Annotated in this window: 115 protein-coding genes and 3 other annotated features (1 of these 118 running past the window's edge); of the genes, 73 read left to right on the forward strand and 42 right to left on the reverse strand. The window is 41.3% G+C overall.

Annotation, left to right across the window (positions count from 1 at the left end):
• The 7 genes from N0M92_RS15555 to N0M92_RS15585 form a co-directional block, all read left to right on the forward strand.
• Positions 1 to 1,630: ABC transporter substrate-binding protein (locus tag N0M92_RS15555; RefSeq protein WP_311202565.1), on the forward strand; the 1,630-nt coding region annotated here is incomplete at its 5' end.
• Complete coding sequence (locus N0M92_RS15560; protein ID WP_260286600.1) at positions 1,627 to 2,607, forward strand: ABC transporter permease; 981 nt, start codon at positions 1,627 to 1,629, stop codon at positions 2,605 to 2,607. The genes N0M92_RS15555 and N0M92_RS15560, both read left to right, overlap by 4 nt.
• A complete protein-coding gene (locus N0M92_RS15565; RefSeq protein WP_260286601.1) occupies positions 2,600 to 4,114 on the forward strand; it encodes an ATP-binding cassette domain-containing protein in 1,515 nt (504 codons plus the stop codon). The genes N0M92_RS15560 and N0M92_RS15565 overlap by 8 nt, the downstream gene beginning before the upstream one ends.
• Positions 4,089 to 4,817, forward strand: coding sequence for an ABC transporter ATP-binding protein (locus N0M92_RS15570; RefSeq protein ID WP_260286602.1), 729 nt, complete (start codon positions 4,089 to 4,091; stop codon positions 4,815 to 4,817). Before N0M92_RS15565 ends, N0M92_RS15570 begins: the two co-directional genes overlap by 26 nt.
• A 12-nt stretch (positions 4,818 to 4,829) precedes the next feature.
• Positions 4,830 to 5,444 carry a phosphate starvation-inducible protein PhoH gene (locus N0M92_RS15575; RefSeq protein WP_260286603.1) on the forward strand — a complete coding sequence of 205 codons (615 nt, stop codon included), beginning with the start codon at positions 4,830 to 4,832 and terminating at the stop codon, positions 5,442 to 5,444.
• Positions 5,444 to 6,073 (forward strand): type 1 glutamine amidotransferase family protein, encoded by a 630-nt coding sequence (locus N0M92_RS15580; RefSeq protein ID WP_260286604.1) that lies wholly within the window; start codon positions 5,444 to 5,446, stop codon positions 6,071 to 6,073. Before N0M92_RS15575 ends, N0M92_RS15580 begins: the two co-directional genes overlap by 1 nt.
• A gap of 62 nt (positions 6,074 to 6,135) precedes the next feature.
• Positions 6,136 to 6,660 carry a hypothetical protein gene (locus N0M92_RS15585; RefSeq protein WP_260286605.1) on the forward strand — a complete coding sequence of 175 codons (525 nt, stop codon included), beginning with the start codon at positions 6,136 to 6,138 and terminating at the stop codon, positions 6,658 to 6,660.
• A gap of 219 nt (positions 6,661 to 6,879) precedes the next feature.
• Here N0M92_RS15585 and N0M92_RS15590 read toward each other — a convergent pair whose 3' ends face one another.
• Positions 6,880 to 7,059 carry a small acid-soluble spore protein H gene (locus N0M92_RS15590; protein WP_260286606.1) on the reverse strand — a complete coding sequence of 60 codons (180 nt, stop codon included), beginning with the start codon at positions 7,057 to 7,059 and terminating at the stop codon, positions 6,880 to 6,882.
• Between the two features lie 256 nt (positions 7,060 to 7,315).
• Here N0M92_RS15590 and N0M92_RS15595 point away from each other — a divergent pair, with 256 nt between their 5' ends.
• The 3 genes from N0M92_RS15595 (at position 7,316) to N0M92_RS15605 (ending at position 9,353) form a co-directional block, all read left to right on the forward strand.
• A complete protein-coding gene (locus N0M92_RS15595; protein ID WP_260286607.1) occupies positions 7,316 to 7,762 on the forward strand; it encodes a GNAT family N-acetyltransferase in 447 nt (148 codons plus the stop codon).
• A 112-nt stretch (positions 7,763 to 7,874) separates the two neighbouring features.
• Entirely contained in the window at positions 7,875 to 8,747 is an 873-nt protein-coding gene (locus tag N0M92_RS15600; RefSeq protein ID WP_260286609.1) for an AraC family transcriptional regulator, read from the forward strand.
• A gap of 150 nt (positions 8,748 to 8,897) precedes the next feature.
• Positions 8,898 to 9,353 (forward strand): SRPBCC family protein, encoded by a 456-nt coding sequence (locus N0M92_RS15605; protein ID WP_260286610.1) that lies wholly within the window; start codon positions 8,898 to 8,900, stop codon positions 9,351 to 9,353.
• A gap of 552 nt (positions 9,354 to 9,905) precedes the next feature.
• Here N0M92_RS15605 and N0M92_RS15610 read toward each other — a convergent pair.
• Both N0M92_RS15610 and N0M92_RS15615 read right to left on the reverse strand, forming a co-directional pair.
• The gene (locus N0M92_RS15610; RefSeq protein WP_260286611.1) at positions 9,906 to 10,514 is read right to left on the reverse strand and encodes a hypothetical protein; all 609 of its coding nucleotides are present in this window, start codon (positions 10,512 to 10,514) and stop codon (positions 9,906 to 9,908) included.
• 93 nt (positions 10,515 to 10,607) lie between these two features.
• Complete coding sequence (locus tag N0M92_RS15615) at positions 10,608 to 11,357, reverse strand: hypothetical protein (protein ID WP_260286612.1); 750 nt, start codon at positions 11,355 to 11,357, stop codon at positions 10,608 to 10,610.
• 772 nt (positions 11,358 to 12,129) lie between these two features.
• On the opposite strand from N0M92_RS15615, the gene N0M92_RS15620 reads away from it, so the two are divergent.
• From N0M92_RS15620 to N0M92_RS15630, 3 genes are all read left to right on the forward strand, one after another.
• The gene (locus N0M92_RS15620; protein ID WP_260286613.1) at positions 12,130 to 12,321 is read left to right on the forward strand and encodes a hypothetical protein; all 192 of its coding nucleotides are present in this window, start codon (positions 12,130 to 12,132) and stop codon (positions 12,319 to 12,321) included.
• A gap of 213 nt (positions 12,322 to 12,534) precedes the next feature.
• On the forward strand, positions 12,535 to 12,663 hold the full coding sequence (locus N0M92_RS15625; RefSeq protein ID WP_260286614.1) for a hypothetical protein: 129 nt from the start codon (positions 12,535 to 12,537) through the stop codon (positions 12,661 to 12,663).
• 125 nt (positions 12,664 to 12,788) lie between these two features.
• On the forward strand, positions 12,789 to 12,968 hold the full coding sequence (locus N0M92_RS15630) for a DUF4083 domain-containing protein (RefSeq protein WP_260286615.1): 180 nt from the start codon (positions 12,789 to 12,791) through the stop codon (positions 12,966 to 12,968).
• 111 nt (positions 12,969 to 13,079) lie between these two features.
• Here N0M92_RS15630 and N0M92_RS15635 read toward each other — a convergent pair whose 3' ends face one another.
• Complete coding sequence (locus N0M92_RS15635) at positions 13,080 to 13,592, reverse strand: hypothetical protein (RefSeq protein WP_260286616.1); 513 nt, start codon at positions 13,590 to 13,592, stop codon at positions 13,080 to 13,082.
• A 268-nt stretch (positions 13,593 to 13,860) separates the two neighbouring features.
• Here N0M92_RS15635 and N0M92_RS15640 point away from each other — a divergent pair, with 268 nt between their 5' ends.
• Positions 13,861 to 14,037 (forward strand): YjcZ family sporulation protein, encoded by a 177-nt coding sequence (locus tag N0M92_RS15640; protein ID WP_260286617.1) that lies wholly within the window; start codon positions 13,861 to 13,863, stop codon positions 14,035 to 14,037.
• A gap of 54 nt (positions 14,038 to 14,091) precedes the next feature.
• Here the strand turns inward: N0M92_RS15640 and N0M92_RS15645 are convergent, their stop codons facing one another.
• Together N0M92_RS15645 and N0M92_RS15650 are read right to left on the reverse strand one after the other, a co-directional pair.
• Positions 14,092 to 14,934, reverse strand: coding sequence for an alpha/beta fold hydrolase (locus N0M92_RS15645; protein ID WP_260286618.1), 843 nt, complete (start codon positions 14,932 to 14,934; stop codon positions 14,092 to 14,094).
• Positions 14,935 to 15,237: 303 nt separating this feature from the next.
• The gene (locus N0M92_RS15650) at positions 15,238 to 16,014 is read right to left on the reverse strand and encodes a 3-hydroxybutyrate dehydrogenase (protein ID WP_260286619.1); all 777 of its coding nucleotides are present in this window, start codon (positions 16,012 to 16,014) and stop codon (positions 15,238 to 15,240) included.
• A gap of 257 nt (positions 16,015 to 16,271) precedes the next feature.
• Between N0M92_RS15650 and N0M92_RS15655 the strand changes: the two genes are divergently transcribed.
• From N0M92_RS15655 to N0M92_RS15685, 7 genes are all read left to right on the forward strand, one after another.
• Complete coding sequence (locus tag N0M92_RS15655; RefSeq protein ID WP_260286620.1) at positions 16,272 to 17,219, forward strand: 3-hydroxyacyl-CoA dehydrogenase family protein; 948 nt, start codon at positions 16,272 to 16,274, stop codon at positions 17,217 to 17,219.
• Positions 17,216 to 18,391 carry an acetyl-CoA C-acetyltransferase gene (locus N0M92_RS15660; protein WP_260286621.1) on the forward strand — a complete coding sequence of 392 codons (1,176 nt, stop codon included), beginning with the start codon at positions 17,216 to 17,218 and terminating at the stop codon, positions 18,389 to 18,391. Before N0M92_RS15655 ends, N0M92_RS15660 begins: the two co-directional genes overlap by 4 nt.
• A 64-nt stretch (positions 18,392 to 18,455) precedes the next feature.
• Positions 18,456 to 20,126, forward strand: coding sequence for a sigma-54 interaction domain-containing protein (locus N0M92_RS15665; protein ID WP_260286622.1), 1,671 nt, complete (start codon positions 18,456 to 18,458; stop codon positions 20,124 to 20,126).
• A 679-nt stretch (positions 20,127 to 20,805) separates the two neighbouring features.
• The gene (locus N0M92_RS15670; protein ID WP_260286623.1) at positions 20,806 to 22,191 is read left to right on the forward strand and encodes a GntP family permease; all 1,386 of its coding nucleotides are present in this window, start codon (positions 20,806 to 20,808) and stop codon (positions 22,189 to 22,191) included.
• Positions 22,192 to 22,223: 32 nt separating this feature from the next.
• Positions 22,224 to 22,919: a CoA transferase subunit A gene (locus N0M92_RS15675; protein WP_230303876.1), complete on the forward strand. Its 696-nt coding sequence runs from the start codon at positions 22,224 to 22,226 to the stop codon at positions 22,917 to 22,919.
• A gap of 17 nt (positions 22,920 to 22,936) precedes the next feature.
• A complete protein-coding gene (locus N0M92_RS15680; RefSeq protein ID WP_192206315.1) occupies positions 22,937 to 23,584 on the forward strand; it encodes a 3-oxoacid CoA-transferase subunit B in 648 nt (215 codons plus the stop codon).
• Positions 23,585 to 23,989: 405 nt separating this feature from the next.
• Positions 23,990 to 24,907, forward strand: coding sequence for a peptidoglycan-binding protein (locus tag N0M92_RS15685; RefSeq protein WP_260286624.1), 918 nt, complete (start codon positions 23,990 to 23,992; stop codon positions 24,905 to 24,907).
• A gap of 76 nt (positions 24,908 to 24,983) precedes the next feature.
• On the opposite strand, the gene N0M92_RS15690 is transcribed toward N0M92_RS15685, so the two are convergent.
• The gene (locus tag N0M92_RS15690) at positions 24,984 to 25,832 is read right to left on the reverse strand and encodes an HAD-IIB family hydrolase (protein ID WP_260286625.1); all 849 of its coding nucleotides are present in this window, start codon (positions 25,830 to 25,832) and stop codon (positions 24,984 to 24,986) included.
• 153 nt (positions 25,833 to 25,985) lie between these two features.
• Between N0M92_RS15690 and N0M92_RS15695 the strand changes: the two genes are divergently transcribed.
• Complete coding sequence (locus N0M92_RS15695; RefSeq protein WP_260286626.1) at positions 25,986 to 26,975, forward strand: LacI family DNA-binding transcriptional regulator; 990 nt, start codon at positions 25,986 to 25,988, stop codon at positions 26,973 to 26,975.
• 217 nt (positions 26,976 to 27,192) lie between these two features.
• On the opposite strand, the gene N0M92_RS15700 is transcribed toward N0M92_RS15695, so the two are convergent.
• On the reverse strand, positions 27,193 to 27,705 hold the full coding sequence (locus tag N0M92_RS15700; RefSeq protein ID WP_397443866.1) for a GNAT family N-acetyltransferase: 513 nt from the start codon (positions 27,703 to 27,705) through the stop codon (positions 27,193 to 27,195).
• 171 nt (positions 27,706 to 27,876) lie between these two features.
• Here N0M92_RS15700 and N0M92_RS15705 point away from each other — a divergent pair, with 171 nt between their 5' ends.
• The 11 genes from N0M92_RS15705 (at position 27,877) to N0M92_RS15755 (ending at position 39,129) form a co-directional block, all read left to right on the forward strand.
• A complete protein-coding gene (locus N0M92_RS15705) occupies positions 27,877 to 29,358 on the forward strand; it encodes a sigma-54 interaction domain-containing protein (RefSeq protein ID WP_260286629.1) in 1,482 nt (493 codons plus the stop codon).
• Positions 29,359 to 29,621: 263 nt separating this feature from the next.
• Positions 29,622 to 31,058, forward strand: a complete 1,437-nt coding sequence (kamA, locus tag N0M92_RS15710) for a lysine 2,3-aminomutase (RefSeq protein ID WP_260286732.1) — start codon at positions 29,622 to 29,624, stop codon at positions 31,056 to 31,058.
• A gap of 2 nt (positions 31,059 to 31,060) precedes the next feature.
• Positions 31,061 to 31,327, forward strand: coding sequence for a YokU family protein (locus N0M92_RS15715; protein ID WP_260286630.1), 267 nt, complete (start codon positions 31,061 to 31,063; stop codon positions 31,325 to 31,327).
• 65 nt (positions 31,328 to 31,392) lie between these two features.
• Positions 31,393 to 32,256: a putative beta-lysine N-acetyltransferase gene (gene ablB, locus N0M92_RS15720; RefSeq protein WP_260286631.1), complete on the forward strand. Its 864-nt coding sequence runs from the start codon at positions 31,393 to 31,395 to the stop codon at positions 32,254 to 32,256.
• A 13-nt stretch (positions 32,257 to 32,269) separates the two neighbouring features.
• Positions 32,270 to 32,500, forward strand: coding sequence for a ferredoxin (locus N0M92_RS15725; RefSeq protein ID WP_076364212.1), 231 nt, complete (start codon positions 32,270 to 32,272; stop codon positions 32,498 to 32,500).
• A 71-nt stretch (positions 32,501 to 32,571) separates the two neighbouring features.
• The gene (locus N0M92_RS15730; RefSeq protein ID WP_260286632.1) at positions 32,572 to 33,939 is read left to right on the forward strand and encodes an aspartate aminotransferase family protein; all 1,368 of its coding nucleotides are present in this window, start codon (positions 32,572 to 32,574) and stop codon (positions 33,937 to 33,939) included.
• A gap of 10 nt (positions 33,940 to 33,949) precedes the next feature.
• Entirely contained in the window at positions 33,950 to 34,648 is a 699-nt protein-coding gene (locus N0M92_RS15735) for a CoA transferase subunit A (RefSeq protein WP_311202566.1), read from the forward strand.
• A complete protein-coding gene (locus N0M92_RS15740; RefSeq protein ID WP_260286633.1) occupies positions 34,633 to 35,295 on the forward strand; it encodes a 3-oxoacid CoA-transferase subunit B in 663 nt (220 codons plus the stop codon). The genes N0M92_RS15735 and N0M92_RS15740 overlap by 16 nt, the downstream gene beginning before the upstream one ends.
• A gap of 37 nt (positions 35,296 to 35,332) precedes the next feature.
• A complete protein-coding gene (locus N0M92_RS15745; RefSeq protein WP_260286634.1) occupies positions 35,333 to 36,658 on the forward strand; it encodes a peptidase in 1,326 nt (441 codons plus the stop codon).
• A gap of 115 nt (positions 36,659 to 36,773) precedes the next feature.
• Positions 36,774 to 38,237, forward strand: coding sequence for an amino acid permease (locus N0M92_RS15750; protein ID WP_260286636.1), 1,464 nt, complete (start codon positions 36,774 to 36,776; stop codon positions 38,235 to 38,237).
• Positions 38,238 to 38,523: 286 nt separating this feature from the next.
• Entirely contained in the window at positions 38,524 to 39,129 is a 606-nt protein-coding gene (locus tag N0M92_RS15755; RefSeq protein WP_260286637.1) for a DUF7010 family protein, read from the forward strand.
• Positions 39,130 to 39,173: 44 nt separating this feature from the next.
• On the opposite strand, the gene N0M92_RS15760 is transcribed toward N0M92_RS15755, so the two are convergent.
• Positions 39,174 to 39,449 carry a hypothetical protein gene (locus N0M92_RS15760; protein WP_260286638.1) on the reverse strand — a complete coding sequence of 92 codons (276 nt, stop codon included), beginning with the start codon at positions 39,447 to 39,449 and terminating at the stop codon, positions 39,174 to 39,176.
• 122 nt (positions 39,450 to 39,571) lie between these two features.
• Positions 39,572 to 39,795 (forward strand) — a binding site (T-box leader).
• 30 nt (positions 39,796 to 39,825) lie between these two features.
• Positions 39,826 to 40,048, forward strand: a binding site (T-box leader).
• Between the two features lie 30 nt (positions 40,049 to 40,078).
• Positions 40,079 to 40,300: a binding site (T-box leader), on the forward strand.
• Between the two features lie 60 nt (positions 40,301 to 40,360).
• Here N0M92_RS15760 and thrS point away from each other — a divergent pair.
• Positions 40,361 to 42,268: a threonine--tRNA ligase gene (gene thrS / locus N0M92_RS15765; protein ID WP_397443867.1), complete on the forward strand. Its 1,908-nt coding sequence runs from the start codon at positions 40,361 to 40,363 to the stop codon at positions 42,266 to 42,268.
• A 201-nt stretch (positions 42,269 to 42,469) separates the two neighbouring features.
• On the opposite strand, the gene N0M92_RS15770 is transcribed toward thrS, so the two are convergent.
• On the reverse strand, positions 42,470 to 43,096 hold the full coding sequence (locus tag N0M92_RS15770) for a LysE family translocator (protein ID WP_260286640.1): 627 nt from the start codon (positions 43,094 to 43,096) through the stop codon (positions 42,470 to 42,472).
• Positions 43,097 to 43,432: 336 nt separating this feature from the next.
• Here N0M92_RS15770 and N0M92_RS15775 point away from each other — a divergent pair, with 336 nt between their 5' ends.
• Both N0M92_RS15775 and N0M92_RS15780 read left to right on the forward strand, forming a co-directional pair.
• Positions 43,433 to 44,668: an MFS transporter gene (locus tag N0M92_RS15775; RefSeq protein ID WP_260286641.1), complete on the forward strand. Its 1,236-nt coding sequence runs from the start codon at positions 43,433 to 43,435 to the stop codon at positions 44,666 to 44,668.
• Positions 44,669 to 45,266: 598 nt separating this feature from the next.
• Entirely contained in the window at positions 45,267 to 46,604 is a 1,338-nt protein-coding gene (locus N0M92_RS15780; protein ID WP_260286734.1) for an amino acid permease, read from the forward strand.
• 48 nt (positions 46,605 to 46,652) lie between these two features.
• Here N0M92_RS15780 and N0M92_RS15785 read toward each other — a convergent pair whose 3' ends face one another.
• Both N0M92_RS15785 and N0M92_RS15790 read right to left on the reverse strand, forming a co-directional pair.
• Positions 46,653 to 48,326: a ribonuclease J gene (locus N0M92_RS15785; RefSeq protein ID WP_260286642.1), complete on the reverse strand. Its 1,674-nt coding sequence runs from the start codon at positions 48,324 to 48,326 to the stop codon at positions 46,653 to 46,655.
• Between the two features lie 280 nt (positions 48,327 to 48,606).
• Entirely contained in the window at positions 48,607 to 49,506 is a 900-nt protein-coding gene (locus N0M92_RS15790; RefSeq protein ID WP_260286643.1) for a TetR/AcrR family transcriptional regulator, read from the reverse strand.
• Between the two features lie 197 nt (positions 49,507 to 49,703).
• Here N0M92_RS15790 and N0M92_RS15795 point away from each other — a divergent pair, with 197 nt between their 5' ends.
• The gene (locus tag N0M92_RS15795; RefSeq protein WP_260286644.1) at positions 49,704 to 51,209 is read left to right on the forward strand and encodes a DHA2 family efflux MFS transporter permease subunit; all 1,506 of its coding nucleotides are present in this window, start codon (positions 49,704 to 49,706) and stop codon (positions 51,207 to 51,209) included.
• A gap of 357 nt (positions 51,210 to 51,566) precedes the next feature.
• Here N0M92_RS15795 and N0M92_RS15800 read toward each other — a convergent pair whose 3' ends face one another.
• Positions 51,567 to 53,570, reverse strand: a complete 2,004-nt coding sequence (locus N0M92_RS15800; protein WP_260286645.1) for a YhgE/Pip domain-containing protein — start codon at positions 53,568 to 53,570, stop codon at positions 51,567 to 51,569.
• Positions 53,571 to 53,691: 121 nt separating this feature from the next.
• Here N0M92_RS15800 and N0M92_RS15805 point away from each other — a divergent pair, with 121 nt between their 5' ends.
• Together N0M92_RS15805 and N0M92_RS15810 are read left to right on the forward strand one after the other, a co-directional pair.
• The gene (locus N0M92_RS15805) at positions 53,692 to 54,594 is read left to right on the forward strand and encodes a LysR family transcriptional regulator (protein ID WP_260286646.1); all 903 of its coding nucleotides are present in this window, start codon (positions 53,692 to 53,694) and stop codon (positions 54,592 to 54,594) included.
• 131 nt (positions 54,595 to 54,725) lie between these two features.
• Positions 54,726 to 55,427, forward strand: coding sequence for an alpha/beta fold hydrolase (locus tag N0M92_RS15810; protein WP_260286647.1), 702 nt, complete (start codon positions 54,726 to 54,728; stop codon positions 55,425 to 55,427).
• Between the two features lie 29 nt (positions 55,428 to 55,456).
• On the opposite strand, the gene N0M92_RS15815 is transcribed toward N0M92_RS15810, so the two are convergent.
• Complete coding sequence (locus N0M92_RS15815; RefSeq protein ID WP_260286648.1) at positions 55,457 to 56,074, reverse strand: TetR/AcrR family transcriptional regulator; 618 nt, start codon at positions 56,072 to 56,074, stop codon at positions 55,457 to 55,459.
• Between the two features lie 190 nt (positions 56,075 to 56,264).
• On the opposite strand from N0M92_RS15815, the gene N0M92_RS15820 reads away from it, so the two are divergent.
• A complete protein-coding gene (locus N0M92_RS15820) occupies positions 56,265 to 57,023 on the forward strand; it encodes an SDR family oxidoreductase (protein ID WP_260286649.1) in 759 nt (252 codons plus the stop codon).
• Between the two features lie 360 nt (positions 57,024 to 57,383).
• Here the strand turns inward: N0M92_RS15820 and N0M92_RS15825 are convergent, their stop codons facing one another.
• The 3 genes from N0M92_RS15825 to N0M92_RS15835 all read right to left on the reverse strand — a co-directional run bounded on the left by N0M92_RS15825 (position 57,384) and on the right by N0M92_RS15835 (position 60,997).
• Entirely contained in the window at positions 57,384 to 58,085 is a 702-nt protein-coding gene (locus tag N0M92_RS15825) for a FadR/GntR family transcriptional regulator (protein ID WP_063232459.1), read from the reverse strand.
• Between the two features lie 160 nt (positions 58,086 to 58,245).
• Positions 58,246 to 59,604 (reverse strand): glucarate dehydratase, encoded by a 1,359-nt coding sequence (gene gudD / locus N0M92_RS15830; RefSeq protein ID WP_260286650.1) that lies wholly within the window; start codon positions 59,602 to 59,604, stop codon positions 58,246 to 58,248.
• 31 nt (positions 59,605 to 59,635) lie between these two features.
• Entirely contained in the window at positions 59,636 to 60,997 is a 1,362-nt protein-coding gene (locus N0M92_RS15835; RefSeq protein ID WP_260286651.1) for an MFS transporter, read from the reverse strand.
• A gap of 318 nt (positions 60,998 to 61,315) precedes the next feature.
• Between N0M92_RS15835 and kdgD the strand changes: the two genes are divergently transcribed.
• The 6 genes from kdgD (at position 61,316) to N0M92_RS15865 (ending at position 67,278) form a co-directional block, all read left to right on the forward strand.
• Entirely contained in the window at positions 61,316 to 62,251 is a 936-nt protein-coding gene (kdgD, locus tag N0M92_RS15840) for a 5-dehydro-4-deoxyglucarate dehydratase (protein WP_260286652.1), read from the forward strand.
• A gap of 14 nt (positions 62,252 to 62,265) precedes the next feature.
• Positions 62,266 to 63,729, forward strand: coding sequence for an alpha-ketoglutaric semialdehyde dehydrogenase GucD (gene gucD / locus N0M92_RS15845; RefSeq protein WP_260286653.1), 1,464 nt, complete (start codon positions 62,266 to 62,268; stop codon positions 63,727 to 63,729).
• Between the two features lie 418 nt (positions 63,730 to 64,147).
• Positions 64,148 to 65,683 (forward strand): galactarate dehydratase, encoded by a 1,536-nt coding sequence (gene garD, locus N0M92_RS15850; RefSeq protein WP_260286655.1) that lies wholly within the window; start codon positions 64,148 to 64,150, stop codon positions 65,681 to 65,683.
• Positions 65,684 to 65,866: 183 nt separating this feature from the next.
• Entirely contained in the window at positions 65,867 to 66,319 is a 453-nt protein-coding gene (locus tag N0M92_RS15855; RefSeq protein WP_260286656.1) for a GNAT family N-acetyltransferase, read from the forward strand.
• Positions 66,320 to 66,432: 113 nt separating this feature from the next.
• Positions 66,433 to 66,756: a hypothetical protein gene (locus N0M92_RS15860; protein WP_260286657.1), complete on the forward strand. Its 324-nt coding sequence runs from the start codon at positions 66,433 to 66,435 to the stop codon at positions 66,754 to 66,756.
• 57 nt (positions 66,757 to 66,813) lie between these two features.
• The gene (locus tag N0M92_RS15865; protein WP_260286658.1) at positions 66,814 to 67,278 is read left to right on the forward strand and encodes a VOC family protein; all 465 of its coding nucleotides are present in this window, start codon (positions 66,814 to 66,816) and stop codon (positions 67,276 to 67,278) included.
• 221 nt (positions 67,279 to 67,499) lie between these two features.
• Here N0M92_RS15865 and N0M92_RS15870 read toward each other — a convergent pair whose 3' ends face one another.
• Positions 67,500 to 69,506, reverse strand: a complete 2,007-nt coding sequence (locus tag N0M92_RS15870) for a serine hydrolase (protein ID WP_260286659.1) — start codon at positions 69,504 to 69,506, stop codon at positions 67,500 to 67,502.
• Between the two features lie 974 nt (positions 69,507 to 70,480).
• On the opposite strand from N0M92_RS15870, the gene N0M92_RS15875 reads away from it, so the two are divergent.
• From N0M92_RS15875 to N0M92_RS15910, 9 genes are all read left to right on the forward strand, one after another.
• Complete coding sequence (locus N0M92_RS15875; protein ID WP_260286660.1) at positions 70,481 to 72,286, forward strand: helix-turn-helix transcriptional regulator; 1,806 nt, start codon at positions 70,481 to 70,483, stop codon at positions 72,284 to 72,286.
• 97 nt (positions 72,287 to 72,383) lie between these two features.
• Positions 72,384 to 72,833, forward strand: a complete 450-nt coding sequence (locus N0M92_RS15880; RefSeq protein WP_260286661.1) for an ASCH domain-containing protein — start codon at positions 72,384 to 72,386, stop codon at positions 72,831 to 72,833.
• 85 nt (positions 72,834 to 72,918) lie between these two features.
• Positions 72,919 to 73,617: a polysaccharide deacetylase family protein gene (locus tag N0M92_RS15885; RefSeq protein WP_260286662.1), complete on the forward strand. Its 699-nt coding sequence runs from the start codon at positions 72,919 to 72,921 to the stop codon at positions 73,615 to 73,617.
• Between the two features lie 538 nt (positions 73,618 to 74,155).
• On the forward strand, positions 74,156 to 77,194 hold the full coding sequence (locus tag N0M92_RS15890; RefSeq protein WP_260286663.1) for an efflux RND transporter permease subunit: 3,039 nt from the start codon (positions 74,156 to 74,158) through the stop codon (positions 77,192 to 77,194).
• A 217-nt stretch (positions 77,195 to 77,411) separates the two neighbouring features.
• The gene (locus tag N0M92_RS15895) at positions 77,412 to 78,062 is read left to right on the forward strand and encodes a DsbA family oxidoreductase (RefSeq protein ID WP_260286664.1); all 651 of its coding nucleotides are present in this window, start codon (positions 77,412 to 77,414) and stop codon (positions 78,060 to 78,062) included.
• A gap of 281 nt (positions 78,063 to 78,343) precedes the next feature.
• Positions 78,344 to 78,946, forward strand: coding sequence for a nitroreductase family protein (locus tag N0M92_RS15900; protein WP_260286665.1), 603 nt, complete (start codon positions 78,344 to 78,346; stop codon positions 78,944 to 78,946).
• Positions 78,947 to 79,141: 195 nt separating this feature from the next.
• On the forward strand, positions 79,142 to 79,753 hold the full coding sequence (locus tag N0M92_RS15905; RefSeq protein ID WP_260286666.1) for a flavodoxin domain-containing protein: 612 nt from the start codon (positions 79,142 to 79,144) through the stop codon (positions 79,751 to 79,753).
• Positions 79,674 to 79,841, forward strand: coding sequence for a Fur-regulated basic protein FbpA (locus N0M92_RS29465; protein ID WP_397443863.1), 168 nt, complete (start codon positions 79,674 to 79,676; stop codon positions 79,839 to 79,841). The genes N0M92_RS15905 and N0M92_RS29465 overlap by 80 nt, the downstream gene beginning before the upstream one ends.
• Complete coding sequence (locus tag N0M92_RS15910) at positions 79,834 to 79,983, forward strand: FbpB family small basic protein (RefSeq protein WP_260286667.1); 150 nt, start codon at positions 79,834 to 79,836, stop codon at positions 79,981 to 79,983. The genes N0M92_RS29465 and N0M92_RS15910 overlap by 8 nt, the downstream gene beginning before the upstream one ends.
• A gap of 639 nt (positions 79,984 to 80,622) precedes the next feature.
• On the opposite strand, the gene N0M92_RS15915 is transcribed toward N0M92_RS15910, so the two are convergent.
• Positions 80,623 to 81,246, reverse strand: a complete 624-nt coding sequence (locus N0M92_RS15915) for a DUF2238 domain-containing protein (RefSeq protein WP_260286668.1) — start codon at positions 81,244 to 81,246, stop codon at positions 80,623 to 80,625.
• A gap of 36 nt (positions 81,247 to 81,282) precedes the next feature.
• The gene (locus N0M92_RS15920) at positions 81,283 to 82,056 is read right to left on the reverse strand and encodes an alpha/beta fold hydrolase (RefSeq protein ID WP_260286669.1); all 774 of its coding nucleotides are present in this window, start codon (positions 82,054 to 82,056) and stop codon (positions 81,283 to 81,285) included.
• Between the two features lie 182 nt (positions 82,057 to 82,238).
• On the opposite strand from N0M92_RS15920, the gene N0M92_RS15925 reads away from it, so the two are divergent.
• Both N0M92_RS15925 and N0M92_RS15930 read left to right on the forward strand, forming a co-directional pair.
• A complete protein-coding gene (locus tag N0M92_RS15925) occupies positions 82,239 to 82,412 on the forward strand; it encodes a hypothetical protein (protein WP_185151391.1) in 174 nt (57 codons plus the stop codon).
• 221 nt (positions 82,413 to 82,633) lie between these two features.
• Complete coding sequence (locus tag N0M92_RS15930; RefSeq protein WP_260286670.1) at positions 82,634 to 83,182, forward strand: peptidoglycan-binding domain-containing protein; 549 nt, start codon at positions 82,634 to 82,636, stop codon at positions 83,180 to 83,182.
• 505 nt (positions 83,183 to 83,687) lie between these two features.
• Here N0M92_RS15930 and N0M92_RS15935 read toward each other — a convergent pair.
• Positions 83,688 to 83,867, reverse strand: coding sequence for a hypothetical protein (locus tag N0M92_RS15935; protein ID WP_260286671.1), 180 nt, complete (start codon positions 83,865 to 83,867; stop codon positions 83,688 to 83,690).
• A 299-nt stretch (positions 83,868 to 84,166) separates the two neighbouring features.
• Between N0M92_RS15935 and N0M92_RS15940 the strand changes: the two genes are divergently transcribed.
• Genes N0M92_RS15940 through N0M92_RS15960 form a run of 5 tightly spaced genes read left to right on the forward strand, consistent with a single transcriptional unit; the run spans position 84,167 to position 89,229 of the window.
• Positions 84,167 to 85,789 (forward strand): ABC transporter substrate-binding protein, encoded by a 1,623-nt coding sequence (locus N0M92_RS15940; RefSeq protein ID WP_260286672.1) that lies wholly within the window; start codon positions 84,167 to 84,169, stop codon positions 85,787 to 85,789.
• A 2-nt stretch (positions 85,790 to 85,791) separates the two neighbouring features.
• Complete coding sequence (locus N0M92_RS15945; RefSeq protein WP_260286735.1) at positions 85,792 to 86,817, forward strand: ABC transporter permease; 1,026 nt, start codon at positions 85,792 to 85,794, stop codon at positions 86,815 to 86,817.
• Positions 86,789 to 87,655 carry an ABC transporter permease gene (locus tag N0M92_RS15950; protein WP_260286673.1) on the forward strand — a complete coding sequence of 289 codons (867 nt, stop codon included), beginning with the start codon at positions 86,789 to 86,791 and terminating at the stop codon, positions 87,653 to 87,655. The genes N0M92_RS15945 and N0M92_RS15950 overlap by 29 nt, the downstream gene beginning before the upstream one ends.
• A 40-nt stretch (positions 87,656 to 87,695) precedes the next feature.
• Complete coding sequence (locus tag N0M92_RS15955) at positions 87,696 to 88,616, forward strand: ABC transporter ATP-binding protein (RefSeq protein WP_260286674.1); 921 nt, start codon at positions 87,696 to 87,698, stop codon at positions 88,614 to 88,616.
• Positions 88,606 to 89,229 (forward strand): ABC transporter ATP-binding protein, encoded by a 624-nt coding sequence (locus N0M92_RS15960; protein ID WP_260286675.1) that lies wholly within the window; start codon positions 88,606 to 88,608, stop codon positions 89,227 to 89,229. Before N0M92_RS15955 ends, N0M92_RS15960 begins: the two co-directional genes overlap by 11 nt.
• 63 nt (positions 89,230 to 89,292) lie before the next feature.
• Here N0M92_RS15960 and N0M92_RS15965 read toward each other — a convergent pair whose 3' ends face one another.
• From N0M92_RS15965 to N0M92_RS16010, 10 genes are all read right to left on the reverse strand, one after another.
• The gene (locus N0M92_RS15965; RefSeq protein ID WP_260286676.1) at positions 89,293 to 89,772 is read right to left on the reverse strand and encodes a hypothetical protein; all 480 of its coding nucleotides are present in this window, start codon (positions 89,770 to 89,772) and stop codon (positions 89,293 to 89,295) included.
• 284 nt (positions 89,773 to 90,056) lie between these two features.
• Entirely contained in the window at positions 90,057 to 90,881 is an 825-nt protein-coding gene (locus N0M92_RS15970; protein WP_260286677.1) for an urease accessory protein UreD, read from the reverse strand.
• A gap of 1 nt (position 90,882) precedes the next feature.
• Complete coding sequence (gene ureG, locus N0M92_RS15975; protein WP_260286682.1) at positions 90,883 to 91,494, reverse strand: urease accessory protein UreG; 612 nt, start codon at positions 91,492 to 91,494, stop codon at positions 90,883 to 90,885.
• A gap of 36 nt (positions 91,495 to 91,530) precedes the next feature.
• Positions 91,531 to 92,217, reverse strand: a complete 687-nt coding sequence (locus N0M92_RS15980; protein WP_260286683.1) for an urease accessory protein UreF — start codon at positions 92,215 to 92,217, stop codon at positions 91,531 to 91,533.
• Positions 92,210 to 92,665, reverse strand: a complete 456-nt coding sequence (gene ureE / locus N0M92_RS15985) for an urease accessory protein UreE (RefSeq protein WP_260286684.1) — start codon at positions 92,663 to 92,665, stop codon at positions 92,210 to 92,212. Before ureE ends, N0M92_RS15980 begins: the two co-directional genes overlap by 8 nt.
• An 11-nt stretch (positions 92,666 to 92,676) precedes the next feature.
• Positions 92,677 to 94,392, reverse strand: a complete 1,716-nt coding sequence (ureC, locus tag N0M92_RS15990) for an urease subunit alpha (protein WP_260286685.1) — start codon at positions 94,390 to 94,392, stop codon at positions 92,677 to 92,679.
• Entirely contained in the window at positions 94,389 to 94,712 is a 324-nt protein-coding gene (locus tag N0M92_RS15995; RefSeq protein WP_260286686.1) for an urease subunit beta, read from the reverse strand. Before N0M92_RS15995 ends, ureC begins: the two co-directional genes overlap by 4 nt.
• A gap of 17 nt (positions 94,713 to 94,729) precedes the next feature.
• A complete protein-coding gene (locus N0M92_RS16000; RefSeq protein ID WP_260286687.1) occupies positions 94,730 to 95,032 on the reverse strand; it encodes an urease subunit gamma in 303 nt (100 codons plus the stop codon).
• Positions 95,033 to 95,331: 299 nt separating this feature from the next.
• Positions 95,332 to 95,652, reverse strand: a complete 321-nt coding sequence (locus N0M92_RS16005) for a DUF3870 domain-containing protein (protein ID WP_260286688.1) — start codon at positions 95,650 to 95,652, stop codon at positions 95,332 to 95,334.
• Between the two features lie 807 nt (positions 95,653 to 96,459).
• Positions 96,460 to 96,906 (reverse strand): hypothetical protein, encoded by a 447-nt coding sequence (locus N0M92_RS16010; protein WP_260286689.1) that lies wholly within the window; start codon positions 96,904 to 96,906, stop codon positions 96,460 to 96,462.
• Between the two features lie 203 nt (positions 96,907 to 97,109).
• On the opposite strand from N0M92_RS16010, the gene N0M92_RS16015 reads away from it, so the two are divergent.
• Both N0M92_RS16015 and N0M92_RS16020 read left to right on the forward strand, forming a co-directional pair.
• Positions 97,110 to 98,537: a phospholipase D-like domain-containing protein gene (locus N0M92_RS16015; RefSeq protein ID WP_260286690.1), complete on the forward strand. Its 1,428-nt coding sequence runs from the start codon at positions 97,110 to 97,112 to the stop codon at positions 98,535 to 98,537.
• 132 nt (positions 98,538 to 98,669) lie between these two features.
• Positions 98,670 to 99,521 (forward strand): MBL fold metallo-hydrolase, encoded by an 852-nt coding sequence (locus N0M92_RS16020; protein WP_260286691.1) that lies wholly within the window; start codon positions 98,670 to 98,672, stop codon positions 99,519 to 99,521.
• Between the two features lie 112 nt (positions 99,522 to 99,633).
• Here N0M92_RS16020 and N0M92_RS16025 read toward each other — a convergent pair whose 3' ends face one another.
• The 6 genes from N0M92_RS16025 to kynU form a co-directional block, all read right to left on the reverse strand.
• Positions 99,634 to 99,975, reverse strand: a complete 342-nt coding sequence (locus N0M92_RS16025) for a hypothetical protein (protein WP_260286692.1) — start codon at positions 99,973 to 99,975, stop codon at positions 99,634 to 99,636.
• Between the two features lie 81 nt (positions 99,976 to 100,056).
• Entirely contained in the window at positions 100,057 to 100,689 is a 633-nt protein-coding gene (locus tag N0M92_RS16030; RefSeq protein WP_260286693.1) for a LysE family translocator, read from the reverse strand.
• Positions 100,690 to 100,889: 200 nt separating this feature from the next.
• Complete coding sequence (gene kynB / locus N0M92_RS16035) at positions 100,890 to 101,516, reverse strand: arylformamidase (protein WP_260286694.1); 627 nt, start codon at positions 101,514 to 101,516, stop codon at positions 100,890 to 100,892.
• A gap of 40 nt (positions 101,517 to 101,556) precedes the next feature.
• Positions 101,557 to 102,402 carry a tryptophan 2,3-dioxygenase gene (gene kynA / locus N0M92_RS16040; protein ID WP_260286736.1) on the reverse strand — a complete coding sequence of 282 codons (846 nt, stop codon included), beginning with the start codon at positions 102,400 to 102,402 and terminating at the stop codon, positions 101,557 to 101,559.
• A gap of 58 nt (positions 102,403 to 102,460) precedes the next feature.
• Positions 102,461 to 103,882, reverse strand: a complete 1,422-nt coding sequence (locus N0M92_RS16045) for an amino acid permease (protein WP_260286695.1) — start codon at positions 103,880 to 103,882, stop codon at positions 102,461 to 102,463.
• 88 nt (positions 103,883 to 103,970) lie between these two features.
• Positions 103,971 to 105,248 carry a kynureninase gene (kynU, locus tag N0M92_RS16050; protein ID WP_260286696.1) on the reverse strand — a complete coding sequence of 426 codons (1,278 nt, stop codon included), beginning with the start codon at positions 105,246 to 105,248 and terminating at the stop codon, positions 103,971 to 103,973.
• A 173-nt stretch (positions 105,249 to 105,421) separates the two neighbouring features.
• On the opposite strand from kynU, the gene N0M92_RS16055 reads away from it, so the two are divergent.
• Positions 105,422 to 106,036, forward strand: a complete 615-nt coding sequence (locus tag N0M92_RS16055) for a TetR/AcrR family transcriptional regulator (RefSeq protein ID WP_192206266.1) — start codon at positions 105,422 to 105,424, stop codon at positions 106,034 to 106,036.
• A 94-nt stretch (positions 106,037 to 106,130) separates the two neighbouring features.
• Here the strand turns inward: N0M92_RS16055 and N0M92_RS16060 are convergent, their stop codons facing one another.
• Genes N0M92_RS16060 through N0M92_RS16070 form a run of 3 tightly spaced genes read right to left on the reverse strand, consistent with a single transcriptional unit; the run spans position 106,131 to position 106,629 of the window.
• Positions 106,131 to 106,319 carry a hypothetical protein gene (locus tag N0M92_RS16060; RefSeq protein ID WP_260286697.1) on the reverse strand — a complete coding sequence of 63 codons (189 nt, stop codon included), beginning with the start codon at positions 106,317 to 106,319 and terminating at the stop codon, positions 106,131 to 106,133.
• A complete protein-coding gene (locus N0M92_RS16065; protein ID WP_260286698.1) occupies positions 106,316 to 106,483 on the reverse strand; it encodes a hypothetical protein in 168 nt (55 codons plus the stop codon). Before N0M92_RS16065 ends, N0M92_RS16060 begins: the two co-directional genes overlap by 4 nt.
• Positions 106,480 to 106,629 carry a hypothetical protein gene (locus N0M92_RS16070; protein WP_260286699.1) on the reverse strand — a complete coding sequence of 50 codons (150 nt, stop codon included), beginning with the start codon at positions 106,627 to 106,629 and terminating at the stop codon, positions 106,480 to 106,482. Before N0M92_RS16070 ends, N0M92_RS16065 begins: the two co-directional genes overlap by 4 nt.
• A 236-nt stretch (positions 106,630 to 106,865) precedes the next feature.
• On the opposite strand from N0M92_RS16070, the gene N0M92_RS16075 reads away from it, so the two are divergent.
• The 5 genes from N0M92_RS16075 (at position 106,866) to N0M92_RS16095 (ending at position 110,449) form a co-directional block, all read left to right on the forward strand.
• Positions 106,866 to 107,213, forward strand: a complete 348-nt coding sequence (locus N0M92_RS16075) for a lmo0954 family membrane protein (protein WP_063232490.1) — start codon at positions 106,866 to 106,868, stop codon at positions 107,211 to 107,213.
• A gap of 19 nt (positions 107,214 to 107,232) precedes the next feature.
• Entirely contained in the window at positions 107,233 to 107,868 is a 636-nt protein-coding gene (locus N0M92_RS16080) for a PspA/IM30 family protein (protein WP_260286700.1), read from the forward strand.
• A gap of 157 nt (positions 107,869 to 108,025) precedes the next feature.
• On the forward strand, positions 108,026 to 108,772 hold the full coding sequence (liaF, locus tag N0M92_RS16085) for a cell wall-active antibiotics response protein LiaF (RefSeq protein ID WP_260286701.1): 747 nt from the start codon (positions 108,026 to 108,028) through the stop codon (positions 108,770 to 108,772).
• A complete protein-coding gene (locus N0M92_RS16090; protein ID WP_260286702.1) occupies positions 108,769 to 109,815 on the forward strand; it encodes a sensor histidine kinase in 1,047 nt (348 codons plus the stop codon). The genes liaF and N0M92_RS16090 overlap by 4 nt, the downstream gene beginning before the upstream one ends.
• Positions 109,808 to 110,449, forward strand: a complete 642-nt coding sequence (locus N0M92_RS16095; RefSeq protein ID WP_260286703.1) for a response regulator transcription factor — start codon at positions 109,808 to 109,810, stop codon at positions 110,447 to 110,449. The genes N0M92_RS16090 and N0M92_RS16095 overlap by 8 nt, the downstream gene beginning before the upstream one ends.
• 486 nt (positions 110,450 to 110,935) lie before the next feature.
• On the opposite strand, the gene N0M92_RS16100 is transcribed toward N0M92_RS16095, so the two are convergent.
• On the reverse strand, positions 110,936 to 112,099 hold the full coding sequence (locus N0M92_RS16100) for an MFS transporter (protein ID WP_260286704.1): 1,164 nt from the start codon (positions 112,097 to 112,099) through the stop codon (positions 110,936 to 110,938).
• A gap of 450 nt (positions 112,100 to 112,549) precedes the next feature.
• Positions 112,550 to 113,455 carry a helix-turn-helix domain-containing protein gene (locus N0M92_RS16105; protein WP_260286705.1) on the reverse strand — a complete coding sequence of 302 codons (906 nt, stop codon included), beginning with the start codon at positions 113,453 to 113,455 and terminating at the stop codon, positions 112,550 to 112,552.
• Positions 113,456 to 113,623: 168 nt separating this feature from the next.
• Between N0M92_RS16105 and N0M92_RS16110 the strand changes: the two genes are divergently transcribed.
• From N0M92_RS16110 to N0M92_RS16120, 3 genes are all read left to right on the forward strand, one after another.
• Positions 113,624 to 113,752, forward strand: a complete 129-nt coding sequence (locus tag N0M92_RS16110) for a hypothetical protein (RefSeq protein ID WP_260286706.1) — start codon at positions 113,624 to 113,626, stop codon at positions 113,750 to 113,752.
• An 88-nt stretch (positions 113,753 to 113,840) separates the two neighbouring features.
• Entirely contained in the window at positions 113,841 to 115,232 is a 1,392-nt protein-coding gene (locus tag N0M92_RS16115) for an MFS transporter (protein ID WP_260286707.1), read from the forward strand.
• A 69-nt stretch (positions 115,233 to 115,301) separates the two neighbouring features.
• On the forward strand, positions 115,302 to 115,343 hold the beginning of the coding sequence (locus N0M92_RS16120; protein ID WP_260286708.1) for a hypothetical protein. The gene runs 93 nt beyond the window's last position; the window shows 42 of its 135 coding nt (coding positions 1-42); it begins with the start codon at positions 115,302 to 115,304; its stop codon lies off the right edge, out of view.

Consider the following 115,343-nt stretch of genomic DNA (forward strand, 5'->3'; position numbering starts at 1 on the left):
TGATAATAATTATCAATCTCAATGGAATGGAAGGGGAGTTATCATTTTGAGGAAAGTATTATTTTTATTCGTTGCAGTTCTTTTAATTGTAACTGGATGCTCACAAACAAATGAGTCATCTTCAAGTACCTCAAAATCCGAATCGGATGGTAAGAAAATTGTGAAAATCGGGTGGCAAAACAGTGGGTTTCCATCACCGTTTACATTTGACACAAATGGTCCGAGTGGATTTTTACGTAACTCATTTTTATTTGATACGTTAACTTGGAAAGATGATACTGGGGTTATTCCTTGGTTAGCATCATCTTGGAAAGTATCAGAAGATAATTTGGAATATACATTCACATTAGAAAAAGATGTAACATTCCATGATGGAGAATCATTAACAGCGGATGATGTTGTTTTCTCCTATAACTATTTTAAAGAAAATACTTTTCAATGGAATGCAGATATGACAAAAGTCGCTTCAGCAGAAAAAGTTTCTGACTATGAAGTGAAAATTACTCTTGCGGAGCCGTATGTTCCGTTCATTTCTGAAATTGCCGGTAAGTTACCGATCATTCCAGAACATATCTGGTCAAAAGTTGAACAACCATTAGAGTATCAAGAGGATGAAGCTTTAATTGGCTCAGGTCCATTTACACTTGATAGCTATGATTCAGCAACAGGCAATTATAAATTTGCGAAAAACGAAGACTACTTTAAAGGTGACGTGACAGTGGATGAAGTTCAATATTTAGCAACTGAAAACCGTATGTTATCTTTACAAAACAAAGAAATCGATGGCGGTATGACATTTAACTATACGGAAGTTCAACAGCTTGAAAAATTAGGCTATGACGTTCTGAAAAGCGAACCTACTGGCAGCGCCGTTCGTATCGTATTCAACTTAGAAAACGAACAATTACGTGATAAAAATCTTCGTCAAGCGATTGCTTATGCATTAAATCGTGCTTCGATCGCAGAAAAATTAACTGGTAACCCGGAAGTAATGGTTGGCAGTGCAGGTGTTATCCCGCCAGATTCAACTTGGTATAAAAAAGACGTGAAACAATATGATTACAATGTTAAACAAGCAAATGCCATTCTGGATAAGCTCGGATACGAGAAAAATGATGCAGGCATTCGTGAAGATTTAGATTTAAGCGTACTAGTTTCTTCAACTTCTCAAGAAGCTGAATTAATGAAATCAATGCTTGCTGATGTTGGGATTGAACTTGATATTCAAACAGTCGACTCAGCAACATTCTCAACGGCCATGGCTGAAGGGAACTATGATATGACAATTACAGGGCATATTGGTTTAAGCGGTGACCCGGACTTCTTACGTTTATGGTTTAGCGGTCAAGCCAGTAACTCTCTAGCTGGTAAAGGTGTATTCGATAACGAAGAGTTCCAAGAGCTTGCAAGTCTTCAATTAAAACAAGGAAATGAAGCAGAGCGTAAAGCAACAGTTGATGAAATGCAAGATATTTTAGCAGAAGAATTACCAACACTTGTGTTATACCACCGTCCATTCTACTACGTGTATGATTCAAGCGTATTTGCTGGCTGGTTCAATACCTATGGCGGTATTGCGGATGGTATTCCATTAACTGATAACAAAGCAGTATTCGTGGATTACAAATGATTAAAAAAATATTGACGCTATACGGATCAGTATTTGTCATATTATTATTACTCAATTTCTTTCTCCCTCGACTTATGCCGGGGGGGCCGATTGAGTATTTGGATGGCCAGGATAGTGGGCCGATGCTAACCGAAGCGCAAAAGGCTTCCATGATTGAATACTACAACCTCGATGCTTCATTAGGTGATCAATTTATCGATTATCTAGTAGGACTCCTGCATTTAGATTTCGGCTATTCGTTTTCTTATAGGGAGCCAGTTACTGATATAGTATTAAATCATTTACCGTACACATTATGGATTGTAGGGATTTCAACAAGTCTTTCATTAATCATCGGAATACTTTTTGGTTTATGGTCAGGCTGGTTCCATTTTAAACGTGGTGATCGGCGCTTTATGCTAACTATGATGGCAGTCGGGGCATTGCCTGAATTTTTAATGGGGATGATTTTATTATTAGTATTTGCTGTTTATTTGGGTTTTCTGCCCATGAGCGGTGCAAGTGAACCATTTTTAAGCCCGGATTCATGGTGGATGGTCATTGCCGACTACGCTCAGCATGCTGCCCTACCGATTATCACATTAACGATTGTAAGTATTTCAAGTACATACCTATTAGTAAGAAATGAAACGATTCAAGTAATTTCTTCACCATTTATTGAGTTTGCGAAAATGAAGGGTATTAAACGAAACCGCTTAGTGTATCGCCATATTTTAAAAAATGCATTGCTGCCGATCTTTACATTAATGATGATTCGTATAGGTACACTATTTACTGGCGCTATTTTTGTAGAAACGTTGTTTTCTTACCCCGGGATAGGAAAGCTGTTAAAAGAGGCAGTGTTATCAAGGGACTATCCGTTAATGCATGGACTGTTTTTTGTATTTTCAGCAATCATACTGTTTTTCAATGCTTTAGCAGATTTCCTATACCCGAAGCTAGATCCGCGTGTTAAGGGAGGAAGCAAAAATGAATAAGGTCTATAAGCTGCCCATTATAGTAATTGGTATGTTATTTATAGTAGCTTTTATTATTCCATTTTTTGTTCCGTATGATCCCTTTTCATATGATGCCGCTTCCTTTTTAAGCCCATCCGCCAATCACTGGCTAGGAACAAATAGATTAGGACAGGATATTTTAAGTCAATTAATCTACGGGACACGCACTAGCATTTTAATTGGGTTATGCATTGCTGCCTGCTCGACAGTTTTAGTTGTAGTACTAGGTTTATTGGCAGGGTATTTTCCTATATTGGATAAGGTCATTAATGGCGTTGCGAACGTTTTGTTAGTACTGCCTAATTTACTATTGATCTTAATCATCATGTCGTTCACTGGTGGTGGAATGGCACAGCTTGTCATTATACTAAGCTTGCTGTCATGGCCTTCGTATATGCGCATAGTGCGTTCGGCTGTCTTTACATTGAAGGAACGGGAATTTGTGAAAGCTTCCCAATTGTTCGGCGGTAATTCCTTATATATTTTACGTGCACACATATTGCCACACTTACGGCCGATAGTGAAGACGAAATTTATATTAACATGTAAGTCAGCGATATTGACGGAAGCGGGCCTGGCATTTTTAGGACTGGGTGATCCGAATTTTATTTCATGGGGAAGCATGTTAAATGAAGCATTTTCACAGCCATCCATATTCTTGAATTCAAGCTGGACTTGGATTGTTATCCCTCCAGTGCTATTCCTTACTATTTTAACGATGAGCTTAGCGTTTTTACTTGAGGAAAAAACGAAGAAACCGTCAAAACTGAAAAAGGTAACAATTGATACGATTCAGAATGGGACAGATGATTTGGCCGCCTATCATGTCAATATTGCCTTTGAGAAGAAAAAGGTTGTATCGGATGTTTCGTTCCAAATTAAAAGCGGGGAAATTGTGAGCTTGATTGGTCCGTCAGGTTCAGGCAAGACGACTTTAGCTCGGGCGATGTACGGATTATTACCAACTGATGCATGGTCAGGGGATATCCAATATGACGGACATTCTGTTAGGAATCCACAATTTGCCAATGATTGTTATTGGAAAACGTGTGCCTATATTTTTCAAGATGCCCGTTCAGCATTTAACCCATTATTAAAACTGAAGGATCAGTTTTTGGAAATTGGGATAACGATGGAGCAGTCAGTTGCAGCTGTGGAAGAAGTATCGCTGTCTAAAACTATTTTAGAAAAGTATCCGCATGAATGTTCGGGCGGAATGCTGAGTCGGGCGCTAATTGCATTAGCTTTCGCCAATAAGCCGAATTTTATTATTGCGGATGAATGTACGAGTGCACTTGATCCGATTTTAAAGAAAGAAATAGTTCTTTTGCTTGAGGAAAAAGTGAAAGCGTACAATATTAGCCTATTATTTATAACGCATGATATGGACGTAGCCTATGCCATTTCAGATCGTACGCTATCAATCGTTGATGGGCATGTGGAAGAGGAGGTATTATTCAATGCTCGAGGTTCGCAATTTATGTAAAAAGTTCGGAAATAATGTTGTGCTAGAAGATGTGAATTTTTGTGTAGGAAGAGAAGAATTTATTTGTTTACTTGGTGAGTCTGGTTCTGGCAAGTCTACGATTGCTGAGCTTTTAATTGGAATAAATGAACCGTGTCAAGGCGAGATGTGCTGGGCAGGAGACTCGATTAACTTCACACAATATGTGTATCAAAATCCAGACCGCTCCTTCAACCCATTTTGGTCAATGGAACAAAGCTTAATGGAGCCGCTTTTACTACAAAAGTATTCAAAGAAATCAGCGTTAAAGAAAATTACTTCGATGATGAACAATGCAGAATTGCCACTTGAGCTTCTAAAAAATAAGCCAAGCCAATGCTCTGGCGGACAAAAGCAGCGTATGGCCATCATTCGCGCATTACTATGTAACCCGCGCCTATTAATTGCCGATGAAATAACATCTGCGTTAGATCCACAAACAGAAAGAACGATCATTGAATTGCTAAAAAAATTTCAAAGCTCTTACCATATGAGTGTTTTATACATTACGCATCGTATTCAAGCTATTGAAGATGTAGCAGACCGAGTTTTAGTGTTGGAGAAGGGAACCATTGTTGAAAGTGGAACGGCTGTAGAGGTATTAAAAAATCCTCAGCACCCTTACACAAAAAATCTTCTGGAAGCTTGTCTGTATTTTGAAAAAAGAAAAAAAACGATAGTTTAGGAGGAAGAATGAATGAGTCAACTAAACATTTTGGAATTGAACCCGTCTCATGCATTTAGCGTAAAAGAACCAGCGGATAACTCATTGAACACGACCGTGATCGATGAATATGAGTTAGAGACGACAGATTTATCTCCGTATAACGTTTTATATATTACGGAATTTGTTGATCAAGAATACTTATTAAATCACAAAGAGGTCATCTCTGAATTCTTGAATAATGGGAAAGTAGTTGTTTTTTGTGGGCACTTATTCCGCGGTTGGCTACCAGGCTGTTCATTAATGATGCCAACGAAAATCAATAGTTATAAAGATTATTACGTACAACCAGTTCCTGGTGCACCGCTATTTGAGGGTGTGGAAGTGGAAGATATGGTATATAACAAAGGCGTTGCAGGATTCTTTGCTCGCGGTTATTACCGAGCCCCAAAAGACGCGGAGGTTTGTTTAACGTTTACAGATGGAAAGGTCATTACGTACATTGATCGTCATACAACAAAAGGTACGGTCATTGTTCACTCCGGACGTAGTCTATTAGGTTATAAGAGCGATAGGAAAACAACAGGTAAAATTAGAACTCAAATGTTGGCACTACTTGAGCAAGAAGTTGCACAGGAGGAAGTATAATGAGAAAAATTGCAGTTATTTATAGTGGGCATGCACCACACTATCGTACATTCCACGAGCCGAAATATGCGCAATTTATCGACAAACTGATTTACTTTCCTGAGTTTGCCGAGGCAGATTTATCACCGTATGATGTACTGATTGTGCCATCACAGTTAAACTCGAACTTATTACTTCAAAATGCGAAAAAAATTCGTGACTTTGCTGATGAAGGGAAAACGGTAATAGCCTTTGGACCACAGCCTTGGGAATGGCTCCCGAACCAGAATTGGGAGGAGCGCCCAACGAATTTCTGGTGGTGGATTGAAGAAAATGCAGATAGTGGATTACGTGTTCAAAATGCAGAACAACCATTCTTTGAATACATAACGCTTGAAGATTGCACATGGCATCAACACGGTGTATTTTGGCCGCCAGCTCATGCAACGACACTTGTTTCAACAATAGATGGTGGGTCCGTGTTATACATCGATGAGCAATCAACAAAAGGTACTTGGATCATTACAACATTGGACCCGGACTATCACTTTGGATCATATTTCATGCCAGCGACAGAACGCTTTTTAGATGGAATGTTCCAATGGATCAGTAAAGGGGATATTACAAAGAAAATTCTGGAGCATTGTTAGAACGTATATAAAACTACTTACTAATCAATAGGATTAAATAACATAATTAGGAGACAAAATTAATGAGAACAATTAAAATCTATGATCGTGATGATCTAATCGAGATTTCTTTCGACGACATTAAAAAATACCATGGCTACGCAGCATATATGGCACTAGGCGTAGGTTTCCGTGTGGTTGAAGCGGCATTTGAAGCATTATACGGCGATGAAATTCCAAACCGCAAAGATATTACGATTCTTTCCGGTCATGGTGGCCCAGGATTCCGTGATGTATTTGAATTTGTCACACGTGCAAAAACTCGCGGGGTATATACTGTTGATGTAAACTATCCAAACGCACAATATGACCCATACCGCCCAACAGGTTATGCCTATGTATTCACAAAAGAAAATGGCGAATCAGTAGAAGTGTTATTAAAAGAAGACTTCTTACCGCCAATTTTCTATGATTACTTGAAAAAAGGCCGTGAAAATGACTTCACTCCCGAAGAGTATGAAGATAATGAACGTTTAAAACAAGAGCTTGGTAATCGTGCATACGACATGCCAGTTGAAGATTTACTAATCATCAATAGCTTAAAATAGTATTTTAAAAGTCAGCAAATTACACGATACCTTAAAATCAAAAGGCAAGCGAATTTTATGAATTCGCTTGTTTTTTCTTTGCCTTTTACACCAACAATACGAGCTTTACTCCATGCCCAGGAGCTGATCAGCAGCTCTTTTTTTTGAAAATGGTAATTGGAATGACTCGAACAATAAACCGCCACCAGAAAGTGGAGGTTTATTATTGAATCGAGGAAATTACTGTTCTTTTAAGCTGGTTACAGTAACACTTTGTTTTTTATTTGGATCATCAAGGGGATGGATTGTAGCTATTCCATTTTGTTCATCCACATGCTCAATGTAGATACTTTCCTCATTATAGGTTACATTAACCATATTTGGTGAAGAAGCAATTTCTTCTGCTCGTTGTGCGTCCATTTTAGCCACCTCCTTAGAATTTGCAACATGTATAATATTTGTTCCGAATTACTTAGATATACTTGTTGTAATTAAAATTCTTCCAACAATCCCTTACACACTTATTTAACAAACTGGTGCATCAGCTGAAGGTCGAGTTATATTTAAGGAAGCTTATAATCATTTAGACTAACGTGGCAAGCTAGTTCAAAAGATTAAAATCTGTTGTTTGGTTAAATTACAGAAAATTAAAAAAGTTCGGGAGGGCGATGTAAAAATGAATAGTAAAGGATTTTCGATTTCTACTAATAAAAAGTATTTGGATGTAAATTTAATACATGATTTTTTGAATCAAGAAGCTTACTGGTCAAAGGGAATACCTAAGGAAACAGTAATGAAGTCAATTGAAAATACGACCTTATGTTTTGGGGTTTATAAGGGTGAAATAGGTAATGAAGGTAGTGAACAAGTTGGATTTGCAAGGGTCATAACAGATTTAGTAACACATGCATACCTTTGCGATGTGTTTATATTACCTGACTATCGTAAATTAGGATTATCAAAATGGTTAATGGATGTCATCACCAACCATTCCGAACTGGAGGGGGTCCGCAGGTTTATGTTAGCTACTAATGATGCACATTCATTATATAAAAAATACGGTTTTAATCAGATCGATAATCCAGAGCTATTTATGCAAAAAGTCCGTAAATCTCCATTTTAACAATAAGCTTATTTTCATTAACGGGTGTGAAAGGACCCTGCATAATCGTGCACAGAATGTCGGATGATTCGTTTCAATTCCTGCTATTCTTTTGATATAAGGAGGTCATTGAATGGATTTGCTGAAAAATATGAATGGAGCCATTAAATTCATTGAGGAAAATCTTACGAATGAAATTGACTTTAAAGAAGTTTCAAGAATAGCTTATTGCTCGGAATATCATTTTAAAAGGATGTTTTCCTTCCTTGCAGGTATCCCACTATCCGAATATATCCGCCGAAGACGACTTACACTTGCAGCGTTTGAGCTAAAGGATAACAACATAAAGGTCATAGATATAGCGATAAAGTACGGATATAGCTCACCTGACTCTTTTGCAAGAGCGTTTCAACATTTGCATGGTATCACACCATCAGAAGCGAGAAGTAATGGCCATTCTCTTAAAGCCTATCCACCGATGTCCTTCCAATTATCCATTAAAGGAGGCAGTGAAATGAACTATCGAATGGAAGAAAAAGAGGCATTTCACATTATTGGAATTAAAAAAAGAGTTCCAATCATTTTTAACGGGGTTAATCCAGAAATTGCATCTATGTGGAAAAGTTTAGACGAGAAAACGATAAATGAACTTAAAAACCTATCGAATGTCGAGCCATTAGGGCTGCTTAGTGCATCTGCGAATTTTTCCGAAGGCCGGTTGGAGGAAAAAGGGGAGCTTGATCATTATATCGGCGCAGCGACAACGAGGGAATGTCCAGATAACTTAACACAGCTTGAAGTTGATGCATCTACATGGGCAGTTTTCGAAGCGGTAGGTCCCTTTCCTGAAACACTGCAAAATGTATGGGGACGTATTTATTCCGAATGGTTTCCATCCTCAAACTTTGAACAAAGGGAAGGACCGGAAATCCTTTGGAATGAAAATAAAGATATGACCTCACCAACATTTAGAAGTGAAATATGGATCCCCGTTTTGAAAAAGTGAGGCTGGGCGAAAGATTTATTCGAAAAGCTGTCTTAAGGCAGCTTTTTTGTATGTAACAAGCATGGCAGGATAATGGATAAGGGCTAGGTATCATTTGCTAAAACGAGCAATAATGATGGGTAGAAAGTGATTATATAAGGAGAGTGGGAAATGCCTGTTATTGAATATCAACTATTTATTAAAGCACCAGTTGACTTATGTTTTGACCTAAATAGGAGCGTGGATATCCATACCAAAACGACAGCGAAAACAAAGGAAGTTGCTGTTGATGGTGTGACAGAAGGGCTATTAGAGGAGGGTGATACTGTAACATGGGAAGCCATTCACTTTGGTATTAAACAAAGGCTGAAAGCCCAAGTGACATTAATGGAAAAGCCAAATAAGTTTGTGGATATTATGGTGAAGGGAGCATTCCATTCCTTCGTGCACACACATCAGTTCATAGAAGAATCAGGCGGAACTATAATGATGGATAGATTTCAATATGAATCACCGTTCGGTCCAATTGGAGTTTTAGCTGATAAGTTGTTTTTAGAGAGGTATATGAGAGAATTTATCATTTCTCGTGCAAAGGCACTGAAAAAGATTGCCGAGAATATGCACTAATCTTGTCTAATGAAAAGGTGCTTTAACTATCAGGAGGCTACTGTCTTTTTTTGCAGAAGAGATAAGTGCTTTTAATTTACGACGATATTATTGATATACAAATGGACTAAGTAAACCTTCTGGCGGGAAAACAGATGGCTGGGGGGATGATTGATTAAATAGCTGTTCTTGTTATGAAATTACTGGTTATTAATGAACGAACGGGTGCTTTAGCTGAAGTTCGGAGCTGTCTTTATCACCGGCACCCTGAACGTTAGCAAATGGCTCGGCTCAGCGGTACAACCGTGTAAGGCCCGCGGATACAACCGACCTTTAATTATAATTATGGTCAAATCTTTTGTAGCGATTTGATCTTTTTATTTGTTTTTATAAGAATAACATAAATAGAACAAATGTTCCAGTATAAAAGTGTAAAATTATTACTTTTTAGTAAAACCACTCTGGTAAAGGGTTTTGTTGATTCTCTTGAAGACTAAAGGGCAGGATAGTTGAAATAGAGTGGTCATTCTAAGAAAAATAGAATGAGTATGCGTACTTGTGAGGTTGATAAACTTATCTTTTCGAAACTAAAAAAAGTACGTTGATAATTACGGTATCAAAGTACTTTCCATTTAACAAACTACCAATTACCACAACAGTCCTCATCGCAGCGTTTCTTCTTCCAACAATCGTGGTGATGGTCCTCATCGCAGCATTTTTTCTTTTTACAACAACACTCGTGATGTTCATTATCGCAGTGATTTTTCTTACACCAATCATGGTGATGGTTCTTATCGCAGCATTCTTTCTTACACCAATCATGGTGATGGTTCTTATCGCAGCATTCTTTCTTACACCAGTCGTGGTGATGGTCCTCATCGCAGTGTTTTTTCTTTTTACAACAATCGTGATGCTCATTATGGCAGCGTTTTTCCTTTTTACAACAATCATGATGCTCATTATCGCAGCATTTTTTCTTACACCAATCATGGTGATGGTCCTCATCGCAGTGATTTTTCTTTTTACACCACTCGTGATGTTCATTATGGCAGCATTTTTTCTTTTTACACCACTCGTGATGTTCATTATCGCAGCATTCTTCCTTACACCAATCGTGGTGATGTTCATTATCGCAGTGATTTTTCTTAGAACAATCCTCGTGATAACACATAGAAATGTCACTCCTTTCTATCCTATAAAATAAATAAAGGCAAAGCCTTCTCTATTTAGAGAGGGCTTTGCTAGTCAAGATTAAAAACTACTCAACGCTGTCATTTATGGAGCAGGAAGAGTATTAGTCGTTGGAGTAGTTGTAGTTTCACAACGACGTTCATTTACGTCGCAAATACCACCATGTGAATCCAAGATAACTTGTCGTGTAACTGTAATTGTAGTGCGTAGTACAATCTTGACTAAAATAGCGTTGGTAGTAACAAGTCCCGTGGTGCCGATGACTGGAACGCCTGGTTGAGCAAAGATCCCTTCTACTACTAATGGGGGTTCTACTACCATATCCTCAGGGCAGGCACCTGGGAAATCTGTATGCTCCTGGAATGGTAAACTCGTTGAAAGTGTGGCTGTTAAAACAGGAGTGGTTGTTCCTGGTGCCGTATATGTTACCGTAATTGCTACAGGAATAAGCCCGATGTTTACGACTTTGTCCCTAATGATCGACGTGTTACGTGTAACGCCAGCTAGATTCGGTACAACTGCTACTGAAACAATAGTGGATCCTGCTGGAATTGCTGGAGTAAACGCTGTAAAAGGAAGTGTTGCTTCTGCAACCTTTTGTACCGATTTTGAGCCTACAACGGAATTAACTAGGACACAGTCGCTGTTTAATGGTGCAGCAAGTTGGCGAGTTGGAGCTTTAAAATTGCAATTGCAAGCAGACTCGTCGTGAGACTTACAAACCTTACATGGCTTTTTAAATTTTGAATGACGATCAAATCTTGAATCATTCCCAAAACCCCAGTCGCTGTCGGAACATGCAGAACCCCAGTTGCTGTGCATAGGATTATTCATACCGAAATTTCCCACAAAATCACAATCCTTTCTTGTAACACTTTTTTTTCGAAAATGAAATGGAGTGTAGTATCGAACCGTACTAAAACACTCCAAATGTATTTTCGTAGTAGTTACAAAATATAGTATTAATAAATTAAGGCGATTGCTTGGACAAGTTACTTATATTTCCGGACAAACTGTAAATATTTATAGGTTTATAATGTAGCATAAGAGGGAGTATGGAACGCGGTAAAGAATTGGATGAAACCAAAAGGGAGGCAAAAAGATAAACATTGAAAAATAGTGCCTACTAAAATACTGGTAAACGCAAAAAGGACTTCTTTGCTCGATCTTTCGAAAAGTGAACAAAGAAGTCCTAAACTCTTTTTAAGGAGACAAAACGAGGTTCGTTTCCGTTATCATCGTTTAAATCTATGAGGGTTATAGAGGGAACTTCAACCATTACCTTTTAATGATGTTTAAAAATAGGCGTGTGCAAAGTTTATTTTACCGTTTTTCTAATCCGGCTGGGGTTGGTCAAGGGGTTAAAATACTCCTTTTTGTCTTCAGAGACTTGATTCATAATCACGGATCAAATCTTTTTCAGCGATTTGAAAAGAACGGATGTTTCAAATTTGAATGTGAAATTATTACTTTTTTTTAGAATCAGCTCTGCTATATTGTTGTTTCTCTTGAAGAACTAAATGGCCAGGGGAGCAAGACAGTCGTAGTGTTATCGAATTACGCTAGAAATATATGCTATAATTATCCAAAAAAGGAGAAATTTATTTTGACCACGTTAATTATCTCAGTATATATAATCATTACACTTGTATCGCTTTTTACTTTTGCTGGGCCTTATTCTCCATTGGTGGGACTTGCAGTTGGAATACCTATACATATTCTAATATTGCTTACACAAATATATAAAGAACTGAAAGTGATATCTAAACAATTTATGTCGTTCAATAAGGAGGCATAGAAAGGAGAACCGTATGACTCAGTACATTTATATAGCTTCACCAATGTGATTGCCAAAAGGTTCGTTCGGGTCAAACCCATTGTCTCCAGGTCAACCTAATGTCTTTAAAAATGACATACTCAAATCACATCCCTTTAAGACTTGAATTTAAAGGAACAGCGGAAGAAGTAGAATATTTAACAATCTTATATTCTTATTTAGATGAAGCCCTTAATGCTAGTGGTGCAATATGGTAAAGAGGATTCTGCACTTTCTAAGAAACGAAACATTCGCTGGATGGACATTAAAAACCCTTATGACCTAGTCATGGAAGATCGTGAGTTTTGGGAAATTATCTTTTAGAATGAAATGTGCTTTCCTTCAATAGTGGAGTTTGATCTGCGGCCTTTTTCTAATGCAACTAGCGGCGGAGGATAGTTTAAGAAGCTTAGTATATAGTATACAAAAAAAGTTAGGGGCGGAGTTCTTTGGGTTTCAATACCGGTGATATAGTATATCAACTGATTATATTTATTTTGTTGTTTGGTGTCATTTTTGCTGTTTACTTTTTTGTTCGGTCTCATCTTACAAGGTCAAACAAATCCAATAGCATAGAACAAAAACTTGATAGAGTAATTGAGTTGCTTGATAAGGATAGAAGAGATTAATTTCTTTTATCCTTTTCATTTTTTTGCTCCTGCATAGTTTATGTCACTCTATAGTAAGGCTTATAGAATTGAACTGGGCAGGTTGGATGTAGATCAAAGCTTCTTATGAAACTATCGGCGCAAGTTAGAATATACTATAGTGATTTCATCTAGTGCAAAAAAGATTATGGAGCAAATGACAGCAAAGATAAAGAAACCTCCTTGGTCAATAAAGTATGTAGCCAATCCAAAACCAATATGTATTAATCCAGATAACCAGAAACGAATATTGAAATACTTGATTGAGATAAATTCAGCAATGAGTGAGACTGGTAAGCCATAAAAGAAATTTCCAATCAAACTATAAAAAAGAACAACAATAAAATCTCCACCTGAATTCAAGGATGGTTCTTCAAAAATTGAGACTAGATATAAACCAATTGTTAAGGTCAATGATGAGTAGAATGCCACTTTAATTTTTCTTGATTTGTCTTTAAACAGAAGCTTCCTAATCACAGGAAATAAAAACGCAATCGTTATAAAAGCAAGTAAAGTTTTAATTATTATTGGTGTAGTTGAAACAAGCACTATTGTAAACATAACAAGCACGGTGAAAACAAGAATATAAGAATTTCCTTTTATCATAGATACCTCGAACCTTTTACCTTAATTGACAGGCCGTCCGCCATTATAGAGATAGTAGTTAACCCTGTTCCTTCTTCAGCCGAAGCTGGGAACGTCAAGATGGTTCATGGATCGGCGATATTCTTGACCGAGATAATTGGATTCCCGAATGGTTTAGTGGGTTGTTAAAAAGTTTCTGGAGATTTTTGTGTCATTATCCTAATTGGAACATAAGTTGAATTAACCCATTTAATTATTTCCTCCTAAAACGAATAAGGAGATGTTTCTATTGTCAAATTGTGGTCATGAATCAAGTTGTTGTAATGATGGTGTTGGATTTGGTGGCGGCTTCGCTTTTATAGTCGTTTTGTTTATACTCTTAGTCATCGTTGGAGCTGCTTGTTTCGGCGGTTACGGCGGAGGTTACGGCGGCGGGTACGGCGGCGGGTATGGCAGTTACTGCTAAAAGTAGTATATAAAAAGAGCCGACCTTTATTGGTCGGCTTCTTTTATGACTAGTTTATCGCGAAGTTAGCTTAATGATTGAATCGATAATTTCATCCCAATCTTCACTATGAATCTCATGCCCCGATCCATCAAGAGTCACTAATTCTGCATGAGGGATGGCTTTTGCAAGGGCAAGCCCGTGCTCGTATGGCAAGGCTGGATCTTCTGTGCCATGAATAATAAGGACAGGTACGGATATCTCACCCATTCTATCAAAATATTCGTCCCCGCCAGCAAGCAAAGCATGATTGAATCTGCTCGGCAGCTGTTTGGCGCGGTCCGCCTCTCTTTTTGCCAGTTTATACATTCTTTTCTGCTCGTAAGGTTTGGAACCCGCTAAAGTTTTCCATCCATCCGCAAGATAAGCGATGACCGCCTCTCGATTTGACCAATCCATGGAAGCACTCTTCGCATGATGATCCAATATGCTTTGGTCCATTGGAGGCAGTTTTTCCATTACAGTCCCGAACACACTTGATGCAATTAGCGTAAGCGTAGTTACGCGTTCCGGATATCTTAATGCAAGAATCTGACCGATCAAACCGCCTAGGGACATCCCGACGATAGACGCCTGCTCTATGGAATAAGCGTCCAGGACACCCGCGGCATCGTCAGCCATGTCCGTTATTGTATAGTTGGAGGTACCGGGTTCATAACTGATAGATCGTCCGAGATCCCGATGATCGTACCGAATGACAAACCTCCCCGAATCAGCGAGGCGGAGACAGAAGTCATCATCCCACCAATCTAATGAAGACATCGCTCCCATGATCAAAAGCACAGCAGGGTCCTTTGGGTTTCCAAAACTTTCTGTACATATATCCACTTTATTTATTTTCAGTATCTGTTCACTCATGTTTTTTACCTCCGTATTAAATATTATCTAATAGCCGTTTTCCATGGCGCAGATCAATAAATTCTTTCCGGAGCATGATGATTGGCCTGCGCTTTTAATTATCGCAGTCTAACCCACTTAATAATCATGACGAGGCCTCCTTTTATATTTGTAAAATGGGAAATGTCCCTATATTACTGTAACATGTGCGAGGTCTGTGAACCACCAAATTTTCCCACAATCCAAAGAATCCAGAAAACCCCGAATGCAGGGCACCTTTTTTGGTGTCATTTATTCGGGGTTTATCGCAGATGCATTTTTCATTTATTGAGCTGTATATCCGCCATCTAACACGACTGCCTGGCCTGTGATGCCCCGTGCTTTGTCGCTTGCGAGGAAAATGGCGTAGTCGGCAATTTCACTTACATCGAGTAAGCGGTTTTGTGGGACAAGTGGATAGATGACCTCTTCCAAAACGCTTTCTAGCGGTACTTGTCTTGTTTTCGCCAAATCCTCCAATTGACCGCGGACGAGAGGTGTGTCTACGTATCCTGGGCAAAGGGCATTGACGGTAATGCCAAAAGAGGCGCTTTCCAAGGCAGCGACTTTCGTTAATCCGATTACACCGTGTTTGGCACTATTGTACGCTGCTTTGTTGGCAAATCCAATCAGGCCGTTAATGGAAGAGATGTTGATGATTCTGCCGAAGCCTTGTTCTTTCATGATCGGCAAAACGTTCTTGATTGAAATGAATGGCGCGGTCAGCATGATTTTGATCATCAGCTCGAATTTTTCAGTTGGAAACTCCTCAATTGGAGCAACATGCTGAAGGCCTGCGTTATTGATGAAAATATCTATTCGTCCGTATTTGTCTTTAGCTTGTTTGATTAGTTGGATAATATCCTCTTCACTTGTTACGTCCGCTTTTAGGCCGATAACATCCAAGCCTTTGTTCCTCAGGTCTAAAGCAGCTTTTTCAACTGTGTTTTGATCAAGGTCTGACAAAACGACCTTTGCGCCATTTTCAGCGAATATCTTTCCAATCTCAAAACCGATTCCTCTAGCGGATCCGGTAATGATCGCCACTTTATCTTTAACCATATTACATTCCTCCAATAAAAAATGTAATGGTCCAGGTCTGTCATTTTATGTCGTAAATAGGGAATATTTCACAAGGTAAACTCCATTGGAAATATTAAAGGGAAGGTTATAAAAATATGGTTTAGGTTAATGAGTAAGAGTCTATCATGATTTTCAAGATAAAAAAAGAATTTTATTTCCCCCTATCTTTGGCATAAATATTGCATAGATAAAAAGGTGAGTAAATAAAGGTATTTGAAACGGAAAGGGGAAGCTGGATGATTAAAAAAATAACCATTATCGGTTCAGGTGTAATGGGGAGCGGGATCGCTCAGTCTTTTGCAGTTAGCGGGTATCTCGTCACCATTAATGATATAAAGGAAGAGTTGCTACACCATGCCCAAAATCGGATATCTGAGAATCTATCACTGCTCATTGAGGAAGGGACCTTGACTGATCAGGAAAAGCAAGAGGCTTTAGCTAATATTACGTATAGCGTAGATTTGGAAGGGGCTGTAAGGGATGCTGACTTTATCATTGAGGCGATTCCGGAAGTCATTGAGCTGAAGTTGAATCTATATCAGCAAATGGAGGGAATAATCAAACCGGATGCCATTGTTGCTTCAAATACATCGACCTTTCCGATTTCTCAATTGATGGAGAAGGCCTCGTTTGCGGACAGAATGGTCATCACGCATTTCTTTAATCCTGGCCATTTGGTTCCGTTGGTTGAAATTGTTCAGCATGACGAAACAAAGCCTGAAATCGTCAAGACAACCATGGATTTAATGCGTAAAATCGGCAAGTCTCCGATTCTCTTGAAAAAAGAAATAGCAGGATTCATCGCCAATCGTCTCCAGACTGCCTTGATGCGGGAAGCCTTTTATCTATTGAAAGAGGGCGTTGCCGATGCTGAGGATATCGATACGGCGATAACGGCTGGACCAGGTTTTCGGTGGGCATTTACTGGGCCGATCGAGATTGCAGATTTTGGCGGATTGGATACATGGCAGCGTGTTTTTGATAATGTTTCACCGGTATTGGATCAAAGTGAGGAAGCCCCTGATTTGATTCGTGATTTGGTAGCCAAGGGAAAACTTGGGACGAAGTCGGGAGAAGGGATTTTTACGTATGAAGGATCTGCCGTTTCCCAGAAAATCAATGAGAGGGACCGTAATTTTATTAAACTGGGAAAATTAAAAATGGAGAAGGAGGAAGTATTATGAGAGAAGTAGTGATTGTGGGGGCAGCAAGAACACCAGTTGGTTCTTTTGGAGGCAGTCTTGCCAATGTGTCGGCGGTTGACTTGGGAGTTGTGGCCGCCAAGGAAGCGATTAAGCGGGCGAATATCTCGGCTGACATGATCGATGAGGTATTGGTAGGGAATATTCTATCTGCTGGATTAGGGCAAAATGTGGCACGTCAGGTTGCGATCCATGCAGGGATTCCGGAAACAACGCCGGCCATGGCCATAAATAAACTTTGCGGATCTGGCCTCCGGACGGTAATAATGGGAGCGCAATTCATTGCCCTTGGCGATGCTGATGTGATTCTTGCCGGGGGAATTGAAAGCATGAGCAATGCTCCGTATTTACTTCCGAATTATCGTTTTGGACAGAAAATGGGTAATGCCGAAGCAGTCGATTCCATGACATATGACGCCTTGACGGATGTTTTTAATCAATATCATATGGGCGTGACTGCGGAGAATATCGCCGAGCAGTGGGAAATCAGCCGTGAAAAGCAGGACGAATTTGCTTTAAATAGCCAACTGAAGGCTGAAAAGGCACAGCTAGAAGGACGATTTGCAGATGAAATCGTACCTGTTGAATATAAACGCAGAGGAAAGACGATCTTGGTGGACCAAGATGAACACCCGCGTCATGGTCTGACGATCGACCAGCTAGCGAAGCTGCGCCCTGCTTTCAAGGAAAATGGGACGGTTACGGCAGGAAATGCATCCGGAATCAATGATGGGGGTGCGATGTTAGTCCTGATGTCTAAAGAAAAAGCGGACGAGCTGGGACTGGAAGCATTAGCGACAATTAAGTCATATGCAAACGCTGCGCTTGATCCGAAAATCATGGGATACGGTCCTGTGCCTGCGACAAGGAAGGCTTTGGCAAAAGCGGGATTGACAATAGATGATCTTGATTTGATGGAAGTGAATGAAGCCTTTGCGGCACAATCACTCGCCGTGCTTAAAGACCTTGAACTGAATCCGGAGAAAGTGAATGTAAATGGCGGTGCAATAGCTCTGGGTCATCCGGTAGGTGCTTCCGGTGCCCGAATCTTAGTGACTTTATTGTATGAAATGAAGCTTAGGGATGCAAAAACCGGCCTTGCCACATTATGTATCGGTGGCGGACAGGGAACTGCGCTGATTGTGGAACGGTAATGACTTGGCCCCTTTTTCCTATGATATAATGGAGGAAACTTCAGACGGGTTAAGGAGAATGGGAATGGCCAGCGATCATAAAACTATTCAATTCGAATTAGTGAAAGCGATATTGGAAGAATTGCCTTTTGGTGTTTTGGTAACCAAAAACGAAACAGAAATCGTTCTCAGCAATCGCGTATTATCCGAGGCTTTTGCTGAGAATGAATTGGATCTGCAAATAAATTTGATTATTGAAAAAAAACTTGTACCCGCTGTAAATACTCCGATTCGTTTGAATGATCATAATGGGATTGTCAGAAAGGCCATCATTCAAATGGGTGATGAGGAGTATCAGATTTATCTCCTATTATTTACAAATAATAAAAGTGATTTTCTTAACAGCGATAATCATGAAGAACTTCTGTTTAAGGATATTATCGAATTTGCCTATGACGGCTTGGTGATGGTCGATACGGAAGGGTATGTCCAAATGCTGAGCCACGCTTATGCGGATTTTCTTGGCGTCGATCAGGAAAGTTCCATAGGGAAACATGTAACGGAGGTCATTGAAAATACCCGTATGCATGTGGTCGCCAAAACTGGCAAGCAAGAGGTCGCTGAATTACAAAAAATAAAAGATAATTATATAATTGCGACCCGCTCCCCGATAAGGAAGCAAGGTAAATTAATAGGGGCGGTCGGAAAGATTCTGTTTAAGAATGTCGGTCAATTTACCGCTCTTTCCAAACGGATAAATTCACTAGAAGTTGAGCTGAAAAAGTACAAAGGCGATTTTCGCGAGAGGAATAAGGCCTCCTATACGTTTGATCATTTGATGGGGAGAAGTCCTGCTTTCATGGAAGTGAAAGGTCAAGCCAAAATTGCCGCTAAAAGCGACTCGAATGTGTTGATCTTGGGTGAAAGCGGAACAGGTAAGGAGCTGTTTGCCCATTCCATTCATAATGATAGCAGAAGGGCCATGGGTGTATTTGTCAAAGTGAACTGTGCCGCCATCCCGGCAGAGCTGCTGGAGTCAGAGCTATTCGGCTATGAAGAGGGTTCTTTCACTGGTGCAAAAAAAGGCGGCAAAGCAGGTAAGTTCGAAGCGGCTGAAGGCGGAACGATTTTTCTTGATGAAATCGGTGAGCTGCCACTGCATATGCAGGTTAAGCTGCTCCGTGTGTTACAAGAAAAAGAGATCGAGAGGGTCGGTTCGACGGGAAGCATTCCGATTGATGTACGGGTAATCGCTGCAACGAACCGTAATCTGGAGGAAATGGTCTCGAAGGGGGAATTCCGGCTTGATATGTATTACCGGCTGAAGGTCTTGCAAATCCAGGTTCCTTCCTTGAAAGAGCGACCGGAGGACATTGAAATACTGGCAAATCATTTTGTTGAAAAGTACCAGAACCTCATGAAAAAACGCGTAACGGGGATGGGTGAACAAGCTTTACGGCTGCTGCGTCTTTATAAATGGCCGGGTAATATCCGTGAGTTGGAGAATATCATTGAACGCGCAATGAATATTGTGGAAGAAGGGGAAATGATACGTTCCAAGCATCTCCCTAAAGAAATAACAGGGCATAAAGAATCAGTATCGATTCGCACTTTAGCGGAAGTGATGGATGAAACCGAACGGGCTGCAATCGTTTCATGTTTGGAAATGACTTCTGGTAATAAATCAGAAACGGCAAAGAGACTCGGAGTGAGTCGCACGACACTGTATGAAAAAATGAATAAATATGGTTTATGAATGTAGAAATTGTCCTTTTGCGAAGGGTACTTTCTAAATTTTTAAAATAGTAGATTGGATGGAAAGCGAGTGCTTGGAGAGGAAATCAACGATCAAATTAACTATAGACCAACTCGATTTTCATTGAGTATGTCTACAGTCTGAAGTGCCCTTTAGCCCAAGGGCACTTTTTTTTATACTTATTAACCACCTCTTAAGAATTTTTCACGAGCAAATTGTAAGGAAATCCGTACATAAAATAAAAGGAAATATAAACGGTGTAAGAAAAGGCTTACACTTTTTCGAAGTTTATACGTATGTGTACTGAAACCTTGACAGTTTTAAAGGATTTTATTGATAAACAGGGAAATAAAATGTTGGAAAAGGCTTTAAAAGATGTCATTTTTCATTGTGCTTAAGTTGGCACAATAATTGCATAATTACTTTTGTGAATGGCCTATCTGTCATTTTATATTGTGTTTCCACGTAAAATGAAAGGGGATTTCGTAATTCAGCAGATTGCTGAAAGCGTTCTCAATAATTGGAAACCACTTAGGAAGATCTTTCAGCTTGACTTGGGGAAGGCAAGCTTGGATGGCAAAGGCGGAAAAATTGAAAATATGGAATTTAGGAGATTACTAGTTCTGCTTAAGGGCTTCTGAAATTATTTTGGGGCAAGGGGAGAAAAGGGGGAATTGAGTTGGTGATTCAAATTTTAGCCATTGTTGTGGCGCTGGGACTTTTAATCTTTTTAGCCTACCGGGGCTATCCGGTCATTATCATAGCGCCGATCGTTACTTTATTGGCGGTCATTTTATCCGGTGGACATTTGCTGCCGAGTTATACAGAGACATATATGACATTTGCGGCTAACTATATAAAAGCGTTTTTTCCGATATTCTTATTAGGGGCCGTATTTGGAAAAGTCATGGAAATGAGCGGTGCAGCTGCATCCATTGCCAAGACCATCGTAAAATCACTAGGCTCAAAGCAGGCCATTCTTGCCGTGGTGCTGGCGTGTTCGGCGCTGACATACGGCGGGGTTTCATTGTTTGTAGTGGCATTCGCCGTTTATCCATTTGCAGCTGCAATCTTTAAAGAAGCAGACATTCCAAAAAGATTATTGCCAGGAACGATAGCATTAGGCGCTTTCACTTATACGATGGATGCCCTTCCTGGAACACCTCAAATTCAAAATATCATTCCAACGAATTATTTCGGAACGGATACCTATGCAGCCCCCATAATGGGGATTATTGGCGCGATCATGGTATTCACTGGAGGAATGATCTGGTTAGAGCGTCGCCGTAAACAAGCGTTGGCAAATGGCGAAGGCTACGGGGAAGGACATATTAATGAACCAGAAAGTGCAGAACAGCAAAACCTGCCTAACTTTTGGCTGTCCATCGTACCGCTCATCCTTGTCGTAGCGTTTAATTTTGCTTTCAGCCGGAGTGCCATTTCGGTTAAGCACTGGTATGATGCATCGATGTTGAAGGAAACTTTCAACATCGCCGATGTAAGCACAGTCACTTCATCCTGGTCTTTGATTGTTGCATTGACAATCGGTATTATTGCAGCGATGCTTCTGAATGTTGGACGTATCAAGGTCAAATTGGCAACTGGATTAACAGCTGCGGCAATGGGATCCTTGCTTGCCATATTCAATACTGCATCTGAAGTTGGTTTCGGGAATGTGGTGAAAACGCTTCCTGGATTCTCGGTCATTCAAAACTGGGTGTTCGATGCAAGCGGCAATCCACTCGTATCCGAAGCCATCGCCGTCAATGTGCTGGCAGGGATTACCGGATCCGCGTCAGGTGGACTTTCGATTGCGTTAGAAGTAATGGGAGGTCACTATTTGCAGGTGGCCCAAAGTGTCGGAATCACCCCGGAAATGCTTCATCGAATTGCATCCATGGCATCTGGCGGAATGGATACGCTGCCGCATAATGGTGCCGTCATTACCTTGCTTGCCATTACTGGACTGACACATCGTCAATCTTACAAGGATATCTTTGCGATTACGGTTTTGAAAACAGTGACCGTGTTCATCATAGCTTTTGCAACTTCACTGTTTATTTAATAGAATAGTATTAAGAATGGAGATGATGGAAAATGAGTAAATTATTAACATCTTTTGATAGCGCTATTCAACAAATCGAGGATGGAGCAACCATTATCGTTGGCGGATTCGGATTAAGCGGAATACCAGAAAAACTGATCATTGCTTTGCGTAACAAAGGGGTAAAGGATTTGACGATTGTCAGCAACAATTGTGGAGTCGACGATTGGGGTCTAGGTCTATTGCTTGAAAATAAGCAAATCAAAAAAATGATCGCTTCTTATGTAGGGGAAAATAAGTTATTTGAACAGCAATTTTTAAGTGGCGAGCTGGAGGTCGAGCTAGTTCCCCAAGGAACGCTGGCCGAGCGTTTAAGAGCGGGCGGAGCGGGAATTCCTGCCTTTTATACAGCTACAGGAGTAGGAACGGAAGTCGCGAAAGGTAAAGAACATAAAGAGTTTGATGGCCGCACATACATTATGGAAAAAGGAATAGTCGGAGATTTTGCCTTTGTAAAAGCCTGGAAAGCAGATCATTTCGGTAATCTTGTATATCGGAAAACGGCAAGGAATTTTAACCCTGTCGTTGCCACTGCAGGAAAAGTCACGCTTGTCGAAGTGGAGGAGCTCGTGGGCACAGGAGAACTCGATCCAGATGAAATTCATACTTCAGGGGTTTATGTACAGAAAGTGCTTGTAGGAAATGACTATGAAAAACGAATTGAAAAACTTACAACTGCTAACGCATAAAAAGGAGGAGTATTCGAATGACTAGACAGTTAATTTTAGAACGGGCCGTTAAAGAAATCCAAGATGGTATGTGTGTGAATTTAGGGATTGGAATGCCGACCTTGATTGCCAACATGATTCCAAATGACTTTAATGTCATGCTTCAATCGGAAAATGGCTTACTGGGAATCGGGCCTTATCCACAAAAGGATGAAGTCGATCCGGATTTGATTAATGCCGGAAAAGAAACGGTAACCGCAAAATCGGGGGCATCATTTTTTGATAGCGCTGAATCGTTCGCGATGATTCGCGGCGGCCACATCGACCTGGCCATTTTAGGCGGGATGGAAGTATCCGAGAATGGGGACTTGGCAAACTGGATGATTCCAGGGAAGATGGTAAAAGGAATGGGAGGGGCGATGGATCTCGTCCAAGGCGCGAAAAGAATCGTTGTCATTATGGACCATGTGAACAAGCATGGTGAATCCAAAGTGAAAAAGAGCTGTACATTGCCATTGACGGGGGAAAAAGTCGTCCATTGCCTGATTACCGAACTGGCTGTTTTTCAATTTACAGAAGCTGGCATGGAATTGATAGAATTGCAAAATGGCATAACACTTGATGAAGTGAAAAGTAAAACAGAGGCTGACTTTACAATAAGCCCCTCTATTGAAATTAAGGCGTAAGTTAAAGAGATTAATAACATAATTCATTAATAGACTACTTTCATTCGCAAACAGGCGAACGGAAGTAGTCTAATTTTTTTGGGGAAATTCCCTTTCTATTGTGAAGGAACAACAGGCTTTTTCACCTCAGTTATCAATCTTGGATAAAGATGATAGATTCAAAAAAAACTAAGAATTTTCGACACTTCCGCCGAATATCTGGCTAGACCACAGACTCTTGCTTTGAAGAGGCTTGGGAGGCAGTCGGCGGAAAGGGAGCGGATTTCTGAAATCAGCTGGAATATTTGTTAAATAACCTATTACTTCCATTCCCTAATAAATGAGAACAAACTTTTCCAACCATGCTACTTTTCCATTAAAAGGGCTTATATAAAGCCTGATGGGAACTTAAAAGGAGGGATTGCATTGACGGTAGCATTACGAACATTATTGGATCGATCAGTGAAAAAGATGGGCAAAGGGATAAACCCTGTGGTGAAGACATCAGCATTGGAAATGTTGGAACGTGCTTATACTGAAGGGATCACTGTACAGATAAGTGCGGGCCATCGCTCTTTGGAAGAACAAGCCGCACTTTATGGTCAAGGACGAGTTTACAGCTACAATGGAAAAAACTATAGCAATCTAGCCAAACCTATTGTGACGAACGCTAAACCAGGGCAATCTTATCATAATTATGGACTGGCCATTGATTTCTTCATTGTAAGTGATGATGGCAAGAGGGCGATATGGACAGTTGATTCAAAGTGGCAGCGCTTAGCTGCCATAGGCAAAGATTTAGGTTTTAAATGGGGCGGGGATTGGAGTTCATTCAAGGATTATCCCCACTTGGAGATGACAGGCGGGTTATCTTTTACACAGTTACAAGCAGGAAAAGAACCTCACCTTACCTTCAAATTAGAAAAAATGGAAATGCCGAAGGCCAGCAAAGGAGATAGTCATATAATTTCGATACAAAAAACGTTAAATAGCCGATATAAAGCGAACATTGAAGGTGATGGGTTTTATGGTCCAAAAACTCGATCGGCTCTAATAAAAGGTTTACAAACAGAGCTGAATAAGCAATACAATAAAAAGCTAATTATCGATGGAAAATGGGGACCTAAAACCAAGACAGCAACCGTCACCTTAAAAAAAGGAGCTGCTGGCAACATCACATGGATCCTGCAAGCAGCGCTCTATTTGAAAGGGTTTAACCCCGGGCCCCTTGACGGAGAATTCGGGGAAAAAACAGAGGCGGCATTATTTCAATACCAAAAGGCAAGCAAGATTTCCGCTGATAAGCTTGCAGGTCAAGAAACATGGAATGAATTGCTTGCTTGATAGAAAAACCATACCGTTAGCAGAAAGTTAAAGCTGTGGCAAAAGCGCTCCAACTTCTCACTACTTATACTTCCCCTTAATGATTAATTATGGATTGCAAAGTTCTTAATATTCCTTTAGAGTACGTGCCTGTTGCTATTTTAGGATGAGCTTCCTTCGCTTCTTGAGTTGCATTCCCTACCAGGTAACCATGTTTAACACTTTTTAACATGAGCAGATCATTGCCGCTATCCCCGAATGCAAAGGCATGCTCCCGACTCAGCGCGAATTTGTCTAGCATAAAACGTACAATTTCATTTTTTCCAGTACCTAATGGAATAAAGTCTATATCATAACTATCTTCAGGATCGCCGGCAAGGGGATTGCAACGATTGATATTTACCCCTATCCCGTACTCTTTAGCCACCATCTGGATGGTGGCTAAGTTCTTCTTGTCGACGGATTCATGTTGTATTTGATAATAATAATTTCTTTTGTAGCGTGAACTTCCCATTTGAGTCTGAGGAATCAATGGTATATTGCCGTTATGTAGAACATGATAAATTTCATCGAGTTTCCTTTTATTAAATTCTTCGATAGTAATCCGTGAATGCCAATCTGGATCATTTTCCAAAAAATTATTTTCTGAGAAATAGGTGATTTCGGTACCTAAGTCACTGGCAATAAAATGCGGGAAAAATCTGAAACCACCTTGTTCCATTTTATGTAATATTGATTCGATACCACTTCCAGTGACCCAGCCAAATACAAGTTCTTCATCATGACTTTTTGCCTCTAAGTAATTTTCAAGTTCATATAAATCTTTCTGCCTCTCGTGACTCATGAAGTGAGGATAATAGGTTTCATCAAAATCACAGAATACAATATATTTTGGGTCTTTAACATTTGGCAGTAACTGAAACCCGCCCTTTTTATTCAATAACATAACAACCCCTCCATTAGCTAAAAATATCCGCTTAAATAACATGTAAAAATGCAACTCAGGAAAATTTGGTAATATGTGATATGTGAGGAACGGTTTAATAATAACTTCTGAAATCGATAACATGTCAACCACTTATTACAAGGATGTGATCAAATGACTAAAATTAGCGAGATAGCCAAGATATGTAATGTCTCTAAAACAACGGTATCTAGGGTCTTGAATAATCATCCATATGTATCGAAAGAAAAAAGGGAAGAAATCTTAAAGGTCATTGAAGAACTTGATTATGCACCAAGTTCACTTGCCCGGAATTTTAGGACAAATAAAACTCAAACCATTGCACTATCAGTCCCAAGATTCGATCATCCATTCTTTGCCCAATTGGTTAAAGGGGTATCTCTGGCAGCATTGGAAAATGATTATAAAGTTCTTATTTTTCAAACCTTTTATGATTCGAAAAATGAATTGGATGTTATGGAAAAATTAAAGAATAGAGAAGTAGATGGAGTTATTTTAGGAGCGTTAGAAAATGAATGGAATGTAATAAAGCCTTATTTGAAATACGGCCCAATCTTACTGTGTAATGAATACCATCATTCCGCCTCTATACCAATTATTGGTTATGATGAATTTGAAGCGACTTACAAAGCGGTAAATCATTTAATAAAAAAAGGCCATAGGAAGATAGGTTTTTGCTACGATACTTCTTATAGTCAGGCTCAGGGTCAAAGAAAAAAAGGGTTTTTAAAAGCGTTAGCGGATAATAATTTACTACACAATGAAGATTGGATATTTGGACATGGTTTTAATATTGAAGATGGATTCCGTATTTGTGATGAAATATTAAAATTAAAAGAAAAGCCTACTGCCTTATTTACTGGAAATGATCAGGTCGCAGCAGGAATTATTAAAAGGGCTACTACATTGGGCTACAAAATACCGGAATATCTAGCTATAGTGGGTTATGATAATCAATCGATTTGCCAAGTCACAACCCCCACCATAACCACAATCGATATACCAATTATGGAACTGGGACAGCGTACTGTTATGGAATTAATAAAATATTTAAATGATGATTTGGAATTAAAGCGGGACATTATTAAATTGCCTACTAAACTTAAAATCAGGGAGTCAACCTAACCATCATTAAGATATAAAACTTCCTATTCAGGTTCATTATCCTTTTAGACAGACACGTTAAGCAGCTCCGGCTATATGGATGTTGTCAGATAGGATGCAATCCGTCCTGCCTTGGGAATAATTCGACTTTCCCGGGAAATAATTCACCTAAACCCGTCATGATTCGACTACCCTTGAATAATCCTTCCTGAACAGGTCCGCTAATCATCTAAAGAATTCATTCAAGTTCCAAGCACCAATCATTGCATCTCATAAAGCTCCCTGCCGGGTATTCGAATTCACATTCGGAGATGAGGTTGAAGCCGAGCTTGCGGCAAATTGCGTTTGATGCAGAATTATTGATCGAAGGGAAAGCGTGAATGTATTTGTATTTTCGTTCGGCTTTGACTTTCTCTATCAGTGCCTTCACGGCTTGAGATGCGATTCCTTTTCCTTGAAAGGAAGGGAGGACGCTCCAGCCGATTTCGTATACATATTCATCATTCCACACTTTTTGCCAGTAGCCAACGGAACCGGCTGCATCTGCCTCCGGAAACGAGATGATGCTAAACATGCATCCCTTATCTTCAATCTGCAGGTACCTTTGATGGCGTTTCAGGATTTGTTCATTATTTTCTGTTCCGCCAAGATGTTCCATCATTTCTGGGGCATTTAGTTGAAATAGTAATTCAAGGTCACTATCTTCCCACCGTTTAATTTCTATTTTCGTTTCTTTGCTTCGTTCTGAAATCCGACTCACCTCTAAAATTTAATTTTTCTTATATTAATTTTCTTGGCTTGGTGCGAGATTCCTTTATTTGAATTTATTATTCTATGCCTTTATGTTGAAGTTTTAATCTTATAAGAATAAAGAGATAAATGTTTCCCATTAAATGCTATAATTTACAGGTGATTCTATCAAATGACAGAGAACGGAGATGAAGAAATGAAATCTTCAGTAAATCAGTTTTCCACTCAATTTGAATGGATATTGAATGTGATCAATGTGGGTGTCCATATCGTGAATAAGGATGGGGATACGGTATTCTACAATGAAATGATGGCACATATCGACGGACTTGATCGTGAACAGGTGCTGGGGGAGAATATTTTTCAGCTTTATCCATCATTGACTGATGAATCCAGTACGCTGCATGTAGCATTGGAAAAAGGCAATGAAACGATTGAGTCCATTCAAACATATGTCAATGTAAAAGAGAAGAAAATAACGTCGATCAATAGTACGTATCCTCTGTATGAGGATGGTGAAATTATAGGGGCAGTTGAAATCGCAAAGGATATTACGAAGGTCATGAATATGTACGACCAAATTGTCGATTTGCGTTCCCAGCTGGTCGAGACCCATAAGAAAAGCAAGTTCTCTGAAGGGACGGCGACCTATCATTTTAGTGATTTGATTGGTAGTAGCCCTGCTTTTCAGCAAGCGATTTCATTGGCGAAAAAAGCGGCCCGTACACATTCCCCAGTCATGATTTATGGACCCACCGGGACAGGGAAGGAACTGGTCGCCCAAAGTATACATAATGTAAGTGCTCAGCGAAGTCAGCCTTTCATCGCGCAGAACTGTGCAGCTGTTCCAAAGGAATTGATGGAGGGGCTGCTGTTCGGGACGACGAAAGGGGCTTTTACCGGAGCGATGGATCGCATGGGCATTTTTGAGCAGGCGAATGGCGGAACCCTTTTCCTTGATGAGCTGAATAGCCTTGACCTCGGTCTGCAGGCAAAATTGCTGAGAGTGCTTCAGGAAGGTGAGGTGCGCCGTGTTGGAGGTTCGAAGGAGCAGAAGGTTAATGTTAAGATCATTGCTGCGATGAACATATCTCCAGAAGAGGCGTTGGAGCGGGGAATCATTCGCTCGGATTTATTTTTCCGCCTGAATGTCGTGACGGTCCAAATGCCTTCTCTTTTGGAGCGTAAAACGGATATTCCGGAAATCGTCAATCACTTTATTCAAAAGTTCAACAAATCATTTTTTACCGAAGTGCGCGGGATCAGTCAAAAGGCGATGCAGCGGCTTCTTCAATATCAATGGCCAGGGAACATTCGTGAACTGGGACATGCCATCGAGTTGACCTTTAACGTCATGGACGCAGGGGAAGACATGATTGATGAACATCATCTTCCCGCTTATCTTTTCCCTTCAGGAAATTATGCTGCAGCAAATGCGCAGAGCCATCCTTCCCCATTGCAGGACAAGATTGATTTACCTGTCGTTCTTGAAGAAATGGAAAGGGAAATGATCATCAAAATGTTCGAGAAATATAACGGAAATATCAGCAAAACGGCAGAAGCCCTCAATATTAAAAGACAGGGGCTGCAATATAAGTTAAACAAGTACGGCATTGAGAAAGTTTATACGGCGGGATCGAAGGAATCAAAGTGAATTCAGGTTTTTTGGAAACGCTGCCACTTTCTTGATCATGTAACTTGAAGAGGGCTCTTGTGAAAAGAGACCCTCTTTTTTCGCATGGCGCAAAGAAACTGGCTGCAAAAAATTATGCTTATTGAAAATTTTTTTGCGACTTTAAGCTCGGTTTGCCCCCTTTTGCTTATGTTTACCGTGTTATTCATGTTGGCATCATTCTTGCGAGAGTATATATATAAGTTTTTAGAATAAGGGGGGCATTTTAAATGAATTTGATGGGAATGGATGTAAAACATAAAGAATACCTAGGTGGACGCAGGCATTATAATGATATCGAATTATGGAAGGATGTAACGGAAGAGCAGTGGAATGATTGGCTATGGCAATTGACCAATACGATTAAAACACTGGATGATCTGAAAAAGGTCGTCAACCTGACACCTGAAGAAGAGGAAGGAGTCCGGATTTCGACTCAAACGATTCCGTTGAACATTACGCCTTATTATGCTTCATTGATGAATCCCGATGATCCTCGCTGTCCGATTCGTTTACAGTCGGTACCGCTTTCGGCAGAAATGAACAAGACTAGATATGATTTGGAGGATCCGCTGCATGAGGATGAGGATTCCCCTGTTCCAGGATTGACGCATCGATATCCGGATCGCGTTCTATTCCTTGTAACGAACCAATGCTCCATGTACTGCAGATATTGTACGCGACGCCGTTTTTCAGGTCAGGTTGGCATGGGTGTTCCGAAGAAACAGCTTGATGGGGCGATTGAATATATCCGGAACACTCCGGAAGTAAGGGACGTGCTGATCTCTGGCGGAGACGGCCTGCTGATCAATGATAAGATTCTTGAATACGTATTGAGTAACTTACGTGCCATCCCGCATGTGGAAATCATTCGGATCGGAACACGTGCACCAGTCGTTTTCCCGCAGAGGATTACAGAAAATTTATGTAATATTCTGAAAAAATATCATCCGGTTTGGTTGAATACGCATTTCAATCATTCACTTGAATTGACGGATGAAGCGAAAAAAGCATGTGATATGCTGTCGATGGCAGGCGTGCCGCTTGGAAATCAGGCAGTCATCCTGGCTGGAATCAACGATAGTGTACATATCATGAAAAAGCTTATGCATGACTGTGTAAAAGCAAGGGTAAGACCTTATTACATTTATCAATGTGATCTTTCTGAAGGGATTGGCCATTTCCGGGCGCCGGTTTCAAAAGGGTTGGAAATCATTGAAGCGCTGCGCGGCCATACATCAGGATATGCAGTGCCGACCTTTGTGGTGGATGCTCCTGGCGGAGGCGGAAAGATTGCCCTGACTCCGAATTACCTTCTTTCGCAAAGTCCGGATAAAGTCGTTTTACGAAACTTTGAAGGAGTTATCACAAGCTATCCGGAGCCGAAGAATTATGTTGCCGGCAGTGCGGATGCTTACTTTGATGAAGTGTATGGTACGGCGGATAGGAAAGAAGCCGTCGGGATTTCAGCTCTCATGACGGACGAGAAATTCAATTTGGTGCCAGAGGGCCTTCGTCGTCTTGACAAGAGAAAATCGTACGAAAGCACTGAGGAACATGCTTCCTTGAAGGATCGCCGTGATAAACGGGATGAAATGAAGGAAAAATTAAGGCTAGCCCAAGAAAAAAAGAACGCCATGGCCGTTAGTGGCTCGGTTAAATCCGAAGGCAAGGAGGAATGAAGATGGATTGCTTATGGTGCAACGCCCCGAACGTGGAAGAAAGTGAAAAGAAGGATTGTTACTGGATCATGCCTGACGGGAAACGCTCGATAAAAGTCCTTCAAGTTCCAGCCGTGAACTGTCCTGAGTGTGGAATCTATGTGTCCGATTCGATGAATCAAAAGGTGGATGAAGCCTTGTCTATATATGATGTGAGTGGATATCCTGATGAGTTCACGTATGATCTGCTTCTTCAGGCACCTGTCAAAAAATTATTCAATTGGAAATAGAATGCCGGGAGAAGCGGATGATATGCATCTCTTCTCCCGAATTCTTTAAATAAGGAGGTTACGTAATGCCTGTTCAAAAGCTGTCTTTTTTCACCCAAGTGGAGACTGGGGATTGTTATACGATGGAACTCTATCATGATCATGCCAATCAGCGCTTACGCATGGATGATTATCGGGGAAATGTCAAAAAAGCGATCGATCGGGCCCTTGTCATCGCAAAGGAGCAGGGCTTCACTAAAGTGATACTTAAGGCCAGAAATGAAGATTTATCAGCGGCATTGGGTCAAGGATTCATGCTGGAAGGCATATTGAGCAAGTATTTCAAAGGGAATGATGCCTATTGCATGGCCTTCTATTTAACGGATGAAAGGCGAACGAGCGACTTTTGGGTCAAGGAAGATAAAGTCATCCAAGAGATAAGCAAGGTTCCAAGGGTAATGGAATCTCAGCAAATTCCTAAGGGTTATATCCTCCGGTTTGCTGCGGTTGAAGATGCAAAAGAGCTGGCGGAGTTATACGGTGCCATTTTTGAAACCTATCCTACACCGATGAATGATGAGCGATATATCAAGAAAGTGATGGAGGAAGGCACGATCTTTAGTGTAATCGAATATGAAGGAACCATCGTGAGTGCTGCATCCGCTGAAGTGAATGAGATGTATCACAATGCTGAATTGACGGACTGTGCAACGATTCCCGAACATCGAAAGCATGGCTTCATGAAGGTGCTCATCTCCGCGTTGGAACAAGAATTGTTCAGGAAAAACATTTATTGCTCTTATTCATTGGCGCGATCATTGTCAATGGGCATGAACGCAGTCTTTCATCAGCTGGGATATGAATATGGAGGCAGATTAACGAAGAATTGCAATATTTGGGATAAGTGTGAGGACATGAATATTTGGGGTAAAGATTTATCCGTCAAGTAGGAGGATTGTTTCTATGGCTAAATACACATGGGTTGATAAAGAAACCTGTATTGCATGCGGGGCATGCGGTGCAACAGGACCCGAGATTTATGACTATGATGATCAAGGAATCGCTTTCGTCATCTTGGACGATAATCAGGGGATTGCCGAAGTTCCTGAGATCCTGCATGATGACATGCAAGATGCTATGGAAGGCTGCCCTACCGAATCCATCCTGATTCAGGATGAACCTTTTAGTTGGTAGATCGGTTTTAAGAACTTAATTGATTGATAGATAATGAGCAGTGTGTACGAACGTGAAAAAGGAGAGATGAAATGGAACGGAATCATTTGATTAAGCCTACTTTGGATCAACATTATCCCACTATCTCTCATGGGAATGGAATTTACCTTTATGATATAGATGGAAAACAGTATATAGACGGCTCATCAGGAGCGGTCACAGCAAGTATAGGCCATGGTGTATTGGACGTTGTCGAGGCAATGACGGAGCAGGCCCGCAAGGTTTCTTTTGCATATAGGTCCCATTTTACGAGTGGAGCCGCAGAGGCATTGGCAAAAAAGCTGAGTGAGTTGGCTCCAGGGGATTTGAATTGGTCATTTTTTGTGAATAGTGGCTCAGAAGCGACCGAAACGGCAATGAAGATCGCGATACAACATTGGCAAGAAAAAGGGTTCGAGCGAAAAAATCGCATCATATCCAGGTGGACGAGTTATCACGGGATCACGATGGGCGCTTTATCGATGTCTGGCCATGTACCAAGAAGAAAACGTTTTGTGCCGCTATTGGAGGATTTCCCTAGCATATCTGCTCCCTACTGCTATCGCTGTCCTCATAATAATGAAACTTCCGGATGCAAGCTTAAGTGTGCAGATGAACTGGAAACAGCTATTCAAAGGGTCGGCTCCGAGAATATCGCAGCCTTCATCGCAGAACCGATAATCGGGGCATCGGCTGGTGCTGTAACACCGCCGGATGGCTACTATCAAAGGATTAAGGAGATCTGCGAAACCTATGACATTCTCTTTATCGCCGATGAGGTAATGACGGGAATCGGACGAACAGGAAAAATGTTCGCAATGGAACACTGGGGAGTCACCCCGGATATATTCGCATTGGGTAAAGGAATGAGTGCCGGCTATACACCAATGGCAGCCACGATGATTACTGACCGTGTCATGGAGCCCATTTTAAAAGGTTCGAAATCAATCATGGCTGGACACACATATAGTGCAAACCCTCTATCTGCAGCCGTTTCATTGGAAGTGCTTTCCTACATCGAGAGAAATGGCCTGGTTCAGGCAGCGGAAGAGAAAGGTCAGTATCTGTTTAAGAGGCTGGAAGGATTGGCTGAAAAATTCGACATCATTGGTGATGTAAGAGGGAAAGGGCTGCTCCTTGGGCTTGAGTTTGTCTCCAATCGGATTTCAAAAACTCCATTCGACTTGCAAATCGGCCTGACTACAAGGCTTGTCAATAAGGCTTTTGATAAGGGGCTGTTGATCTATCCTGCTGCAGGTGCGATTGAAGGAATCGCTGGAGATGCGGTAATCATATCTCCGCCATTAATCATTACTAATGAAGAAATCGATACCCTCGTCAGGATACTGGAAGCTTCCCTTGAAGAGTTGCAGCAAGAATTGCACACGGAAGGTTTGATGGAGGACATGCAGGCTATTTAGGAGGAACGTTATGAAGCAGGTCATTACGAAGAAAAACAAAATTGTGACCATGGAAGAAGCATTGGAGCATATTTCCGATGGATGCACACTCATGTATGGCGGGTTTGGCGGAGTGGGGACTCCTCCGACGCTCGTACAGGGTATTCTTGACAAGGGCGTTAAGGAATTGACCTTGATTGGCAATGATACTGGATTCCCTGACATCGGCATTGGCCGGCTTGTGACTGCTGAAAGGGCAAAGAAAGTGATCGCCTCGCATATCGGTTCCAACCCTAATGCCGGCAGGCTCATGACTGAAGGAAAGCTGCAGGTGGAATTTTCACCGCAAGGGACATTAGCCGAACGGATTCGTGCTGGAGGTGTAGGCTTAGGCGGGATTTTTGTCGATGTCGGGATTGGTACGATAGCCGAAGAAGGCAAGGACAAGATGGTGATAGAAGGAAAAGAATACTTGGTGGAAACCGCTTTGACGGCTGAAGTCAGCATCGTCCATGCTAAAAAGGCAGATTCGCTGGGGAATTTAGTGTACGACAAGACTGCATGTAACTTCAATCCTTTGGTAGCGATGGCTGGAACCTTCACGATTGCGGAAGTGGAGGAAATCGTTCCTGTAGGCGAATTGCATCCGGAATGTATTGCTACACCAGGCATTTATGTAGATATGGTGATTCCGACAAAAGGGGTGAATTGGAAATGGGCATGGCAGTAGATGTACGAAATCGCATCGCGAAACGCGCCGCCGAGGAAATCCATGACGGATTGATCGTCAATTTAGGCATCGGCATCCCTACCTTGGTGGCCGACCATATACCTCAAGATATTCATGTGCTGTTCCATGCGGAAAACGGAGTTCTCGGTACAGGGCCAAGTCCTGATCCCGGGCAAGAAGATCCTGCCCTCTGTAATGCAGGAGGGTTCCCGATCACCACTGTAATAGGAGCTTCCTATTTTGACAGTGCGACAGCATTTGGAATGATCAGGAAAGGATACATCGACATCACCATCCTTGGAGCCCTGGAGGTCAGTGAAAAAGGGGATTTGGCGAATTGGATCGTCCCAGGAAAGCGGGTGCCGGGTATGGGCGGGGCAATGGAGCTTGCCCAGAAAGCGAAAAAGGTGATCGTCCTGATGAATCACGTGAATAAGCAGGGTGAATCGAAGATATTGAAGGCATGTACGCTCCCATTGACGGCGAGGCAGAGTGTGGATTTAATCATTACGGATATGGCTGTCATGGAAGTTACAGAAGAGGGATTGGTGCTGAAGGAAGTCATGGCGCCATATACCGTCGATGATGTGATAAGGAATACAGAGGCGACATTGAAAATCCATGCTGCCGTTAACACGATTGAATAAGTCGAAAATATGCATTCAAGATTAAGGAGGGATAAATGTGCCGGATATTAAAAAACGGATAAACCAATGGATCAAGGATCATCGGGAAGAAGGAACAAACCTACTGCAAAAAATGGTACAAGCCCCAAGTACGCAAGGAAATGAAGCAGGGGCACAGGCCATCGTCGCCCAAAAACTGCAGGAAATGGGTTTGCAAATCGATAGTTGGGAACCGGACGGCAGCGAGCTGAAAAAGCATTCTTATTTCTATTCTCCGCGCAGTGAATTTTCGAACAGCCCCAATGTGGTAGGTATCATGAAAGGGACTGGCGGCGGACGCTCCATCATTTTGAACGGACACATCGATGTGGTTCCGGATGGTGACCGGGATCAGTGGCACGACGATCCATATAGTGGAGCGATTAAAAATGGAAGAATGTTTGGTCGGGGTGTAACCGATATGAAGGGTGGAAATGTATCGCTGATCCTTGCGATGCAGGCATTGAAGGAAAGTGGCATCCAATTAAAAGGAGATGTCATTTTTCAAAGTGTGATTGAAGAAGAAAGCGGCGGGGCCGGAACACTGGCGGCCGTCCTGAGGGGATATAAAGCAGATGCCGCCCTGATCCCTGAACCGACGAATATGAGGATCTTCCCGAAACAGCAGGGTTCGATGTGGTTCCGAATCCATGTCAAAGGACGGTCAGCCCATGGCGGAACAAGATATGAAGGCGTTAGTGCGATTGAAAAGAGCATGACCGTCATCAATCATATTCGTGCCTTGGAAGAAAAGCGAAATGCACGTGTCAATGATCCGCTTTATCAGAACACGCCTATTCCGATACCTATCAATCTAGGTGTCATTGAAGGCGGCAATTGGCCGTCATCCGTCCCTGACCTTGTGAAAATCGAAGGAAGGATGGGCGTTGCGCCGGAGGAAACGATGGAGCAGGCGAAGGATGAAATGGCGTCCTGGTTATTGCAGCTGGTGGAAGTGGACCAATGGTTCAAGGAAAACCCGCCCGTATTGGAGTGGTTCGGGGCACGCTGGGTTCCAGGAGCAATTGATGTAGAGCATGAACTGATGAATACGCTTGTTCATCAATATCGGCAAGTGGCCGGACAGGACCCTGTCATTGAGGCCTCCCCTTGGGGAACGGATGGGGGATTGCTGACACATGTCGGTGAAACGCCTGCAATCGTTTTCGGACCAGGAGTAACCGAGGTTGCACACTATCCAAATGAATACATCCTGCTTGACAACGTATTCTCCACGGCCGAAATCATTGCCCTTACATTAATTCAATGGTGTGGAATGGAGCCTGAGCAGGATGGGGTCACCCAGGCCGGGAATAGGGAGACGATACCAGGCAATGGCCATTAAACTGAATAGGATCCCAGCAAGTGAAGCGAACTATTAAGACTTTCACAAAGCGGTTGTTAAAAACTCTTATATTTCTTGAACTTTTAACTTTAAAAGAAAATGAGGTAGGAACCATATGGACATGAATCTCATTGATAATCAAGAACCGACAGTTAAAAGGAAACTGAAAGCAAGGCATATGACCATGATTGCCATTGGAGGTTCAATAGGAACCGGATTATTCCTGGCAAGCGGGGCAACCATCCAGAGCGCAGGGCCCGGCGGTGCCCTTGTTGCCTATGCCTGCATTGGTATCATGGTTTATTTCCTTATGACGAGCTTAGGGGAAATGGCGACATATATGCCTGTGTCGGGATCATTTTCCACCTATGCCACACGCTTTGTTGATCCCGCATTCGGCTTTGCACTTGGCTGGAATTATTGGTTTAACTGGGCTGTCACCCTTGCCGTGGAAATAGCTGCTGCAGCCATCATCATGAAATTCTGGCTCCCTGATGTACCCAGCCTTATATGGAGTGGATTATTTCTTGGAATCGTCTTCACCCTCAACGCCCTATCCATTAAAAGCTATGGTGAATCTGAATATTGGTTTGCCTTAATAAAAGTCATTGCCATCATTTGCTTCATCATTATTGGTTTATTGACCATATTTGGGGTTTTTGGCGGAAAGGTGATCGGATTTGAAAACTTCACCATGGACGAGGCACCATTCAAGGGAGGATTTTTATCGATCATCTCAATCTTTCTTATCGCGGGATTTTCTTTTCAAGGCACGGAGCTGGTTGGGATTGCTGCCGGGGAAAGTGAGAATCCCGAAAAAAATGTTCCGAATGCGATCCGCCAAGTATTTTGGCGAATCCTATTATTTTACATCGGAGCCATCCTGATACTCGGCCTCTTGATTCCGTATACAAGTCCAAGTTTGCTGAACGGGGACGTCGAAAACATTTCTGTAAGCCCTTTCACACTTGTCTTTGAACGGGCAGGACTTGCATTCGCGGCATCCGTCATGAATGCAGTCGTGTTGACTTCCTTACTATCCGCAGGGAACTCGGGACTATATGCATCAACGCGGATGTTATGGTCGATGGCGAAAGATAAACAAGCTCCCCAATTCCTCGCTAAAGTCAATCGCAGGGGAATCCCGATGAATGCTTTGATTCTAACGACATTAATTGGCGGGCTCGCCTTCTTGACCTCCATTTTTGGGGACCATGTATTTACATGGCTATTGAATGCATCCGGGCTAACCGGCTTCATCGCCTGGATTGGAATCGCCATCAGCCATTATCGCTTTAGACTTGCCTATGTTGCACAGGGTGGTGACCTGAACGAATTGAAATATAAAGCAAAATGGTTTCCACTCGGTCCGATCCTATCATTCATCCTTTGCATGGGAGTCATTGCCGGGCAGAATTATCAAGCATTCCTAAGCGGCAGCATCGACTGGTATGGCGTTGCTGTCTCCTATATCGGATTACCGATATTCCTGGCGATCTGGTTAGGATACAAGATTTATCACAAGACCAAATTAATATCATTAAAAGATTGCCAATTTGATAAATCAGATGTGGCTTGATATGAATAGAAAAAACCTGAAATCCCTTTGGGACTCAGGTTTTTTTATGAACACTAATTAGACGATATCGGACGGAAATAGAAATATATCTCTGAAAAAATAGATATATCTCCGAAAACAAGATTATATCGACGAAAATAGAAATATATCGACGAAAGCGGCAATTATCCATTAAAATTCGCAACATGGTAATTTTTGCAATAAATCAGTTTTTATAGCTGAATAATTGGGGAGGGTAAGCAATACTATTATTCTATGTACTTTTATTACTGTGGATGAAAGGAAAATGAGGATGAAAGAGGCGTATCGCGGTTCTGGAATTGGAGTCATTTTCATGGCGGTCTTCGGTACACTGTGGGCAGGTACCGGTGTAATGGGATTGCAGGGGTGGGGGTTTCCCTACGTGGAACTCGCAGCCATCTTCGTGGGAATCATAATGGTTATCGGCGGCATTTCATTAATTCATGCATCACAAAAAATGTCCAATCAAGTTTCAGGAGATGGGGCTATGCGTCTGAAGCGTATCGGATTTTTGTTTAATATGGTCTTCATTGCCGAAGGTTTGCTGATTGGGATTGCCATTGTCATCTGTAACTTGATCAATCAGACCGAGCTTATACCGGGGGTCATCGCCATTATTGTAGGGATTCATTTTTTACCTTTGGCGTCACTTTTCCAAATCAAGGTTTACTATGCAACAGGAGTGCTTCTCTGTTTATTGGCGCTTATCACATTGCTTATTGTGCCAGACACTGTCAAGTTTGGGGAGCATCAAATCCTTGCACCGTTATCTTTGCTCGGCTTTGGATGCGCGCTAATTCTCTGGATCACTGGACTTACGCTATGGCTTAGAATAAAGAACTCAAGTCTAACGATAGCCGATGAAGATTGAATCAATCAAATAACCCGTCATGGCGAACGGGTTTTTCATTTTGATTAATTTTTCATCCAGGTCAAGAGCTTGAGAATTTGAAATGGTTCATTCCAAACGAGAATGAAACTTAAAAGAAAGAATGCAGCAACAGCCAAGAATTTCAACTTTCCTTTTTCATTTTTATATATGGCCCCGAAACTGCATAACATACCAATAAGTAACGAACCGAATCCTGAAATCATAAGCATCTCGGAGGCTGTTGGTAAAGCAAGGGAACAGCAAAGAGATAATGTGCCAATCACGGCAAATACGATAGACCAATTGCTTAAACTTTTCATGGAGACTCCTTTTTTTACTAATTATACCAATTTAGCGTTTATAATGAAATTAAAAAAATTGAGGTTGTCACTTATGGGAATATATTGTAATATATATAACAATATAAAAATCCATTTACATTTTAGAAGCATTGATAAGGACATGAATCATTTTTACGGTCTACAGAGAGGGAAGGGCAGCTGCGAACTTCCTGGCTTAGGAAATTGATTTACCGCCTTTGAGCTATATCGGTGAACAAGAGTAACTGATATCGTCTAAGCTGCGTTACAAGCTCCAGAGCCATGAGTGTTACTTGCTTATGGGAAATTGGGTGGAATCACGGGTATAAACGCACTCGTCCCTTACTTAGGGATGGGTGCGTTTTTTATTATTATAATTAGTGCCATGATAAGGACATGAATCATTTTTACGGTCTACAGAGAGGGAAGGGTTAGCTGCGAACTTCCTGGCTTAGGAAACTGATTTACCGCCTTTGAGCTATATCGGTGAACAAGAGTAACTGATATCGTCTAAGCTGCGTTACAAGCTCCAGAGCCATGAGTGTTTTTTGCTTATGGGAAATTGGGTGGAACCACGGGTAAACGCACTCGTCCCTTACTTAGGGATGGGTGCGTTTTTTATTATTATAATTAGTGCCATGATAAGGACATGAATCATTTTTACGGTCTACAGAGAGGGAAGGGCAGCTGCGAACTTCCTGGCTTAGGAAATTGATTTACCGCCTTTGAGCTATATCGGTGAACAAGAGTATCTGATATCGTCTAAGCTGCGTTACAAGCTCCAGAGCCATGAGTGTTACTTGCTTATGGGAAATTGGGTGGAACCACGGGTAAACGCACTCGTCCCTTATATAGGGATGGGTGCGTTTTTTTATTACTAAAAAAGGGGTGTTTATGTGATGGGTGAAAAAATGATTAAAGTTCAATTCCCGGATGGGCAGCAAAAGGAATATCCGCAAGGGATGACAGTGGAAAGTGTGGCAGGGTCCATCAGCTCAAGTTTAAGAAAAAAGGCAGTGGCAGGCAAACTGGATAAGCAACTGGTTGATCTAAGTCACAAGCTGAATGAGGATGCCGTATTGTCGATCTTGACTCTGGATTCGGATGAAGGATTACAAGTATTACGACATACAGCGGCGCATGTTTTGGCACAGGCAGTGAAAAGATTGTACCGAAATGTGGAATTAGGAATGGGGCCAGTCGTGGAAGATGGTTTTTACTATGATTTTAAGTTAGACCATCCTTTGAGCCCAGAAGATCTACAAGCCATTGAAAAAGAGATGGAACATATCATAAGTGAAAACCTGGAAATAAAAAGAATCGAAGTGACTTATGAAGAAGCTGTGAAGTTATTCGAGGGCAGAGGGGAGTCATTCAAGTTGGATATTGCAAAGAGCATCCCTAATGGTGAAAAATTAACGATCTATCAACAGGGGGAATTCGTCGATCTTTGCAGAGGGCCGCACCTTCCATCCACATCATTTGTAAAATCGTTCAAATTGACTCGTGTATCTGGTGCCTATTGGCGGGGAGACAATCAAAATGAAGTTCTTCAAAGGGTGTATGGCGTGGCATTCCGAAAGAAAAAGGATCTACAGGAACACTTTGAATTCCTGGAAGAAGCGGCCAAACGCGATCACCGTAAATTAGGAAAGCAGTTGGAGCTATTCATGTTTTCGGAGGAAGCCCCTGGAATGCCGTTTTATTTACCGAAAGGGCAAATCGTTAGAAATGAATTGGAGAAATTCTCGCGGGAGCTTCAGACTGAGGCTGATTACGACGAAGTTCGGACTCCTTTCATGATGAACCAGCGGTTATGGGAACAATCGGGTCACTGGGACCATTACCATGAGAATATGTACTTCACTGAGGTGGATCAAACAAAATTCGCGATGAAGCCCATGAACTGTCCGGGTCATATGCTCATTTTTAAAAACAGTCTTTATTCTTACAGGGATTTACCCATTCGGATGGCTGAATTCGGTCAAGTCCACCGTCATGAATATAGCGGGGCATTGAACGGGATGCTGCGTGTCCGTACATTTTGTCAGGATGATGCCCACATCTATGTTCGGCAGGATCAAATCGAAAGTGAAATTAAACAAGTGTTTCATCTGATCGATAAGGTGTACCGCACTTTTGGATTCGAGTATTCCGTGGAGCTTTCGACGCGTCCAGAGGATTCAATGGGTGATGATTCCCTTTGGGAAGCTTCTGAAACAGCCTTGAAAAATGTTCTGGAAAGCATCGGGATACATTATCAAGTAAATGAAGGGGACGGGGCATTTTATGGTCCGAAAATTGATTTTCATATTAAAGATGCTTTAAAACGAAGCCATCAATGTGCAACAATCCAACTTGATTTTCAAATGCCCGACAAATTTGATCTGACTTACATCGATGAAAATAATGAAAAAGTTCGTCCGGTCGTCATTCATCGTGCCATTTTTGGATCGATCGATCGCTTTTTCGGAATCCTGATAGAACACTTTGCCGGTGCTTTTCCAGTATGGCTCGCCCCGGTGCAAGTACAGATCATCCCTGTCTCACAAGTTCATTTGAATTATTGTTTAAAGGTTCAAAAAGAACTGAAGAATCAAGGCATAAGAGTGAAAATTGATGATCGGAATGAAAAGCTCGGGTATAAAGTCAGGGAAGCACAGATGGGGAAAATCCCATATATGCTGGTTCTCGGAGATAAAGAAGAGAAAGAAAATGAAGTGAACGTCCGGAAATACGGGGAACAAGAGGTTGAAAATGTCGCAATAGAAACGTTCATCAAGAAAATGGCCCAGCAAATAAAAGAACGCCGCATCTAACAAAAAAAGCAGCTTAATCCGGAACTCACGAGTAAATGCGCGAAATTCACGAGTAAATGCGCGAAACTCACGAGTAAATGCGTGAAACTCACGAGTAAATGCACAAAACTCACGAGTATATGTCCCTTGGATAGGTTTGGATAAAAAAAGACAGCCGAATAAATCGGCTGTCTTTTCTATACGAACTCACCCAGTAAATGCTTATGTAAATAAAACCTTGGCTGCTTGGATGGCAAAGTAAATGCCAATCCCTATTAGGGATATACCCGAAATGATCGAGATGCCTATTAGAATGGGTTTGGATAAAAAGCGTTTGAAAGTGCTGGCGATGATGGCCATCGCGAAATCCCAGATCAAGAGGCCGGCAAGGATCCCTGAACTGTAAAAAAGTAAATGATCCATATCATATTTTGAAGCGGAGTTTGCGAGAATGGATCCATAAATCCCCAGCCAAAACAAAATGGATAAAGGATTCGAAAGGGACATGATGAATCCTGTCAGAAATGAAGAAAAAAGGGAGTCTTTCGCTTTTCGTGCATTCACTTCAATCTTGCCTGCACTTAGCAGACTTTCAATCCCGGTATAGGTCAGGACGAAAAATCCAAAAAGCCATAAAAATGTCTTCATGAAGGAGTTGTCCAAAAAGTGGACGACACCGAAAAAGACGAGGGCTATAAAAACAAGATCTGCTAAAATGGCACCCCAGCCAAAAATCCAGGCATGCCAAAAACCCTTCTTGATTCCTTTGTCCAATTGAGCCGCGTTTATGGGACCGATAGGAGCCGCCAGTGATAAACCTAATAATACATAGCTGAAAAAAGCACCCAATTTTCATCACCTCATCGATTAATACATCTTCGCTTAATTGAATGTATTCAAACAATTGGACTTGTACCACCTTTTTAGCCCTTTTAGAGTGGACATGATGAATCATAGTCCGGTTTGCGCTTACCTACTCATTGTGAAAAAAGAGAAACCCATTGTTATACAAAAGGCTTTTTTGTTTTAAAGGTCAAAAAGGGGTAATTTTGGTTAATGCGCTACTGAATAAATCTTTCGAAGCTATAACATAATAATTTAAGACATCTAAAAAATGATGCAAAACACATATTGATTTCACGAAAGGTTACCTAGTTGCTTTTATAATGGATGAGGAGTGTAAGTATGAAGGGTCATGAGAAGCAAAATAAAGATGTAAGCGTGTGGTGTCTGATCAGTATGGCATCGATTCCATTGGTGATGACGCTTGGAAATTCAATGCTTATTCCGGTTTTGCCCATTTTCGAGGATAAGGTGGGGATATCTTCATTTCAATCAAGCATGGTGATAACAAGCTATTCCGTTGCATCCATTTTTTTAATTCCTATAGCAGGTTATTTATCAGATCGATTCGGACGGAAGATGGTGATCCTGCCAAGTCTGATCCTAGCTCTCATTGGTGGCTTGGTCGCAGGTTATGCATCATGGAAAATGGAAAATCCCTATACATGGATCATCATTGGGAGGGTATTGCAGGGGATTGGGGCGTCTGGTGCCTCGCCCATCATTTTGCCTCTTGTGGGGGATTTATACAAGGATGATGATGAAAAAACGAGCGCTTGTCTGGGTATCATAGAAACCTCGAATACATTTGGGAAAGTGCTAAGTCCAATATTGGGTTCCCTGTTCGCTGCATTTATCTGGTTTTTACCATTCTTCTCGATTTCATTCTTCAGTTTAATATCTATTGTCTTGGTCTTTTTCTTTATAAAGGTACCAAAGGAAAAGGATGAACCGAAGAAATTCAATGAATTTTGGAATGATACGAAAAAAATATTCAAACAGGAAGGAAAATGGTTATATACAGTTTTCCTGATTGGTGTATTTGTCATGTTGGTTTTATTCGGTGTTCTTTTCTTTTTGTCTGATAATCTGGAAAAAATCCATGATTTGCATGGAATCAAAAAAGGTTTAGTGATAGCGATCCCGCTATTTTTCCTTTGTGTGTCTTCTTATGTTGCCGGGAAGAAAATCAAGGGCGAATTGCCAATCATGAAAAAGATCATCATGATTAGTTTGATTGTCCTTTCAATCAGCCTTGTATTTGTCGGTTTTACAAAAAATAAAGTTTTCCTATTATTACTCGTAACAAGTTTGGCGGGCATAGCAATTGGTGCGTTATTGCCGACACTAGACGCAATCATCACTCAAAATATAAAAAAGGAACAGCGTGGGACGATAACCTCTTTCTACATGTCATCTAGGTTCATCGGAGTTGCGGCAGGCCCTCCGGTCATGTCCCTTGTCATGAAAAATCATCTCAATTTGAGCTATATCATTACAGGGATCATAGGTATAGGAATCGTCTTGATTGTTTGGAAATTCATTAGTTCAGACAAAAAAGAAGCTGCTGCCTCCTAATCAATAGAAATTCCCCGAAAAAGCCGGGCTTTCCCACGGCTTTTTTTTGTACTTTTCATTTATAGCCGGATGATTTTTCTTGGTCTTTTTGTAGCTGCATTGGATTTCGCAGGTTTTAATGAAGGTTTTTTTCGCATACTTTGTTACTATTTACCAAAAGTGGTTGGTTGATTTCCCCTCCTATGCTCGCTTTCCGCGGGGTGGGCGGTGTGAGATCATCTATCCCGCTGATCCCGCAGGAGTCTCGCACTTGCGCTCCAACCAACGTTAAATCGTTTCGTTTTAAAAACCACAATCTTTACGAAAAGAACCTAAATGAAAAAAGCTTAATGGCCATTTCCATCATCCCTTATCGGCGCTTATCAAGGCATTTCTGCCGTCGTATCACAGTGCTTACGCACATTACACAGCACTTCAATTCTTATTCGAATACTTGATTTACCATTTGGTAAATTTCTTCCTTACATAATTCAATGTGGCATTATCAACACTATGAATGATGGAAGGGGGTAATGTTATGACAACAAAAGCCAATTGCCGTTCAGCTAAAGGGAAGGCTGCTCAAAATTCCGCAGCATCTGGTGAACAACAAGGCGATATGAAATGGTGGCAGTTATCATTGGTCGGTGTTGGCTGTACGATCGGGACAGGGTATTTCCTCGGTTCGGCCATAGGGATTAAAACGACTGGGCCGTCCATTGTATTTTCATTTATATTGGCTGCACTAGGTACTTACATCGTTTATAATCTGCTAGCTAAGATGACGGCTGCCGATCCTCAAGAGGGTTCTTTTTGTTATTATGCCAATAAGGCATTTGGACGATGGGCTGGCTTTAGCTGTGGCTGGAATTATTGGTCCTCCAATATATTGATCATGGGAAGCCAGCTTACTGCGCTTTCGCTATTATCACAATTTTGGTTTCCGAAGGTCCCGCTGTGGCTATTTGCATCCGGTTTTGCCATTGTTTCGATCGTTGTGGTATTGCTGGGAACAAAAGGGTTCGACAGAGTGGAAAACATACTTGCGATAATTAAGACGGCAGCGATCGTCATGTTTATCATTATTGCAATATGTGCCGTTTTCGGCTGGTTTGGTCTTGATGGAGGGAAACCGCCCCCATTTCCGAATAAGTTCAATGAATTATTTCCAAAAGGGCTAAAAGGGTTTTGGACCTCCCTTATCTATGCCTTTTATGCGTTTGGCGGCATTGAGGTCATTGGACTGATGGCGATGCAGCTTAAAAAGAAGGAAGATGCGCCTAAGGCAGGGACGATCATGCTCTTGGTTCTTACCATCATATATGTGATTTCATTGGGGTTAGCCGTAACCATGATTTCATTAGGGGCATTCAGTGAAAAAGAAAGCCCATTCGTTTCGGCATTGGACAGTTATCACCTGGCATTTTTTCCGCACGTTTTTAATGGTGCGATCATCATTGCCGGTTTCTCGACGATGACCGCTTCACTATTTGGTGTAACCAATCTATTGGTAACCCTCTCCGATGATGGGAATGCACCCGCATTATTCATGCAAAAGATCAAGAAATTCAAGGACCTTCCACTGCCCTCACTCGGTCTTGGAGCCTTGGGACTTTTAGGGTCAATCATCACTGCCTTGCTCCTGCCAGGCAAGATTTATGAATACATTACGACATCAGCTGGGATATTACTTTTGTATAACTGGGCATTCATCATTCTCTCTTCTTTTAAAATCTTGGAAAATAAGATTTGGAGTAAGATTACGGCCGTTTTCGGGCTTCTTTTAATTTTGGCCGCCGTAAGTGGCACCCTGCTTGAAAAAGAGATACGTCCAGGGTTCTTCATCAGTCTTTTATTCATCGTGATTATCGGTCTTGCCGCCGTTTTCATGAAGTTCAAGGTTTGGAATAAGAACAAGGCGATGGCCGCAAAAGCGAGTAAATCAGGGCTTGATTGAAAAAAGGAACTCGATTCGAGTTCCTTTTTGTGTGCTTTCGATTTGGCGCTAAACCTCAATGATGATCGGAAGGATCATAGGTTTTTTCTTAGTTTGAGTAAAGAGATAGTGCCCCAGTTCCTTCTTTATGGTTTGCTTGATGACGTTCCAGCGGTATATTTTTTCACTTTGTAAGTCGTTGACCGTTTTCGTGACAAGACGGTTCACATGCCTAAGGAGGTCCTCGGAATTTTGAACATAAACAAATCCCCGGGAAATGGTATCGGGTCCTGATACTATTTTTCTTTCCGTCTTGCTTAGTGTGATGACGATCACGAGCATTCCATCTTCGGAAAGCTGCTTACGGTCCCGCAGAACGATTTCTCCAACATCACCAACGCCAACACCATCAACAAAGGTATTGCCTGCAGCAACTTTTCTCGTTTGACGGGCAACGGAGTTTTCAATATCCACCACATCGCCGTTATTGATGATGAAAGTATGGTCCTTCTCCACCCCGACAGACTCAGCTAACAATCGATGCTGGTGCAACATCCGATACTCACCGTGAATCGGTATGAAATACTTCGGTTTCATCAGGGTAAGCATGAGCTTTAATTCTTCCTGATAGGCATGTCCGGAAACATGCATGCCCGTTACTGTCCCAGAACCGTAAATGACTTTGGCGCCAAGTTGAAACAGGTTGTCGATAATGCGTGAAACATCCCGTTCATTTCCGGGTATTGGAGTGGAGGCAAGAATCACTGTATCATCAGGCAATATACTCATATCCCGATAATTCGAACTGGAAAGCCGGGAAAGTGCAGCAAATGGCTCACCTTGACTTCCTGTACATAAAACCGCGACCCTTTCAGGAGCATATTTATCCACTTCTTGCGGTTGGATAAGCATCCCATCAGGAACCTCAAGGTAGCCTCGTTCGATGGCAACGGATACGACATTCACCATGCTTCGTCCAATCAGGGCGAGTTTCCGGTTTGTCTTCTGTGCAGCGTTCACAACTTGTTGAACGCGATTGACATTTGAAGCGAAGGTCGAAAGAATGACTTTCCGTTTTGCCTGCATGAAGGCTTCTTCAATATGGCTGCCAACCAGATGCTCAGAGGGGCTTGAGCCAGGACGTTCAGCGTTCGTGCTTTCAGATAATAATACCAGTACACCTTCACTCCCGATTTTGGCCATTTTATGGATATCGGGATACTGATCATTCATGGGAGTCAAGTCAAACTTAAAGTCCCCTGTATGAACGACCGTGCCTTCTGGCGTATGCATGGTGACTCCAAGGCAATCGGGTATACTATGATTCGTTTTGAAAAAGTCCAGAACCATCTCCCCGAATTCCAACCTTGAATCCGAATCGATCTGGATTAATTCCGTATCAGCCAAAAGGTTATGTTCTTTTAATTTCAATTCAATCAAACCAAGTGTTAAACGTGTGGCATAAATGGGCACATTCAATTTTTTCAGGAAATAAGGGATCCCGCCAATATGGTCTTCATGCCCATGAGTCACAATTAAAGCGCGGATCTTCTCCTTATTCTCCTGAAGAAAGGAAATATCGGGAATGATCAAATCGACTCCTAATAAACTTTCATCAGGAAACTTAGCCCCACAATCAATAATGACGAGATCGTTAGCATATTGAACCACGTACATGTTTTTACCGATTTCATTCACTCCGCCCAGAGCCAGTATGGACAAAGCATTCTCTTTCGCACTCAAGTAGATAGACCTCCCTTTATGATGATAAGAATAGTGTTTCCTTAGGACCCTTTTATAAAACCAACTCTTTTTTTTAGGCTCTTTTCGTAAAGATTGTTGTTTAAAACGAAACGATTTATCGTTGATTGGAGCGCAAATTCGAGACTCCCGCGGAAAGCGAGCATTTACTTGGTAAATAGCAACAAAATATGCGAAATCAGCCTTTTTCTAAAAACAGGGCAATTCAAAAAGCCATAAAAAAACACCTGCCGTTTTCGGCAGGTGCGTGTATCTCCAATCTTCATAGGCTCAAGCAAGAATGGATGCTTTCTTCAAAAGTCTCAATGTTTGCTTGGACCTTTGATGCATACTCAGTTTTCAAAGTGAGCAGCAAACTTTCTATCAAGAATTTTCGCGGCTTGTCGGACTGCATCAGCTCATCTTGGATAAAGTCGATCAATTCAATGGCTCTTGTTCGATCTTCATCGCAAGGCAAAGCTTTGTTTATCGCTTTTTTCAATTCCGTGGTGGATTGAAGCAAATCATTATGGCAAGGATCAAGGTTGTTTGTAAACTTTGGAAACCACTTATCCATTAGTTCCGGATCGATGATCTGTTCCCCGCTTTCAGCCACTTCATTGACTAAGCGGACAATGCGGTTCATGCAATAGCGGATAATTTGTATGTCCGGTGTACCGGCGGGATTGGCCCGATAGCTAAAATGATTCATGTGGGTCATCATCGAATGAAAGATGATGACGCTATCTAAAAGATAGGGTTTTTTGCTTTCCCCGAATATATCGATAAAACGATTATATATCCAGCGTAAGTTAAACAATACCGTATTATTGATGAATTGTTTTAATTCTTCATCGTTGGAAACACGGACTTCTTCGATTAGGATAAGCAATTTGCTCTGCTTGTTCACCATCATCTGCAAATCAAGCTGCCGGATGAAAATTTCAATATCGGCTGAATCTTGACCAATCAACAGTTTTTCCCTGTCATGGCGAATCTTTGTATAGAAGGAACGGAAAATGGCTATAAATAATTCACCCTTCGAAGGGAAATAATTATAGAATGTACCTTTTGATATACCGCTGCCATCTAAAATGTCCTGGATGGACGTGGCTTGGTAGCCTTTGTCAATAAACAGCTTATGAGCCGTATCGATGACATTCTGCCTTCGATTATTCATCATATCACCTAATTTTCATTATACTGCTTGTATAAAAATAATCGTACTCTATTTTTCATCACAGCACAAACCCTTATTTAAACCAGTAAATTTTTATTGCAAAAAATGAACTAGGGGTATATTATTGATTTTGTGAGATTGGAATATACCACATGTCTAATAAAATGAACCAATAGTTTGAATGGAGGAATAGATAAAAAGTGAGTACTGCACAAACAAATGAGAAAAAGGGTTCGTATGCCATTTTAGTCATACTGATGGTCGGGGCGTTTATATCGATACTGAATTCAACCCTTTTAAATATTGCACTGCCATCAATCCAAATCGACCTGGGAATCGAGACTTCCACAGTCCAATGGCTGACAACGGGCTACATGCTCGTGAACGGAATCATGATTCCGACAACTGCCTTCTTAATAAGAAAATATTCGGTGCGCAATCTGTTCCTGACAGCCATGCTCCTGTTCTCAATCGGGACGATCGTTGCAGGTATAGCGCATGTATTCCCGCTATTATTGAGCGCACGTATGGTTCAGGCTGCCGGTTCGGCAATCATGATGCCATTATTAATGAACGTACTTTTAACTTCTTTCCCTGTTGAAAAACGGGGCTCGGCAATGGGACTATTCGGTTTGGTCATGATGTTTGCCCCTGCAATCGGGCCGACGCTTTCAGGCTGGATCATCGAACATTATGATTGGAGAATGCTATTCCATTTCATTACTCCGCTAGCCTTACTAGTGCTTATTTTCGGCTTCTTTAAACTTAAAGACCACAAGGAAAAAGTCGATATCTCAATTGATAAAATATCGGTCATCCTTTCAAGCTTAGGCTTCGGCGGTTTGCTTTACGGATTCAGCTCTGCAGGCAGCAAAGGCTGGGATAGCCCTTGGGTATATGGAACATTGATTGTCGGTGCCATTTCCCTGATCTTTTTCATTACACGCCAGCTTAAAATGGAAACACCAATGCTTGAGTTCAAGATTTTCAAGCACCCGATGTTCGCTTTATCCGCAACGATCTCAATCGTACTGAATATGGCGATGTTCTCGGGGATGATCTTAATTCCGATGTACACACAAACAGTACGTGGCATTTCACCATTCGATTCTGGATTACTGATGCTTCCAGGTGCGTTATTAATGGCCCTCATGTCACCGGTTACCGGTAAGCTTTTCGATAAGTTCGGTGCCCGCATCCTTGCTTCAATCGGTTTGCTTATCACCGTGGTAACTACGTATTTGCTAAGTAAATTATCAATGGAAACTACGTATACAGAAATTGTAATCCTGTTTTCCGTTCGTTCCTTCGGGATGTCAATGTCCATGATGCCGATCATGACAAATGGTTTGAACTCACTGCCAGCCCGCATGAACCCGCATGGTACAGCCATGAATAACACACTGAACCAAATTTCCGGTGCAATCGGTACGGCATTGCTTGTTACGGTCATGTCTAACCGTGCAGCTTCTACTGCTGAAGATTTAATGACGAAAGCGATGAGCAAATTAACAAGCCAGCCCACCGCTGAGATGATGGGCCAAATGAAAGCCCAAATCGGGATGCAGGCAATGCTCGAGGGAATTAACTTCTCCTTCTTTGTATCCACCTTCATTGCCGGTGTGGCGCTGATTCTGGCATTATTCATTAAGCGTGCTTGGCCGGCTGAAGAAAAACCAGCTGTGAAAAAAGATCAAACCGCTTAAATGAAACAAAAAAGCCCTATGCCACCTGAATCGTTCAGGCAGTATAGGGCTTTTTCTTTTAGGCTCTTTTCGTAAAGGTTGTTGTTTTTTAAAACGAAACGATTTAAGGTTGATTGTAGCGCAAGTGCGAGACTCCTGCGGGAGCAGCGGGACCACAGGCGTTTACGCCGAGGAGGCTCACCGCCCGCCCCGCGGAAAGCGAGCATCTGGAGGGGAAATCAACCACACCGCTTTACTTGGTAAATAGCAAAAAGTATCCGAAAACAGCCTTCTTTTAAGTTCAGCCGACTTAATCAGTATGTTTTACACTTGTATATAAAAAAAGGCGCAGTGCCATTTGCACTGCGCTTTTTTACATCAAGATGTCACTTTCTCTGAAGCTGCTTTTGCATGCTGGATATGACTGGCCATCCAGCCAATGATCACTGCCGAAACGAGATAGGCAAGTAAGATCCAAATCTGCGTTTGCAAGTTTTCCCAGCCGCCTAATGAGATGACCTCTTGAAGTTCCTTTAATGAGTGGGCCATAGGTAAAAATTGACCGATTTTCGTCAATAATGACATGCCTAGTTCGCCTGGGAATGTTCCGCCGCAGGTCGCCAATTGGAACACGAGAAGGGTCACGGCTGCGAATTTGCCCACCACTCCGAATACGGTCACCAACATAAGAATGAATGTCATGAAGGTAAATGAAACGATGATGCTTGATAGAATGAATACAGGGACACTGGCCACGTGTAAATGGAATCCAAGAAGAACGACTGCATCCACTAGAAGTGCCTGTATCAAGCCGATTACATATACGAGCATTAATTTATTCGTGAAATGAACGGTTCCGGTAACCTTAAGATTCTGCCTGCGGCCAAGCGGCAAGATATTGGAAGCCATGATGCCGCCTACATAAAAGGCCAATGACAGAAAATAAGGAGCAATCCCGGTTCCGTAGTTAGGTACTTCAGATAAATTGGATTGGACCAATTGTACGGGCTCAGAGAACATCGAAGTTGTCGAATCGTCGTACTGAAGACTGGCCGTTTTATCGGCGGCTTCATTAAGCTTGGTGGATAATTTGCTTGAACCCGTTTCCAGTGAAGCCAGTCCGTCTCGAAGCTCCGTCGATCCACTGGCTAGCCGGCTGCTTCCGCCGGCTAGCGAATCGATTCCGGCATGTAAAGCGGAGAAACCATTTTTCCATTTAAATAATCCATTCGCCAATTCTTCAGAACCCTCGTTTAATTGCTCGGCACCCGAGGTAGCTTGTGCCATTTTATCACCAAAGGCATTCATCCCGGTTTGAACGGTTGCTTGTCCATCAGCCACTTTGGCAGCACCTTCGCCCAATTGCTTTTGATTGGCATGTAAAGTGGCGGCTGTTTTGGATAAACCTTCCGATAGGGCAATGATTTGCTTGAAGTCTTGATCCTTAATTGCATCAGGATGACTTTTCATATAGGCATCCAATTGTTTTTCTAGAGTATTCGCTGTATCGGCAGCCTGTTCTTGCCCTTGCATCAATTTTGCATTTCCGGCTGACCAGTTCGCAACACCCTTACTTACTTCATTCATCCCATTTTCCAATGAGTCATGTGCATCAGATAGCTGCTTCATGCCAGAATGCAAGTTGTGGGAACCTGTTGTTAATCCTTTCGCACCATCCGTTAGGGCTTCTTGTCCATCCAAGAGCTTGCTGCTTCCTGTTTGCAGCTTCTGGGCGCCATCATTCAAATCCTGGATGCCATCATTCAATTTCTCACTGCCGCTTTTCGCATCGGCCGTTCCTTGATGAAGTGTTTCCGCTCCATCCCCGGCTTCCGCCAAGCCGTTAGAAACGTCCTGGAACTTCGAAAGGATGCCTTCAGAATAGACTTTCGTGATGCTTGCGTTGATTTTTGCCGTCATTTTTTCAACAGCAGTGGAGCTGATCTGTGAGGCAACGAAGTTCTTACCTGGATTGACAGTATACAAAAGTTTAGCCGTTTCCGGTTTTTTATCCATTAAAGTCGTGACATTTTGCGAAAAATCTTCCGGAATCGTGACCACCATATAATAGGTACCTTCCTTAAGACCCGTCTTTGCCTCCTTTGCCGTGACAAAGTGAAAATCCAATTCTTTCTGCTTTTTCAATTGTCCAACGAAATCCTCTCCAGCCTCGACTGGCTTATCGTCCATTTTTGAACCATTATCGAGATTGACCACTGCCACAGGGAGCTGATCCAACTTTCCATAAGGGTTCCAATATCCTGCCAAGAAGAAACCTGAGTAAATCAATGGAACGACCAAAAGGAAAATCAAGGCGATTCTCCCGTGTTTATGTTTCCACATTGCTTTTATATCTTGAAATACAAGTTGTAAACCTTTCATTATTTGAGCCTGCCCTTTCTAACTAAGAGATTATTTCATCATAATGGCTTTTTTAGATACTGTATAATACATAATTGATTATGTAATAATAGATTTAAATCTATGTGAAAAGAGTGGGAAAATGGAAATATTACAGCTCCAGTACTTTCAAACCGTAGCACGGCTGGAACATATGACGAAGGCTGCGGAACAACTTCAGATTGCTCAGCCATCCCTCAGTAAAACCATATCCCGGCTTGAAGAGGATTTGGGAGTCGCACTGTTCGATAGGGAACACCGGAAAATCAAGCTTAATGCAGCCGGGCGAATTTTCTTGAACCGTGTTGAACGCGCTTTTGCGGAACTGAATGAAGGAAGGCGCGAAATAGTGGAATTAACTGATCAAGACCAAAAGAACATCACCTTGGCCGTTACCATTCCCAGGGTCCTGCCTGATTTATTGGGGACATTTTTATCTCAATACCCGGATGTCCGTTTTCAACAATTCCTAAAATCCATATCATCCATGAAGCAGCTTCTAATAGAAGGGGAAATTGATTATTGCATATCATCCGTTCCGATTGAAGGCCCAGACTTAAAGTGGGAACCGCTGATCACCGAAGAAATATACTTGATCGTGCCTCCCGATCACCGGCTGGCAGGCAGGGAAAGCATTACACTTCAAGAAGTGAAAGATGAACCATTCATCAGTATGAACACAGGCTTCGGGTTCCGCAGCCTCACCGACCAATTTTGCCTCGAAGCGGGATTCGTCCAGCATATCGCATTTGAAGGAGATGAACCTGCTGTCATTTCGGACCTTGTCAGGAAAGGGTTGGGAGTCGCCTTCGTATCCGAGCTGACATGGCTTCATCAAACGGGTTCATTATCCCATAAAATCCGGATAACCGAACCTGCTTGTCAAAGAACGATAGGGCTCGGCTGGTCAGAAAAACGCTACTTCACCCCAGTAGCCAAGCAATTTCGGTTATTTGTCATGGATTACTTCGCTGCCGCCAACTCCGCCAGACCAAAGAATCAATAAATGTGGGAAAGGTCGAAATAATCGGATGTAGGCCGGAATATAATGTAATTATCGTGAACAAAGTATTTAGGGGTTTTCTTAAATAGATCGAGTTCAAAAAGACCAATGCCGATCCTAGGAGATGAATGGAGATGGAAATACGGGTTAATCAAATTGAATTGAATGGACACACGTTTCAATACCGGGAGAGCGGGGATGTTGCTGCACCGCCGCTTGTTGTTCTTCATGCGCTGGGTAAAAGTGCAGAGTCATGGGATCAAGTGGCTGCCGCATTAGGAGAAAATTTTCGTGTATTGGCTTTAGATCAACGGGGACACGGTGGGAGTGCGAGAACTAATACATACACTTTCGAATTGATGTGCGATGATTTGCTTCATTTTGCGGATGCGCTGAATTTGGAAGGATTTTCGCTAATGGGGCATTCCATGGGAGGGACAGTTTCCTATCTTTTCTCGCAAACTTTTCCTTCGAGGATAGAAAGGTTGATTGTCGAAGATACGCCTCCGCCTTTCTCGGATGAACCAATAGAGATTCCTTCCCAACCTTCTGGTCCTCTGCCGTTTGATTGGCAGGTTGTGCCTTCGATTCTACAGCAGCTTAATGAACCCGAACCCGAATGGTGGGCACGCCTTACCGATATTATGATTCCGACGCTTGTTATAGGGGGAGGGTCGAGCCATATACCCCAAAATAAATTGCAGGAAGTTTCCGAGCTTATTCCGAATTGCGAATTGGTGACGATAGAGGATGCAGGACACTTTGTGCATGAAGATAATTTATCAGCTTTCTTGTCTGCCGTAACAAGGTTTCTTTCCAAAGGGCAGGCGTATTAATGAGATAGGGGGGTGCCGATGCAGCCCTCCTATTCCTGCTTAAATGTATGGTTTATTTTATAGACGGCATTTACCGATTTATTATTAATGATTTCCAGTAACTGTTCAGCCATATAGTCAGCGCTGTATTTAAAGCCGGTGTTGACCCATTCGATGATCATGCCTAATATCGCATATGCTTGGTAACTGGAGGCAAGTTCTGTATTGATCTTAGGATTCGGACGGTAATCTTCTAGGTCTTCCAATGGGAGTTTCTTTAATTCATCGCAAATCCTTTCCAGTAAAGTAGGCCATGCATTCGACTTTAGGATGAGGGTATAAATGTTTGCATAATTAGCTACATGTTCAAATATTTTGACCACTGAAGCCGTTAGTTCATTGATGGTGAAAGTTTCAACATTTTTATAAGGTTCCCGGTAAGATATGATCAAATCCGCAATTACATCCTCCATGACCTCTTCAAGCAGTTCCTCTTTATACTGATAGTGTTTGTAAAATGTACCTCGATTAAGATCGGCGCTTTCTACAATGTCAGTAATCGATATTTCCCTGAAATCTTTGTGTTGCATTAATGCTATGAGAGAATCTTTCAAAGCCAGTTTGGATTTCCTGATCCTTCTATCAATCCCAGTGTTATTATTGGACATTTTCTTCACCCTTTGTTGGTTATTGTGCTTTTAATGAACAGAATGAATACTTTCTGTTCATTGTTCAACATCAAGGTCATCATTTGCTGATTGTATAAGCCTATTGAAACTAATTATACTATAAAGGAAGTAAGTTAATGAACATCTGTACGATAAGTATCACTTCACTAGAATGAATGGGGGAGTTCAAATGAAATTACAAGACAAAGTTGCAGTAGTGACAGGCGCAGCATCTGGCATGGGGAAACAGATCGCTATAGATTATGCCAGAGAAGGGGCTAAAGTCGTCGTATCGGATTTAAATCTTGATGGCGCGAACGAGACGGTAGAAGAAATAAAAGCGAATGGCGGTATGGCCTTTGCCATTAAAACGAACGTAGCGGTGGAGGAAGATATTCAACATTTGATCGATACCACGGTAAGTACGTATGGTACGGTGGATATTTTGGTGAATAACGCGGGTATCATGGATGGCATGGAACCTGCTGGAGACATTGAAGATTCTAGGTGGGATCGGATTTTTGCCATTAACACGACAAGCGTCATGCGTTCGACCAGAAAAGTATTGCCGATCTTTTTGGGAAAACAAAAAGGGGTCATCATCAACATTGCTTCTGCTGGCGGCTTGCACGGTGCTCGAGCAGGCGCAGCATACACTGCCTCTAAGCACGCAGTGGTTGGTTTCACAAAAAACACGGGTTTCATGTATGCCAATAAAGGGATTCGCTGCAATGCAATAGCACCAGGCGGAGTTGAAACCAATATCGGTTCCAGCATGACAAGCATCAATGAGTTCGGCATCTCTCGCCAACAATTGGGTATGGCCATCAATCCACGCAATGGCAAACCTGAGGAAATCGCTAAAGTGGCTTTGTTCCTTGCTTCAGACGATTCCAGTTTTGTTAATGGCACGGTCATCACGGCAGATGCTGGTTGGAGTGCATATTAAGCCGTAAATGAACAAGAGGATGGTCAAGAACTTGGGACTGATTCATGCATTCCTGCTAGTAAGCAGGGATGCATTTTTTTTGAGTGGAGACTTGGATGGGGATCGGGAGGTTTCGCCTTCATCGGGGAACATTTTCATTTCAATCGAAAGTGGATAAGTGGGGGCTGGATAGTTCAACTACTATCCAGTTTTTTCTCAATAAGAATGATGCTATCAATTGGATTTAAAAGATAAGTTGAACTCTGAAATCTTGGAAGCAAAATAGGTTCCCTGAAAAAATCCACTTTCCCTATGAAATTGGATCATTAGAGTGATCCATTAGTTTGCTGCGATTACTTCATCTTCCACACAAACGATCCATTAATTTGCGTGAGAATATTGAAGGACTTTCTGACGGACGTAATCAAGGTGCTTGTACATTTGACTGAATGCTTCATGTGGATCATGTGCTGCAAGTGCCGCATAGATGGCTTTATGATACTTTACAGTCAGTTCCCGTTCCCTGAATTGTATCAGGCTATTTATTTTATTATGGGTAATCAATAAGGAATCGATCATGCCTTCAATAATGGGATTGTTCGCACTTAAAGCAATGATCTTGTGGAATTCTTTATCGGCCTCTCCATAATCGTTGTCTTCACTATTGGCAATCGTGTCAATCGTAACTTGCAGTTTCTCCAGTTGTTCGTCTGTGATCTTCTCGGCAGCCATTGTTACCAGTCCCAACTCCAATGCCATTCGCGCTTCGATGATCGCTGGTAAATTATCCGTAGCCAGCGCCAGCATGACAGAGAATGGATGTGTACCGATTTTATCGTTAAAAAAGGTTCCTTCACGCGTTTTCCGTGTAATGACTCCTAGTGTATCAAGTGCACTGAGTGCCTCCCGTAAAACAGGCCGGCTTACTTCAAGTTCTTTCATAAGTTCCATTTCAGGGGGCAGTTTGTCACCCGCTTTCATTTGTCCGCTGACGAGCAGATGCACGATTTGATCCACGACTTGTTGTGAAAGAGTGTTGCGATGTACCGATTGTACGCCTAATTTCTTTGACGATTCTTCCATTGTGTAACCCCTTTTCTGTTAAATCCTATATGTATTCATACTGTAAGACTAATTATATAATATAATACACTTATTTGCATGTGAGGAAGAGAAGATCTATACCCAAAAAAAGTAAAATGCGCCGCTCTAAAGAGAGAGACGCATGCATTGTTGGAAAAAATCATCTGACAAGGCAAGGTGATTTTGGATTGAACTCCCATCCGGAAATCAGGTATTGCATCGCCATTGAATCATCACGGGCACCAAGTCCTTTTTGTTTATAAAGCTGATGTGCCTTCTCGATTTGTTCCATATCCACTTCAATTCCAAGTCCGGGCTTGGAAGGGACATCGACCATACCGCCGACTATTTTAAAAGGTTCTTTCGTCAAACGCTGCCCATCCTGCCAAATCCAGTGGGTATCGATCGCAGTGATCTTTCCTGGTGCGGCTGCAGCAACGTGTGTAAACATGGCAAGCGAAATGTCAAAGTGATTATTCGAGTGTGATCCCCATGTCAATCCCCAGTCGTTGCACATTTGAGCGACACGGACGGAGCCTTGCATCGTCCAAAAATGCGGATCGGCAAGAGGGATGTCCACGGATTGAAGTTGAATGGAGTGCCCCATTTGCCTCCAGTCCGTTGCAATCATATTAGTAGCGGTCGGAAGGCCCGTTGCGCGCCTGAATTCCGTCATGATTTCCCGGGCGGAAAAACCATTTTCCGCTCCGCATGGATCCTCTGCATAGGCTAAAACATGATGTTGATCCCGGCAAAGTTCAATCGCATCCTTAAGCAGCCAGCCGCCATTTGGGTCAAGGGTGATCCTGGCTTCAGGGAAGCGTTCCGCAAGAGCCGTCACCGCTTCGATTTCTTCTTCCCCGCGCAAAACTCCGCCTTTCAGTTTAAAATCATTGAATCCATAGCGAGAGTGGGCGGCTTCGGCCAAGCGGACAATCGATTCAGGTGTGAGCGCTTCCTCATGACGGAGGCGAATCCAATCATCTTCCGCTTCAGGCTCGCTTAAATAACCAAGATCCGTTTTATTGCGGTCACCTACATAAAATAAGTAGCCCAGCATTTCCACCTTATCACGCTGCTGTCCTTCGCCGAGAAGGGCTGCAACTGGAACACCTAAATATTGGCCGACTAAATCCAGAAGTGCAGCTTCCAATGCTGTTACGGCATGGATGGCTATACGGAGATCGAACGTCTGAAGGCCGCGGCCTCCCGCATCCCGGTCCGCGAACTGCTTACGGATGGTATTCAGAATGTTGTTGTATGTCCCAATGGACTGGCCGACAACCAATTGTTTGGCATCTTCGAGCGTCTGGCGGATTTTTTCGCCTCCAGGAACTTCACCTACACCTGTATTACCCGCATTGTCCTTCAGAATGACAATGTTCCGGGTGAAATAAGGAGCATGGGCACCACTCAAATTCAGCAGCATGCCGTCATGGCCAGCAACTGGAATAACGCTCATTTCTGAAATTACCGGTGTGCCGATTTTTACATGATCCTTAAGCATTTGATTGTTCATGATTCTTCCCCCTACCAGAATATTTAGCTGACTATGATTTTAACTCTACACGTTTGATTTCACCAACAAGGAATAAATAGCTGCAGACTGCGACAAGGGCATTGGCACATACGAAGACTAGCGCCCCATTAAATGATCCTGTCGTGGCAATGATGTATCCGATGATAATAGGCGTTGTAATCCCTGCTATGTTACCGAATGTGTTGAAAAGCCCGCCACTGACACCGGACATTTCCTTTGGTGAGGTATCGGCCACTACCGCCCAGCCGAGTGCCCCAAATCCTTTACCGAAAAACGCCAGGGCCATAACGAATATAACCACCCATTCCGTATCTACATAGTTTGCAGCTACCAAGCTCATCGATAGAACCATCCCAACAACAATTGGCACTTTTCGGGAGACAGTCAATGAGAATCCCTTCCGTAACAAGAAATCCGAGAATGTCCCTCCGAGAATGCCGCCAAAAAACCCACAAATGGCTGGAAGGGAAGCGACGAGTCCAACTTCAAGAATGGTCATCCCTCTTTCTTGTACAAGGTACACAGGAAACCATGTCAGGAAAAAGTACGTTAATGTCGTGATGCAATATTGTCCGAGATAAACACCTAACAGCATACGGTTTGATAAAAGCTGCTTAATATTATTCCAGTTGACGCCTTTCTTTTCTTCCTTATTTGTAGTGGTTTGATCCATATTGATCAAAGCGCCGCCTGCTTCGATATATTCAAGCTCAGCTTTGTTGATGCGCGGATGTTCCTTTGGGCCATATATCGTTTTCAGCCAGAAGAAAGCGACGATGATTCCTAATGCGCCCATAAAGAAGAAGACGTATTCCCAACCAAATTTATACGTAATGTAACCCATGATCGGTGCAAAGAGAACGGTTGCAAAATACTGGGCTGAATTGAAAGTGGCAGCCGCGGTTCCGCGTTCATGGCTTGGGAACCAGGTAGCAACGATGCGGCTGTTGGCCGGGAAAGAAGGAGCCTCTGCCAATCCAACTAAAAAACGCAGTCCGAACAATACCATGACAGCCGTTCCGGCAGAACCGAAAAATCCGATAAACCCTTGTAAAAGCGTAAAGGTAGACCATAGCGTGATACTCCAAAAGTAAACTTTTTTTGAGCCAAAACGGTCCAAAAGCCATCCACCCGGAATTTGTCCAGCTACGTAAGACCATGCAAAAGCGGAGAAAACATAGCCCATCATCACTGAATCGAGACCAAGCTGACCAGACATGTCCGTACCTGCGATTGATAGCGTCGCACGATCCGCATAATTCAGGGCTGTAACCAAAAATAGCATGAAGACAATGAACCATCGTGTCCGTGTTTTTTTCTGGGCATTCGGCAGTTTAGGAGATGCTTGAAAGACTTTTTCTTCAGCATTCATATACTCACTTCCTTAAACGTATTTAATATTTTTTAGTTGTTACCGCTTACAATGTTGGCCGCGTCTCCCTTCGTAAAAATTCTTACTATTTAGTTTTGTCCAATGGTAAGACAAATAAAATTGTTTGTCAATCGCTTTTTTTATAAATCTTTTTTCATTTTAGCTCCTTAATTATCGTGCTTTTTTTGTATATATTAGAAGCAAAATTATTGTGGGATGAGGTGGTGGGCTGATTTTTCAGAAAATAAAAAAAATACAATTGACCAAAAGGTGCATTTGTCTTACAATAAAACAATAATACACAAGGAGGAATACAAGATGAATAAAATTCGCAAGGCACCTAAAGGGATCCTCGGATTTCCCGTGGCACCATTTACAACGAGTAACAAGCTTGATGAAAATGCACTCGCCCGAAATATCCAATTTTTACTAGATGAGGGACTCGAGGCTATTTTCGTAGCATGTGCAGCAGCGGAATATCCATCGTTAAGTAAAGAGGAATATGAAGCGATGGTTGAGGTGGCCGTATCCGTCACGGCTGGAAAAGTCCCTGTATACACAGGGGTAGGCGGGAATATTCAAACTTCCCTGGAACTTGCCAGAATATCTGCGGATAGAGGGGCAGACGGATATTTAATATTACCTCCATATCTTGTTACTGGAGAACAAGCAGGTCTGGCGGCTTATTTCAAAGCGATCGCAGAGAGTACAGACTTGAATTCCATCGTATATCAGCGTGATAATGTTTCACTTTCAATTTCAACTTTGGAAGCGCTTGCGGAGGTCCCGCAGGTGGTCGGCGTCAAAGACGGTCTAGGCAATATGGAGTTGAATGGACTTCTTACACATACCTTCGGAAAGCGTTTCGGCTGGCTGAACGGAATGCCGCTTGCGGAAGTTACCATGTCGGCCTACGTTCCGCTCGGCTTTGACTCTTACTCATCCGCGATATCCAATTACATCCCGCACATCTCACGAAAATTCTATAATGGCATTTTGAGCGGAAATCAAGAAACGGTCAAAGAAATTTACCAACAGGTCATCATGCCAATCAACAATATTCGCCGTCAGCGAAAAGGGTATGCCGTTTCTCTCATTAAAGCAGGTATGGAGATTATGGGAATGCCAGTTGGGCAAACAGTCAGATTACCAATTCTTCCGGTGGAAAAAGAACATTATGCAGAAATGCAAACGATATTAGAGAATGCTTTAGATCGTTTTCCAAAAGAAACACCAATTCAATCAATCCAATAAGGGCGGGATTTTAGATGATAACTACAGTTCAAACAAAAACGTATCTTAACTATATTAACGGTGAATGGGTTGCTTCCATTTCAAATGAGGTTGAAAAAAGTTTAAACCCGGCAGATAATCAGGCAATTGTCGGATATGTACAGAAATCTGCCAAGGAAGATTTGAACCTGGCAGTGGAAGCGGCGAAAAAGGCGAAAGACAAATGGCGCAAACTAGCTGGTTCAGAGCGCGGGGAGTATCTATATAAAGTAGCGCATATTCTTGAAAAGCGGATTGATGAAATCGCAGAATGTGCAACACGGGAAATGGGTAAGACCTTTGCGGAAACAAAAGGAGAAACGGCACGCGGTATTGCGATCCTGAAATACTATGCAGGAGAAGGAATGCGTAAAGTGGGGGATGTCATTCCATCCACCGACAGTTCAGCGCTTATGTTCACGACACGTGTCCCGCTTGGTGTAGTGGGCGTCATTACACCTTGGAATTTCCCAATCGCCATCCCGATCTGGAAGATGGCTCCTGCTCTCGTTTATGGGAATACGATTGTGGTGAAGCCAGCCACCGAGACGGCCATCACCTGTGCGAAGATCATGGAGTGTTTTGAAGAAGCCGGTTTACCGGCGGGTGTTATCAATATGGTCACAGGGCCGGGCAGTGTCATCGGGCAGGGCATCGCCGATCACAAAGATATAAACGGCATTACCTTTACCGGCTCAAACGGCGTTGGAAAAAGGATTGGACAAGCGGCGCTAGCACGCGGAGCGAAATACCAGCTTGAAATGGGCGGGAAAAACCCGGTCATCGTTGCAGCGGATGCGGATCTAAATCTGGCTGTAGAAGCAGTCATTACCGGCGCGTTTCGCTCGACGGGGCAAAAATGTACCGCGACAAGCCGTGTCATCGTTGCAGCTGAAGTTTATGAAGAGTTCAAGCAGCTGCTGGTGAAAGAAACGAAAGGCATTTCCATCGGGGATGGATTGGACAGCGGGACATGGATGGGACCATGCGCTAGCGAAAATCAATTAAATACGGTTCTTTCTTATATCGAAAAGGGAGTCGAGGAAGGCGCTGCACTTCTAACTGGCGGAAAGCGTGCTGAAGAAGGCACTCAGGCTAATGGCTTTTATGTAGAGCCGACGATTTTTGATAACTGTACGTCAGATATGACCATTGTACAGGAAGAAATTTTTGGTCCGGTGATTGCTTTATTGAAAGCCGATTCAGTTGAAGAAGCCCTGCAACTTGCGAACAGCGTCGAATACGGCCTTAGTGCTTCGATTTTTACAGCCAATATCCAACACTTGCTTTCATTTGTTAACGATATGGAAGCCGGGTTGATCAGGATCAACGCTGAGAGCGCAGGCGTTGAATTGCAGGCGCCATTTGGCGGCATGAAAAACTCCAGTTCCCACTCCAGGGAACAAGGAGAAGCAGCAAAAGAGTTTTTTACATCCATTAAAACGGTGTTTGTAAAATAATATAACGTGAATGCGATTGTTCATAGGAGCTCTATCCTACATTTTCATAGTAAATAAACCTGAAAGAATCGTATTGATAGATAAAAATTAAAGGCTCTTTTCGTTAAGATTGTTGTTTTTAAAACGAGACTATTTAAGGTTGATTGGAGTGGAAGTGCGAGACTCGTGCGGGAGCAGCGGGTCAGGTGAGACCCCACAGGCGTTTACGCCGAGGAGGCTCACCGCCCGCCCCGTGGAAAGCGAGCATCTGGAGGGGAAATCAACCACACCGCATTACTTGTTAAATAGCAACAAAGTATGCGGAAACAGCCAAATTAAAAGAAAACGAACTTTTGAAAAATGAAGATTTCCAATAGCATAAAATTTATATCCATACAGACAAGTATGCTAGCTTTATTATATTGAAAGGGTTGGTAAAGTGGATACGAAAACGCAACTGACGGAGGTACCGCTTTATATTAAGGTAAATAGGCTGGACAATGTCGCCATCGTGGTTAATACGGGGGGCCTGGATCAAGGAACCGTTTTCCCTTGTGGGCTTGAATTGAAAGAAAGAGTACCACAAGGCCACAAAGTGGCTTTAATGGATATAGTCGAGAATGAAGCCATCATCCGCTATGGGGAAGTTATCGGCCATGCGGCTGAATCAATCAGTAAGGGATGTTGGATTGACGAGTCATTGGTGATGCTTCCGGCTTCTCCGGATTTAAAGGAATTGCCGGTAGCAAATGATATACCCGAAGCTTTACCCCCGCTTGAAGGATATACATTTCAAGGATTCCGCAATGAAGATGGCAGTGTTGGAACCAAGAATATATTAGGCATTACAACAAGCGTTCAATGTGTAGTGGGCGTGCTGGATTTCGTCGTGAACCGGATAAAAAAAGAGCTTCTCCCGAAGTATCCCAATGTTGATGATGTTGTCGCCATAAATCACAACTATGGGTGCGGAGTCGCAATCAATGCACCGGAAGCGGTCATTCCCATTCGCACGATACAGAACCTTGCGAAACACCCGAATTTCGGCGGGGAAGCCTTGGTAGTTGGATTGGGGTGTGAAAAACTGTCACCAATGAGAATAAATCCAAGCGGGGACGATTCAGATATCATTTCACTTCAGGATCAGCAGGGATTTGCGGGAATGGTCCAATCCATTATCGAAATGGCCGAGGAACGTTTAATCAAGTTGAACCGCAGGCAGCGGGAGACGTTTCCGGTTTCTGAATTAGTCATCGGCACGCAGTGTGGAGGAAGTGATGCATTTTCTGGTGTGACAGCTAACCCTGCAGTGGGATATGCTGCAGATCTGTTAGTTAGGGCAGGGGCAACCGTTCTATTTTCTGAAGTCACAGAAGTACGGGATGCGATTCATCTATTGACGCCCCGTGCAGTGAATGAAGAAGTGGGGAGAGCGTTAATAAAGGAAATGGATTGGTATGATAACTACCTGGCTTTAGGTGATGCCGATCGAAGTGCCAATCCGTCTCCAGGAAACAAAAAAGGCGGATTGGCCAATGTAGTGGAAAAATCATTAGGCTCCATTGCCAAATCCGGAGGCAGCCCCATTTCAGGCGTACTGGCCCCAGGTGAAAAAGCAACGGAAAAAGGGCTGATTTTTGCAGCTACACCAGCTAGTGACTTCGTTTGCGGAACGCTGCAGCTCGCTTCCGGCATGCACCTTCAAGTTTTTACAACCGGAAGAGGCACACCTTATAACCTGGCAATGGCTTCCGTCATCAAAGTATCTACACGAAATACATTGAACGAGCAATGGAAAGATCTGATTGATATAAATGCAGGAACTATCGCTACAGGTGAAGCAACCATAGAGGATGTCGGGTGGGAAATGTTTCACCTCATATTGGAAGTGGCCAGCGGTAAAAAGAAAACCTGGGCAGAGCATTGGGGCCTGCATAATGATTTGGCCCTGTTCAATCCTGCGCCAATTACCTAATAATGATGTTACTTAAGAAGGACTTCCTTTTAAAAGGGGTCCTTTTTTGTTGGTCCAATTTTTAAAGCTGTCATTATTTTTCCTCCAGAAAAGAGGACCGCCTAACTTTTAGTTGAAGTTATTAATGAACGATCGGTTTTCCAGCATGACGAAAAAAGGGCAATACAGTACAGGAGGGATACCATGGTAACATTCAGGAATGCGACAGTAAAAGACTTAAGTGAAATTGTACGGATGCTAGCGGATGATGTGTTGGGGAGGGAAAGGGAACGCTATGAAAATCCCCTTCCTGAAAGCTATCTAAAAGCATTTGCATCCATTGATGCAGATGAGAATAATGAATTGATCGTAGCATGTCTTGGTAAGGAGATCGTTGGGGTGCAGCAAATCACGTTCACTCCATATATTACCCATCAAGGCGGTTGGAGAGCAACGATCGAAGGGGTTCGGACGGCATCTTCAGAACGAGGGAAAGGCATTGGAAGCAAGTTGATTCAATATGCGATTGACCGTGCCAGGAAGCGGGGCTGCCATATCATTCAGCTGACGACCGATAAAAAGCGGGAAGAAACGCTGCGATTTTATGAACGTTTAGGATTCAAAGCCACTCATGAAGGCATGAAAATGAAGCTTTAATTCACCGTCTTTTGACCCCTTTTTCTGTGCACAACAATTTGTCTGGTATTATATGTTAAAATTATTTGTGAGATATTAATAGATGCGCAGGATCTGATGAAAGGGTGTGCTCGATGGAAAACGAAGCATGTATTCAGAAGAGGTACGGTGTAATCAGTTTTACTTCATTCATCATTGGAATCATTTGTTTTTTTACTGTTTTTATTACACCTATTAGAATGGCAAATATCGGGAGCATGACGGGTGATTATATAACTTTTCTCCTTACGATTGCCGGCATCGCCCTCTCTGTCATAGGGATTTTGAAGAAAACCGAGAAAAAAGTGATCCCGATCATTTCCTTGGTTTTTTCCTCGTCATTCTTTATATTTTGGGTGATCATCATCACCTTGTTGATAACTGGGGAAATAGAATTGCCCCGTAGAACAATAGGATAAAGGGATTGAACCAGGGAAGCTTCTTGGGAGATAGAACTGACAAAAGGTGGTTTTTCAATGATAAGAGGTTTATATGAAGCACATTTACCGGTTCGTGATTTGAAACGTTCCATCGAATTCTATGAGGGGCTTGGTTTACAGTTAGATCATAAGGTTGAAGACAACCTGGCTTTTCTATGGATAGAAAAGGACAAAAGTTGGTTGGGGCTTTGGGAAACGGAAAAAGTGGAGGTTGAGTATCATCCCTCCCTGCGGCATATCGCTTTTCAAGTATCATTGGAAGATCTAAAGAGCTCAGTCGCATGGCTTGAAGATAGGGGCTATGCGCCAAGAGAGGCTTTTGGATTTAAACCAATTGAACCTTTCGTGATGCCTCACGGGGAATATGCCCACGCTAAAATTCACTTTAATGATCCAGACGGAAACAGTTTGGAGTTTATTAGTAAAATGGAGAATCCCCAAAAAATCAAGAATCGTATGTATTTAAGTGAATGGACAGGTATAAATGAAAGACAGAAGTAAAAAAGGCGAATGACAGATGAATTGAGTGTTGAAGCATAATTTGCTTTTATGCGAATTACTATATGTGCTTGACTGTTGTGAGAGCTAAATGTATTTCTTGTTATTGTTAAGGTGAATCAAAAGCCATGCTTACCTATTTGATATTCATGGCTTTTGGTAGATTACTTTTTGAGAGTCAATTCATGACTTGGTGCTTGCAGCATTTCTGTGGGTTCATTAGGTTACTTGATTTTGAGGGGCAGGGTATAGTAACCAAATGCCTTATCTAGCAATGCACTAGCTTCTTGACGAAGTAAAGGTTGCTTTGAACGGAAATCTATAGACCCATCTGACTTGGGCTTAATTTCGGGATCAACAATTCCTTGTGATACAAGCGCCTGGATAGCTTCGATCGCCCACATATCGGTTTTTCCGGTTATTTTTACCTTTGGAGCGGGTTGGATTTGCTTCAGATTTTGAATCATTACTGCTGCTGTTTGTCTTGTAACGAGAGTATTGCGGTTAAAATTAGGAATGCCGGAAACCACTTTCGCTTGATTGTCCTCAATATTATCTGGAAAACCAAACCATCCATGTGCACGAAGAAGTAAATCTGCAAACTCTCCCTGTGTCATGGTACCTTCCGGATGGAAGCGGTTGTCTGGTTGAGTCTTGAGTATGTCGAATGCGTACAGATTTTCAATGTGTGACTTATACAAACTGTCATGGGGTACATCTGAGAAAGGTTTCTTTGTATGCATTTTTTGTGCATCGGACCACATATCCATACTTTTTGGATTTGTGTAATAGAAGTATTTAATCCGATTCTGATGATCTTTCTTGAACGCTAATTTATTTCCAGCTTCATCTTCAAACAGCAGAGGATGAACCATCTTCAAGTTGTGCTTGCCTGAGTTCCCTGACTCCATAATCAAGCTTCCGTTCTTATAGGTAAACCTGGACTTCAGGAAATGTAAGCGGGTGTTCTGGTATAATCCGACATATTTATCAGCTTCTTTACTGCTTAAGGGCATGTAAGTTGATTTCTCGGGAGTCTTTTCCTCTGGGAAATAGTGATCCATAAACTCTTCAAATACCTCTAAACTCATCATGGAATCATTGTTATACGACATGTAAAAGGCGGTATTGCTCTTCGGCAATAATACAATTAACGATTGATGTCCAGGCATGCTTCCGCCTTTTAGAATGACATGGTGACCATTCATTAAATCGTTGAAGGGTCCTTCGAATCCTCCGACCGTTGTCATGGGGAGTGTCTTATCTGCATACACCTGATAGGATTGCATTTGCTCTAACGATTTTTCACTGACAATTTCCTTCCCTTTAAATTTACCTTGCTGCTGAAACATGATTAAATACTTAGCCATATCATCTCCCGTAGAAAGAATGCTACCCTGTGGCCCATCTGTCGGTGCATGACCGGAAGCTTGATGTGGCGTGCCTTTTTCATCATAGTGAACGGCCATTCTATCCAGTAGTTCAGGAGTGAAACGGGAACTCGTCGAACTCATGCCTAATGGCTTGAATATATTCTTTTCCATATATTTATCGAATCTAAGGCCGCTTACGTTCTCTATCGCATAGCCAGCCAATAAAAATGCAAAATTATCATAGGTATACGATTCCCCAGGTGTTCGAACTACAGTCGGCATATGCTCTTTAAGAAACTCCTTCATTGGAATTTCCTGGGTTATGTAGTCAGGTGAGGTATACGTAGTAATATCAGGCAGATCCACACCGCTCGTATAGGTAAGCAAATTAAACATGGTTAGTGGAGTTCCTGTTTTATTGGGTACTTTCAAGCCGTCTAAATATTCTTGAATATCATGGTTCAGATCAATCGCACCTTTATCAACAAGCTGCATGGCTGCCAAGCCTGTAAAGGTTTTTGAAACGGAAGCGATTTGAAAGACGGTATCTTTATCGACAGATATTTTCTTATCCTTATCAGCATAACCATAGCCTTTATTTAACAGGACTTTCCCATCCTTGACCACTACAAAATTAGAGCCATTCACATTGAATTTCTCCATTTTATCCGCAAGCACCGAATTCATGAACGATTCTACTTCTTTAGTATCTTGGGGGCCGCTCGTGCTTATCTTTTTTGCTGGTTTCTGAGATTCCACTGATACGGTTGGGACATTGTTAATTGCATTGCAAGCAGTAAAAGTGGTGGCAGATAATAATAGACAGGCAAGCCCTAAATTACGTGTTTTCGTTTTCATGTTTTTTCTCCCCTATTTAATCAATTTAATTGCCTTTAGCCATCCTCATTCCTGATTGACCGCAGGCGTTCAGTTTCAGATGCTCTTCATCCACAGTCGATTGAACTTAAAGCGCATCATGAATGAATCTAACCGAGTATCGCAAACCGCATGTCATATACACAAGTTACTTTTTGTCACGCTTTTATCCAAAGTTGTTAACCTCCCTTAGTAAAAGCAACTAAGCAAAATTTGACACGGTTCCAGCGGGGATTTTTGTCATGAGCCAGATACTCCAAGGCATGTTGAATTGTCATATGACATTATGACACTAGTGAATCTGATATTAGGCGAATTAGAATGTGGTAGTAATTAAAGGGGTGTAGAGAACATGAACAGACGAATCACGTGACTTGCATTCTTTCGTTTCTTACAAGCTTTTATTACTTTTTTTTTGTGATTAACCTGTTTTTTTGTTTTAGCCTTTCATTTACTTTAATGGGTATCCCATTGCTTGCCTATATGATGCGAACTGTCGTATTTCGTCCAGTATAGTAAGAACGTATCCAAACGAAGATTTATAGAGATATCTCGATTAAATCATATGAAAAGAAAAAAAGAATGGAGGGCCCACTATGGAAACAGGCTCAAGAGGAACTTCTTGATCGCCGTAATTGGAGAGCGGTCTTTTGGTTAATGATGAAATTTGGTGTCGGAAATTTAAATCTAATCGGTACCGTTTTATGTTATATTGTTCCTATCTTGTGTATGGTTACTCCGATGTTCTCCTTTTTCATGAAAATACGATAATCAGGAAACCTATCGATTCATGGGCAAAGTCAAATCGATATGATGGTTTTGGGAGCGGTACTTGGATTCATTGGCTCGTGGACTGGAAACCGATAGGCTCTCTTTATCGGGGATTATACGCGACATATGGTTAAAGCGATCCAAAGATTGATTTTAACCCAACATGAAATGGGGGGTGATTTTACATGTTTTATGTGGTAAAACAATGGTTTTGGTATGACTGGTTCTTATTATTCATTCGCTTAATAGTCTGTATCTCATTAATTTTCGCGATAATAGAAGTTCATGAACAATTACCTTTGCCTTTATGGAGCAATATTGTTTGGGGAATCATCGCATTTTCTGTTCCTTGGCTCTGTCTGTTATATAACTATAACTATTATTTAATTACCGAAATGATTTTATTTGGAGGAATCATCCTCTACTTAAGTTATTGGTTTCCTGAGGCATATCTCGGATTCTTGATGCCTGCCTTTATGATCGCTGCAAATGGTTTCCAAAATTCATATCGTTGGTCAGGTCCGATGACAGTCCTTGTCATTCCAATTTTAATCCTTATACTATCTCATCAAGTCATTCCCTGGTTGCCGATCATTCACATAGGATTGGCCTATGGTTTTGGATTTTCATTTCATTTACTAATTGTCAATCATAAGCAAAATAAAGTTATTCGTGAACAGAATATAGTTTTGGAACAGTATATGTCCCAGATTGAACGGATAACTCTTTTAGAAGAACGAAACAGGATGGCAAAGGAACTTCACGATACGATAGGGCATTCTAATGTGTCAATCATCATGGGGTTAGAATCGTTGCGTACTTACTGCTCAAATGCTGAAGGGGAAAAAAAACTTGAGTTATTGTTGGATCTGACACGTAAAAACATGGATGATATCCGCGGATACTTGCATCAAATGGAGTCAACAACAGAATTGCTTCCACTGCACGAAGCACTGCGGCAGCTCATTGATGAATTTCAAACAAATGCAGGAGTGAATGTTCATTATAGGATTCTCGGAGAAGTTTATCCCATACCACGGCAAGTCCACATGACATTTTATAGATGCTTGCAGGAATCATTAACCAATGCAGTGCGGCATGGAGGATCTACGGAAATGAGGGTCGTGCTTCAATTTGAACCGAGGCAGACTCGATTGGAAGTGCAAGACAACGGTCGTGATGTAGATAACCTAGAGGAAGGTTTCGGTTTGACAGCGATAAAAAAGAGGGCTTCCAATCTTCAAGGACAAATAAATGTCTATTCCAAGAGTGAAGAAGGAACGATTGTAACCTGCACATTGCCAAGACAGATGGAATCGCCAGGTGAAGTCATTCGATTGCTAATCGTTGATGACCAGCCCTTTATTCGTGAGAGCCTGCGAACTATCTTGGAGAAAAATAGAGACCTTTCAATTGTTGGTTTGGCTGGAGACGGAGAACAAGCGATGGAGATTTGTGAGCGGGTAAAGCCACAAATGATGCTGATGGATATTAACATGCCGAACATGGATGGTATCACGGCAATGAAGTTAATTAAGCAGAGATGGCCTGACATTCGCATACTTATTTTAACTTCTTTTCAGGAAACAGAAAAAGCGATGGAAGCACTGCGGAGCGGAGCGGATGGTTATCTGTTGAAGTCCATGGATCCAAGTGAATTAGCTGAAACGATACGCCTTATTTATAGGGGCTGTACCATGATTGACCAAGACATTTCGAATAAACTTTTCGAAGAGGTAGAAAAGCAGCACATTCATGAGCATTCAGAGGATAATCCCATAAATGATATGGACCATTATGGTTTAACACCACGTGAAATTGAGATATTAAAGATGGTTTCCAAAGGATTTCGTTATAAAACAATTGCTTCGAAATTATATTTGTCCGATGGAACGGTTAGGAACTATGCCTCAAACGTTTATGCGAAGCTGGAAGTGCGCAATCGAGAAGAAGCCGTTCAAAAAGCAGGGGAGCTAGGACTTCTGGAATGATTAACTTTGAACATGATCATTTCTGAATTTCTCTTAAAAGTAGCGGTACAACCTTTAAGTAAGCAGGAAATGTCAAAACAGAATGGAGAATCATAGAATGAATGTCAAAGCGGAATTATATTGGAATGAATTTTGGCAGGGGAAAGATGAAGAAAAACCCCAGGCAGTCAGTGCATGGCAATTCGGGGCTGATCCCGATCAGTTGGCCCAATTAGTGATGGATGGGATGAAAACGGCTACGTGCTCTGGGTATGTTTTTTATGAAGAGGAAAATGAACCATTACCATCCGTAGGTGACTACAGCATTATTTTAAACAGTGAGGATGAGCCGTTAGCCATCATCCAAACAGTGAAAGTCGAAGTATTGCCCATGAATGAAGTGAGTGAAGAGTTTGCGATTGCAGAAGGGGAAGGAGATCGAACCTATACATACTGGTGGGAGGCTCATGAAAAATGGCTGAAAGAACAATTGGACAAGATCGGGCACACCTTTAAAGAAGATATGCTGCTTGTGTGTGAGCGCTTTGAATTGATACATGTAAAGTGACGGAAGTGAACAATAAGTGTTTTCGTTCAGTGATTTGCTATAATAGGTCATTGGATTAAAAACTTATAGAAAGATAGGTATTTGCATGAAAAAGAAACTGACATTCATTGGATTGGGAATCGTGGTTGTTTTCCTGCTATTGCTTGGTACGTATAAATTAATGAATTCGAGAACATATCAGGTATTCGGAGGATTAACGGATAATGTCGAGACGAATGAAAAAGTGGTCGCTTTGACATTTGATGATGGCCCATCGAAGAATGTGAATCAGATCCTTCCGTTATTGGCTAAATACGATGTAAAAGCTACTTTCTTCCTGATTGGTAACGAAATCGAAAAATACCCAGAGGAAGCTGGAAAAATAGCGGAAGCAGGACATCAGATTGGGAATCACACGTATTCCCACAAGCGAATGGTTTTTAAATCGCCTTCTTTTATCAAGGCGGAAATCGAGAAAACGGATAAATTAATTCAGGACTCCGGATATAAGGGTGAAATTGACGTCCGGCCGCCAAACGGGAAAAAAATCATAGGTCTGCCTTATTATTTAAATGAAAATGATAGAGAGACCGTTACCTGGAATCTGGAACCAGATAGCTATTACACTACCGCTTCTGACAAAGTGAAGTATGTGAAGGAACATATAAAACCAGGTTCGATCATCCTGATGCATCCGATGTATGATGATACGGGTAAAGAACTTCAAGCGATTGAAGGGATCTTGCAGGAGTTAACGAACGAAGGGTATACGTTTGTAACGGTCAATGAACTTCAGGAAATGTAGTCCCATTTATACCGAATGTACGATTTTCGAAGAAAAGGGTTGCTGCGGCAGCCCTTTTTTATTTGATATAGTACAGAATAGTACAAAACGTGGTCTGCATATTGTTTCTTAACGGAATTCGTTGTATGGCATGCAATCGCATGAAAAAGCTATTTTAAAATGGGGCTGGTTACTTGTACCGGAATAAAAATACCGCTCTGATCATCATTTTGTGTTTCCTGTTATTCCTATTTCTTGTCGTGCTCCTTTTTCGCCACATCAAAGTATACTTCGTGTATAGCTCGGGCATCGGCCCGTTATTGTTTATTGGGGTAATGGTTTTGGCTATCGTTATGCTTTTTTTCAAAGGATATAAATAGGCTTGTACAATTGAAGGCTGCTGCGGCAGCCTTTTTTATGTGGAAAAAAGCTCTTCACATAGAGAGACATAAAAAAAAATAAAAATCAATAAAAAATTAACGCTCAAATACTAGTAATATATGGTAAGATTTTAAATGGAATTATTTTCTTTTAAATTTTATTCAGGGGTGATTAGTACGTGGAGTTTTTTACAAAGTGGTCGTTTAAGAACAAGGCTGCCGTTTCATTGGTAACCATATTTATTTTGTTGATAGGAGTTGTCAGTTATTTTAAACTGCCGATGGAATTTTTACCATCTGCTGATAATCCACAAGTTACGATTATCACAATGGGGCAGGGCACCGATTCGAAAACGATGGAAGCACAAGCTACAGATCCGATTGAAAGAGCGGTCACTGGAGTTAAGGGAAAGAGTTCAATATACTCCACAACGGGAGATGGGTTTTCAAAAGTAGATCTATTCTTTGAAGCCGGATCGGATATGAAACAAGCAAAACTTGATGTTCAAGAGGCTTTAGGCAGTGTAGCTTTACCACAAAGCATGGCAAAGCCTACTGTTACACAGTTAAATACATCTATGATTCCCATTTCATTTGTTTCCGTTACTTTTAAGGATGGATTAACAGCTGAAAATATAGACTTTACCAAGAAAGAATTAGAGCCTCTGTATAAAGATATTAAAGGGGTTTCGGATGTTCAGACATTTGGAGTTTCCCAATCCGTTCTTTCAGTCAAGGTGGATAATGAAGAATTGGCTAAAAAGAAAGTCTCCATTCAAGATGTCATGAACGTCCTTAACGGTCAGAATGCAGCTTTGGCCGTAGGCGAAAAAGTGATTGATGGGAAGGCAAGTAACATCAAGGTTATTGGGGATTTAACAAGTATTGGAAAATTAAAAGCGTTAAAGGTCACCCCGAATGTCACACTTGGAGAGATAGCAAAAGTTGAAGAAGCGAAGGATGGCAACCTCATCAGTCGTTTTAATGGAAAGGAAAGCATTGATTTAAGCATTATCAAGGACAGTCAATCAAATGCTGTCACAATCAGTAAAGAGGTTGAAAAAGTAGCGAAAGAAATTAATGAAAAGTATAGCGACCAGAAATCGACCATTTATTTATCTACAGCTGATATGGTGGAGACTTCCGTTCAGACAATGGTAAAAGAAGTTCTGCTGGGAGCGCTATTCGCCACGATAGTGATCATGGTCTTTTTACGGAATGTACGATCTACATTCATTACAATCGTATCCATACCGCTATCTCTTGGCTTTACGTTATTTTTGCTGTCATTGTCGGGAGTGACGCTGAACATTTTGACGCTGGGCGGTGTCGCTGTAGCGATCGGGCGCTTGGTGGACGATAGTATTGTTGTTATTGAAAATATTTTCCGGAAAATGCAGCAGGAGAAGATTTCAATTGAATTGGTGATGGATGCAACTAAAGAAGTGGGAGTGGCGATAACAGCTTCAACCCTTACGACTGTAGCCGTTTTCCTTCCGGTTGCCTTATTGAATGGAGGGCTTCAAGAGTTTCTTCTGCCTTTCGCTTTGACTGTCACTTATTCTTTACTGGCTTCTTTAATCGTGGCATTAACGGTTGTTCCGTTAATGAGTGCAGGATTGCTGAAAAGGACGAAGCTGCCAAAACATCGCCCGGCCAAGCGTTTTACCAAGCTCGTTACTTGGTCACTAAACCATAAATGGGTTGTCTTGATTATTGCTATGCTGTTGTTTGTCGGTTCCATTGGTACATATTTTGCCATGCCAAAAGGGGCGATTGATAATTCTTCAGCAGACTATGTCTCCGTGACATTAACTTATCCAAATGATCAGCCCTATGAAAAAGTGAAGGAAAAAGCGATTGAACTAGAAGAAACGATGCAGGATATGAGTGAAGTGGATAATATTTTCATGCAATTAGGAAACTCTGCCGAATCAGCACAATATGGGGAAGTCACATCACCGACGGAAGCGATTTTCGGCATCCTGGTAAAGGATAAAGCAAATGTAGATACGATTCTGAAAAAAATGGAAAAGGAACAAGAAAACTATCCTGATGCGAAACTTACGGCCCAAGCCTCTTCCTTTATGATGGGGGCATCAAAGACGAACATTACGATAGATGTGGTCGGCAGTAATGTTGAAGATTTGGAACTGACGGCCAATAAGGTCAAAGAAAGTATACAGGATATTAAAGGAATTGAAGAAGTAACAACGAACCAAGACGAAAAGAAAACCATTTATTCATTCAAGGTAGATCCGGCTAAAGGCAATACAGAACAAATCGGTCAACAATTAGGTATCATGCTTAATAAAACGCCTATCGGAAATATAACTTTACAGGATAAGCAGACACCTGTCGTCCTTGAACCAATCTTAGATCCTAAAAAACCAGAGGATTTAAAAAGCATTCCGATCATGACAGATGGCGGTCTGGCCCCAGTGTCAAAGGTCGCTTCTTTAAAGAGCGAGGAGAGTGCAACAACGCAGTTCCATAAAGATGGGGAAACGTATCTTCAATTGAAGGCAACGGTAGATCCGACTAAGCTTTCCGATATTGCAAGCAAAATAAATCTTGAGATATTCGGAGATAAAGAGAAGAACAAAGGACTTGATATTCCGAATGATGTAGATATTCTAGTCGGGGGAGCCAGTGCTCAGCAAACAGATGATTTTTCCGATTTGTTCCTTACGATGTTAATATCGATCGGCATTGTCTTTTTAATCATGGTGATAACATTTAAATCGATCAAAGCACCGATCGCCATTCTATTTTCCTTGCCATTCGCTGCCATTGGAGCGGTATTAGGATTGGTTATCAGCCGAATTCCAGTCGATATTACAGCACTGCTGGGTGCTCTCATGTTAATTGGAGTTGTTGTGACAAACGCGATTGTGCTTCTGGATCGAGTCAAACAAAACGAAGAAAAAATGATTATCCGTGATGCGATCGTCGAAGCGACAGCTACAAGATTCCGTCCGATCATAATGACGGCTGTAGCAACGATTTGTGCCATGCTGCCCCTATTGTATAAAAAAGCTGAAACAGGAAGCTTGGTTTCACAAAGTTTAGCGATCGTTGTCATTGGCGGGCTAGCTGTGTCTACACTGCTCACACTTATCGTCATTCCATGTATATACGAATTGCTGCACTATAAAAAATCGAAAAAACAGAGAAAGAAAAAGAGAGAACCCGTTAACGAACAAATCGAAATGTAATAATAAAAAGTTTGTAGAGAAGCAACGCTTTCTTTACAAACTTTTTTTTTCTGTAAAATGGTGCATGTTCTTTATTTTTTTTAAAATAATGGTTGACTTTCTTTCAACCTGTAACTAAAATGATTACAGCTAGTGGCAATGATATATATTTTTTGGTTTGTGTTGTAACTGGTTTGATTACAAGTTTAGCCAATGATGAAAAGTGAGGGAATATATAATGACAGTGAAAATTAAAGCGTATTCTGATTTTATATGTCCATTTTGTTTTTTAGGTAAAGGTCCTTTGGACGAAATCATGGAGGAAAAGGATGTAGAAGTGGAATGGATGCCATTTGAATTGCGACCGAGTCCACATTCCAAAATAGATCCATGGAAGGAACCCGATAAGTTGAATTCATGGGATTCTTACATTCTCCCTGTTGCAAAAAAACTTGGAGTGGATATGCGTTTACCCCGTGTCTCCCCGCATCCATATACACATTTGGCGTTCGAAGGGTGCCATTTTGCAAAGGAGCACGGAAAAGGGAACGAGTTCCACGACCGAGTATTTACAGCGTTTTTTCAAGAGGAACAAAATATTGAAGATATTGAAGTATTGACAAAATTAGCGGATGAAGTTGAACTTCCTGTAGATGCTTTTAGAGAAGCATTAGTGTCCCGAAAGTATCGGGAATTGCACCAAGATGCACTGAAACATGCTTATGAAGAAGCGGATATCAGGGCTGTCCCAACGTTTATTATTGGTGATGAAGTTATTCAAGGACTAGCCAGTAAAGAAAGGTTAGCGCAAGTCATTGAGAAGGAAGAAGCAAAAAATGAACGGAATGAACTTGAGGGCTTGCAATGTGATGGTAAGGGGAATTGCTAAAAACCTTCTGGGGATTAAAAAAAATAGGCTCTTTTCGTAAAGATTGTTGTTTTTAAAACGAAACGATTTAAGGTTGATTGGAGCGCAAGTGCGAGACTCCTGCGGGAGCAGCGGGACAGGTGAGACCCCACAGGCGTTTACGCCGAGGAGGCTCACCGCCCGCCCCGCGGAAAGCGAGCATCTGGAGGGGAAATCAACCACTCCGCTTTACTTGGAAAATAGCAACAAAGTAAGCGAAAACAGCCAAAAAATTAAAAACATCATAATTTGGAGGAATCAAAATGTCAGCAACTACAACAAATTTAAAAGAAGCCATTATCAATCGCCGTTCCATCCGTAAGGTGAAAAAGAACGAAAATATTACGAAAGAAAGGATGAATGAAGTATTAAAAACGGCTTTACATGCACCAACTTCATTTAATATGCAAAGTGGACGAGTGGTGGTAGTGATGGATGACGAGCATGAAAAGTTCTGGGATATTGTAAAAGAAACACTTCGTTCCCGTGTTCCAGAAGAGAGCTTTGCGGCAACAGCAGAACGATTACAAGGATTTCGTGATGGAGCGGGTACTATTCTATTCTTTGAAAATCAAGAAACAATAGAACAAATGCAAGAAAAAGCACCCTCCTATAAAGAACAGTTTCCATATTGGTCCCATCAAGGAAATGCGATGCTTCAGTATGCAATATGGATGACTTTATCGGCGGAAGGTATAGGGGCATCTTTACAACATTATAATCCAATCATTGATGAAGAAGTGATGAAGACTTGGGATCTTCCAGGGAAATGGTCGTTGATAGCTCAAATGCCATTTGGTGAGCCGAATGAACAACCAGGAGAAAAAACGTTCCTGCCTTTCGAAGATATTGTGAAATTTTATTAATTCAAAGATTTAGGGTTGGGATACTAGATTAACCAAGAGCGCGTTTACTCTTAAAGAGTAAAACGTGCTCTTTTTTTTGAAGAAACGTTCCAGCGGCATTACATATATGGGGAACAAATAATTGACAATGAGAATCATTTTCATTTATAGTAAACTGTGTAATGAAATTAATTCTCAATTAGGAAGGTGATATGGATGAAGGTATTCATTGGTTATGTCAGTTTATCCGGTAATACCGAGAAAATGGCTATAAACATAAAGAATAGAATGAAGGCTGTCGGCTGTGAAGTATATATGGAAAGATTGGATACTGTTGAAGTTGATGCTTTAAAGGATTTTGATTTGGCCTTTATTGGTTTATATACATGGAGTCTTGAAGATTTACCGTATGAAGCACACGAGTTTTATGAAGAAATTGACCAGGTGGACTTTGCTGGAGGGAAGGTCGCATTCTTTGGTGCCGGCGACTTGACCCATTCGAAACCGTGCGCCGCGATAGATATCGTTTCCGATAAAATGAAGCAATTTGGATTTGATGTATATGATCGAGTATTGAAAATACACCATGAAAGCAATACATACGAACAATTAAGTGAATGTGAAGACTTTGCAGAGCATGCCCTTATATGGGGAAGCAATAGGAAGAAGTGGAGATTCTGCATGTGGGATCGGATGCTAGGCAGTCCGAAATACCGAAAGTCAGCATTTTTGTTAAGGAGGGTCCTTGATGATTACCCAATTAAGTTCAAAGAGAGAAGTAAAAAAAGAGGAACTTATACAAGAACTTCTGAAATTAGGGATTTTTAAAAAATATAATAAACAACTATACGAGCTTCCGATCGTTGTTTTACAAAAGGAATTCAATCACTTGAGAGGTGGATTAAAAAATGTCTAGGAGAAGGAAATCTTATACTGAACTGCTAAAGGAAAACCGCGAACTTCTAATGCATGACAAAATGGAAGTGGAACGCATCTATATAAAAATCGATCAAAAAGCCATCAATGAAAAAAAGGGAAGTAAGCAAGTACAATCATGACTGGTTAGAAATTTGGTTCAGTCAACAAAATAAGGTTTGGATGTTTTTTTAGGGTTTGTAAAATGATTTCCACTACAGGCACTCTCTTTCCGCGGGCGGTCCGGGAGCCTCCTCGGCGCCTTTGCGCCTGCGGGGGCTCCCTTGGACGCGCTTTTCCCGCAGGAGTCTCGAACACCCGCTCCAATCAACTGGTCTGTTTTTTAAATAAAAAACTGTAAGTAAATACGATTTATACAGTTTTTCATAGTTTAATGAAACCTTATTGGATTGAAGAAATATGCGACACTCCTGCCGAATAACTGGCTTGGCGAGACCCCACAGACGCTTGCGTCGAGGAGGCTTGGCAGACAGTCGGCGGAAAGGGAGCGGATTTCTGAAATCAACTGAAACGCTTTTAAATAAAAAACTTCAGGCAAACTGACTTACCTTCGAGTTTGTCTATAGTGGAACCGAAATCTTTTGTTGATTTCGGTTTTTTCTTTTGGGTCTGAGAATGCTGTTGATTTCCATAGAACATATGGAGCATCATATTAACGATCAAATTCTAATGTAAAAGATATTAAAGGGCTTCGTGAAGATCCTGATTGTAATCCTTTAGCCTTTACAAGGTCGGACCCAATATTTCATCTTTTTTTCTTCTCAATTTTTCACTTTTCGTAACAGCTTGTCATGAAGTTTGGACAAGGTGAACAATACAAGGATAGAGCCTATTAATGCTAACGACATATCCCATTGTGCGTCCCAAATATCACCTTGTGTTCCTAAAAATTCTTTTGAAGCTTTTCCACCATTTGAAACAATGGCAGTTATCCATTCGATGATTTCATATAAGGCACCAATGGCAAGCGCAAAACTTAATGTAACAGCAAATAACCACGGTCCTTTTGTTAGAGGGGTTTTACGTATTAATATTTCTCTAATCACAATCGCAAATAAACCTTTCAGGAAATGCCCAAACCGATCATAGTGGTTCCGGTTTAGATCGTAATGATCTTTTAGCCAATTAAATGCAGGGACTTTTGAGTACGTATAATGGCCACCGATGAACATGGTGATTGAAAGAACGGCAATAACGAAATAGGATAATGTAGTGAGGCGGAATTTATTATATGTAGCAAGTATATAAATCAGAAACACAACGGCAGGAAATACTTCCATTGTCCATATCAAGTATCCTTCAGGCTTAATGACTGACCAAATAAAAACGGCAGTGACTAGCAATAGAAATAATAAATGAATCAGTATGCTTTTATCTCTTCCCAATTTTTTTCACTCCATTAATTTTATCAGTTGATAGAATCAAACAGTTCGTGTATGGATAAAACGCTTAATGCTTTCATTTAAATCATTAGCCGCTTTTGTAGGGACCTGATGATTGGCATGTTCAATGAATTTTAATTCCGTATATGGCAATTTTTCATGTAATAAATAAGCGTAATGATGCAATGGTTTATCTTTTTTACCATAGACCAGTAAAATGGGCATGTTGATTTTCTCTAGCTGGTGTGTACAGTTATAATGCAAACTATAATGGTAATACTGCTCGATATTTCGGGCATCTCCCTTCAGGGCGTCATTAAACATTTCGTTGAACAACTTTCCTGTATTTGAATTGCTCCATGAAATGGAAAGCGCTAGGATTGGAACTGCGTCTTTATTTGCAAGGGATATTCCTAAGGAAATCTTTTGCTTTAAATATTTATCCCTCACTTCTGACATTCCACCTATTACAATGCCTCCTAGAGCCCTATCGCCACAAGTCAGCAAATATTCCAATACGATCGAGCCTCCGGTTGAATAACCGCATATGATAGCTTTTTTTATTTCCAAATGATCCAACAGATGTTTGATATCTTCTATAATCAGGGGATAAGTTACTGGCAGTCTTGAATACTGACTTCTTCCGTGACCCCTAATATCAAAAGTGATAACTTTGAACTCCTCGGATAATTCCTTCAGTTGGTATTGGAAATTCACACTTGTCAGTACTGGAGGATGAATAAAAACAATAGGAACACCGTTTCCCTTAACAGAATAATACAAGCTAATACCGTCCACATCTAACATTGGCATATGAATATTCACCTCATTCGAAGAGTACTTGCATAATATCCCTCCTGAAAGAATTTTCCCTTTAAAACGTATTTTTATAACTAATAGTTTCGGTTACAATCATCTTGAATTTTTTGGGTTTTTTTGAACAAGATATAAGAGTTCAGGAAATGAACAAAAATATATAAAATAAGGTGATTAAGATGAAGGCTAACATGAATAAAATTTTGCCAGTTGTCGCTTCGGTCGGAGTAGGTATTGCTACTTATCAAATGTTGAGTGGAAATGGCGGGAAAATGAAAAATATGGTGCCGCTTGCCACTAACTTGATGGGCATGGGAACTGGGATGCAAGGGCAGAATCAACAACAGCCATAAAATCACTAAAACAAAATGATCCCTTTAGAGGGATCATTTTGTTTTAGCCAATAAAAGGGACCTCCATCATATAAGCTTAATGCATACCATGGATACTATTTACCATTTTTTATAAATTAAGTAATAAAGCCCCAATGAAACTACTCCTTACGTTATAATGAATGGGCTCCAAGGAAAGTGCCAGAAACCTGCAGGGGTGATCAAATGAATGGAGGTTATATGTGTTGAAGAAAAAATTATTGGTCATCATTCCAACAGTTGCCCTGATGTTGGCTCCACTAGGAACGGGAACTTCAATTACCCACGCAGCAACAAAGGAGAAAATCGAAACGAAGGCGGAAACGCGCCCGACCCTCAGGAAAGGCTCACGTTCAAGTTATGTAAGAGACTTACAGCAAAGCCTTAAAGATGTTAAATATAGTGTAGGCGTAGAAGGGATTTTCGGTACCCAAACACAAAATGTGGTAAGGGAGTTCCAAGTAGATCATAACTTGAGTTCAGATGGTATCGTCGGTCCGCTGACATGGGCTGCTTTAGATGAGAATAAGGTGGAAAGAAAACAGTTCACGGAGAAAGACGCGATCGCTTTAGGGAAGAAAAAGCTGGGGAACAGGATCGTATTCAGCGGTGATGGCAGATTGCTGAAAGATGGCAAAGGAAAATCCTATTACAACTATAAAGCAGCTAATAAAGATTGGATCGATCAAGGCGGCACAGGAACGATTGGGTGGTTCCACATTTATAAAGATGGCCGTGTAGTGGAACAATAAAGGATATACATGCAAAGAATTTTCTCACTTTATGTGGGATTTTTTTTTGTAAGGCATGGATATAATAAGAAGACTAATTGCACCTATTTTGGATATAAATAACAAATAAATACAGAAAAGCAATTTGGTATATTGGGATGAAAAAAAATAGATCATTTGAGCCTTAGTGTTCCATTATTGAGATTTGTTAAGTCCCCTGTATTCTTTTTATGTCTGGATTCGAATGGGTCTGTTCAAAATCCCGCGTTTGCCTCTCAAAATCTCATTTCTGAACGGTCATTTACGCTAGAAACTATATCAAATTGATTTATTATTACTAATAAAGTTGTTTAATAATCGAAATAATCGTATACTTGACAAAAAGTCGGTTCCCATTGTTGTTTAGAAATAGTTCTTTACTAATATCTTGCAAAGCGAGTCCTTCAGTAGAAAATCTAATATTAGATAAAGAATAGACGAGTAAGTTTCCTAATCATCATAGGGAATCTTCTCGTCTTATACTATTTTAATATAGTTTAGGCGCCAATAAACCCGCATTCCTCTTCATTTTAGACAAGATTTCTAATACCTCCTGTAACAACAGCACCTGCTTAGTATGGACATTTGTTTCATATGAATCTTGAATAAAATGCTTTTTACCAAGTTGGCTGTTTATTCCTTTAAATAGGGTGATATATACACCCATGTATTTCTCCTTTATTTTAGGCTCTTTTCGTAAAGAGTGTTGTTTTTAAAAACTAAACGATTTAAGGTTGATTGGAGCGCAAGTGCGAGACTCCTGCGGGAGCAGCGGGACAGGTGAGACCCCACAGGCGTTAACGCCGAGGAGGCTCACCGCCCGCCCCGCGGAAAGCGAGCATCTGGAGGGGAAATCAACGACACCGCTTTACTTGGTAAATAGCAACAAAGTATGCGAAAACAGCCTTATTTTATATCTGTGAAGTAGCGACTTATTTAAGACTATAAATTATGAGGTGGGAACAAATGAGAAAAAGAATGTTTGGAATTATTATATTAATTACTTTAGTTTCTTCTATTATATTAATGGGTTGCAATCAATTAGAATCCAATCAATCTGATGATTCAAATGGTGACGTTAATCAGAAGAAAAAGGATGAGCTTGTGATGGCATTTGGTTCAGAGCCTGAAGCAGGTTTTGATCCAACGGCCGGATGGGGACGTTATGGCTCACCGCTTTTCCAAAGTACTCTACTAAAAAGAGATAACAAGCTTAACATTGTAAATGATCTTGCAACAAGTTATAAAGTCAATGAAGATGGCAAGGTTTGGACAGTGAACATACGTAAGGATGTGAAATTTTCAGACGGCGAACCATTAACCGCCGACGATGTAGTCTTTACATTTGAAACAGCTACAAACAATGGGTCGGTCGTTGATCTTAATGGTATGGATAAAGTGGAGGCGATCAATGATTACACCGTAAAATTCACGTTAAAAGATCCTCAATCAACATTTGTTAATTCCTTAGTAGGAACAGGAATCGTTCCAAAACATGCTTATGGCGCTGACTATGCTGAAAATCCTATAGGGTCAGGACCTTATCAGCTCGTTCAATGGGACAAAGGGCAACAGCTCATTATAAAGGTTAATCCTGAATATTATGGCAAAAAGTCGTATTTTAAAAAGATTACCTTTCTATTTCTAAACGAGGATGCATCTTTTGCTGCTGCACAAGCAGGGAAGGTCGATCTTGCTTATATACCAGCTGCATTTAGTAACCAGGAAGTGCCTGGAATGAGGTTGGAATCGGTGAAAACAGTTGATAATCGAGGAATCGTCTTTCCATTTGTAAAATCAGGGGACTTTACTGAAGATGGCTTACCAATTGGTAACGATGTAACTGCTGATCCAGCGATTCGTCATGCGATTAATATTGCGGTAGACCGAAAAGCGTTAGTTGATGGAGTCTTAGAGGGGCGTGGTACACCAGCTTATACTTCAGTGGATGGCCTTCCTTGGTGGAACCCGGATACAACCATTAAAGATGCTGATTTTGACGGTGCGCGGAAACTTTTGAAAAAAGCCGGATGGAAGGATACAGATGGAGATGGGATTCTTGAGAAGGATTCTTTGAAAGCTGAATTCACTCTTTATTACTTGGCGAGTGATGCAATCAGGCAATCTCTTGCAATTTCTGTGGCCGATATGATCAAGCCACTGGGAATCCAGATTAAAGTAGAAGGAGGAAGTTGGGATATTATTGAAAAGAAAATGTATTCAAATGCAGTCCTATTAGGTTGGGGGAGCCATGACCCTCATGAGATGTATAACATTTATAGTAGCAAATTTGCAGGGGTAGACTTTTATAATACCGGATATTATCAAAATAAAACGGTGGATGAATACTTTGATAAGGCCCTTCTTGCTACAAGTGAAACAGAAGCAATCGAGTATTGGAAAAAAGCACAATGGGATGGAACAACGGGCTTAAGTGCAAAGGGTGATGCTCCATGGGCCTGGTTAGTGAATATTGATCATTTGTACTTAGTGAAAGATGGACTTGATATCGGGGAACAAAGAATCCATGTACATGGGCATGGTTGGCCTGCAACAGATAACATAGTTGAATGGAAATGGTCCAACTAATTATGCGTAAACTTAGAGGTGGAAAGCTAGGATTATTTCTATTATTGAAAGGATTAAGAATGGTCACATTATTGATTGCCATTTGTTTAATTTCCTTTCTATTAATAAAAAACTCTCCGATTGATCCAATCCAAGCCTATATCGGAGCCGATATGTTGAAGGTGGGTCCTGAGCAACGGGAGAAGATAGCTGAATATTGGGGTGTGGACCAACCAGTCATGGTGCAATTCTTGAATTGGGGATCTGCGGTACTTACGGGTGATTTAGGAACTTCAATGATATTTCGCCGCCCGGTAATGGACATTATCGGTGAACGATTCTTAAATTCCCTGGCACTCATGATATCAGCCTGGATATTATCAGGGATAATTGGATTTTCCATGGGTGTTATAGCGGCCATGAAAAAAGGGACTTGGATCGATCGAATAATAAAATGGTACTGTTTCACTCTTGCTTCAACTCCTACCTTTTGGGTGGGGCTCCTTATCCTTATCGTTTTTGGCGTTTGGCTAAGATGGTTTCCGATTGGAATGGGAGTTCCAGCTGGGGTCCTTGCGGAAAATGTCACAATGATGGATCGAATCATGCACCTTATTCTTCCGGCAATCACGCTTAGTATAGTTGGGGTTGCTAATGTGGCCTTGCATACTCGCCAGAAGCTGATTGATGTTCTTTCTAGTGATTATGTCTTATTTGCTAGGGCGAGAGGTGAACAAGGATTTGTCTTGTTTTGGAGACATGGATTGCGTAATGTTGCTTTGCCGGCGATTACCTTACAATTCGCGGCTTTTAGTGAGTTGTTTGGTGGAGCAGTGCTGGCTGAGCAAGTTTTTTCATATCCCGGTTTAGGACAAGCTACGGTAGAAGCTGGGCTTAGGGGAGACGTCCCCCTTTTATTGGGATTGGTTATATGTAGTACAATATTTGTTTTTGCAGGAAATTTACTGGCTGATTTAAGCTATCGTTTATTAGATCCCAGAATGAGGGAGGGGAGAAGTTATGATTCCAGGCCTCAAAAACAAAAATAAAGATAATGTTAAACGATTTGCTCTAAATCGAAAGCAGCGGACACTTTATATGATCCTAATCTTACTTGCTTTTTTAGTACTTGTCATAGTAGGTGGTATCTTTATTGATGAGGGGAGAATCGAGACGAATCTTAATGAGCGAAATGATCCCCCATCATTAGCTCATCCCTTTGGTACGGATTGGTTGGGTAGAGATATGTTTACACGTACGGTAATGGGACTTTCCTTAAGTATGGGGGTTGGATTGATTGGAGCGATGGGAAGCGCGTCAATTGCTCTATTCTTAGGGATGGCAGCTGCAACAATGGGAAAAATGGCGGATCGTCTCATTTCATGGCTCATCGACCTATTTCTGAGTGTACCGCATCTCGTAACCCTTATTCTAATCGCTTTTACATTAGGGGGAGGATTTAAAGGGATTGTAATTGGTTTAACTTTAACTCATTGGCCAAGCCTTGCCCGAGTCATCCGGGCAGAGGTCATGCAAGTTCGTTCAGCAGAATATGTTCAGGTTTCTCAGAAAATGGGGAAATCTCGATGGTGGATCGCTTTCCATCATATTCTGCCCCATGTTTTCCCGCAGCTTTTAATTGGGTTCATGCTATTGTTTCCTCATGTTATTTTACATGAGGCAGCTGTTACATTTATAGGTTTGGGATTGTCTCCTCACGAGCCGGCAATTGGAATTATTCTATCAGAATCTATGAAGTATTTATCTTCAGGTATGTGGTGGCTTGCCTTTTTTCCAGGGCTATGTTTATTGATTATCGTGAGAACGTTTGATCAGATAGGAGAAAATATCCGGTTGCACTTGGATCCTAATAGGGCTCACGATTAGTCACCCGAATGCTACTTTCGATTTTAAGAGGAGTTAACAAATGCCTATTCTTGAAGTAGAAAATTTATCAGTATCCTTTAAGCAATATAATGGATTTAAAAAGCAAAATCATAAAGTTATATCAAGTTTAAATGTCACTCTTGAGGCAGGTGAGGTTCTTGCCGTTGTAGGAGCAAGTGGATCGGGGAAAAGTCTGCTCGCACATGCCATTTTAGGGATATTGCCAAGAAATGCGAGTATTAGTGGACGGATTAAATATGCAGGAGAGGATCTCACCACTGCTCGGCAAACCGCATTAAGAGGTAAGGAAATTGCCCTTGTACCACAATCGGTAAACTTTCTTGATCCACTGATGCGCGTTGGAAATCAGGTCCGAACATCAGTAAAATCCGGTGATGCTGTATCGGTCCAACGAGAGGTCTTTGAGCGCTATCACCTACGGCCAGAGGTGGAGGATATGTATCCATTTCAACTTTCTGGAGGTATGGCGAGGAGGACACTTCTATCAACTGCCATGGTAAGCGGGGCAAAGGTGATTATTGCGGATGAGCCTACTCCAGGGCTCGATCCCGTTGTCATAATGGAAGCATTAAATAATTTTAGAGAGGTTGCAGACAATGGTTGTGCAGTGATGCTGATCACTCATGATATTGAATCGACCCTAAATATTGCTGATAAAATTGCTGTATTTTATTCAGGAACTACAGTTGAGATAGCCCCGGCGGAGAACTTTACAGGACAGGGTGAGGAACTGCGTCATCCATATAGTAAGGCTTTGTGGAGAGCGTTACCTCAAAATGATTTTACTCCAATTCCGGGTGCTCAACCTCATCCAAGTTCATTGCCAGCAGGATGTTTATTTGCGCCGCGTTGCGAAATGGCGACTCCCGTATGCCGACAGGAACAACCTGAAATGCGAGGCCTTCGGGGCGGAATGGTGAGGTGTTTTCATGCAACTTGAAGCAAGAGATATCGGATTTCGATATGGAGATGGACCATGGTTGTTCCAAGGAGTCAATTTGACGCTAAAACCAGGGGAAGTCGTGGGTATCAAGGGCCCCAGTGGACAAGGGAAAACAACCTTTTGCCGGATATTGGCGGGTTTTGAAACACCTATTGAGGGAGAGGTACTCTTAAATGGAGCATCATTGCCACTGAACGGATATCATCCTGTTCAAATGGTCCTTCAGCATCCAGAGAAGGCAATCAATCCTAAATGGAAGATGCATAAGATTCTTAATGAAGGATATCAACCTGATAAAGCGTTGTTAGAATTACTGGGGATTGAGCAGGAATGGCTAGCACGCTGGCCTAACGAACTATCTGGAGGAGAGCTGCAACGATTTTGTGTTGCCCGTGCATTGGGGCCTGATACACGTTTTTTAATTGCAGATGAAATGACAACAATGCTTGACGCAATCACACAAGCCCAAATTTGGCAGGCACTCATTGAAATTGCTAAAAAGAGAGAGATGGGAATTATCGTTGTCACCCATGAAACGAGATTAATGCAAAGACTTTGTCAGCGTGTGCTTGATTTTAATGATTTTAGTGGAGATAAGAATAAGAAATGAACTCATGACATAGGAAAAGGAGGTCCCTTTGACAGAGACCTCCTTTTCTTATGTCATTTATTGCTAAATATTTTCTTTGTTTTCATTTACTTGTTTCGCTGCTTTTTGATGGATTTCTGTTTCAATTGCCTCAATAAGATCATCCTTAAGCTTTTGCTTTGGCTGAGGATGGAACCATTGGATTTCTCCTTCGTGAATAAAGCCTTTGAATTCCTTTCCCTGCACTTGCAAAGAAAATTGTTGGCGTTCATGTAACCGGTCTTCAAATGCTGGTTTTAATTCAAAGTCTGCAATCTCTTTTGAAATGCCATAGTGTCGCATTAATGAATGTATGGTAGATTCAATTGCTTTTACTTTACTTTCCCCAATCTTTTGTTTCGGATGTGGGTGGAGCCAATAGATCTCATCTTCATGAAAATGTCCCTTGAATTCATCGCCTTGGACCTTAAAAGTGAATCCATGTCGCTCATGAACACGATTCTCAAATACTGTTTCCACTTCAAAATCTTCAAATTCGGGTTTTGCATTCTTATCTTCAGACATAATGTAACCCCTCTCATGAAAGTTTATAATTGGATTTTTTTTCTGGATTTTCGAAAATGTTCTGGAGTTGCAAAATCGGCCCAAATCCTGAATGGAAATTATCTATTAATTGTCTATTATATAGGTCTTTATTTAAGACTGTCCATATAATAGGGAACAGTTCATGAAAAGTCGGTCTTTAATCGCACAATAGGACACTGCAAACTGTTAATGAAGGTACTCGGTATAATTCCATACTCAACATCTGTTCTTTGCCTTTTAGGAATCAGCATCCGATGAATGTATTAATATTTTCGTAATGAGCCTGGTGTACGATTATTCCACTTCTCGCTGATGACCTTATGGCACTGATTCAAAATTCGTTCAATGACCTGGGTAGAGTTCGCAAGGATTCGTATGCTAAGGCCGGGCACTGCCAACTTTGAAATTCCAAATTTAAAACTCGTTTCTTCCATTTGAATAGTTTCATACAATTCATCGAGAAGGGCATCGTTCGTATATTCGCTGATTGCGATCATTGACCCAAGATGGGTAAAGCCTTCCATGAAACCTAGACCCGATATCGATTGTTTTTCAGGTATTAATTTAATATGGTCAAACACACCAAGCGCTCCATCCAAAAAAACTTCGGTAATTAATTGAATAGTATTATAGCTGAACTTTTTGCCCCCCGGGGACCAGCCGGGAGTAAGAATATCCGTATAAATGAAAGTTGCTCCGCTTTCCATATAAACCACATTTTTTTGCTTATAATGAGCATTTTCATAAGCGATCAGTGGATCTGGAAGGTATTCTAAATAACTACCTTTTTGTAAGGATATGTTGGTTTCCTGATAGGCATGGCTTTTTGGCGTTTTGTATACTTTTGTCGCCGATTGCGTAGTTAAAGTAACTCTGGATCCTTCATCAACTGATATCTCCATCTTGTATCGATCGCCATCTAAATAGCCGCCACCGGGATTTAGAAGGTAATAGCAAACCTGCCCTGAATCATCAAAGTAAATCGGCCGCATAACTTTGAGTGCACCCTGAAAGTACACCCTTTTCGCGACGGTTTTTCCTTTCCGATCTTCTAGTTCCAGAGATAAAGTGCCAGTCCAATCCGTCATATTAATCTAAACCTTTTAATAAAGCATGCTGCTTAATCCAGTCAATTACTTCAGGAAGGCCATCATCATTTTTTAAGTTTGTAAAAACGAATGGTTTGTCGCCACGGAATACTTTTGTATCTTTTGCCATTACTTCGAGGCTTGCACCGACAAAAGGAGCAAGGTCCGTTTTATTAATGATGAACAAATCTGATTTGATCATACCTTGTCCGCCTTTACGGGGGATTTTTTCCCCTTGTGCAACATCAATAATATAAATAGAGAAGTCAACCAGTTCGGGGCTGAAAGTAGCCGCAAGATTATCTCCGCCACTCTCAACAAAAATAAGTTCAACGTCTGGGTGGCGCTCGATTAATTCATCGATAGCGGCGAAGTTCATGGAAGCATCTTCTCGAATGGCAGTGTGGGGACAGCCGCCCGTTTCTACACCAATGATCCGATCTTCTGGAAGTACTCCATTTTGGATTAAAAATTTAGCGTCTTCTTTTGTGTAAATATCGTTTGTGACAACTGCCATTTTTATTTCATTTTCGAGATGGCGAGTCAATTTTTCTACAAGCATTGTTTTACCTGCTCCAACAGGTCCACCAACACCGATTCTAATTGGTTCCATTAAAACACGTCCTTTACTACTGATTCTTTCAAAAAACTATGACATGAATATTCGAATGTTAACACGCTCATGTTTCATTTGAGACAGCTCAATACCTGGTGAAACAATGCCAAAGTCGTCTTTCGTCAGTTGCATGATTCTAACCGCTGCTTGTGTTATTTCAGGTATGAAATTGTGAGTGATCGTTTGGCCTGCTGTTTGTCCAAGAGGAATGGCTCGGACTGCATTTTGTACTTGGCTGGATATGGCAGAATATAAATAATAGAGGAGGGTGTCTTGTTTTGTTACCCCAAGTCCATGAGCTGCCATCGTAAATACAATGGCTGGATGGCCAAATGAACTCTTTTTCTTAATTTCCGCTCTGTAATGCGAGAGTATGGGCATATCATAAAGTGATTCAGTGAGTTTAAGCATTCGGTCCCCGATCATTTGCGTTCCTTCCCGTGTTTCCCTCGGCAAGTTCTGGACAGTTATCAGGCGATCCAATTTCCAGATTTCCTGAATATCCTCTTTCATTAGGGCTTCATAAACGAGACTCGAGACAAGCCCATCTGTGTAGATGAGCTGCTCATGTAAATACACTTTCAGCCACTGGAAAAATGTCTCCTTGTCTACAACTTGATTTTCTTGTATATAGCTCTCCAAACCGAAAGAATGGCTGAAGGCGCCGGTAGGTAAATTAGAGTCACAAAGCTGAAACAAAGAGAGAATATGATTATTCATGACTGTGGCCTATATGACGGAACGCTTGTTTCACTTTTCGTTCCTCCCGTTTAAAAGGAATTCCGAGTTCCAGAAGTAATTCCTCAACCAAGTAGTCATATTGGACCAGCATTTCATCCTCTTCAAATTGGGCAGGGAGGTGACGGTTGCCTAGTTGATGGGCGATTGTGCCCATTTCTTTTATACTTCGGGGACTGATAACTAGTAAGTCATCTGACAGCACATCTATGACGATCATATTTTTATCGTCCATATATAATACATCCCCAGCCAAAAGATCTCGAGGCTCTTTTAACCGAATACCAAGTTCATTACCGTGATCCGTCTTGACCCTTTGGATGCGCTTCATTAAATGTGCACTTTCCAAGTATACTTTTTCTATGTGACGCTTTTTAATTTCGTTAGTATCCATCTTTTCTAAATTAGTGACGATTTTTTCAATAATCAATACTCTTCACCTCAGAATAGGAAATATCGCTGACCCATTGGAACGGTATCAACCGGCTCACATGTCAGCAGCTCACCATTTACTTTCACTTCATATGTTTGCGGATCAACAGTAATATCAGGTGTTTCCCCATTTAATTTCATATCTTTCTTAGTCAGGGTCCGTATTCCGCCAACAGGTAAAATCATTTTTTGTAATCCAAGTTTCTCATGAACACCAGCATCATAGGCAGCTTGAGAAATGAAAGTCACCGAACTTTTTGATAAGGCTTTCCCAAACTGGGCATACATTGGACGATGAATATAAGGTTGCGGAGTTGGGATGGAAGCATTTGCATCACCCATTAACCCGGTAACCGCTAAGCCGTTTTTAAGCACCATTTCTGGCTTCACTCCAAAAAACTTCGGAGACCAAAGGACTAAATCAGCCAATTTTCCAACTTCAATTGAACCTACATGCTCTGAAATCCCGTGTGTAATGGCTGGATTAATAGTGTATTTGGCAATATAGCGTTTAGCCCGGTTATTGTCGGAATATTTGCTATCTCCTTGCATGGTGCCTCTTTGTTTTTTCATTTTGTCTGCAACTTGCCATGTGCGTAGGACGACTTCTCCTACACGGCCCATTGCTTGGGCATCTGAGCTTACCATGCTAAATACGCCCATATCGTGAAGAATATCTTCTGCTGCAATTGTTTCCCTTCTAATTCTAGAGTCTGCAAATGCAATGTCTTCCGGAACTGAAGGATTTAAATGATGGCAAACCATTACCATATCAAGGTGTTCGTCGATAGTATTTACGGTATAAGGGAGGGTGGGGTTCGTTGATGATGGCAGAATGTTATGATAACCTGCCGATTTGATTAGATCAGGTGCATGGCCACCGCCTGCCCCTTCGGTGTGGTACATGTGAAGGACTCGGTCTTTTACTGCGGCCATGGTATTTTCCATGAATCCACTTTCATTCAATGTATCTGCGTGCAGGGCAACTTGAATATCATATTCATCTGCTACCCTTAGTGCATAGTCAAGAGAAGAACCTGTGGCTCCCCAGTCTTCATGAACTTTTAATCCGATAACTCCAGCTTTCACTTGCTCGGTTAAAGGTTCAATGGAAGCAGCATGACCTTTACCTGTAAAGCCAATGTTAATAGGGAGGCCTTCTGCAGCTTCAAGCATGCGATGAATATTCCACTCGCCGGGAGTAACCGTAGTAGCCTTGGATCCAGCTGCAGGACCAGTACCGCCGCCGATTAATGTTGTCGTTCCAGACGTCAGTGCGACCTGTACTTGTTCCGGATTGATAAAATGAACGTGGGTATCGATGGCTCCAGCAGTCACAATCAGGCCTTCACCGGCAATGATTTCTGTAGATGCGCCAATGATAATATCCACATTGTCCATAACGAGCGGGTTTCCACTTTTACCAATACCAAAAATTTTGCCATCCCGAATGGCTAGATCGGCTTTACAAATTCCTGTGTAATCCAAGATTACGACGTTAGTTATGATGGTATCTGCAACACCGTCGTCTTTGCGGGTGGCAAGGGGATGCTGGCCCATACCGTCCCGAATGACTTTACCGCCACCAAACACTACTTCTTCTCCATATGTAGTGTAATCCTTTTCAATTTGAATAAACAAATCTGTGTCTGCAAGGCGGATAGAGTCCCCTGTAGTCGGTCCGTACATTTCAGCATATTGCTTTCGGGACATTCTAAAACTCATGATTCACCCTCACTTTCTAATTTGCCGTCTATTTTATTATTGAACCCATATACACGACGCTCTCCTGCAAAATTAATAAGTTGTATTTCTTTTTCATCTCCGGGTTCAAAACGAACAGCTGCTCCAGCAGGGACATTCAATCTCTTACCGTAAGCTTCTTTTCTATTAAAACGGAGTGCTTCATTTACTTCGTAAAAATGAAAGTGTGACCCGACTTGAACAGGTCGGTCTCCCGTATTTGTAACAGAAATGGAAAAAACAGTGCTTCCTTCATTACAAATAATCTCTTCTTCTTTTAAAATGTATTCTCCAGGCAGCATTTAGTCATCCCTCCTTTTTATCTTATAGGGCTGTGGACAGTCACTAACTTCGTTCCATCTGGGAAAGTTGCTTCAACCTGAATATCATCAATCATTTCAGGTATTCCATCCATGACATCATCTTGCGTCAAAATGGTAGCCCCGTATTCCATAAGTTCAGCAACAGTTTTCCCGTCCCTTGCGCCTTCCAATACCTCATAAGTGATGAGCGCACAAGCTTCAGGGTGATTTAATTTCAATCCCCTATCTTTCCGGCGCCTTGCAAGGTCTGCTGCCACCACTATCATAAGCTTGTCAATTTCCCGCGGCAATAAATGCATAGTTGAATCCTCCTGTTGTATTTTCAAACAATAAAAAACTCCCATTTGGAGAAAGGAGAGAAAATAAATACCCTTATTCATTTTCTCCAAACTCCCTGTAGATAATCCCCACTAAAGGAGTTTAACATACAAAGTTTTTAAGATGAAGTTTAACGCAATGCGAAACGAACTAAATAAAGTAGGACTTCATAGAAGGTTTAAAGGTGGTAATGATTTCTTTCCAAAAGGAGAGTAATAAGGATGCAGTCATTGACACATGTGGTTTTATTCCTGAGATACATCAAAAGGCAAGCAGTTCCTCATTGTTTAAGAAAGTCTCCATATCGTTGTTCGACAGCTTGTAAAGCCATAATAATAACTTGTCGGGATGGAGATTCATGATATTGACGAATTGTTTTAATTAATGGATTGACTCCTTGGGATAAATCATATCCTATCATTAATTTTTTAAAAAAGTCCCAAGGCAACTTTGCGATGAAAGTGACATCTGCATTTTCTATGATATGTGTTACTTCATTAATCTCAAGAACAATCCCTACACGTTTGTGAATGTCCAACATTGGTAGTGCTTTAGGAACTTTGGCGTAGCCTGTAACTAAAATCGTTTTTGCATCATCCATTTCGTATCATCCTTTTTCACCAAAATTTCAGTTTAAATATCATTCCATTGACCTAAAAGGCCTCTAAACTTGGAGATGATCGTATCAACTAATATTTAAGAATCCTATTTAAAGGGAATCTATTTTTATTAAAAAAGGTTTAATGAAAATGTGTTATCCATAGAGAACTGGCCTGCAGTGTGGTTTAGTGGGATATATGTTTTCTATGCTTACGGTGGAGTCGGGAGTATTGATAAATTCTTTGCAGGGGAAAAAAGGGTTACCGAAAGTTTATTCTGCAGTGTTCCACAAGTAGACGATCATACAAGAAAAGCTATTCTCCGTCAAATGAAAGACAAATTACTTTTGCATTTCTTAATAATAAGTCTCATAGAAAAGAAGTCTTTATTTCATGTTAAGTTCTTCTTTTCTTGTTCTGGGGTTATTCACAGTAGAGCTTGTTCCCATTTCTCATTTTATTTAACTTATTTGTTTAGTTGGTTTATATGTGAAAGCGGTCAAACCCCCATTTAGTTTTACGTCCGCATGTAGAAGTTAACTAAATGGGACAGATTATTAAATTACATGGTTGGTATAGTAATACAAGGTTTTTCGTAAATAAAATATACAAGAAATGTGCTACAAACAGCTCGGTACATTAAAAAAGTAACCCTTTTCCTCCATACCATCCGGCCAGATGTATGTAGGAAAAGGGTTACTTTCATAATTGAGTAGCTACTGACTTACCAACAAAAAAATATGGAAAGAGCACCGATCGGTTTCTTTGACCATTTCCAGAGTTTCCTGAAACGAAGCTTTGGTAAATAATTAGATTTTCGTTAATTTCCCGCCGGCTTCCAGTTTGAATAATCTAATTCCTTTATAAGATACAATCGAAGGGATCATACAAAGCAAGGCCATAGGTAAACAATAAAGTAGATAGAAATGCCCGCCGTTTCCGAGCAAGGGAATAAAGGCTAAAGCTACAAAAAGTAAAGTGAAAAAAATGATCGTGAAAATCCCGAAAGATTGATGATAGAATGCATGAATTTCGCTTCTTCGTTCCTCTTGGTTGGGTAAGGTCTTTACTGCTTTGTGCGTTCGAAGGAATAGGTACAAGGAGAACATTAGAAATAAAGCGGAAAATGGTAAAGTGATCACAAATAATGAAACGTCAAGAATGGAAAGATAAAAGCTGGATAAAAAGAATACTTCTGATACCCCTAATGCAAAACAATAATTGAAGATACTTATTTTACCAGGTTGTTTAAGCATGAAATCCCTCCTTCTATATCATATTATGCAACGGCTTTCATGTTCACCACTTTGTCACATTTAAAAAGAAAAAAAGTGCACCTAGAAATCAAGCAAAGTGGGTTAGTGGCATCGCTCGATAACATCAAGCATGGCAGATGGTGAATAGAGTCTTCGCATATTACAAATAATAATAAAATATCGCTTGAAGGGGGGAGTGCTCAATGACTGTAAAAACGGCAATAATAGGATTTCTGATCGTTTTTCTATTATATTTCCTTTATGTAGTGGTGACTGCAGTGGTTCTTTTCCCCAAAGCAGAAAAAAAGGAAAATAGGCCGATTAAACATGTGAGTGCATATATGGGTGAGAAGGAATCCACCGTGGATCGTGTCCTGCTTCTCGAAGACGGCTATGAGTCGGGACTCGCCCGGATGCGAATGATCCAGGAAGCCCAGCATTCAATCAATATTGCCTACTATGCTTTTGGAAAAGGCAAATCAACCGAACTTATTATTGGAGCCTTGATTGAAGCGGCTGACAGAGGTGTCAAAGTCCGAATTCTTTTGGATGGAATATCTCATGGACTCAGAGGTCAATTAAGCAGTGCCCGTTATGCTTTGGCCTCGCACGAAAACATTGAATTAAGATATTACGAAACCGTTAAGCCATTTAAGCCGTGGACCTGGCATAATCGCCTTCATGACAAAATCATCATTGTAGATGGGAAGTTGGGCATCATCGGAGGGAGAAATATCGCCGATAAGTATTTAGCCAGCAAGCCGCCGAGGAACTTTGTCTATGACAGGGATGTACTCATTTTCAATGCTAAAGAGGAAAAAGATAGTGTAATCGTTGAAATGAAGGTCTATATGAACGAATTATGGAACCATCCGTATACGAGCGATGTCTTTTCAAACCTTTCGAAAAGGCAAACGGAAAAAGGGAAACGTGAAAGAGATGCATTGGTGAAACAATACAGCGCAGCTTTGCAAACTGAAGCCGATTTCGTTCATCCATCCGTCGATTGGAGCAAGGCTACAACACCTACTAAAAAAGTGTCCTTCATTCATAATCCAATCGAACGTTTCAATAAATACCCTTTTGTGTGGAGATCTTTATTGGATATTGCGGCGAATGCCAATCAATCGGTAATTATTCAAAGTCCCTATATTGTTCCCGCGGATGCCTTGAAGGAATATGTACCGAAGAAGCTGGATTCAAAGGCTGATTGGACGATACTTACCAACTCTACGGCATCAACCCCGAATGCGATCGCTTTTTCCGGATACTTGGCGCGTAGGGATAGTATCGTTGGAACGGGGGCAAGGCTTTATGAATATTCAAAGCCTTATTCTTTGCATGGTAAATCAGTTGTCTATGATCAACGATTAAGCGCAGTGGGTTCCTACAATTTGGATTCTCGATCTGCCTTTTTAAATACAGAATCGATGGTGATCATCGATAGTGAAGCATTTGCAGCGCAGCTGACAGGGGCCATCGAGTCGAAAATGTCGAATAGTACACTCATTGCGGACAATAAAAAATATATAGAACTGCCTGAAGATCAGAAAAAGGAAGAGTCTTTTTTTAAAGCCACCTTTTTAAATGCCCTCTCGAAAATTACGGTATATTTGAATAGGTTCATTTAAATGATGACGAAAAGACAGCAATCTGAGTGATTGTTGTCTTTTTAACCTTTCGCGGAGTTTATCTTATGAATGCATGTGTAATTTGCTATACTTGAGCAAGCTAATCACAACTATCGTAAGGAGAACAGAAACATGCAAACATTACAGCACCTATCGAAACATATTGCTTATCTGACGCCTGTTCAGGAAACCGATCGCCCGGTACTTGCCGCCGTTACGGGAAACAAGAAAACGCTCATCATCGATGCCGGTAACTCTGTCCGGCATGCACAGCTCTTTAAGGATGAATTGCTTCGGCATGATATAAGCGGGAATTTCCTCGTTCTTACCCATTCACACTGGGACCATGTATTCGGGCTGGAGAATATCAAGATTCCGGTGATTTGTCAGGAAAAAACATACACGAACATGAAAGATATGCAGCAGCTTTCATGGGAAGATCAAGCCCTTGATCAACGGGTCGAAGAAGGGACGGAGATTCCCTTTTGCGCAGATGCCATCAAATTGGAACATGGGACGAATAGAGGGATTACCTTCCCGCTGCCTGATATCATCTTTGAAAAAACGATGACGATCGATCTCGGCAATATAACCTGTATCATTGAACATGTTGGCGGCGACCATGCCAAAGATTCCTGCATCATTTATGTACAAGAAGAAAAAACACTATTTCTGGGAGATTGCCTTTATGCCAATCTATATGCTGAAAAGTGGAATTATACGGCTGAACAGGCTTCGCTTCTCATTAAGAAAATTGAAGCCTATGATGCCGAAACCTATATCCTCTCCCATCATGCTCGGCCTTGCTCGAAACAGGAGATGGAGGCGGAGTTAAAGCTAATGAAAGAATGTGCCAGAACCGTGGTCAAGCATCGGGGAAACCGAGATTTAATGGAGCAGGAATTGGCTAAAGAATTAAAGCGGGATTTAACCGAGGACGAGCTCGAAACGGTTAGATTTTTCGTGAATGGCTACGTTGAGTGATGTAAAAAATAAAAAACACAACAAGGTAAACACTTTAATAAAGGTTTGGGTGGGGTATGGTTCGGTATTATGGGGCTCATACCCTTTAATTTGCCCTTTTTCCGCAACCGACCTACAAAAAATCGATAATAATCATTAACAGTACTGTAACAATGAGAATGGATAGGAAACCTGAGATAATTTTCCCTGCCATTGCTCCTCTATCATTGGGATGAATATGGCCAATGATAAAGGAGGGGATGAAAAATATAGCCGAATAGAACATTGTATAATGAATGCCTGAATCTCCATTTGACAAGAAGCTAAGTCCGATAGTATTTAAAATATTATCTCCAAAACAAGGCTTATCACCAAATTGAAAGGTAAACAATATTCCGATTAAACATAGCGCAAAAGAAAGTGAACCAAAACCGATATCCTTTGTTTTCCCGAACTTCATTAGTTTGCATGCCATTTTCTCCTTGTAGTATCATAACTCATAAAAACTGCACCTCCAATTGTTAGGTGTTCGCTAACGATTAGGGTGCAGTTCAAATTAATTATGAGCTTTTTCCAGGGCTAGCTTTATCCCGAAACCGATCAAGACCGTCCCGGTTATACCCTCGAAAATCGCTTGGGTTCTAGGCTTTTTCATAAAAGCACTGATCTGGTTCAACAGATAGATATAAAAGACAAACCACAACGCAGTTAACACGGTATACGTTATGCCCATGATCAGGAACGGTAAAAACGTATCATTTCCCGGATTCACGAACTGAGGCAGAAACGTTAAAAAGAAGACAGCCACTTTAGGGTTCAGCAGGTTGGTAAGGAACCCTTGCTTAAAGCAGGACTGGTTTTCGTACTTACTTTTGACGGGCGTTTCCGCCGCTGCGGCCACTTGTTTATTCCTTAATCCCCATAGGGTCTTGAAGCCTAGATATACCAAGTAAACGGCACCGACATATTTGAAGATGGAAAATAGTAAAGCGGATTTCACAATGATTGCTGAAAGTCCGAACACGGCAGCTGATGTATGAATGAGCAGGGCACAGCATGTGCCGAACATCGTTTTAAAACCTCCCGACGTCCCCACGGTAACGGTATTCCTTGTGGCTATTGCAGTATCTGGACCAGGTAAGATGATGAGAAGGATGCACATGATGATGAACAAATAAAAGTTTTCCATATTCGGACCTCCACTCTTAGTGATGAATTCTGAAAATTATAACATAGATGTACTTGGTTTAGGGAAAAAATTTGATGGTCATGATTATCCCAGGATAATGGATGAGAGGGGAAGGCGGCTTGAAATAAATACGGTGTTTAATGAAACAAAAAACAAGCCAGATCATTTATTGATCTGGCTATTTTTTTTGAAAAATTTTGTTAAGGTAACTTTTTCAACACAGCACGTACAGGACTTCCATCTGCTTCAACTAATGGAAGAGGGAGGGCAGCCAACTCATAATTACCCGTTCCTATACCGTCTAGTACAAGACCTTCCAAAATGTGAATTCCATGACCGGCAAGTTCATGATGTGCAGATAGTTCTTTACTATCCAAAGGATCTACTGATGGTAAATCAAGGCCAATAAGACGAACGCCGTGTTCTGAAAGATATGCCGCTAATTCTGGTTGGATATGAGGAATGGTTTGTGGAAACACACTCCGATTCTTCCAAGCGTCCGTCCGAATTAATAGACGGGTAACGCCTTGCAGGTCTATACTGGATAATTCATTGACACCGATGCTTGTTTTGTTAGGTAAATGGATAACCCGGGCACTTCCCATATATAAATCGAGCTCCAAATCAATTACTCTTTTTCCATCGTCATCAAAATGAAAAGGAGCATCAATATGGGTACCGGTGTGGATACTCATATTGATTTGACCTACATTGACAGATCCACTTTCTTCTTTACTCCAATTGACTTTATATGAAAAAGGTGTATCTCCAGGCCAAACTGCAACGTTTTCATCCAGACGTTGTGAAATATCAATCCATGTCCCCATGCACCTTACCTCCATCTCTTCTGGCTGTTTCTTGAATATCTTATAGCTTCGTTCTTAGACTCCATAGTTCCGGGAAGAAGTGTTGATCGAGCGCTCTTTTTAAATACGTTACACCTGATGAACCGCCAGTACCTTGTTTATTACCAATAATTCTTTCCACTGTGGTCATATGATTAAAACGCCATAATTGCTGTTGATGGCCAATGTCGACTAACTTCTCGCTCAGCTCATATAAGTCCCAATATTGCTCAACATCGCGGTAAACTGTCAGCCACGCTTCTTCTACACTGGCATTTGGTTCATATCTTTGTGACCAATCCCTGCTGGTGGCTTCTTGATCAATAGGTAATCCGCGCGCCACAAGCGCATTGATCGCCGCGTCATAAATACTTGGTTCATGAAGGGCCTGCTGCATTTGCTCGTATAAATCTGTTTGGTGCTGATAGACTGATAGCGTATGGACATTTTTGTTCCCTAATGCAAATTCAATCAAACGATTCTGATAAGATTGGAATCCGGAAGATTGTCCCAGTTTATCCCTGAACTCCATGTATTCAGCCGGCGTCAAAGTTGAAAGGACATTCCAGGACTGGATCAATTGCTGCTGAATCCTCGAAACGCGCGAAAGCATTTTAAACGAAGGTTCCAACTTGTTTTGGCGGATGGACTCAGTTGCAGCTGTCAACTCATGCAAAATGAGCTTCATCCATAGCTCACTCGCTTGATGGATAATGATGAATAGCATTTCATCATGATGATCGGAACATCTATGTTGACTAGTTAAAATCTTATCAAGATGGAGATAATCTCCGTAAGACATCGCTTTTTGAAAATCGGTTTGAATTTCTTTCTCTAGACCAGTTAGTGTTTGTTCATTGTTATCCATATTCTTCATTCCGCAATCTCCTCACTTTTCCAAATGCAAAACTATTTATTCCGTCATTCTATTCTATCTTCTTTTCCAGGGGTTCTTCCATTACAATATGGTTAATATTTCTTCTTTTTGAAACAAAATAAGCAACAGTTAAAAATAGTAACCAAGGTATCCCGAATTGAAGCATGATCTTGAAATCTGTAAACCATGTTGTAATCATTAAGCTGAATAGAAGAACGGCGCCCAGTATCGTTAAATAGGGAAAACCGATCATCCTTACCGGTAATTTGCGTCCGCCGGTTTTCTCCCATTTAACCCTGAAAAACAAATGGGAAATGAAGATCATGAGCCATGTGAACATGGCACCGAACATGGAGATCCCCATCATGAATGCATAGGATGAACCAGGAAGTAACGCATGAACGCCTGCCGCAATGAAAATCCCGGTTGTAGAGACAGCAAGTGCTTTTCCGGGAACGCCCCTTTTGTTTAGCTTTCCTAAAAAGCTAGGTGCATGTTTTCCGCGAGCCAATGAAAACATCATACGTGTTGAAGCATAGAGCTGGGCATTCATGGCAGATACTGCAGCCGTTAAAATAATAAAGTTCATGATCCCGGATGCACCAGGAATGTTCAAGATTTCCATTACTTTGACGAATGGACTTTCCTCGATCCCAGCCGTTTTCCACGGTACGATCATCAACATGATGCCGATTGTCAGCACATAGAAGGTGGATAAACGGAACACGGTCGCTTTTAAGGCTTTTGGAACAGCTGCATCCGGATCTTTTGCTTCTCCTGATGTAACCGCTATCATTTCGGTTCCAAGAAAGCTGAATAAAGAAATAAATACGGCTACCCACATTCCCCACCCGCCAAATGGGAAAAAACCGCCTTCATTTACAAAGTTCTCAGGTCCTATATGCGGCTGATCGGAAGAACCGAATAGTACATACGATCCAAGAAGGATAAAACCAACAATGGCACTTATTTTAATGAAGGAGAACCAATACTCAAATGTAGCGAATGTATTCACGCTAGTAGCATTTACATAAATCAGGGCACCTGCAAACACCAAAATCCATACGATTCCCGGCACGGTCGGAAACCAATACTTCATATACACGCTGACTGCACTTACCTCAACCCCAACAGCCAAAACATTGGCAATCCAATAAGAATAGCGGACAAGATAGCCAGCCATCGGAGTCATGTACTTTTCAGCAATGGCCCCAAAAGATCCGGAAGTGGGATGGGCAACCGTCATTTCGGCTAAACAGCCCATCAACAGTAAAACAATGAACGCCCCGAGAGCATAGCTGAGCAATACACTTGGCCCTGCCGCTTGAATGGCAAGCCCGCTGCCAAGGAATAGCCCTGTCCCGATGGCACAGCCCATAGCGATCATGGAAAGCTGATTTGTTTCCAGCTCACGTTTTAATCCTTTTTCTGGCTCATCTTTAAAGTTCAATTGAGTATTTTTGTTCTCCATAGTTCATCCCCTTTTTATCAAAAAGATTTTATCCTGCCCTAATTAACTGACCATTTGAGGGATGAGCCCCCTCTGGCGGAATTCCATGTTATGCGACCACTTCACGCTCATTCTTGAATTTTTCATATTGTTTTTCTGACATGATTTTCTTGAGTATTTGTACAACTTCCCAAACTTCTGCGTAGGAAGTATATAGTGCAACCGGAGCGAGACGAATGATGTTAGGTGCTCGGAAATCGGGAATGACACCATTATCTTTCAATGCCTTGCATATCCGTGCAGCTTCTTTATGCTCAAGGCTTACATGCCCTCCGCGGCGCTTGTCTTCTCTAGGAGTTCCAATGAAAAATCCCATGTCTGCCAATTCGGATTGTACTAAATCCATTAAATATTGATTGATTTTCAGGGATTTTTCGCGAATATTCTCGATTCCCGCTTCAATAAAAATGTCCAAAGACCCAATCAAAGGTGCACAGCTTAACACATGAGGGGTGCCGATTTGATACGCGCCTGCTGATTCAGCTGGTGTTAACGTATGTTCCATATCGAATTGTTTATCTTTTTTGGAGCCGAACCATCCAGCCAATCCAGGCATCGTTCCAAAATGTTTTCGATTTACATATAAACCGCCGACACCGCCAGGGCCGCCATTTAAATGTTTATAATTGCACCAATACGCAAAATCCACATCCCATTCACTGAATGAATGCGGAATCGCACCGATAGAATGACATCCGTCAAATCCGATTACGATTCCTCTTTTATGAGCTTCAGCAGTTAATCGTTTCATATCCAATATTTGACCGCTGCGATACAGGACTGTAGGCAAGATGATCAAAGCGATGTCATCGGTCATTGCTTCGATGATGTCATCCTCTTCAAGAAATCTGCCATCCGAGCTTTTGACGCGGATGAGATCTGTTTCCGGATCGTACCCATGTGTACGCAGCTGACTTTGAAGGGCATAAATATCAGTCGGAAAGGTTAATTCATCTGCTAAAATTTTCGTGCGCGTACCTTCAGGCTTATAAAAGGTGGCAACAAGCTGATGCAGATTTACAGTTGTAGAGCCGGTTACGATAACTTCCTCGGGAGAAGCCCCGACCAATGGGGCCATCTTCGCGCCCAATTTCTCAGCCATGAAAAACCATGGGTGATTTCCTTGCGTCCATCCATCGATCCCATGTTCCTTCCAATCTTCCAAAGATTCCAAAAGAGTGCGCTCAGCCCTTTTCGAAAGAAGCCCCAATGAATTTCCATCCATGTAGATGGAATCCGGCTTTAAATAAAACTCTTCTCGAAATCCTTTAAGAGTATCTTTCTCATCCATTTGTTTAGCGTGATCCAATGTGTATTCAGAAACCATAATCATCCTCCTATATTAGTATTCTAAATAATTCTAGGAGAATCGTACCAAAGAATATGACACGGTGTCAATAAGTTAATTCAGAAAATTATAAACATTGAATCGATCTTTCCAACAAATGTTTTTTATTTTATGGAAATCCTTTATGCTAGAAGATAAGGGGAGGAATAAGCATGGAGAATGGCAAAGTAGGGGATAAGCGGCATTTACGCTCGATCATGACACGGCAAAAGTTATTAGAAGCTGCAAAGGAAACATTTCTTGAAGAAGGTTATCAAGCTGCGCTTATTTCCCAAATGATCAAAAGGGCAAACATCGGATACGGAACGGCCTATGTTCATTTTAAAGGGAAAGAGGATCTGCTGATTGTATTAATGGAAAATGTAATGGAGCAATTTTATGAAATTGCCGAGACCTCTTTCTTTCCAAAATCAAAAGACGAAGCAAAACATATCATAAACAGACAAGCTAATGCTTTTTTGAAAATGGCAGAAGCTGAACGCAATATGATGCAAGTTTTCGAACAGGCCATTGGGTTCTCAACCATTATTTCAGATAAATGGAAAGCGATCCGCATGAAGTTCATTCAGCGAATTTCAAAGGACGTCGCCTATGCACAGCAAAATGGGCTGGCAAGAACTGAACTAAACCATGAGCTTGTGGCAAGAGGATGGTTTTTCACGAATGAAATGTATCTGTGGGAAATCGTCCGAAACGAACATCAAAGTTCTGTCGAAGAAATTGCTCAAACCATCACCTCAGTATACGTCGAAGGCTTGTATTTATAATGATAATGGCAGGTCACCAATCTTCCGGTTATATCGGAAGATTTTTTTATTCAAGGCCTTGCAACATTAAGCATTTATAGCAAAAACATTAAACTCACGAGTAAACGCCAAACTCACGAGTAAACCAGCAGAATTCACGAGTAAAACCGCCAAACTCACGAGTAAAGAGGCGGAATTCACGAGTAAACGCCAAACTCACGAGTAAAGCAGCGGAATTCACGAGTAAACTGCCCAAACTCACGAGTAAAACAGCAAAATTCACGAGTAAAGCAGCAAAATTCACGAGTAAACGCCAAACTCACGAGTAAACCAGCAGAATTCACGAGTAAACTGCCCAAACTCACGAGTAAAACAGCAAAATTCACGAGTAAACTGCCCAAACTCACGAGTAAACCAGCAGAATTCACGAGTAAACGTCAAACTCACGAGTAAAACAGCAAAATTCACGAGTAAACGCCAAACTCACGAGTAAACCAGCGGAATTCACGAGTAAACTGCCCAAACTCACGAGTAAAACAGCAAAATTCACGAGTAAACTGCCCAAACTCACGAGTAAAACAGCAAAACTTACGAGTAAACGCCGCAAAACCCACAAGTAAACTCCCCAAATTCACGAGTAAACGCCAAACTCACGAGTAAACCAGCAGAATTCACGAGTAAACTCCCCAAATTCACGAGTAAACCGTCAAAACACACTAATTAAACACCTTCATTAGCATCGGACTTATGGCATCTACGCCTTAAGTCTTACTAGAAAATATAGCTAAGGCTCATTATACGAACTTGTAAAAGCAGATAAGATATAAACATAGAAAGGAGGACGAAAACAATGAAGAAATTTGGTTTGTTTATTGTAGGACTGATCGCGCTTTTCCTGTTACTGGCGAACGTTGGTCCACTGATCAGCCTGGCGATTTGCTTGGCGATCCTATACTTTGGATTCAAGCAGTTCATGAAGTCCGAATCGACGGGGGCGAAGATTGCGTGGGGATCAGTCTCCATTATCGTGCTGATCGTTTCTATTTCCCATATCCCGGCAATATTGGGACTGGTGGCAGCTTATGTTCTTTACCTGGTTTATAAAAAATGGAATGAAAATGATGAAAGTGCATCATCTAAAGAAAATGACCCATTCTCAAATTTTGAAAGAGAGTGGAAAGAGTTGAATAAGAACTAATAGAAGGGATGTAATTGGTATGGGTAATTTATTTTCGAGAATGAAACAAACGATTTCAGCGGATTTTCACGACTTGTTGGATAAAAAGGAGCAAAAAAACCCAATCGGAATGTTAAATCAATATTTGCGTCAATGTGAGCAGGAGACAGAAAAGGTCGGTAAGCTGCTTGAACGTCAATATCTTCTGAAAGAAGAGTTTGTGCGTGAATATAATCAAGCGCAAAATCTGGCTGAAAAACGTAAGCATCAGGCTGAGATTGCCAAGCAGTCGGGAGAAACGGATTTAATGGAGTTTGCTGTAAAGGAAAGCCTGCACTATGAAGAGCGAGCGCTAAGCTTGAAGGAGGCGCATAAAAGTGCAGAGGTTCAGTTGGCTGAACTGGAGCGGAAATATGAAGAAATGAAGCATAAGCTGAAGGATATGCATCTAAAGCGTCTGGAGCTCATGGGCAGGGAAAATATTGCCCGGGCAAACAACCGGATCAATCGGGTTTTGGATGGAGGCAGATCCGAAGCCAAACCGGTAGCGATGTTTGAAGAAATGGAGCATTATATCGATCGCATCGAGCACCAGGTCCATACTGATTATAATCGGCATACGATTGATGCCAGGATTGTCCAGCTTGAAAAAGAATTGGAACAAAAAGAAGCGTAAAGGTTTTTTATGGCATCACTGTTATCCCCTGACCTTTTGGAATGGAGGGCGGGGGAAAACAGGCTGTCAGAACATGATAATTTCATGGTATTCTTAAAAGGCACGGGTTCCTGTGCCTTTTAAGAATATCATGATCATATACAGGGGAGGCGAACCGATGCTGAACAAGATGAAGACGGATTATATGGGATGGATACTTCTCATCGGAGTCGTCCTGATTTTTTTAGAGATTGCATTTACGGGTGGAGGTCTCCTTTTTTCCCTCGCTTTTTCAATAGGATGCATCTATGTAGGCAGGAAATTCACAAAACGGACCATCGGGAAAGTCCTATTTTTTATAGGGTTGATTTCCCTTATCATCAATGTCTTGAATATGTTCGTCTTTAAATTTTTCCTGATGGCGATCCTCATTTATCTTTTGTTTTTATATTATCAGTCCAAAAAGAATCCTGATTGGGTCAGTCCCATTTTAACCAATGACGATTCTGACGAGGAAAAGATCAATAAGGAACGATTGCTAAAAACCGATTACCTGTTTAAAAATAAGTTTTTCGGTCATCAACAGACGGCCGAGCATGTATATGAATGGAATTCCGTGAATGTTCAGGGCGGGATCGGTGATACGGTTATCGATTTAAGCAAAACGATTTTACCGAAAGGCGACGCTGTCATTTCCATCAGGAATATCATTGGCAATATCACTGTTCTCGTCCCATATGGCATCGAAATCAGGGTCCATCATTCTATCATTGCAGGCAGGGCGCGGATTTTTGAAAATAAGCCTGAATCCAGGGTCTTTAATCAAATTTATTCCTACCAAACGGAAGGGTTCAATGAAACGGATCACAAGGTCCATATCATCACTTCAATCTTAGTTGGGGATTTAGAGGTGAAGCGGATATGAGTATACTGACACGGCAGATATTGACTGCCCTTGGTGTTGCTTTCATTCTGTCCCTTGCCTTGCCGGCTGCGGTTTTCTCCATCTTTCCTTTATCAGACTGGAGCTTATTGTGGGGGAAAGTGGTCATGGGCTTACCCTTCGTCATATTCCTGCCAAGTCTGGTCATGACGGTAGGGCTGATTTATGGAGTCGTTTCGGGAATGTTTTGGAAGAGGCAGCTCGAAAGGGTGGATGAAGGGCTGCATTTACTTGAACAGGGCCGCTTACCTTCCCAAGAGGAGACGTATCCGGTCCAAGAGATGGCTAAAATGGCGGAAAGGATGCAACTGATCCATAAGCAAATCAATGAGCAGACAAAATTATCACAAAAAATGGCGAATGAAAAGGCCATAGATCAGGAGAAACAGATCCAGGAAATCGTTTCCCAGGAACGAAACCGTTTAGCGCGGGAACTGCATGATTCGGTGAGCCAGCAATTGTTTGCCGCTTCGATGTTCATGTCGGCCATCACCGAGTCACAATCCGATATGGAAAAAGCGGAAATGAAACAATTCAAGGTAGTGGAAGAAATGATCCATCAATCCCAGCTTGAGATGAGGGCTTTATTGCTTCACTTGAGGCCTGTTGCATTAAAGGGGAAATCTTTACATGAAGGAATGAAGGAGCTTCTTTTGGAATTGGCCCAAAAAGTGACGATGGATATAAATTGGAAGATGGAGCCTGTCACTCTGGATAAGGGGATTGAGGACCATCTGTTTCGGATTTTACAAGAATCGATTTCCAATACACTGAGACATGCAAAAGCGAACTCGCTTGAAGTGCTTTTGATCGTTCGTGATGGGATGATCATTTTACGGATAACGGATGACGGCATCGGTTTTAATGTCGAGGATTCGAAAACGGGATCATATGGTCTGCAAAACATGCATGAACGGGCTGTTGAATTAGGCGGAACGATGCAACTTGTAAGCGTTCCGAATAAAGGAACGAAACTTGAAGTGAAAATCCCATTATTAAATGCTGGAGGTGATCATGATGATTAAAGTATTATTTGTCGATGACCATGAAATGGTAAGGATAGGGGTATCGGCTTATTTATCTGCACAGTCGGATATCGAAGTGATCGGGGAAGCGGACAATGGCTTGAAAGCTGTCGAACTGGCAATGGAATTGCGTCCGGATATCATTTTGATGGATTTGGTGATGCCGGAAATGGACGGCATAGAAGCGACGAAACGAATTATTGAAAAATGGCCTGAAGCAAAGATCATCATTGTGACAAGCTTCCTGGATGATGAAAAAGTGTACCCGGCATTGGAAGCCGGAGCGACGAGCTATATGTTGAAAACATCAAAGGCCAGCGAGATTGCGAGAGCCGTCCGTTCCACTTTCCAGGGACAAAGTGTACTTGAACCTGAAGTGACGGGAAAAATGATGGAGAAGCTGCGTCGCCCAAAGGTTACCGAGCTTCATGATCAATTGACAAACCGTGAAATGGAAATCTTGCTGCTGATGACACAAGGGAAAACGAATCAGGAAATTGCAGATGAACTATACATAGCCCTGAAAACAGCCAAAGTGCATGTCAGCAATATATTAAGTAAGCTTGCTGTACAGGACCGCACGCAAGCAGTGATTTACGCATTTAAACATTCGCTCGTTCAAGAAGAGCAGTAAAGAGGGTCTATTAACCAATAGAGGACATTTTGTTATATTTAGGGAACTATCCCATCCTGTAAAGTTTTTTCAAGGTTGCTGATGCGGCCTTTTTTTTATGGATAACGGGAAAAAGGCAGGTGAAATGATGTTAAGAGTGATCTTAGTATTATTTCGTATAATCACCATCATTTTCGATATTGGAATGATAATGGGTTCATCATTCATGCAATCTATGCGATTTTTGGTATAACCATAGAGAATACCACGGGCGGATGGGCTGTTGCTTTGGCAATTTTTCCATTACTTTATGTACTCTATAAAAACCGGCTTCAATTTTCTGGGTTCTATAAAAATGCCGGACAAGTAAAACTCTCAAACAGGACAACCACTATACTGCTTTGTTTCTCTGTGCTAATGTTAACGGTTGCCCCATTATTTCGCTAACGGAATGCAAAAAGAGCATGTTTTGATTAAAACATGCTCTTTTTTATACGATTTTTTTGATTATACAGCTTCATCTGCGGTATCGAGCCTCTTGCCGTAAATCCGATAAAGAACCAAAGCGAATACCATTCCTATAAAGGAGATGGAGGATATGAGCAGGTAAAGGGTCTTGCCGCCGTAAGCCCCATATATGGCTCCGCCTATATAAGAAGCAATGATTCCCGAAACCCCGAAGAATAGCAGCGCCAGTACGGTCTGGCCTGTGGCGCGCCATTCCACCGGAACGATCCGATACAGATATTGGATGGCCGCCGAGTAGAAAATCGGGAAAGTCAATAGCTGCATGACTTGCAAATAAGCTAATAGCTGTGGATCGGTAATCCATGCAGAGACGAAATAACGGATAAAGAAAAATGCTGCTGCAAACGAAATGATGATGATTTCCTTACCCTTGCGAAGCCACCAGAAGCTTAAGGCGAACACAACGATTTCACTTCCCGCCGCTAAGAACCAGGTCAAGCCTACAAGCTTGGCACTTCCTCCAAGTTCCCGGATATACACCCCGAGGAAAGTATCGTTCATCCTTGCTGGAACAGCACAAATAAAGACCAATAACAGAAAGAGAAGCGTCTCTTTATTGCCGAAAAAATGCTTAAGGCTGCTAAAGGTGACAGGTTTCCCTGAAACGGGTGCATCAGGCATCATCCAGCTGATAATGAAACTGATTAAACCAATGCCTGCAAAAAGGAAGGCAAGGCTGTTCGCCCCGAAATATGACATAACATAGCCGGTGATCAGCGATATGACCGCATAACCCAATGCACCATATGTCCGGATGGAGCCGTAGCTGATCCCGGATTTCTCTGCCATGGTAAAATTGAGGCTTTCCGTCAAGGGATCGATCGGCATCAAAAAGAAATATAGCAGCATGGCAAACAGGATGAGCTGAAGATAACTGCTTGAATCATAGAGGAAATAACCGATTATGCTCGAGAAAAAGATGAGTAACAACAGGACTTTTCGTATCGTCCTTGTTTTGTCGCTGATCATTCCCCATAAAGGCTGGGTGATGAGGGTGACAAAACCTCCTGTACCGACGATGAATCCGATTTGGGCTGGACGCAAACCTTGATCAGCCAGATAGACTGGGAGAAACGGAATGAAAATGGCAAGCAGTCCAAAATATAAAAAGTTAAAACCCTTTAATAATCGTATTGCTTTCATGAAAAATATGATACCTCACGTGTTCTATAGATTGATTTCAACCTTGTTATTGTAACATTGATGACAGAATTTGAAAAAATAGTTTTCATTTTAAGGATGAAAATAGAATGATAGAGTGGGTTTCAAAGAGATTCTTGACTCATGAGGGCAGATGCCTTTCAAAATTCATGACATCGAGGAATATAGATAGGGACCCCTTATGCTATCCTTTGCTTTCCAGCTTGAATAAGCTAGGTTTCTTTTATTAGTCTATTCATGACACCGATTTTGGAAAAGGTAGTATTGGGGTTTTTTTATTACGGGTTAATTATTTTTGTGTACTGATTGAAAATATAAATAACCGTCTTCCTTAACTCTCATGCTTAATTAAATCCAAGACGAACACATTCCCTAAAAAAATTGATTTGAATGTAACAAAAAAAGTACAGCATGTTTTGCTAAGTGAATTCTTTAATCTTTATACACTTTAAGTGATTTCTTTATCTCATACAGTCTTTCCTGAACGACTTTCTCAAATTCGTAATTCTGCTGCAATAAGAATATATTCCTTGCCTCTTCATACCCCTTTGTGGCACTTTCCATGTTGTTCAGCGACTGCAAGGATAAGGCACGCTGATATAAAACTTCTCCCAAAAGGTACATGGACTCTTCCCGGATTAAAATTTGAATAGCATCAGTGCAAATTTTTATGGATTCATAATATTGTGCGTCCTTATGTAAGGATTTTGTCAATCCGTATTGAATCCGGACTTTAATTCTATAATTCATTGAGGTTTTTGGAAGTTGTTGCAGTTGCTTAAGGGCAACTTCATAAGAGGCAATAGACTTTTTATATTCAGTAATTTCGTTATAAATAATGGCTTTGCTATTCAATATTTCTATTTTTTGAGCAGAAAAAATATGAAAATGAGTAGATAAGTCCAGTGCTTGATCTAAAAAGTCTAGGGATTTCAATATATCATTATCACAATAATATGCTACGATCCCCAAATGCCAGAGGATGAATTGTTTATTGATAGGTGACTGGAAATCTGCATGGTATTGTTCTGCTTCGAGAATCCGTTTTACCTGCCGATACTCTCTATTTCTAATAGAAACCCTGACTTGAGATTTCACTTCCTCACTATATTCCATTCGGTCTGAATAAGTTTCTAAAAGTATATCCTCAATGCTGATACCTAAACGTAATGAGAGCTCATATAAAGTAGTCGCTAATGGAATGACTTTCCCCTTCTCTATGTTGCTTAACTGTGCTTGAGTAATGATTCCCTCTGCCATGACTTTTTGTGTTATGCCGGACCTTTTTCTTAAAGTGTAGAGTACATTTCCGAGCTTAAAAGGAATTTTTGAATCCATTTTATCAACTCCTAAAAATATAAATACTTTTATATTTTTTTATGTATTTCATTGGAAATACATAAAAAATATCGAAAAAAATCCTCTGTAGCAGTCATACAAGAAAAATGTACCATATTTGGATGGTTTATACTAGTTGTATCGATCAATATCAGGAGGTTAGGGGATATGAAAAAAATATTAGTATCTGGGTTCTCCATTCTATTTACGATAGCGATGGTTGTACAATTCGATTCAAGCGTCAATTTGGCTGTAGATGATCATCCTATAATAAATGATCTGCCGAATCAGCATTAAGGTTTAAATACCAATATCAAACTATATTAAAAAGGGAAGATACCTAAAGGCGAATTTAAATAAAATAAATAAAAAAAGGATCATTTATATGAAAATAAATAAAGATCAATTATTGATTATAACCATTTCTTCATGTGTTATAGCTAGTGTGATGTCTACGTCCATGTTGACGATTGCGTTCCCTAATCTTGTAGACTTTTTTAATATTTCTTATTCCACACTTCAAATTAGAAATATTCTATTCTTTTCTTTTTTTGCATTTCTCATTCCGCTTTTTGGTAAAGTGGCGGATATATTAGGGGCAAGAAAATTGTTGATATTTGGCCTATCGCTATTTATCGCATCTACCATACTTAGTGGAACCACAAACAATTGGAATTTGTTTTTGGTCTATCAGACGCTACAGGCAATTGCAGATGCAATGGTAGTGCCGGCACAGGTATTATTGATTAGGCAAAGTTTTAAGGATAATAAATTAGGTTGGGCTTTTGGCTGGTTTTCCGGAGTTTTAGCGGCTGCCTCACTTATTGGACCAGCTGCTGGAGGTTTGGTAATAAAATATTTCTCTTGGCAAATGATATTTGGAGTATTGATTATCATAAGTTGCATATCCTTGATTCTTGTATTAATGGTAACTCCCAAATCAAAAAAAAGAAGCACGGCAAACCTTCATTTACCTTTAAAAAACAGTTTGGCCTTACTAGTTATGGTAATCAGTTTTCAATTCATATTCAACGATGAAATTAGTATAGTGGGACGGTCACTTTCTATTGCTGTTACGATATTGAGTTTGATTTTATTTATATTTTATGAACGGGCAAACTACGGAAATACTTCTCTGCTTCCAAGAAAGGCAATAAAAAACACCATTTTTATCTCTTCAATTATTAGAATATTCGTTCTTTTTACCATCACAAATGTAATTGTGCTTTACATACCAAGTTACATGCGGGATATACACAATATTCAACCAGATATTGTTGGCTATATTATTATGGCAGATTCGATATTGGCCGTTTTGTTATCTGGGTATGCAGGTAAACTTGCAGATTTAAAAGACAATAGAAACCTTTTACTTCTATCTATTTCGATTTCCATCATTGGAATGGTAAACCTTACTATGACAATGTTTAATGGCAGCTTAATTTTCTTTATATTTGCATTTCTCCTTTTTGGATTGGCAGGTGTCATTTCCATGCCCACACAAAATAAAATCGCTATGATGTCCGTTCCTGAGGAAGAAACAGGGGTTTATATGGGTTTGTTCCAGATGGTACAGTTTGGAACTGGGGCTTTCGCGGCGGGAGTATTCAACACTTTATTGGATTATGGCACTGACCAAGGTGACTTTTCCAAAGTTGGTTTTTCATACGTGTTATTCATTTGTATAGGATTATATTTGGTGGCTATTGGAACAGTCATTTATGATAAAAGGCTTCTAAAGAGCAATATAAAATTGTCTTTGAAAGAAGAAATATGATTCCCGTTTAGGATAGTGAAAGATACCAAGAAGAGGCAGCTTTGAATTGATTTAAAGGAGGTGAAACATATGACTAAGCAAGTGGAAAATACACAAGCAGAAAAGCTAGTG

Source organism: Peribacillus aracenensis (assembly GCF_025175645.1).
Taxonomy (GTDB): domain Bacteria; phylum Bacillota; class Bacilli; order Bacillales; family DSM-1321; genus Peribacillus; species Peribacillus aracenensis.

Bases quoted from the DNA above. Each gene is read 5' to 3' on its own strand.
- kynB (WP_260286694.1), bottom strand. From the start codon at position 101,516: ATGGGGACATGGATTGATATTTCACAACGTCTGGATGAAAACGTTGCA.
- N0M92_RS15825 (WP_063232459.1), bottom strand. From the start codon at position 58,085: ATGGAAGAATCGTCAAAGAAATTAGGCGTACAATCGGTACATCGCAAC.
- N0M92_RS15755 (WP_260286637.1), top strand. From the start codon at position 38,524: ATGAGGATGAAAGAGGCGTATCGCGGTTCTGGAATTGGAGTCATTTTC.
- N0M92_RS15585 (WP_260286605.1), top strand. From the start codon at position 6,136: ATGAGAACAATTAAAATCTATGATCGTGATGATCTAATCGAGATTTCT.
- N0M92_RS15860 (WP_260286657.1), top strand. From the start codon at position 66,433: ATGGAAAACGAAGCATGTATTCAGAAGAGGTACGGTGTAATCAGTTTT.
- N0M92_RS16095 (WP_260286703.1), top strand. From the start codon at position 109,808: ATGATTAAAGTATTATTTGTCGATGACCATGAAATGGTAAGGATAGGG.
- N0M92_RS15965 (WP_260286676.1), bottom strand. From the start codon at position 89,772: ATGTCTGAAGATAAGAATGCAAAACCCGAATTTGAAGATTTTGAAGTG.
- N0M92_RS15805 (WP_260286646.1), top strand. From the start codon at position 53,692: ATGGAAATATTACAGCTCCAGTACTTTCAAACCGTAGCACGGCTGGAA.
- N0M92_RS16080 (WP_260286700.1), top strand. From the start codon at position 107,233: ATGGGTAATTTATTTTCGAGAATGAAACAAACGATTTCAGCGGATTTT.
- N0M92_RS15575 (WP_260286603.1), top strand. From the start codon at position 4,830: ATGAGTCAACTAAACATTTTGGAATTGAACCCGTCTCATGCATTTAGC.
- N0M92_RS15600 (WP_260286609.1), top strand. From the start codon at position 7,875: ATGGATTTGCTGAAAAATATGAATGGAGCCATTAAATTCATTGAGGAA.
- N0M92_RS15680 (WP_192206315.1), top strand. From the start codon at position 22,937: ATGACTAGACAGTTAATTTTAGAACGGGCCGTTAAAGAAATCCAAGAT.
- N0M92_RS16115 (WP_260286707.1), top strand. From the start codon at position 113,841: ATGAAAATAAATAAAGATCAATTATTGATTATAACCATTTCTTCATGT.
- N0M92_RS15940 (WP_260286672.1), top strand. From the start codon at position 84,167: ATGAGAAAAAGAATGTTTGGAATTATTATATTAATTACTTTAGTTTCT.
- N0M92_RS15885 (WP_260286662.1), top strand. From the start codon at position 72,919: ATGAAAAAGAAACTGACATTCATTGGATTGGGAATCGTGGTTGTTTTC.
- N0M92_RS15775 (WP_260286641.1), top strand. From the start codon at position 43,433: ATGAAGGGTCATGAGAAGCAAAATAAAGATGTAAGCGTGTGGTGTCTG.
- N0M92_RS16020 (WP_260286691.1), top strand. From the start codon at position 98,670: ATGCAAACATTACAGCACCTATCGAAACATATTGCTTATCTGACGCCT.
- kynA (WP_260286736.1), bottom strand. From the start codon at position 102,402: ATGGATAACAATGAACAAACACTAACTGGTCTAGAGAAAGAAATTCAA.
- N0M92_RS15595 (WP_260286607.1), top strand. From the start codon at position 7,316: ATGAATAGTAAAGGATTTTCGATTTCTACTAATAAAAAGTATTTGGAT.
- liaF (WP_260286701.1), top strand. From the start codon at position 108,026: ATGCTGAACAAGATGAAGACGGATTATATGGGATGGATACTTCTCATC.
- N0M92_RS15580 (WP_260286604.1), top strand. From the start codon at position 5,444: ATGAGAAAAATTGCAGTTATTTATAGTGGGCATGCACCACACTATCGT.
- N0M92_RS15835 (WP_260286651.1), bottom strand. From the start codon at position 60,997: ATGAATGCTGAAGAAAAAGTCTTTCAAGCATCTCCTAAACTGCCGAAT.
- N0M92_RS15970 (WP_260286677.1), bottom strand. From the start codon at position 90,881: ATGACGGATTGGACTGGCACTTTATCTCTGGAACTAGAAGATCGGAAA.
- N0M92_RS16010 (WP_260286689.1), bottom strand. From the start codon at position 96,906: ATGCTTAAACAACCTGGTAAAATAAGTATCTTCAATTATTGTTTTGCA.
- N0M92_RS15880 (WP_260286661.1), top strand. From the start codon at position 72,384: ATGAATGTCAAAGCGGAATTATATTGGAATGAATTTTGGCAGGGGAAA.
- N0M92_RS15910 (WP_260286667.1), top strand. From the start codon at position 79,834: ATGTCTAGGAGAAGGAAATCTTATACTGAACTGCTAAAGGAAAACCGC.
- N0M92_RS15980 (WP_260286683.1), bottom strand. From the start codon at position 92,217: ATGAATAATCATATTCTCTCTTTGTTTCAGCTTTGTGACTCTAATTTA.
- kynU (WP_260286696.1), bottom strand. From the start codon at position 105,248: ATGGTTTCTGAATACACATTGGATCACGCTAAACAAATGGATGAGAAA.
- N0M92_RS15690 (WP_260286625.1), bottom strand. From the start codon at position 25,832: ATGTTATTGAATAAAAAGGGCGGGTTTCAGTTACTGCCAAATGTTAAA.
- ureC (WP_260286685.1), bottom strand. From the start codon at position 94,392: ATGAGTTTTAGAATGTCCCGAAAGCAATATGCTGAAATGTACGGACCG.
- N0M92_RS16055 (WP_192206266.1), top strand. From the start codon at position 105,422: ATGGAGAATGGCAAAGTAGGGGATAAGCGGCATTTACGCTCGATCATG.
- N0M92_RS15810 (WP_260286647.1), top strand. From the start codon at position 54,726: ATGGAAATACGGGTTAATCAAATTGAATTGAATGGACACACGTTTCAA.
- N0M92_RS15560 (WP_260286600.1), top strand. From the start codon at position 1,627: ATGATTAAAAAAATATTGACGCTATACGGATCAGTATTTGTCATATTA.
- N0M92_RS15900 (WP_260286665.1), top strand. From the start codon at position 78,344: ATGTCAGCAACTACAACAAATTTAAAAGAAGCCATTATCAATCGCCGT.
- N0M92_RS15570 (WP_260286602.1), top strand. From the start codon at position 4,089: ATGCTCGAGGTTCGCAATTTATGTAAAAAGTTCGGAAATAATGTTGTG.
- N0M92_RS15760 (WP_260286638.1), bottom strand. From the start codon at position 39,449: ATGAAAAGTTTAAGCAATTGGTCTATCGTATTTGCCGTGATTGGCACA.
- N0M92_RS15920 (WP_260286669.1), bottom strand. From the start codon at position 82,056: ATGCCAATGTTAGATGTGGACGGTATTAGCTTGTATTATTCTGTTAAG.
- N0M92_RS29465 (WP_397443863.1), top strand. From the start codon at position 79,674: ATGATTACCCAATTAAGTTCAAAGAGAGAAGTAAAAAAAGAGGAACTT.
- N0M92_RS16090 (WP_260286702.1), top strand. From the start codon at position 108,769: ATGAGTATACTGACACGGCAGATATTGACTGCCCTTGGTGTTGCTTTC.
- N0M92_RS15750 (WP_260286636.1), top strand. From the start codon at position 36,774: ATGGACATGAATCTCATTGATAATCAAGAACCGACAGTTAAAAGGAAA.
- N0M92_RS15650 (WP_260286619.1), bottom strand. From the start codon at position 16,014: ATGGTTAAAGATAAAGTGGCGATCATTACCGGATCCGCTAGAGGAATC.
- N0M92_RS16110 (WP_260286706.1), top strand. From the start codon at position 113,624: ATGAAAAAAATATTAGTATCTGGGTTCTCCATTCTATTTACGATAGCG.
- N0M92_RS15865 (WP_260286658.1), top strand. From the start codon at position 66,814: ATGATAAGAGGTTTATATGAAGCACATTTACCGGTTCGTGATTTGAAA.
- N0M92_RS15730 (WP_260286632.1), top strand. From the start codon at position 32,572: ATGGAACGGAATCATTTGATTAAGCCTACTTTGGATCAACATTATCCC.
- N0M92_RS15790 (WP_260286643.1), bottom strand. From the start codon at position 49,506: ATGATGAATAATCGAAGGCAGAATGTCATCGATACGGCTCATAAGCTG.
- gudD (WP_260286650.1), bottom strand. From the start codon at position 59,604: ATGAACAATCAAATGCTTAAGGATCATGTAAAAATCGGCACACCGGTA.
- N0M92_RS15695 (WP_260286626.1), top strand. From the start codon at position 25,986: ATGACTAAAATTAGCGAGATAGCCAAGATATGTAATGTCTCTAAAACA.
- N0M92_RS15740 (WP_260286633.1), top strand. From the start codon at position 34,633: ATGGGCATGGCAGTAGATGTACGAAATCGCATCGCGAAACGCGCCGCC.
- N0M92_RS15715 (WP_260286630.1), top strand. From the start codon at position 31,061: ATGGATTGCTTATGGTGCAACGCCCCGAACGTGGAAGAAAGTGAAAAG.
- N0M92_RS15645 (WP_260286618.1), bottom strand. From the start codon at position 14,934: ATGAGTGAACAGATACTGAAAATAAATAAAGTGGATATATGTACAGAA.
- gucD (WP_260286653.1), top strand. From the start codon at position 62,266: ATGATAACTACAGTTCAAACAAAAACGTATCTTAACTATATTAACGGT.
- kamA (WP_260286732.1), top strand. From the start codon at position 29,622: ATGGATGTAAAACATAAAGAATACCTAGGTGGACGCAGGCATTATAAT.
- N0M92_RS15625 (WP_260286614.1), top strand. From the start codon at position 12,535: ATGCTAGTGGTGCAATATGGTAAAGAGGATTCTGCACTTTCTAAGAAA.
- N0M92_RS15665 (WP_260286622.1), top strand. From the start codon at position 18,456: ATGGCCAGCGATCATAAAACTATTCAATTCGAATTAGTGAAAGCGATA.
- N0M92_RS15925 (WP_185151391.1), top strand. From the start codon at position 82,239: ATGAAGGCTAACATGAATAAAATTTTGCCAGTTGTCGCTTCGGTCGGA.
- thrS (WP_397443867.1), top strand. From the start codon at position 40,361: ATGATTAAAGTTCAATTCCCGGATGGGCAGCAAAAGGAATATCCGCAA.
- N0M92_RS16015 (WP_260286690.1), top strand. From the start codon at position 97,110: ATGACTGTAAAAACGGCAATAATAGGATTTCTGATCGTTTTTCTATTA.
- N0M92_RS15870 (WP_260286659.1), bottom strand. From the start codon at position 69,506: ATGAAAACGAAAACACGTAATTTAGGGCTTGCCTGTCTATTATTATCT.
- N0M92_RS16075 (WP_063232490.1), top strand. From the start codon at position 106,866: ATGAAGAAATTTGGTTTGTTTATTGTAGGACTGATCGCGCTTTTCCTG.
- N0M92_RS16045 (WP_260286695.1), bottom strand. From the start codon at position 103,882: ATGGAGAACAAAAATACTCAATTGAACTTTAAAGATGAGCCAGAAAAA.
- N0M92_RS16100 (WP_260286704.1), bottom strand. From the start codon at position 112,099: ATGAAAGCAATACGATTATTAAAGGGTTTTAACTTTTTATATTTTGGA.
- N0M92_RS15655 (WP_260286620.1), top strand. From the start codon at position 16,272: ATGATTAAAAAAATAACCATTATCGGTTCAGGTGTAATGGGGAGCGGG.
- N0M92_RS15895 (WP_260286664.1), top strand. From the start codon at position 77,412: ATGACAGTGAAAATTAAAGCGTATTCTGATTTTATATGTCCATTTTGT.
- N0M92_RS15950 (WP_260286673.1), top strand. From the start codon at position 86,789: ATGATTCCAGGCCTCAAAAACAAAAATAAAGATAATGTTAAACGATTT.
- N0M92_RS15565 (WP_260286601.1), top strand. From the start codon at position 2,600: ATGAATAAGGTCTATAAGCTGCCCATTATAGTAATTGGTATGTTATTT.
- N0M92_RS15875 (WP_260286660.1), top strand. From the start codon at position 70,481: ATGTTTTATGTGGTAAAACAATGGTTTTGGTATGACTGGTTCTTATTA.
- N0M92_RS15735 (WP_311202566.1), top strand. From the start codon at position 33,950: ATGAAGCAGGTCATTACGAAGAAAAACAAAATTGTGACCATGGAAGAA.
- N0M92_RS15780 (WP_260286734.1), top strand. From the start codon at position 45,267: ATGAAATGGTGGCAGTTATCATTGGTCGGTGTTGGCTGTACGATCGGG.
- N0M92_RS16025 (WP_260286692.1), bottom strand. From the start codon at position 99,975: ATGGCATGCAAACTAATGAAGTTCGGGAAAACAAAGGATATCGGTTTT.
- ureG (WP_260286682.1), bottom strand. From the start codon at position 91,494: ATGGAACCAATTAGAATCGGTGTTGGTGGACCTGTTGGAGCAGGTAAA.
- N0M92_RS15935 (WP_260286671.1), bottom strand. From the start codon at position 83,867: ATGGGTGTATATATCACCCTATTTAAAGGAATAAACAGCCAACTTGGT.
- N0M92_RS15905 (WP_260286666.1), top strand. From the start codon at position 79,142: ATGAAGGTATTCATTGGTTATGTCAGTTTATCCGGTAATACCGAGAAA.
- N0M92_RS15960 (WP_260286675.1), top strand. From the start codon at position 88,606: ATGCAACTTGAAGCAAGAGATATCGGATTTCGATATGGAGATGGACCA.
- N0M92_RS15955 (WP_260286674.1), top strand. From the start codon at position 87,696: ATGCCTATTCTTGAAGTAGAAAATTTATCAGTATCCTTTAAGCAATAT.
- N0M92_RS15605 (WP_260286610.1), top strand. From the start codon at position 8,898: ATGCCTGTTATTGAATATCAACTATTTATTAAAGCACCAGTTGACTTA.
- N0M92_RS15815 (WP_260286648.1), bottom strand. From the start codon at position 56,074: ATGTCCAATAATAACACTGGGATTGATAGAAGGATCAGGAAATCCAAA.
- N0M92_RS15820 (WP_260286649.1), top strand. From the start codon at position 56,265: ATGAAATTACAAGACAAAGTTGCAGTAGTGACAGGCGCAGCATCTGGC.
- N0M92_RS16005 (WP_260286688.1), bottom strand. From the start codon at position 95,652: ATGGATGATGCAAAAACGATTTTAGTTACAGGCTACGCCAAAGTTCCT.
- N0M92_RS15675 (WP_230303876.1), top strand. From the start codon at position 22,224: ATGAGTAAATTATTAACATCTTTTGATAGCGCTATTCAACAAATCGAG.
- N0M92_RS16030 (WP_260286693.1), bottom strand. From the start codon at position 100,689: ATGGAAAACTTTTATTTGTTCATCATCATGTGCATCCTTCTCATCATC.
- N0M92_RS15635 (WP_260286616.1), bottom strand. From the start codon at position 13,592: ATGATAAAAGGAAATTCTTATATTCTTGTTTTCACCGTGCTTGTTATG.
- N0M92_RS16000 (WP_260286687.1), bottom strand. From the start codon at position 95,032: ATGCATTTATTGCCGCGGGAAATTGACAAGCTTATGATAGTGGTGGCA.
- N0M92_RS15590 (WP_260286606.1), bottom strand. From the start codon at position 7,059: ATGGACGCACAACGAGCAGAAGAAATTGCTTCTTCACCAAATATGGTT.
- N0M92_RS15615 (WP_260286612.1), bottom strand. From the start codon at position 11,357: ATGAATAATCCTATGCACAGCAACTGGGGTTCTGCATGTTCCGACAGC.
- N0M92_RS16105 (WP_260286705.1), bottom strand. From the start codon at position 113,455: ATGGATTCAAAAATTCCTTTTAAGCTCGGAAATGTACTCTACACTTTA.
- N0M92_RS15725 (WP_076364212.1), top strand. From the start codon at position 32,270: ATGGCTAAATACACATGGGTTGATAAAGAAACCTGTATTGCATGCGGG.
- N0M92_RS15855 (WP_260286656.1), top strand. From the start codon at position 65,867: ATGGTAACATTCAGGAATGCGACAGTAAAAGACTTAAGTGAAATTGTA.
- ablB (WP_260286631.1), top strand. From the start codon at position 31,393: ATGCCTGTTCAAAAGCTGTCTTTTTTCACCCAAGTGGAGACTGGGGAT.
- N0M92_RS15945 (WP_260286735.1), top strand. From the start codon at position 85,792: ATGCGTAAACTTAGAGGTGGAAAGCTAGGATTATTTCTATTATTGAAA.
- N0M92_RS15995 (WP_260286686.1), bottom strand. From the start codon at position 94,712: ATGCTGCCTGGAGAATACATTTTAAAAGAAGAAGAGATTATTTGTAAT.
- N0M92_RS15660 (WP_260286621.1), top strand. From the start codon at position 17,216: ATGAGAGAAGTAGTGATTGTGGGGGCAGCAAGAACACCAGTTGGTTCT.
- N0M92_RS15800 (WP_260286645.1), bottom strand. From the start codon at position 53,570: ATGAAAGGTTTACAACTTGTATTTCAAGATATAAAAGCAATGTGGAAA.
- N0M92_RS15705 (WP_260286629.1), top strand. From the start codon at position 27,877: ATGACAGAGAACGGAGATGAAGAAATGAAATCTTCAGTAAATCAGTTT.
- kdgD (WP_260286652.1), top strand. From the start codon at position 61,316: ATGAATAAAATTCGCAAGGCACCTAAAGGGATCCTCGGATTTCCCGTG.